The following is a 113540-nucleotide window of genomic DNA, read 5'->3' as shown; positions in this document are numbered from 1 at the left end:
GCGGTGCAGGATGCAGAAGTCGCCGGCAAGACCATCGAGCAGAAGGGTCTGCTGATCGTGAACACCGGCCCGGGCAAGGGCAAGTCAACGGCGGCCTTTGGGCTGGCGCTGCGCATGCTGGGCTACGGCCGGCGCGTCGGCGTCGTGCAATTCGTCAAGGGCGCGTGGCACACCGGCGAGAAGGACGCCTTCGCCGCTTTCGGCGACCGGGTAGTCTGGCACACGATGGGCGAGGGGTTTACCTGGGAAACGCAGGACATCAAGCGCGACATCGCCGCCGCCGAGGCCGCCTGGGCCAAGGCGGTGGAGCTCATCAACGATCCGACCATCGATCTCGTCGTGCTCGATGAGCTCAACATCGCGCTGCGCTATGACTATCTGGACCTCGACATGGTCGTTGCGACGTTGAAGAACCGGCGCGAGGGGCTGCATGTCGTCGTCACCGGCCGCAACGCCAAGCCGGCGCTGATCGAGGCAGCAGATCTTGTCACCGAGATGGGCTCGGTGAAGCACCATTTTTCGGCCGGCGTGAAGGCGCAGCAGGGGATCGAGTTCTAGTGGAGAACCGCTACGCCACGCTGGCCTCCTGGGTCTATGAGTTGGACAAGCCGGTGGGGCGTTCGTTCGGCGACGTGGAGTATTACCGCGATCGCCTGCACGGATGCACCGGGCCGATTCTGGAACCGGCTGTAGGCAATGGCCGACTGTTCGTTCCCTTGCTCGAGGCCGGCTTGTCCGTGGAAGGCTTCGACGCGTCTGAAGAGATGCTACGCTATTGCCGCGAGGCATGCGAAAGCCGCTCCTTGCCGGCAAGGCTTACCCGGCAGACCTTCGAGGGATTTTCCTATGCCGAGCGCTTCGACGCGATCGTCGTGCCGCTTGGCTCCTTCCAGCTCATCACCTCCTATCCCGACGCGATGGCCGTGCTGGAGCGTTTTCGCGACCATCTGCTTCCGGGCGGCCGGCTGATCGTCGATCTCGACGCCATCGACAGTTTTCTCGGTGAGAGCCATTCCATGCGTACTTGGAAAACCGACCAGGGCGATCTGCTGACCCTTGCCAGCGACCGGGTGGAGACGGATTACATCTCGCAAACGACCAAAACGACATTGCGCTACGAACTTTGGCGTGGCGGAAAGCTGGTGGATTCGGAGATGGACCTGTTTTGCCTGCGGTGGTGGGGCGTTGCCGAGTTCGAACTGGCGCTCCGGGCTGCCGGCTTCATTGATGTCGAAGCCTGTGGCGACTACCAGCATGGCCACGCGCCCCACAAGGGCGACGGGATCATCACTTTCGAGGCTCGCCGAAGCTGACGTGCCTGATCTTTCTCACATGAGAAAGATCGCAACCGCCAGTATTCCGAACAGACCGATCAGCAGCCAATCAGCGACGTGATAAAGCCGCAGCGCGCGCCTGATATCGGTGCTGGTCGCTTCGCGCCTGCCGTCCCCCATCATGTGGTCCTCGACCAGCATGCCGCCATAGACACGCGGGCCGGCCAATGCCAGCCCAAGCGCGCCGGCCATCGCGGCCTCCGGCCAGCCCGCATTGGGCGAGCGGTGCTTGCCGGAATCCCGGCGCAGTGCGCGCCAGGCGTTCTTCGGGTCGGCTCCCGGCACAAGTGCGGCGGCCGCAACCAGCAGCAGGCCAGTGATGCGCGAGGCGGGCAGGTTGATGAGATCGTCGAAGCGGGCGGCCGCCCAGCCGAAGGCTTCGTGGCGCGGCGTGCGGTGGCCGATCATCGAATCGGCCGTGTTGGCGGCCTTGTAGGCGACGCCACCGACGAGCCCGCCGACGCCGAGCCAGAAGGCGGGCGCCACGATGCCATCGGAAAAATTCTCCGACAGGCTTTCGATCGCCGCGCGGCAGACGGCAGCTTCGTCGAGCTGGTCGGGGTCGCGCCCGACAATCATGGAGACGGCGCGCCTGCCGGCCGCGAGCCCGCCCTCGTCGAGCGCATCTGCCACGGCCTTAACGTGGCTGCCGAGGCTGCGCTGCGCAATCAGGCTGCTGCCGAGTAGCGCCACAAGGATGATGCCGAAAGGCAGGACCGAGAGCAGCATCGAAAGAGCGAGCGCAGTTGCTGCCGGCACGCCCACCAGCACGACAAGCGCCACCACGCCCGAAATGCGGCGCTGCATGTCGGAAAGGGTCGCGCGGTTGAGGTGCCTGTCGAGGAAAGAGATCAACTGGCCGATCCAGATGACGGGATGGCCGATTGCGCGCACCAGTCGATCCGGGTAACCGAAGCCCAGTTCGACGAGAAGCGACAGGAAGGCGAGCAGGACGAACATGGCGCTAGTGAACGGGAACTCGGTGGATGCGGTGGCCGATCATGGCGGCAGTCTGGGCCGGGCCAGAGCGCTGTTTCCCCAAGCGCCTCTGCCCTGGATCGACCTGTCGACCGGGATCAACCCGCACTCCTATCCGCTTTTCGATCTGCCTGCCACCGCCTTCTCGCGGCTGCCGGAGCCGGCCCGCGCGCGGGAACTGGCTGCCGTCGCAGCCGCGGCCTATGGCGCGCCGTCGGCCGCCAATCTGGTGCCGGCGCCGGGCACGCAGATACTGCTGCCGCGGGTCGCCGCGCTGGTGAAGCCCGGCCGGGCGCTGGTGTTGGGGCCGACCTATGCCGAGCATGCACGCGCCTGCGCCATCGCCGGCCACACGGTGGCGGAAGTGCACGACTTCGATGCACTGGTCGGCGCCGACATTGCCGTTGTGGTCAACCCGAACAACCCGGACGGACGCGTGGTCAGCCGCCGAGACCTTCTGGAATTGGCCGACAAGATGCGCTCCAAGGGCGGGCTTCTGGTGGTGGACGAGGCCTTCATGGATGTCGGCCCCCAGGACGAGCGCATGGACGGCAACGTCGAGCGCGGCGGGCTTGTCGTGCTGCGCTCTTTCGGAAAATTCTTCGGGCTGGCTGGCGTGCGGCTTGGATTTGCCATCGCGGCGGAACCGCTGGCGGCGCGGCTAGATGCTGAATTGGGGCCTTGGGCCGTGGCCGGGCCGGCGCTGGAATATGGCACCAAGGCGCTGGGTGACGAGGCATGGCAGAAGGCCATGCGAAACACGCTGAATGAGGATGCCGGCCGGCTGGATGCGCTGTTTGCCGGCCTTGACGTTGAGGTGCTTGGCGGCACCAGCCTGTTCCGCTTCCTGCAGCTGCCGGATGCGGTCGGGCTGTTTGCTGCCCTCGGCCAAAGCGGTATACTGATCCGCAACTTCAACTGGGACGAGACCGCGCTGCGCATCGGCCTGCCGGGCAACGAAGGCGAGTGGCGGCGGCTTGAAAAGTCGCTGGCGGTATGGGCCGCGAAGCGGGCCTCTGGCACGACGGAGGTGCGGCCATGATTTTTGTCTGCCCATTGTCGAAGGTTGCTGAAACCGTGTCGAGTTCCGGCGCCCGGCGCCTCGTCTCGTTGCTCAACGCCGAAAACGAGGTGGTGCGGCCGGCGGCAATCGCGCCGGAGCACCATCTGCTGTTGTCGATGAATGACATCGCCGAGGCGCAGGCCGGCCTGACGCTGCCGGGCGAGATGCATGTGCGCCAGCTGCTCGATTTCGCGATCGAATGGGATCGTGTCCGGCCGCTGGTGATCCATTGCTACGCCGGCATCAGCCGTTCCACGGCCTCCGCCTACATCGTGGCGTCGGCGCTCTCGCCGCAACGCGACGAGGTGGAACTCGCGAAGGAACTGCGCTGGCTTTCGCCCTCTGCCACACCCAACCCGCGCCTCATTGCGGTGGCCGACGCATTGCTCGGGCGCGAAGGGCGCATGATTGCGGCCATCAAGGCAATCGGCCGTGGCGCCGATGCGTTTGAGGGAACGCCCTTTGCGCTGGAGATTAGCTAATTTCTGAAATGCTTTTGACGGCGACACGGTCGAGGCATGGGTCCCCGTAACCCCGAACTGCTCGCTTCGCTCGCGCTCGGGGCACGAGGACGACGACAGAAGAAGGGCCTGCGCAAATCAGGACCGTTTCCGATTGCCCGGACGTCCCGTCAACCCGTCGTCCTCGGGCCGGAGCATGAGCGCAGCGAAATGCGGAGGTTCCGGGGACCCATGCCTCTACGTCGCCGCTTTCGCTCCGGGACAGCTCTCACGCCAGCCACTCCGAAAGCTTCGCCTTGCGCACATCCTGCAGCAGCCGGACAAATCCGCCGGCCTGATGCTCGGCGGTCAGTCGGCCCTTTTCGGCGGTAGCGATGGCCGCATTGCCGACCACGCCATGCTCGTTGAGATCGGCGGAAAGCCAGGCATAGGCATGGGTGCCGGTCTGGCGCATCAGCTCGAAGTTTTTTTCCGCCTTCGCGACGTTCGAAACAAAATCCTCGGCCTGGCTCATGTCGACCAGATCGGGCCGGAAATGCAGCATCAGCGAAGTCTCGACATCGCCGCCATGGATGCCGTGGCGGTCTTCCAGCTCGGGATACATGCCCGCAGGGCGGCCGAAGCGCTGCCAGCTCGTCTTCAACGCCAGCATGTCGAAGCGCACGCGCATTTCGCGCGTCACGATGCCCATGATCTCCTCATTGCCGCCATGCGAATTGACGATCACCAGCTTGCGCACGCCCGCGCGCGCGATGGAAACGCAAAGCTCGGTCCAGGCCTCGATCAGCGTGGTGGCCGGCAAGGTCAGCGTGCCGGGAGAGCGAATGTGCTCGTTGGACTTGCCGACCGCCTGGATAGGCAGCATGCGCACGTCGAGATCGTCGGGCAGGCGCGGGATGACCGTGTCCAGCATGCCTTGCATGATGGTCGTGTCGGTCGAGACCGGCAGGTGCGGCCCATGCTGTTCGATCGCCGCGACCGGCAGGACGGCAATCGTCGTCTCCGGATCGATATTGGCATATTCGGTGGTGCGGTAATCGCCCCACCAGACGCGTCTTCTTGCTTCGGCCACTGCGAACCTCGTTTGCTGTTTGAAGCGCGGCCTAACTCCGGATCGCGCCTTTGTCGATCACCCGGCCGCGATAACCTCGACCTCTATCTTGAATTCGGGCCGCGAGAAGCCGGCGACGATCAGCAGCGTGGAGGCCGGGGCCGGCTCGGAAAACAAGCGGGCGCGCACTTCCATATAGGGCTTCAGAAAGGCGCGGTCGCTGACGAAGGTGTTGATGCGCACGATATTGGCCAGCGTCATGCCGGCTTCCCCCAGCACGGCGGCAATGTTGTTGAAGCACAGTTCGGCCTGCGCGCCGACGTCATCCGGCACTGAATCGTCGGGGCCGATGCCCACCTGGCCCGAGCAGACCACCAGCCTTTTGCCGGCGGACACCTCGACGCCGTGGCTGTAGCGCGCAAAAGGCGGTCTGATCGATTTCGGCGTCAGGAACCTGAACATTTTTCTCTCCTCCATCCGCACAAGCTAAGGCTGAATCGCCACTGCATACAAGCGTCTGACGCTGCGTTAGAATTCTGGACTCGGGTTCGAAAAATGGGCACGATGCTGGCGCGAATGGCATGACGGCGCCGGCGTTTGCCGGAGGAGGGTGAGGCAAGCGCGCCCCGCATCGGCGCCGCCCCATGGTCGCGCCCCATGCGCTTCGACGATGACAACACGCCCGGCATAACTGGCCAGCGGCATTAGAGGGGTGCGTGCATGAGCAGGAATTTCGTGATCTTCATCGGCGTCGGCGCGCTTCTCGGCGCCACCGCCTCGACCGCTTTCGCCAACGAGAAGGTCACCTTCATGACCAACTGGCTGGCCCAGGCCGAGCACGGCGGCTACTACCAGGCCGTGGCCGACGGCACCTATGCCGCCTGCGGGCTGGACGTCACGATCCAGCAGGGCGGGCCGCAGGTGAGCGGGCGGCCGCTGCTGCTTGCCGGAAAGATTGACTTCTACATGGGCGGCAACCTGCTGCAGGCCTTCGATGCCGTGCAGCAGGACATTCCGCTGCGCATCGTGGCGGCGACCTTCCAGAAGGACCCGCAGGTGGTGATCTCTCATCCCGGGCAGGGGCTCGACAAATGGGAAGACCTGCCGAAGGCGGAGCAATACATTCTCGGCGACGAGGGGATGCAGAGCTTCTTCCAGTGGATGGTGACCGACTACGGCTTCGACCTGGCCAAGCGCGTGCCCTATACCTTCAACGCCGCTCCTTTCATCGCGAACCCTAAATCCATCCAGCAGGGCTACGCGACGTCCGAGCCCTTCGCGGTTGAGAAGGAGGGCGGCTTCAAGCCCAACGTGTTCCTGCTCGCGGATTACGGCTTCAGCACCTATGCCACCACGATCGAGGCCATGCAGAAGACCATCGACGAGCGGCCGCAGGTCGTGCAGTGCTTCGTCGATGGCTCGGCCAAGGGCTGGTACAATTATCTCTACGGCGACAACAAGGGCGCCAACGAGATGATCAAGAAGGACAATCCCGACATCACCGACGAGCAGATCGCCTTCTCGATCAAGCAGATGAAGGATCACGGCATCGTCGATTCCGGCGACGCGGAAAAGCTCGGCATCGGCGCCATGACCGACGAGCGCGTGGCTGACTTCTACGCCAAGATGGTCAAGGCCAAGGTCCTGGGAGACGGGCTCGACGTCAAGAAGGCCTATACGTTGCAGTTCGTGAACAAGGGTGTCGGCCTCGATCTCAAGAAATAACCCGGCACTGGGACGATGCACTCCATCACGGTAGCAACACCCGCGATTGCCGGGAGCGGTGGACCGCTTCTGGCGCTTCGCGCGGTCGGAAAGAGCTTTTCCAACGGCGTCACGGCGCTCAGTGACGTCAACCTGATCATCGGGGAGGGTGATTTCGTCAGCCTCCTCGGACCCTCGGGCTGCGGCAAGTCCACGGCACTGCGCATCATTGCAGGGCTGACTTCGCCGACCACCGGCACACTCGACTGGTCTCGCCGTGCTGGCGAGCAGGCATCAGTCGGCTTCGTGTTTCAGGAGCCGACTCTGCTGCCCTGGGCGAGTGTATTCGACAATGTCTGGCTGCCGCTGCGGCTGAGGGGCGTGTCGCGCGCGGAAGCTGCACCGGCCGTGGCCAAGCTGCTGGAGCGGGTGCATCTCACCGGTTTCGAAAAGGCGGTGCCGCGCGAGCTTTCGGGCGGCATGCGCATGCGCGTTTCCATCGCCCGCGCGCTGGTCACGCGGCCGCGCCTGCTGCTGATGGACGAGCCCTTCGCCGCGCTGGACGAGATCACCCGCTTCAAGCTCAACAACGACCTGCTCGAGCTCTGGCAAGAGGAGCGTTTCACAGTCGTCTTCGTCACCCACAGCGTGTTCGAAAGCGTGTTCCTGTCGAACCGCATCGTGGTGATGGCGGCGCGGCCAGGGCGGGTGTTCGAAGAGGTTTCCGTGGATGCAGCCTATCCGCGCGATGAGGCGTTTCGCACCTCGCCGGACTATGCCGCGCTCTGCCGGCGGGCCTCCGACGTGCTCGGCGAGGCCATGCGGAGTGGCGCGGCATGACGGCAGTTCAAACCCAAGCACCTGCGGTCGACCAGGAAGAGATGCGGCGGGCGCGCAGTGAGCGGCTGGAACGCATCGGCAGATGGGTGGTGCCGCTCGCCATCATGGCGCTGGCGATCTGGCTGTGGGACCGCATCTGCGTCTGGAACGAGATCCCGCAATATATCCTGCCGCGCCCCGGCGTGGTGTTGCAGACACTTTATTCCGATGCCGGGCTGCTGTTCGGGTCGCTGCTGGTGACGCTGAAGATCACCTTTCTCGGCCTGCTTCTGGCGGTGGTCGGCGGTGTTGGGCTGGCGGTTCTCTTTGCGCAATCGAAATGGGTGGAGATGTCGTTCTTCCCCTTCGCCGTCGTGCTTCAGGTCACGCCGATAGTGGCGATCTTCCCGCTCATCAACATCTATGTCGACAACCAGACCGCCAAGCTGTTGCTATGTGCATGGATCGTGGCCTTCTTCCCGATCCTGTCCAACACCACGCTGGGCCTCAACTCGGTCGACCGCAATTTGCGCGATCTGTTCCGGCTGAACGGCGCGACGCGCTGGCAGGAGCTTTGGCACCTGCGCCTGCCGGCGGCGATGCCCTATTTCCTCGGCGGGCTGAAGATCGCCGGCGGGCTTTCGCTGATCGGCGCGGTGGTGGCCGAATTCGTCGCCGGCGCCTCCGGCCAGTCGTCGGGGCTCGCCTCGCGCATCATCGAGGCCGGCTATCGGCTGAACGCGCCGCGCCTGTTCGCCGCGCTGATCCTGATTTCGTTCACCGGCATCGTCATCTTTCTCGTGCTGTCGCTGGTTTCGTACCTCATCTTGCGGCGCTGGCACGAAAGCGCGCTGAAGCAGGAGGCCTAGGTGGCTGCCAATATCCAGCCCGGGCAAGACGATCGGCGAGAACCTGGATTGCGATTGGCGGTCGGGCAAGACATATCTGTTCCGGGTCTCGCAGCGGGCAGTGGGGTGAAATGAAAGTCCTGGTCGTCTATTGCCATCCGGTGCCGGAGAGCTTTTGCGCGGCGGTGCGGGACGCCGCGCTCGAGGCCATAGCCGCCAAGGGCTGCGAGGCGCGGCTGGTCGATCTCTATGCCGAGAATTTCGACCCGGTTATGCGCGACTGCGAGCGGCGCGAGTACAATGATCGCGCCCCGACCGATCCGGCGCTGGGCGCGCATATCGAGCATCTGAAATGGGCCGAGGCCATTGTCTTCATCTACCCGACCTGGTGGTACGGCCTGCCCGCAATGCTGAAAGGATGGCTCGATCGCGTCTGGGCAACCGACGTGGCGTTCGAGCTGCCGAATGGGCCGGGACCGATCCGGCCGCTGATGACACATGTTGCCAAGATCGCCGTCATCACCACCTGCGGCGCGCCGCGCTGGTGGTCGCATGTGGTTGGGCATCCCGGACGCAAGACGATTTTGCGCGGCATCCGGGCGCTGTGCGGCTGGCGCTGCCGCACGCTGTTTTTGGCGCATTACCTGATGGACAGTTCCACACCGGAAACCCGAGTTGCGTTTTTGCGGAAGGTTCGAAGGAAGCTGGAGGCGTTCTGAGGTCCAGAACGTGCTCTTGTGCCGCCTTTGGTGTCACGACGGTTGAGGCATGGATTCCCGTGACCCCTCGCTCCTGACCGCTCGCCTCACGCGAGCGCTCAGTCACTCAGGGCACGAGAATGACGGATTTCATCTCACGTTCTTTGCCAATCCCAAGCGGCAAAGATCTGCGCAAAGCGACAATGCCTTCCGTCATTCTCGGGCCCGTGGCGCGAGCGAAGCGAGCTGGCCACGGGTTCCGGGAATCCATTCCTCGACCTGGATCATGTCAAAGTCGGTTCAGGACAGTACCACCTAAGCCCTGACCCTTTCAGACTTCGGGTCGTACATCGGCTTCAGCGAAGCTTCGGCCGCAAAACGCTCGCCCGCGATCTCGATCTCGTATTTCGAGCCGAGAATGTCGGCCTCGCTCTGACCCTTGGCGGGCACATAGCCCATGCCGATGGCGCCGCCGAGGTGGTGGCCGTAGTTGCCGGACGTCACCGTGCCCACGATCTTGCCGTCGCGCACGATCGCCTCGTTGTGGAACAGCAGCGGTTCCGGATCGGTGAGGCGGAACTGCACCAGCCGGCGATCGAGCCCGGCTTCCTTCTTGCGCAGCACGGCGTCGCGGCCAAGAAAATCGCCCTTGCCGGTCTTCACGGCAAAGCCGAGGCCAGCTTCCAGAACGTGGTCTTCATCGGTGATGTCGTGGCCGAAATGGCGGAACGCCTTTTCGATGCGGCAGGAATCGAGCGTGTGCAGGCCGCACAGTTTCAGGTCGAACTCGCGGCCGGCTTCTTCCAGCGCCTCGAAGACATGCGCCGTCTGGTCGGTCGAGACATAGAGCTCCCAGCCGAGCTCGCCGACATAGGTGACGCGATGGGCGCGGGCGAGGCCCATGCCGATCTCGATTTCCTGGAACGTGCCGAAGGGGTTGTTCTCGTTGGAGAAATCGTTCGGGCTGACCTTCTGGATCAGCTCGCGCGAGCGCGGGCCCATAAGGCAGAGCACGGATTCCGACGCCGTCACGTCTGTGATGACGACGAACTCGTCGCGCACGTGCTTGCGCAGCCAGGCGAGATCGCGCTGCAGCGTTGCGCCCGGCACCACCGCGAAGAAGGCGGTTTCCGACAGGCGCGAGATGGTGAGATCGCTTTCGATGCCGCCGCGATTGTTCAGCATCTGCGTGTAGACGATCTTGCCCGGCGCCACGTCGAGATCGTTGGCGCACATGCGCTGCAGGAAGGCGAGCGCGTCGCGGCCCTCGATGCGGATCTTGCCGAAAGAGGTCATGTCGAACAGGCCGACATTGTTGCGCACGGCCAGATGTTCCTCGCGGCCGTTCTCGAACCAGTTCTGCCGCTTCCACGAGTAGCGGTATTCGCGTTCCTGGCCTTCCTTGGCGAACCAGTTGGCGCGCTCCCAGCCGGCGACTTCGCCGAAGACGGCGCCGCGCGCTTTCAGGTGCTCGTGGATGGGCGAGCGGCGCACGCCGCGCGAGGTGACCACCTGGCGGTAGGGGAAGTGGTCGGCATAGAGCAGGCCGAGCGTTTCGGACACGCGCTCCTTGAGATAGGCGCGGTTCTTCTGGAACGGCTGGGCGCGGCGGATGTCGACTTCCCAGAGGTCGAAGGGCGCTTCGCCGTCATTGATCCACTGCGCCAGCGCCATGCCCGCCCCGCCGGAGGAAACGATGCCGATGGAGTTGTAGCCGGCCGCCACCCAGTAGCCGCCAAGCTCCGGCGCCTCGCCGAGATAGTAGCGGTCGTCGGGCGTGAAGCTCTCAGGACCGTTGAAGAAGGTGTGGATGCCGGCGGTGCCGAGCATCGGCATGCGGTTGACGCCCATTTCGAGGATCGGCTCGAAATGCTCGAAGTCCTCCGGCAGTTGGTCAAAGCAGAAGTCCTCGCGGATGCCTTCCATGCCCCACGGCTTTGCGACCGGCTCGAAGGCGCCGAGCATCATCTTGCCGGCGTCTTCCTTGTAGTAGGCGCACTCGTCCGGCACGCGCAGCACCGGCAGGCGGCCTAGACCTTCGATGGCCTCGGTGACGAGATAAAAATGCTCGCAGGCGTGCAGCGGCACGGTCACGCCCGACATGGCGCCGAGCTCGCGCGCCCACATGCCGGCGCAGTTGATGACCACGTCGGTCTCGATCGTGCCCTGTTCTTCGCCTTGCGCCCAGGAAACGCCGGTGACGCGGCCGTTCTTCTGGTGAACCGCGGTGACCTTCACGCCCTCGACGACCTTCGCGCCGCGCTGGCGCGCGCCCTTGGCAAGGGCCATGGCGATGTTGGCCGGGTCGCACTGGCCGTCGAGCGGCAGGTGCACAGCGCCGACCACGTCGGAGACGTTGAGATGCGGGTACATCTCCTTGACTTCCTGCGGCGAGATTTCGCGCACGTCGACGTGGAAGGCGCGGGCCAGCGAAGCCTGGCGGTAGATCTCGTGCTTGCGCTCTTCCGTCAGCGCCACGGTGATGGAGCCGACCTGACGCATGCCGGTGGCAACGCCGGTCTCCTCCTCCAGTTTGACGTAGAGGTCGGCGGAATATTTCGCCAGCCGCGTCATGTTCTGCGAAGCGCGCAGCTGGCCGATCAGGCCCGCGGCGTGCCAGGTGGTACCGCAGGTGAGCTGCTTGCGCTCGAGCAGGACGATGTCGGTCCAGCCGAGTTTGGCGAGATGGTAGGCGACGGAACAGCCGGATACGCCGCCGCCGATGATGACGGCCCTTGCTTTGCTGGGAATGGCCTTTTGCGGCAGGGAGGTCATGCGGTTATGCTTTCCTTGGAAGTGCTGTAGGAGGCGACGAAGCGGCGCAGGCGTTGGGCCGCTTCCATCAATGTTTCTTCGGGCTGGCACAGGCTGATGCGGATATGGCCGGCCGCGGATTCGCCGAAGCTCAAGCCCGGCATGACAGCGACGTTTTCCGTCGCTAGCAGGCCGAAGGCGAATTTCTCGCAGTCGGGTTCGATGGCGCTCACGTCGAGCATGACATACATGCCGCCTGCCGAGCCGCGCACAGTGATGTTGTTGAGGCCGCGCACGGCGTCCAGAAACACGGTGCGCCGGGCCGCGTAGCGTTCGGCGATCTCCTTCACGCCATAGCCGTTTTCCAGCGCCTCGGCCGCCGCTCGCGAGATGAAGTCGCCCAGCCCGTAGGTGGTGACGAGGTTGAGGCTGGCCAGAACCGCAATCAGGTCCTTCGGGCCGGTCAGCCAGCCGATGCGCCAGCCGGTCATGCCGTGGCTCTTCGACATGGAGTTGATGACCAGCGTGCGCTCGGCCATGCCGGGCAGGGCGCGGGGCGACAGGTGTTCGCCGCCGCCGAGCGTCCAGTAGACCTCGTCCGACAGCAGCCACAGGTCATGCTTGCGGCAGACTTCAGCGAGGCCTTCGAGGCTTTCCCGCGTATAGACCGCGCCGGTTGGGTTGTTCGGCGTGTTGATGAGGATGGCGCGCGTGTTGGGCTTCACCGCCTTCTCGATGTCTTCCGCGCGCGGCTGGAAGCCATCTTCCGAGCGCGCCTCCACCACGGTGAAATCGGCACCTGCCGCACGGAAGGTCGGCGGATAGGTGGCGTAGTATGGCGCCACCACGATGGCGTGGTCGCCGGGGTCGAGCACGGCTTGGGTGGCAGTATAGAGCGCGAGCTGGCCGCCCGGTGCGGCAAGAATTTCGTCGGCGGTGGTGGGCATGCCGGTCGATTGCGTCGAAATCCGCGCCATCGCTTCGCGCAGGCGCGGAATGCCGGGCAACTGGGTGTAGTGATGGTAACCGCCGCGCACGGCGGTCACGCAGGCTTCGACGGTCTCGGCCGGTGTGTCGAAATCGTGGTCGCCGACGGACAGCATGATGATGTCTTCGCCAGCCTCCTTGCGGGTGATGGCTTCGAAATGCACTTCCCACCCGTCCTTGCCGGAGGGGGTGATGCCGGAAACGCGGGCGGATGGCTTAGGCATCGAAGGCTCCTGCGATTTCGAACCCGTCAGCGACAAGGCGGTCGCGCAGGGCGGCGATGTGTTCCGGCCCGACCTCGCAGCAGCCGCCGATGATGAAGGCGCCACGCTTTGCCCAGCCGATGGCGAAGTCGGCGTAAGCAGCGGGGTCGAGGTCGTGGCGGGCGTGCAGCACGTCCACCGTGCCGCCGTGCTTCAGCGCCTCGACGGCGGTGAAGCCGTTGGCATAGGCGCCGACCTTGCCGCCGAGCGCGAGCAGGTCGGCGAAGGCCGCATCGACCGCCTCGGGCCGGCAGCAATTGATGAGCCGCGCGGCGAGCTGCATGTCGCCAAGGGCCGCATTGGCGACGGCAAGGCTTTCGCCGCTACGCAGGCGCGGTTCGCCATGGTCGGCCAGCGTCCAGGAAACCCAGACTGGCTTGCCGCTTTCGGTCGCGGCGGTGACGGCGGCGCGTGCCTCGTCGGCCGAAGCCATGGTCTCGCACAGGAACAGGTCGACATGGTCGGCCTGTTCCGCAACGACCTGGCGGTAGATGTCCAGCGTCTTCTCATAGGAGATGGTCAGCGCCGGCGCATAGCTGCCGAAGAGCGGCGGCAGGCAGCCGGCGATCGCCGCGTCTCCCGCCTCGTCGCGGGCCGCCTTGGCCAGCTCGATGCCGCGCCGCTGCAACGGCTTGAACAATTCCGGCGCGCCCTCGCGCTCCAGCCGCTCGGGCGTGGCGGAATAGGTGTTGAGCGTGATCACCCGGGCACCGGCCCGGATGAATTCCGCATGCAGGCCGCGCACCAGGTCGGGCTCATCCATCAGCACCTTTGCCGACCAAAGCGGCGTGGGCTCGCTCTTGCTTCGCCGCACGAGCTCCTGGCCCATGCCGCCGTCCGTGAGGACAACCTTCGTCATGCACGCAACCTTTCGTTCTTCGGATCCCACAGCGGCTGGTCTTCCTGCACCACCGCCGCGCAATTCTCGCCGAAGATTTCCACCTGCACCTTGGTGCCCGGCACGGCGAGGTCGGCGCGGATCATGCCAAGGGCGATGGATTTGTCCACCCTGTAGCCGAAGCCTCCTGACGTGGTTTCGCCAACTACCTTGCCGTCGTGCCAGATGGTCGACATGTAAGGCGCGTCGCATTCGCCGGCCTCGATCACCAGCGTCACGAAGCGCTTCTTCACGCCTTGCTGCTTCTCGTTCTGGAGCGCGGCCTTGCCCTTGAACTCAGGCTTGTCCCACTTCACGAAGCGCTCCAGCCCGCCCTGCAGCACGGTGTAGTCGGTCGAAAGATCGCCCTTCCAGGCGCGGTAGCCCTTTTCCAGCCGCAGGCTGTCCAGCGCGAACATGCCGAACGGCTTCAGGCCGTGCTTCTGGCCGGCTTCCCACACGGCATCGAAGATCGCGGCGGTATCCTCGATCTTCGAATGGATTTCCCAGCCGAGTTCGCCGGCAAAGGACACGCGCACCAGCTGGCACCAGCGCCCGGCGACCTGCGCGCTCTGGTGGGTGAGCCAGGGCTTTGACAGGTCGGCGTCGGTCAGCTCGCCAAGGATAGCGCGCGACTTCGGGCCCGACAGGATCTGGCAGGAGAAGTTGTCGGTCACGTCCTGAAGTGTGATCTCCGTGCCCGCGGGCAGGTGCTTCTGCAGCCACTCGAAGTCGTGCCACTGGGCTACCGCGGCGGTGATGAGGAAGAAGAAGTCCTCGTCGATCGCCATGATCGACATTTCGGTGACGATGCGGCCGGCGTCGTCGGCGAAGTAGCCGAGGCCGATGCGGCCGGGCTTCGGCACCACGCCGGTAATCAACGTCGACAGCCAGTCGCGCGCGCCCGGGCCCTGCAGTCGGAAGCGCGAGAAGCCGGGCAGGTCGAGGATGCCGGCGGCGTCGCGCACGGCGAGGCACTCTTCGCGGATTCTTTTCTCCCACGGGCCGGAGCGGGCGAAGGTCTGCGTAGATTCCTCCGACAGGTCGTCGCCGGGTTGCGCGAACCAGGTCGCACGCTCCCAGCCGTTATAAGAGTTGAACTGCGCGCCGAGCTTCTGGATGCGATCGTGGATCGGGGAGTGCTTGCGGTCGCGGCCGGCCGGCCAGGCGTGGCGCGGGAACCAGATGGCATATTCGTTGCCGTAGATTTCCATGCCCTTGGCCACCGCATAGTCGGGCGCAGCAGCAAACGAGGTGAAGCGGCGCGGGTCGCACGACCACATGTCCCATTCGGTCTGGCCCTGCGTGACCCACTCGGCCAGAACCTTGCCGGCGCCGCCAGCCTGGGCGATGCCGAAGGTGAAGACGCAGGCCTCGAAGGCGTTGGGCACGCCCGGCATAGGTCCGATCAGCGGGTTGCCGTCCGGCGCGTAGGGGATAGGGCCGTTGATGACCTTGGAGAGACCGGCCGTTCCGAGGATCGGCACGCGGCGCACGGCATCGTCCAGATACCATTCCAGCCGCTCCAGGTCGTCCGGATAGAGCTGGAAGGAGAAGTCTTCCGGCATCGGGTCGTCGTCGGTAGCCCAATGGGCGCGGCAGTTGCGCTCATAGGGGCCGAGATTCATGCCGTTCTTTTCCTGGCGCAGGTAGTAGGAGCTGTCCACGTCGCGCAGCAGCGGCAGTTTTTGGCCGGCCTCCTTGCTCCATGCGGCGAGTTCGGGGATTTCGTCGAACAGGATGTACTGATGGCTCATCACCATCATCGGCACTTCGCGGCCGAACATGCGGCCCACTTCCTGCGCGCGGTAGCCGGCGGCGTTGACGACATATTCGCAGCGGATTTCGCCCTGTGCGGTGGCGATCATCCATTCGCCGTTCTCGCGGCGCACGCCGCTGACGGGGCAGAAGCGGATGATCTTGGCGCCCATGTCGCGCGCGCCCTTGGCCAGCGCCTGGGTGAGCTGTGCCGGATCGATGTCGCCGTCGTTCGGGTCGTAGAGCGCACCTTCAAGCTCATGCGTCTCGATGAAGGGGTAGCGGCCCGTGATCTCGTCGCGGCCGATCACCTCGATGTCCATGCCCTGGTAGCGGCCCATGCCCTTGGCGCGCTGGAACTCGCGCATGCGCTCCTTCGAGTGGGCAAGGCGCAGCGAGCCGGTGACGTGATAGTTCATCGGGTAGTCGACTTCGGCTGCCAACCCGCGATAGAGCTCGGTCGAGTAGCGCTGCATGTTCATTAGCGACCAGGACGACGAGAAGGTCGGCACGTTGCCCGCCGCGTGCCAGGTAGAGCCGGACGTCAGCTCGTTCTTTTCCAGAAGCACGCAATCGGTCCAGCCGGCCTTGGCCAGATGGTAGAGCGCTGAGACGCCAACCGCGCCACCGCCAATGATGACCACACGTGCCGTCGTCGGAAACTCCGCCATTTTTTCCTCCCTCAATTCACATTTCGAGCCGGCTCCTCTGCCGGGCCCGTGTAATTCCGATATTCCTCAATAGACCGGCGGCGAGATCACCCAGATCACCACAGCCGGCTCGCTGCCCGGGTTTCGCCACCGAAACGGCTTGCCCTCAAACCTGAAGCTGTCGCCCACGGCGAGGTGGTGCCACGTGCCGTCGATCTCGACGTCGAAAACGCCGGACACTACATAGCCCGCTTCCTCGGTCGGCCGGTTGGCGGACTTCTTCAGCTCCGCCCCGGCCGCGAATTCGGAACGCAGCATCTCGAAGCTGCCGCCGAGGTCCGGAGACAGCAGTTCTTCCACCAGGCCGGTTTCGCTCGTGCCCAGCGAGCGGCGGCGGCCGGCGCGCACGATCACGCCGCGTTCTGCCTCGTCGGGCACATCATGGCCGAAGAATAGGCTGACCGGCACGCCGAACAGCTCCGCAAAGGCGCGCAGGTCGCCGATGGATGGCGTCGACAGGCCGCGCTCGACCTGGCTCAGCCAGCCGACCGAGCGGCCGAGCGTCAGCGCGACTTCCGAAAGCGTCAGTCCGCGCCCCTTGCGCAGCGCACGCAGATCGCGCGCCAGCAGCGCGTTGGCGCCGCTTTCGGACGGGTTGTCGGTCGCTGAATGTCGGGCCTTTTGCGGCGACATGAAAATTTCTCCTCAAATTTCACCAGATGACAGTTCGATGAAAAATTCAAGCGGAATTTCACGCGATGCAGGTATTGCTTGCGAGAGCGGTTGGGCTGGTGCAAATGCTGGGGCGACCGGGGGCGAGGGGGGCGTTCCGGTTGCGGACCGTATCGAGAAGGAAAAGGTCATGCTTGCACGCGGAACCGGGGCGAATTCGAATGATGTGGCAGATGACGTCGATGAGGCGATCGTGTCGCGCCGCTCGGTGCGGGCGTTTCTGCCCACGCCTGTGGACGACCAGACGATCTGCGAGATCCTCGATGTCGCCGCTCGCGCGCCGTCCGGCACCAACATGCAGCCGTGGAAGGTCTATGTCACCCAGGGCGAGACCAAGCAGCGCATCGGCGACGCGATCCTGAATTCGGGCATCCGTGCCGAAAAGGCGGTCTGGGACGAGTACAAATATTATCCCGACCAGTTCTTCGAGCCCTATCTGGCGCGCCGCCGCGCCAATGGCTTCGGCCTCTACAGCGCGCTCGGCATCGGCCGGCGCGAGGTGGAGCGCATGCGCGCGCAGCACGACCGCAACTTCATCTTCTTCGACGCGCCCGTGGGCATGATCTTCACCATCGACCGCCGGCTCAACCAGGGCTCGTGGATCGACTACGGCATGTTCCTGCAGAACATCATGATCGCCGCGCGGGCGAGGGGGCTGCACACCTGCCCGCAGGCGGCGTTTGCGCCCTATCACCAGCAGATCAGGCCTATCCTGAATATTCCCGATGAGGAAATCGTGGTCTGCGGCATGGCGCTCGGCCACGAGGACACGACCAAGCCTGAAAGCACGTTCCGCACCGACCGCGCCCCGCAGGAGGAGTGGGTCACGTTCTGGAAGTGAGGCGGCCTCAGCGTTTGCCGCCGATATAGGCGCAGCATTCCAGTTCCACCTGCGCGCCGAGCGCAAGGCCGCTGACTCCAAATGCCGAACGCGCCGGCAGGCGGTCCGGATCGAAGTAGCTGACATAGACCTTGTTGAACTCGGCCCAATTCGACATGTCGGCCAGCATCACCGTGCATTTGAACACGTCGGCGAAGCTAAGCCCGTTTTCCTCCAGGATCGCGCCGATGTTCTCCATGGTCTGGCGGGCCTCCGCTTCCATCCCGCCCGGTACAAGCTCCAGCGTTCCGGGCCGATTGCCGAGCGCGCCGGAGAGGTAAAGAACATCGCCGACGCGCACAGCCTGGCTGAATGGCAGCTTGATTGCCCTGGCTTCATGCGAGTTGATGAATTCCATCATTTTCTCCTCCCTGGAGATGGCGCTTTGCGCCCTCCCGGTTAGCGTACGTCGTAGCCGACTTCCTCCGACGCCCGGCACAGCGCGGTCCAGAAGCTGCGCGCGAAGGAGCGGAAGACGTATAGGTCGAACTGCGTCGGCGCCGTGCGTTGGATCATCGCGAAGATATCGTGATGCACCGTCGAGCGGCCTGCGCCGACCGGGAAGGCGGTGCCAGAAAAATCGATGGCGAAGAATTTCGCCAGTACCCACTCCACCTTCGGGCCGGCGATGCGGATTGCGGTGCGGCCATGCGACAGGTCGGTGACGGTGCCCACAGAGTTGTCGATCTCCTTGCCAAAGGCGTCCGCCAGCCCTTCCTTCTCGTCCACCACGAGGAATTTTCCGGGCGCGAAGCCGAAGGCCGCCTTGGCGTCGCCCGGTGCGCCGCCGCCGGCGCCATCCGGCAGCGTCAGCCCCGCCACCTTCCTGATGGCCGCGATGATGGCCTTTTCCTCGCCAGGCCAAGCCGCGAGCTGCACGATGGAGCCGGGCATCGTTTCCGACAGATAGAGGCCGACGCCATTGGAAAAATTGCCATGCGAGCCGGGCTTCCACACCGGCTTCAGCGGAGATTCCTGCTCAACCACGCATGCGGCTCCCTTCCGGGTCATAGAAATGGTGGCTGACGATCTCGACCGGCCCAAAACGCTTGCGCAGCGGGTCGGAGACGAAGGCGCGGGTGCCGCGACGGCTCTTGCCGTCCTTCACCAGCGCCAGCGCGATGTATTTGCCGAGCGTCGGCGAATAGCACATGGCCGTGACATGGCCGATCGAGCCGCGCGGGCCGTCCTCATGCAGTTCCTCGACGATATGCGCGCCGCCGTTCACCGGGCGGTTGTCGAGCGGGACGATACCGACCAGTTGCAGCCGGCCTTCGCCGACAAGCCCTTCGCGGTCCATCATGGCCGAGCCGACGAAAGGCTTCTTCTTCGACAGCATCCAGTCCAGATGCAGGTCGCGCGCAGTGGTGCGGCCGTCGATCTCGGCGCCGGTGACATGGCCCTTTTCAATGCGCATGGTGCCCAGCGCTTCGAGACCATAGGGCACGATGCCCAATGGCTTGCCGGACTTCATCAGCGCTTCCCAGACATGGGTGCCGTGGCCCGCGCCGCAATAGACCTCATAGGCCAGCTCGCCAGAGAAGGAGAGCCGGCAGATCATCACCGGTGCGCCGTCGATCTCGCCATACACGATGCCCATGAAGGGCAGCGTCTCGTTGTCCACCTTGGTGCCGGTCACGCAAGCCGCCAGCACATCGCGCGAGCGCGGGCCGGAGATTGCCGCACCCGCCCACTGGTCGGTCACGGAGGTGAGTTGCACCTTCAGCTCCGGCCACACCACGTCGAGCAGATATTCCAGATGCTGCATCACCTTGCCGGCATTGGCGGTGGTGGTGGTCATCAGGAAGTCGTGCTGGCCCAGCCGCCAGGTCGTGCCGTCGTCAAGGACAAAGCCGTCCTCGCGCAGCATCAGGCCGTAGCGGGCCTTTCCGACCGGCAGGGTGGAGAACATGTTGGTGTAGACGCGGTCGAGGAATTCGCCCGCATCCGGCCCCTGCACGGCGATCTTGCCGAGCGTGGAGACATCGACCAGCCCGACGCCCTCGCGCACGGTCTTCGTCTCGCGCACATAGGCCTGTTCGACCGTCTCGCCCGGCAGGGCGTAGACCATCGGCCGGTGCCAGAGGCCGGCGCCATACATGGTCGCGCCATTTTCGAGGTGCCAGTCGTGCATCGGCGTCAGCCGGTCGGGCCTGATGTCGCCGTAGCGTTCGGCGGCCAGCGAGCCCACCGAAACCGGCGCGAAGGGTGGGCGGAAGCGTGTCGTGCCGACTTCCGGAATCTGCTTTCCAAGCGCGTCGGCCATGATGGCAAGGCCGGGCACGTTGGAGCTCTTGCCCTGGTCGGTCGCCATGCCGAGCGTGGTGTAGCGCTTCAGATGTTCGACCGAGACGAAACCTTCCTGATGGGCGAGGCGCACATCGTCGGCCGTCACGTCGTGCTGGTGGTCGACAAAGGCCTTGCCCTTGGCCTTGATCTCCAGCACTGGCGCGGGGGTCGGGTCGAGCCCATCGTCGTCGACTGCCGGCGGTTCGATGTCGGCGGCCGGAGCGCCAGTCGCCTTGAGACCGGCAGCGTGCCCTTCGGCCAGGGCTTTGGCAGTTGAGAAGCTGCCGTTGAAGGCACCGGCGCCGACCCAGTTCTGCGTCGCTTGCGGCGGCAGGAAGGCCTGCAGTTCGTCGTCCCAGACCGGATTGAGGCCGGCCTGGCTGGCGAGATGGATCGTCGGCGACCAGCCGCCCGAGACCAGCAGGCAGTCGGCCTGGATGTTGCGCGGATCGCCCGACAGATTGCCGGTTGCGGCGTCGATGCGCTGGACCTTGATGCCACTCAGCTGTTTGCCGCCTTCGGTGTCGATCACGGCAGCCCCAAGAATGTGCTCGCCGCCCACCTTGCCGGCAATGTCGCGCGCAGCGTCCGAGACCTGGTCGCGGATGTCGATGATGGCGGTGACATCGCCGCCTGCCTTCTTCAGCGCAAGGGCGGTGCGATAGGCGCTGTCGTTGTTGGTGAAGATCGCGACCTTGCGACCCGGCAGTACGCCATACTGGTTGACGTAGCGCTCGGCGGCTCCCGCCAGCATCACGCCCGGTCGATCGTTGCCGGGGAACACGAGCGGCCGCTCCAAAGCGCCGGTGGCCAGCACCACCGCTTGCGCGCGGATGGTCCAATGGCGATGCCGCGGCTCGCCCTTGGCGGGGGCGAGCTTGTGGTCGGAAACCCGCTCCAGGGCGGCCATGGTGTTGCTGTCGTAATAGCCCCAGACGGTGGTGCGCGGCAGCACGCCCACATTGTCCCGTCCCTTCAGGTCGCGCAGCATGGCGGCCGCCCAGTCGGCGGCGGCCATGCCGTCGATGGTCTCGTCCGACCAATTGGCCGAGCCACCTGGCGTGGCGTCCAGATCGGCGAGGATGACACGCCCGCCCTTGTCGGCGGCCGCTCTCGCCGCCATCAGCCCGGCCGGGCCAGCGCCAACCACCAGCACGTCGCAGAAGGCGTTCATGCGCTCGTAGCGCGACGGGTCCTTTTCCGTACCAGCACGGCCTAGGCCCGCGGCGCGGCGGATGAAATATTCGCAGAACATCCAGAAGCGGGTGCCCTTGAGCGGGCCGATCACCGGACCCATGAAGGTCTTGTAGTAGAAGCCCGCACCCAGCACCTTGCTTCCGAGCTGGTTGATCGCGCCGATGTCGAAGGCGAGCGACGGGAACCGGTTCTGGCTCTCTGCCACAAGCCCGTCATAGATCTCGATCGTAGTGGCCGGAATGTTGGGCTCGCGCACACCGCCGCTCAGCACGGTCACAAGCGCATTCTGCTCTTCCACGCCGGCGGTCAGCACGCCGCGCGGCCGGTGGTATTTGAACGAGCGGCCGAACAGCGTCACACCATTGGCAAGCAGGGCGGAGGCCAGGGTATCGCCCGCATGGCCGGTGTAGGGCTTGCCGTCGAAGGTGAAGCGGACGGTGCGCAGGCGGTCGATCCGACCGCCCGATACGGCGCGGCGCGGGCTCATGCCTTGGCTCCCGTCTTGCGATGGCCATCCGACTTGCGGTGCCCGGCATCGCGCGCGAAGCCGACGCTCGAAATCACATGCGTCAGCGTGTTACGCGTGACCTTGAGATGCGCGCGGCAGCCGCCCGAATGCTGCCAGATTTCTTGGTGCTCGCCGCGCGGGTTCAGCCGGTCGTAGACATAGGCGTTCCATGCCTCCTGGTCGGTGGAGGAAGGGTCCGGGCGCGTGCGGTTGCCGTCACCCTGATAGGTGTATTCGGAGACGTCGCGCGGGCCGCAATAGGGGCAGGTGATCAGCATCGCAAATCTCCGCTCAGTGCAGGCGCGGGGTCGAGCCCACGCCCTTGTCGTCGATGATCGCGCCGCGGTGGAACCGGTCAAGCGTGAAGGGCGCGTTGATTTCGTGCGGCTCGTCTTTGGCGATGGTGTACGCAAAGGACCAGCCGGAGGCGGGCGTTGCCTTGAACCCGCCGTAGCACCAGCCGGAGTTCAGATACATGCCGGGCAGGGGGCCGTTGGTGATGATCGGCGAGCCGTCCATCGACATGTCGCACACGCCGCCCCAGGAGCGCAGCACGCGCACGCGCGCAAGGCTGGGGAACAGGGCGAGCATCTCGCTGTTCACCTCCTCCACGATGGGCAGGTTTCCGCGCTGCGCGTAGCTGTTGTAGCCGTCGAGGTCGCCACCATAGATCAGGCCGCCTTTGTCGGACTGGCCGATGTAGAAATGGCCCATGCCGAAGGTCACCACCGTATCGAGGAACGGTTTTAGCGACTCCGACACGAAGGCCTGCAAGACATGGCTTTCGATCGGCAGCCTGTCGATGCCGGCCATGCTCATGACATGGCCGGTGGAACCGGCAACGGCCACCGCCACTTTCTTGGCTCGGATCTCGCCGCGCGTGGTGGTGACGCCGACAACGCGGTCGCCATCCTTGATGAAGCCGGTGACCTCGCAATTCTCCAGAATGTCTACGCCGCGCCTGTCGGCGCCGCGCGCATAGCCCCAGGCCACCGCGTCGTGACGGGCGGTGCCTGCGCGCCATTGCATCAACCCGCCGATGATCGGGAAACGCGCCGATGCCGAAATGTCGATGCCGGGCATCAGGCGCTTTATCTCGGCTGGCGTCATGAGCACGGAGTCGGCGCCGGAATGGACGATGGCGTTGCCGCGGCGCGCATAGTCGTCAAGCTGGCCAGGGGTGTGCGCAAGGTTCAGCACGCCGCGCTGCGAGAACATGACGTTGTAGTTGAGGTCGTGGGAAAGGTTCTCCCACAGCTTCATGGAGTGTTCATAGAAGCGGATGTTTTCCGGCAGGAGATAGTTGGAGCGCACGGCAGTGGTGTTGCGGCCGACATTGCCCGAGCCGAGATAGCCTTTCTCCAGCACCGCGACATTGGTGATGCCGTGTTCCTTGGCGAGATAGTAGGCGGTCGAAAGCCCATGCCCGCCACCGCCGATCACGAGCACGTCGTAGGAGGGCTTGGGCTCCGGCTTGCGCCAGGCAGGCTTCCAGTCGCGGTTTCCAGAGAACGCGTTCTTCAGAAGCGAGAAGACCGAATATTCCGCCATGATTCCATGCCATCCGGTTTTGGGTGCCGCGCACAGTAATGGCACTCCGGCCGCGCCAGCGCCAATTTTGCGCCACGGCCTTTCGTATGGCCGACCTCGGAGCCGATCAAGCGGCTTGCTCCGTTGTCCAGCCGTCTTTATCACTGGTGCCCATCGAGAAACCGTTTGTGAACCCTTTGTATCGTCAGCTTCGCCTCCCGATCCTCAAGCGGCTTGCCGCGTTGTTTGTCTTGGTCGCCCTTGTCGGCAGCAACGGGCTCGTTGCTCATGCGCAGCAGCCGGCGCCCGAGGCGCCTGCCTCCTCGCAGCCCGCAGTAAGCCCCGCCGCGCCGGCAGCGCACGCACCGGTCGCGTCGCCATCCGCGGGCGTGGTGGCCGAACAGCGCCAGAAGATCGAGGATCTAACCAAGCAGGTCGACGCGCTCGACAAGAAGATCGAGGCGAAGAGCGGCGACGATGCTGCACTGGTGGAAATCCGCAGTCAGCTCGAAGCGGTCGACAAGTCGCTCCTGGAAAGCGGCGTCGCCTTCCGCCCGCGCCTGACCGAAATCAACTCGCGCATCGGCCAGTTGGGCAGCGCGCCGGCAGAAGGCCAGCCGCCCGAACCGGAAATGGTGGCCAATGAGCGCCGCGCGCTGACGACCGAAAAGGCCGAGATCAACGTGGTGCTCGGCAAGGCCGAGGATTTGTCGGTTCGCGTCAACGGACAGCTCAACAAGGTTGCCGGGCTGCGCCGCGACCTGTTCACCAACATGCTGACCAAGCGCTATGAACTGAGCAGCGCCTTGGACGGCGAGGTCGGCCATGCTGTGCAGTGGGAGTTTTCCCGCCTCTACAACACGGTTTCCTCATGGCTGCGCTTCGTGGTGCAGTTCAAGTATCGCGCCGTGGTGGCGGCGACTTTCTTCGCGCTGCTTGCGGCCGCGGTGCTGCAGTTCGGCGGAAGGCGCCTGTTCGGCAGGCTGATCAACCGCGACCCCGTGCTGGAAGCCCCGTCCTATCTCAGCCGGCTTTCGGTCGCGTTCTGGTCGACCCTGCTGCCGACGCTGGCGATGGGCGTGTTCCTGGCCGGAACCGTGGCGCTCTACAACTATTTCAACGTGCTGCGCGGCGACATCGGCCTTCTCATCGGCGGCGTGTTCTTCGTGCTGTTCGTCGCCTTTTTCGTCAATCGGCTGAGCCATGCCGCGCTCTCGCCGGACATGTCGAACTGGCGGCTGATCCCGATCGAGTCGCGCGCGGCGCGCCTGCTGGTCTGGCTGATGACTGCAACGGCCGTGGTCGTCGGCCTCGACTATTTCATGGGGCTGGTCAGCGAAACGCTGAGCTCGCCGCTTTCGGTCACCATCGTCAAAAGCCTGATCGCGTCGCTCGTCGTTGGCGTGCTTCTGGTGCTGATCGGCGTTGTCAGGCCCTTTGCCGACGAAAGCGGCGCATCCCGCCCTTGGCCGGCCGCGCTGCGCTATTTCCTGTATGGCATCGGCATTGCCACCATCGTCTCGGCGTTGCTCGGCTATGTCAGCCTGGCGCAATTCGTATCGCAGCAGATCGTCATCACCGGCGCGATGCTTGCCACCGCCTATATCGGCTTCCTCTCTTCGCGCGCCATTTCTGAAGAAGGCAGCTTCGCCGAGACGCCGATCGGCGGCTGGCTCAACTCGCGCTTCGACATGGAAGAGACGACGCTGGACCAACTCGGCCTCGTCGTCAGCGCGGCGATCAACATCCTCATCGTCATGGTGTTCCTGCCGCTGGTGCTGCTGCAGTGGGGCTTCAAGCCCGCAGATATGGCGGCCTGGCTCAGCAAGCTGGCCACCGGCTTCCGGATCGGCACATTCTCATTCTCGCCGCTTGCGCTCGTCACGGGCGCCGTCGTCTTCGTGCTCGGCTATTTCATCACCCGGTGGTTCCAGGGCTGGCTCGATGGCTCCGTAATGGCGCGCGGCAAGGTGGATGCCGGCGTGCGCAACTCCATCCGCACCGTGATCGGCTATGCCGGCATAGCGCTGGCGGCGCTGATCGGCATATCGTCTGCGGGTATCGACCTGTCCAGCCTCGCGCTGGTCGCCGGCGGTCTCTCGCTCGGTATCGGTTTCGGCCTTCAGAACGTGGTGTCGAATTTCGTCTCGGGGCTGATCCTGCTGGCCGAGCGCCCCTTCAAGGCCGGTGACTGGATCGTTGCAGGGGCGGTCTCGGGCACGGTCAAGAAGATCAGCGTGCGCGCCACCGAGATCGAGACCTTCCAGCGCCAGACCGTGATCCTGCCCAACTCCGAGCTGATCAACGGCGCGGTCGGCAACTGGACGCATCGCAACAAGCTCGGGCGCATCGAGATCCCGGTCGGCGTGGCCTACGGCTCGGACGTCAAGCGGGTGCACGAGGTTCTGCTCGATATCGCGCGCAGCCATCCGCTGGTGCTGAAGAACCCCGAGCCGTTCGTGCTGTTTGCAGCTTTCGGCGAGTCCTCGCTCAATTTCGAGATGCGCATGTTCCTGTCGGACATCGGCAACGGTTCGATCGTGCAGAATGACATCCGCTTCGCAATTCTTGAGGCCTTCGAGAAGGAGAACATCCAGATTCCTTTCGTGCGCCGCGAGGTCACGATGAAGGCGATCCCGCAACTCACCGAATGGCCCGTGGACGACGAAAAGGCGGAAGCCGAGTACCTGGAACAGCTCAGCGCCAAGGCCGCGGCCAAGCAAAAGCAACCCGCAAGCAGGCGCAGGAAACCGGATCCGGCGTGATCAAATTGTGGCATGAACGTGTCATTCAGTTGCCGTTCAGATTGGAACCCTTATAAGATCGCGGCAAAGGGCGATAAGCCCTGCGACCCAACAGAGGCGGTGGCGACACCGATGATCGCAATGAGGACTATTATCCTTGCAGCCTTGACCCTCGTCGGCGCGGGTGGCGTTGCCTTCGGCGCAAGCGCTCTTAACAGAGACCAGGAGCCGCGCACGATCATCGTCACGGAAGGCGGCAGCAAGTCCGAATTGGCGATCGGCGCCGGCGAAACTGTCGATTTCTGCTTCAACGGCTGCTTCGTCACCTTGCCCAATGGCGACCGGGAGGCCCTTACAGGGGCCGAGACCATCGAAATCTCAGGTGGAGTTGCCCGCATCAGATAGCCCTTCGGCTCGCATATTCCACAAGGCCGGGTCTGCCCGGCCTTTCGTTTTTCCGGTAGCGGACTCTTAACGATGCAAAGCAAAAGTGCAGTCGTGCGCATCCCCGTTTAACCTTCCCTAGCGCCACCGAAGCTATATCCCGCCAGGCCGCTGAAATTTATCGCGGCCTCCAACAGGCAGCGCGGGGCAGCCATGGACACGCGATCTCATCACGATGCGATACCGCTGGCCGTCGATCTCGACGGCACGCTGATTGCCGGCGATCTGCTCTGGGAAAGCTTGTTCGTTCTTCTGCGCAAGAACCCACTGCTGGTGTTCATGGTGCCGCTGTGGCTGCTGCGCGGTCCGGCCGCGCTGAAGCAGGCTATTGCAGCGCGCATCGACATCGACGCCGCCTCGCTGCCCTACCGCGAAGAGCTGATCGAGCGCCTGCGGGGGGAACGCGCCGCGGGCCGCAGGATCGTCCTGGCCACCGGTTCGCCACGAAAGTTCGCGGAAGCGGTGGCAGCGCATCTCGGCCTGTTCGAGAGCGTGTTCGCAACGGAAGGGCCGGAAAACCTGACCTCCGGGCGCAAGCGCGCTGCGCTGGTAGCCGCTTACGGGGACGGCGGTTTCGACTATGCGGGCAACAGCCGTCACGACCTTCAGGTTTTTGACGCCGCGCGCCAGGCTTTGGTGGTGGCGCCCGACAGGCGTGCCGCGCGCTGGCAGGCGGCGCATGGCGGCGACCTGATTGCTGCGCCGCGCGCAAGCCTGCGCACCGTGCTCAAGATGCTGCGGGCGCATCAGTGGCTGAAGAATACGTTGATCGTCGTGCCGATGGTGCTGGCGCATGACTATTTCCAGCCCGGCATGCTTGCCGCCTGCCTTCTGGCCTTCATCTCCTTCAGCGCGATGGCGTCTGCCATCTATATCGTCAACGACTTCTTCGACCTCGCGCTCGACAGGCGGCATCCCACGAAACGCAGCCGGCCCTTCGCCAGCGGTGTTCTTTCTATACCGTTCGGCTTGGCATCGGTGGCTGTTCTGCTGGCTATCAGCGTGGCGGCGGCGCTGTTCCTGCCCTGGGAGTTTGGCGCCGTGCTGGCCGGCTATTTCGTCGCCACCACGGCCTACTCGCTGGCCGTCAAGCGCATGCTGCTGATCGACGTGCTGACGCTTGCCTGGCTCTACACCGTGCGTATTCTGGCGGGCGCGGCTGCCACGGGCGTCGACGTCTCATTCTGGTTGCTGGCCTTCTCCATCTTCTTCTTCCTGTCGCTGGCGCTGGTGAAGCGCTATGTCGAGTTGCGTTCCACCGAGCTTGTGCCGGGCGAGCGTATCGCGGGCAGGGGCTACCGGGTGGAAGACCAGGAAGTAATCGCCCAGGCCGGAATGGCCGCCGCTTTCTCGGCCACGCTGGTGCTCGCCCTTTATATCGACAGCGCGGCGGTGCGCGAGCTCTACTCCCATCCCTGGATGGTGTGGCCCTTGGCTCCGGTGGTTCTGTATCTCACCATGCGGGTCTGGATACTTGCGCGGCGCGGCGAAATGGATGAGGACCCGGTCGTGTTCATCATCCGCGACTGGCGCAGCCAGCTCATGGTAGGCGCTGGTGCCGTCATGCTGCTTGCGGCGGTGCTGGCGCCGTGACGGGTTCCTACGAGAGCTTCGGCCGGGCCAGCCCGGCAACGCCGCGCGCCATGCCGGTGGCAGACGCCGTGGCGCTGCTGAAGAGCGGCCGCGTAGGGCCGGGCTCGCTGCTGGCCTATGGCAACGGCCGCTCCTATGGCGACACCTGCCAGAACCCTGCCGGCTTCCTGGTCGATACGCGCGGCATGAACCGCATTCTTTCTTTCGATGCGGAGAGCGGCGTGGTCGAGGCGGAGGCAGGCGCGCTGCTTTCTGATATTATCGCTCATTCCGCGCCACATGGGTTCTTTCCGGCAGTCGTGCCGGGCACGCAGTTCGTCACGCTGGGCGGCGCCATCGCCAACGACGTGCACGGCAAGAACCATCATCGTCGCGGCACCTTCGGCTGTCATGTCGTCTCCTTCACGCTGCTGCGTTCGGACGGCCGCAGTTACAAATGCTCTGCCTCCGAGAACCCTCGCCTGTTTGCAGCGACCATCGGCGGCATGGGGCTGACGGGCCTCATCCTGTCGGCGAGGGTCAGCCTGATGCGCGTGCCGTCGCTGGACGTCATCGAGCAGGTGACGCGGTTTCGTGACCTGGCTGAATATTTCGACCTCGCCGAAGCTGCGGATGGCGCCAACGAATATGCGGTTGCCTGGATCGACCAGCTTGCCGGTGGTCGTGGCAGCGGGCGCGGCCTGTTGCTGACCGGCAATCATGCCGAGCACGGTGCGCAGGCGGCGGGCGCTTCCGGTGGCAAGCTGGGAGTGCCCTTCCAGCCGCCAATCAACCTGCTCAACCGGCCTTTCCTGAAAGTCTTCAATGCGGCCTATCGCAGGGGCAAGGGCAGGGCCGCCGGTCCGCGCAGGGCGCCCTATCGAAGCTTCTTCTTCCCGCTCGACGGGGTGCGGAACTGGAACCGGCTCTACGGCCCAAAAGGGCTTTTCCAGCACCAGAGCGTCATTCCGGAAGAGACCGCGCGGCAGGCCATCCCGAACCTGCTTGCGGCTGCGCAGGATGCCGGGCAGGGGTCGTTCCTTACCGTGCTGAAACGCTTCGGCGCGCAGCGCTCGCCGGGCCTGCTGTCGTTCCCGCGACCCGGCTACACGCTGACGCTCGATTTTCCCAACCGGGGGCCTGCGACGCTTGCACTGCTCACCCGTCTCGATGCCATTACGGTGGCGGCCGGGGGCGCGGTCAACCCCTACAAGGACGCGCGCATGGGGTCTGACACTTTCGAAGCTTCGTTTCCGGACTGGCGGCGGCTCGAGGTGCTGCGCGACCCTGCCTTCGTTTCGGGTTTCTGGACGCGCACGGCGCTGGCGCTTGGCGGTTGGGGTCGTCAACAGGCGGCCGAATGAGAAAGGCCGGAACTGGGATTCGTTAAAGTTGAAGCAAATGTTTCACCAAGTCTTTCGGGCTTGTGTCCTAGGGACGTGATATGAAGTACATCGCATTCATACTCTTCACAGTCATGACCAACGCCGCCGCCCAGTTGATGCTGAAGCAGGGCATGATGACGCTCGGCCCGATCTCCTTCGAAGGCACCAATCCGCTGCTGAAGATGCTGCAGATCGTTTTCAGCCCGTGGGTGTTTGCCGGGCTGCTCACCTTCGTCATCTCGATGGCCTCGCATCTCTATGTGCTGTCCAAGGTCGAGCTGTCCTTCGCCTATCCCTTCCTCAGCCTCGCCTATGTGGCCGTGGCGGTGTTTGCCTATTTCGTCTTCCGCGAAGACCTCAACGCCTGGCGCATCGCCGGCATCGGCTTCATCTGCGTCGGCACGGTGCTGATCGCCCAGAGCGGTCGCGAGCGTGCGGATGTCGCGGCGACCAATCCCGTTCAAACAAGTGAGCTTGCGCAATGAGACATGTGATCTTCGGCGGCGACGGCTTTGTCGGCCGCCATCTCGCACCGAAGCTTCTGGCGGACGGCCAGGAGGTGATCGTCGCTGACATCGTGAAGAGCGACCTGCCGCATTACCGCAACGTCCGCTTCGTGCATTGCGACGTGACCGATTCCGTGGCCGTGGCCGGGCTCGGCCTCAAGGCCGACGACATGGTCTACAATTTGTCGGCCAAGATGCTGTCGCCCATCCAGGTGCGCGCCAAGCGCCACGAGTTTTTCTGGCCGGTGAACTATCACGGCACCGAGAACATCATCTTCGCGATGGACAAGGCTGGCGCGCCAAACCTGGTCCACTACACCACCGACATGATCTACGGCCACACCAAGACCTTTCCGATGGCCGAGGAGCATCCGGTTGAGCCGCTTGGCGAATACGGCCTTTCCAAGCTGAAGACTGAGGAACTTGCCGCCGAATGGCGAGAGCGCGGCATGAACATTTCGCTGTTCCGCCCACGCCTCATCATCGGCCCCGGACGACTCGGCATCCTCGAAAAGCTGTTCAAGCTGATCGATTGGAACCTGCCGGTGCCGATGATCGGGTCGGGCCGCAACCCCTACCAGTTCATCTCGGTGTTCGACTGCGCCGAGGCAGCGCGGCTTGCGTGGAAGGCCGGCGTGCCCAACGAGGCCTATAATCTCGGCTCGCTCAATCCGCCGCCGGTCCGCAAGCTCCTTGGCGATCTCATCCGCTCGGCCGGATCGAAGTCGATATTGCTGCCGACGCCCGGCTGGGCGGTGAAGCGCACGCTCGACCTGCTCGACCTGATCAACATGCCGATCATGGACCCGGAGCAGTATCTCATCGCCGACGAGGAATGCGTGCTCGACGTCTCCAAGGGCGAGCGGGAACTGGGCTGGGTGCCGCAGTATCGCGACGAGGACATGCTGATCGCCGCATACAAGGAATACCGTGCCAGGAAGGACAGCAACGCCGTCGCCGCAGCCAGCGTCGCGGCCGAGTGATCCGGCCACAGGGGGAGAGTTGAGATGAATGTCATGACCAAGCCGAATGCCGATGACAGTCTGAGCCAGGTCGCCGCGCCGGCGCTGTCGCCTGCGAGCATCGCCAAGCCGGATCTCATCACCGTGGAACAGGCCAAGGCGATGGACGTCGCGCGCATGACCGACCTGTTCAAGGCGCATCTCAACCCCGGACAGCTGCATTTCATGAAGCTGCTGGGCTTCCACAAGGTGAAGATCGAGCGCGCCGAGGGCATGTATTACATCGACGCCAATGGCCGGAAAATCCTCGACTTCTTCGGCGGCTTCGGCTCGCTGGCGCTCGGTCACAACCACCCGCGCATCCTGGCCGAGCGGTTGAAGTTCCAGGAAGAAAACCGGCACGAGATCGCAATTGCCTTCATGTCGCAATATGCGGCGGCCCTTGCGCACAATCTGGCGCAGATCTCGCCGGGCGACCTCGACATGGTCTTCCTCGGCTCATCCGGCTCCGAGGCCATGGAGGCGGCAATCAAGCTTGCCGAGCGCGTCGCCGGGCCCAGGCGGCCGAAGATCGTCTATGCGGAGAACTCTTTCCACGGAAAGACCAAGGGCGTGCTTTCCATCACCGACGGCCAGCTCTACCGCGCCGAGTTCAAGGTGACGGACAACACGGTGCGCGTGCCCTTCGGCGATATCGATGCGGTCGAGCGGGCGTTCAGGTCGGATCCCGAGATTGGCGTGATCGTGCTGGAGACGATCCAGGGCGGCGGCGGCATCGTGCAGGCGCCAGCCGAATTCTGGCAGAAGCTGCGCGCGCTGTGCGACCAGTACGGCGTGCTGTGGGTGGCCGACGAGGTGCAGTGCGGCGTCGGCCGTTCGGGTCGCTTCTATGCCTTCGAGCACTACGGCGTGGTGCCGGACATCACCGCGGTCGCCAAGTCGCTGGGCGGCGGGAAGTCGGCCATGGCCGCGATGATCGCGCGCCGCGAGGTCTACATGAAGGCCTATGGCACGCCGAAGACCGCCATGATCCATGCCGCCGCTACCTTCGGCGGTATCGGCGAGGCGTCCATCACCGCCATCGAAACGCTGAACGTGCTCTACGACGAGGGCCTGATCGAGAACGCCGCCGTCACCGGCGACTACCTGCTCCAGCGCCTGCAGGCGCTGCAGGAAAAATATCCGAAGATCATCAAGGAAGTCCGCGGCAAGGGTTTCATGGTCGGCCTGGAATTCCAGGACTTTTCTCAGACCCTGCCGATGGTGCTTCGCCCTGTCGTCAGCATGCTCGACGACAAGCTGAAGGGCTCGCTGTCGGGTTTCGTAGGCGCGCTGCTGCTGCGCGACTACGACGTGCTGGTTGCCTTCACCGAGTACAACCGCAATGTCGTGCGCCTGCTGCCGCCGCTGATCTGCCAGCGCGAGCATGTCGACAGGCTGGTGGATTCGCTGGACGATCTCCTGTCGCGCGGCATCGTCGCCATCGTGAAGGACTTCGTCAAAAGCCAGGTCATTTAGGGGCGTCGTCCTAACGAGCCGGCAGCTTCCCCGCCAGGCGCGGGTGGACGAAGGCGTCATTGCAGTCGTCCAGCCGGATGCGCGTGTGATCCTTCAGGCCTTCGCCATAGAGCTCCAGAAGCCGTGCATTGGCGGTTGTCAGCGGGCAGGTCGGCAGCAGCGCGATGTCAACGTTTCGTACTGCTTCCAGCTCCTGCGAGCCGGTTTCGGGCACCGCGCGGTAGGGATCAGCGCCGATGGCCAGGTGCATCGGCGCGCTGCGGTCCATCAGCCACGGATAAGGGTTGACGAAGTTGAGGTTCATGATCGTGTCGAAGCGTATGCCCGCCTGCTGTTCCAGGTCGAGGAGGCTGCCCACGGCGCGGTCGGTGCTTACAAGATGCCCGATCTGGAAATCGAAATCCGAATAGAGCAGGGGGGCAGGCAGTTCCCCCATCTCGGTGAAGCGATCGAACGGCTCGCGATGCTCGGCCAGGAAGGGCAGCATCCGCATTGCCCGCTGCATGACCTCCGGCCGCGCGCTTACGGAACCGAGGGTCTTGAGGTGCCCGTGCGGCAGCTCGACATTCTTCGCCGCGCCGCCATAGGTGCGTGCGGCGCGCTCTACCGTGTTGACCAGAGGCGGCAGCACGCATGCGCCGGCGAGCGCCATGGTGGCGATCAGCAGTTTCGGCGTGGCGAACATGCGCCCCGCCTTGAGCAGAACGGCCAGCACGGCGGGCCACACCAGGATCATCGCCTGGCTTCCGGTGTTCTGCGTTTCGAAGAAAATGCCGGCGAAGAGCACGGCGACGAGCCAGAACGCGTCGTTGTCGAGCAGCTTGGCGACCGCTCGTGCGCTCCGTTCCTGCCGAATGCCCGCGACTGCGGACGCCAGACGCTGCCGCTCGGCGTAAAGCACCACGGTGGCGAGCAGGAGTCCGGTCATCGCCACGCCGAAATTGAGCGAAGCCGATTGCGCGAAGCGCGGCGCCAGCGTGCTCTCGTTCATGGCCACAAGCGCCAGTATGTCGGCGACGTAGTTCGAGACAAGGCCTGTCGAAAATTCGATTGCCCCCAGCACGGCCAGGAAGCCGAGGGCCGATGTCGCCGCGTAGCGCAGCGAGATGCGGCCCGTCAGGAAGGCGAAGACGCAGAGCAAACCGCCCGCTACCGCGCCGGTGATCTTGCCGAAGAATAGCGCGAGCATCGCCAGCGTCACGACCAGAGCAAGAACGCGCTGGTTGCGCACGAAGATCAGGGCTGCGGCAAGGACGTAGAGCAGTTGGCTGGCCTGCCGGTTGTAGATGCCGAAGCCATCCGAGCCCGGATAGGGATAGAAGTCGCGCGTGTTGAAAGGCAGCACCGCGAACACCAGGAACGGCACCAACAGCGCAAAGGCGGTGCCGCGCGATCGCTGGCCGACCTGTTGCACCACTATCGCCATCAGGGGGGCGGTGACGACCAGCCAGCACCAGTGCGCCAGCAGCGCCGGCTGGGCGTTGGGAAACAGCCACGCCGCGCCGGCAAAGACGTAGTAGCCGAGCGGGCCGACGGGCGTGAAGAAGTCGTTGCTGGGCACCTGGCCGTCGAAGATGCGGTTGGCCGCGTCGAAATAGATGAAAAGGTCCCAGTACATCGGGCCGATGGGCACGCTGAGCGGCAACATGAGCAAGCATGCAAGCACCACCGGAACCGCCGCAAGCACTGCGAGTGGAGATCCGAGGACCGATCCGCGCGAAGCCTTTCGCGCCTGTTCCGTGATTGTCGCCATGCGCCCGCTCTTCCCACCCGAAACCAGCCCGCCGTGGACAAGCCGCACGGCGGCGGCTGCATTGTTGCCGCGCGTGGTTAACAAGCCGTCTATCGACGGGATGGGCTGTTGCTGTGCGGACTGTCGCAAGCAAGTTCCGGATAAGTCGCGCTGCTTTTGCGGCGTGTCGCAAACAGGCTGCAATGGTGGCGCGGCATTGCCTTATAGTCCGGCCGCAATACCACTTTGGAGTCGCGGGTAATGTCAGGTTTTCCGGAAAAAGCGAGAGTCGTCATCATCGGGTTGGGCGGCATTGTTGGCGCATCGGTCGCCCATCACCTGATCGAGCGCGGATGGGACGACATCGTCGGCATCGACAAGTCCGGCATCCCGACCGATATCGGCTCGACGGCGCACGCCTCCGACTTCTGCTACGCGACCAGCCATGACTTCCTGTCATGCTGGACGTCGCTTTACTCCATCGAGTTCTTCGAGAAGATGGGGCATTATGCACGCATCGGCGGCCTTGAGGTCGCTCGCGTCGGCGATGACGGCCGCATGGACGAGATCAAGCGCAAGGTCGCTTCGGGCAAGGCGTTCGGCACGCGCGCCCGCCTGATCGAGCCTGCCGAGATCAAGGAAAAGTTCCCGCTGATCGAAGAGCACATGGTGCAGGGCGGCCTGTGGGACCCCGATGCCGGTCTGGTGATCCCCCGCTCGCAGACGGTTGCCGGCAAGCTGGTCGACCAGGGCGTGGCCGCCGGAAAGCTGCAGGCCTTCGCCAACACGCCAGCCAAATCGCTCGTCATCGAGAACGGCCGCATCAAGGGCGTGGTGACCGATCGCGGTACCATCATGGCCGACCATGTGGTGGTCTGCGCCGGCCTGTGGGGCCGCTTGATCGCCGAGATGGCGGGCGAGGACCTGCCGGTCATGCCGGTCGACCATCCGCTTACCTTCTTCGGCCCCTACAACGAGTTCGAAGGCACTGGCAAGGAGATCGGCTGGCCGCTGCTGCGCGACCAGGGCAACTCGGCCTATATGCGCGACACCGGCGACCCCAAGACCGCCGAGGGCGGGCAGATCGAGTGGGGCTATTACGAGGAAACCAATCCGCGCCTTTGCCACCCGCGCGATCTTCTGGAGAAGGATCAGGCCCGTCTGTCGCCCTCGCAGCGCGACCTGGAGATGGAGCAGATCCTCGAGCCGCTGGAGCGCGCCATCGAACTGACGCCGATCCTTGGCGAGCTTGGCTACAATGAAGGCCATTCCTTCAACGGCCTGCTGCAGGTGACCACCGACGGCGGCCCGTCCATCGGCGAAAGCCAGAAGGTTCGGGGGCTGTGGTATGCCGTCGCGATCTGGGTCAAGGACGGCCCCGGCATGGGCAAGCTCATCGCCGACTGGATGACCGACGGCCGCACGGCCATCGACCATTCAAGAATAGACTATTCGCGCTTCTATCCCCACCAGACGCAGGAAGACTACATCGCCGGGCGCTGCACGGAATCGGCGCAGAAGATCTACAATCCGGCGGTGCATCCGCGCGAACCCTATCTCAACGGCCGCAGCGTGCGCCGCTCGCCTTTCTACGAGCGCGAAAAGGAGCTTGGCGGCTATTTCATGGAACTTGGCGGCTGGGAGCGTGCTCACGGCTATGCTGCCAACGAGCATCTGCTGGAGAAGTATGGCGACCGCGTGCCGGTGCGCGAGAACGAGTGGGACAACCGCCACTTCTGGCGCGTCTCCAATGCCGAGCATCTCGCCATGAGCGAGGATTGCGGCATCGTGAACCTCTCGCATTTCGCGATGTACGACGTCGAAGGCCCGGATCACGTCGCCCTGATGGAATGGGTGTGCGCGGCCAAGATCGGTGGCGACGCGAATATCGGCAAGGGCATCTACACCCACTTCCTCGATGACGAGGGCATGGTGCGCGCCGACCTGACCGTGATCCGCATGGCCGACCGGTGTCGCGTGATCGACGGCGCCGATGCCGGACCGCGCGACTTCAACTACATGCGCCGTGTGGCTGAGGACAAGGGTTTTGACGTCACCATCACCGACGTGACCGAGAAGTATGTCACCGTCGGCATCTGGGGGCCGAACGCGCGGGCCACGCTGCAGAAGGTCGTGGAAGACCCGGAAGGCCTGACGCCGGAGAACTTCCCCTTTGCCGCCATCAAGCCGATCAGGATCGGTGGCAAGGACGTCACCGCCTTCCGCATCTCCTATGTCGGCGAGCAGGGCTGGGAACTGCACATGCGCTACGAGGACGGCCTGGCCGTCTGGGACGCGCTGCGGTCGACCGGCGTGATGGCCTTCGGCGTGGAGACCTACGCCAACAGCCGCCGCATGGAGAAGTGCCTGCGCCTGCAGAATGCGGACCTGCTCACTGAGTATAACCTCATCGAGGCCGATCTGGCCCGTCCGAAGGTCAAGGAGGCCGACTTCCGCGGCAAGGCCAAGCACCTGGAGTACAAGGCCCGTGCACATCAGCCGGCCATGCTGTGCACGCTGGTCATGACCGACAATGTCGACTCCAAGGGCGTTGCACGCTATCCGGTCGGCATCATGCCTGTGATGGACCCGGAAACGGGCGAGACGCTGGTCGACGAGCTCGGCCGCCGCTCCTACACGACCTCGGTCGCCTACGGCCCGACCATCGGCAAGAACATCGCGCTCGCCTACCTGCCTTGGGCCTATTGCCAGGAAGGCCGGAAGCTGACCGTCGAGTATTTCGGCGAGACCTACCCGGTTGAAGTGGTCGCCATCGGCTACAAGCCGCTCTACGACCCGGAGAACCTCAAGCCGCGCAGCTGAGCAAGCTTGCCCTCTCCCTTCGCGGAGAGGGCGATGACATATAGAATTCGACCCCCACTCCGGTTTGCTTCGCAAACCACCTCTCCCCCGCTCGGGGAGAGGAAGCGCCGTCCGCGAGCTTGGCACCCTTCCTCTCCCCTTTTGAGGGGGAGAGGTGCCGAGCGAAGCGAGGCGGAGTGGGGGTTAGACTCTGCGATATGCGATTGCCCAGCCCTTCGAACGTCAAAAGGCCCGGGAATTTCCCGGGCCTTTGTTGTTTCGTGCGGAGAGCTTTCAAGCAGCCATGAGCTGCTTGCGGTCGACGCGTTCCTGCTGCGGCGAGCGGGCATAGAGCTCGCGGTAGCATTTGGAGAAGTGCGAAGCCGAGACGAAGCCGCAGGCCACCGCCACTTCCACCACCGGCATCGACGATTGGATCAGCAGGTGACGCGCGCGGTCGAGCCGGATTTCCAGATAGTAGCGCGCCGGAGAGCGGCCCATTTCGGTGCGGAAGAGCCGCTCGATCTGCCGGCGCGAGAGGCCGACATGGTCGGCGATCTCGATCAGCGAAAGCGGCTCCGACAGGTTCGCTTCCATCAGTTCGATGATTGTCAGCACCTTGGAGTTCTGCACGCCCAGCCGTGCGCGCAGCGGCAGGCGCTGGCGGTCGGTGGGGCTGCGCACGCGGTCGGTCAGCACCTGCTCGCAGACACGGTTGACGAGGCTTTCGTCGAAATCCTCGCCGATCAGCTTCAGCATCATGTCGAGCGCTGCGGTGCCGCCGGCGCAGGTGTAGATGTTCTGGTCAACCTCGAACAGGTCGGCAAAGACATTGGCCTTGGGGAAGGCTTCCTGGAAGCCGGGCAGGTTTTCCCAATGGATCGCGCAGCGCTTGTTCGATAGCAGGCCGGCCGCGGCCAGCACATAGGCGCCGGTACACAGGCCGCCAATGGCGACGCCGCGATTGTATTCCTCCCGCAGCCAGGCAAAGACCGACTTGTTGTGGTACTTCTCGACGTTCATGCCGGTGCACACCACCGCCATGGACGGGCGGTCAGAGCCGGCCATCTTGCGGCGCTCGTCCTCCAGCGAGGTGTTTACCGAGCACTCCACGCCGTTGGAAGCGCGCACCGGCTTGCCATCCAGGCTGGCCAGTCGCCAGCGATAGGCTTCGTAGCCCAGCATGCGGTTCGCAATGCGTAGTGGATCTAGTGCCGTCGCAAAAGCGACCATGGTGAAATCAGGTATAAGAAAAAATACAAGCGATCTTTTGATCGGATGCTTTACGACGTTCAAGGATTCCTCACGCATTCCCAAATCCGCGAACAACATGTCGCGATCAGCAAAGCGACATCAGGAAAAGCCTTGCATGTCAATGGGGTGACAAAATGGCGCAAATCTAAATTTGCGACATCGGCCTATTCGCCGGATTTTGCGCCGGAGTGGCGACGAGTGACCACCGCCGCCGGAAGCGAGAACTGGCCGCCACTTGCAGAGCGCAGGGCGGGGGAAGCCGGGGAAAATTCGCCCCGGCTGGAAGCGGCTTTGGTCCCTAGCGAACCAGAATGCCGAGGCGAGCGCCGGCAACGGCACCGGACTGCCCGGGCATGGTCTTGTTCAGGCGCTGGCGCTCAAGCGCAGTGGTGAGGTTGATCTCGCGGCGGCTGCCGCCGAAAAGGCGAGAAAAGAGCTTCATGACACGTGTCCATGCAAAGAGGGCTACACGGGGTGCCTTCGCGCGTTGGAGTGGGGCAGGCCGTTGGTTGGCTTCGATATAGTCCCTTTCAGGCGCCTGTTCGGCAGGGAATGCGAAGTCTCTGGACGCGAATGCGACACGGCGGGTGACGCGCTTACGCTCGGAAGCCGAACATCGGGGCGGCAAGCGCCTGCCGGATTTGATTGCTCGCGCCCGGCAGGCATCATGTTCCGCAAGATCACCTGCCTCCTGCCTGGCATCCGTGTGGCAGGCACTTCGTCATAACATCCGGCCAGCCGATGTCCTTCTGGATTTCGAACGGCAGCGAGCGGACCGTGCGCTCGGTCAGATAGCGCGAGCGAACCTTCGAGTAACGCGCGGCGATATTGCCGATCCTCGCAAGGATAGACATGACGTACTCCTCTCGATTGTGGTGGCGGAACTCCGGCATCCGGCGCCGCCTATTCCAATGCTTGGACCGGGTGGTGCTTTTGTCCGGTACATCTTCACGGTGTTGACTATCCAACCGTTCTCATGTTCAATCAAACGAAATGAAGTGATTATTCGGATCAGAAAAATTGAAAGAGTAGGCCGTGACCGCTCCCCTCAATCATCCTCTGCCGGTGCTTGACCTCGACGTGCTGCGCACCTTCGTGGCAATCGCCGAAACCGGAAGCTTCACCACCGCTGCCAACGCCGTCTTCCGCACACCTTCTGCCGTTTCCATGCAGATCAAGAAGCTGGAAGACGTGCTCGGCCGCACCGTGTTCTCGCGCGATGCCCGCTCGGTGTCGCTGACCACCGATGGCGAGATCCTGCTTGGCTATGCACGGCGCATGTTGTCCATCAATCGCGAGGCAGTGTCCAAGTTCATCGTGCCGGACATCACCGGCGTCGTGCGCCTCGGCTCGCCGGATGATTATGGCGAGCGCATCCTTCCGCATGTGCTGAAGCGCTTTGCCCAGTCGCATCCGTCGATCGCCGTCGATGTGATCATCGACCAGAGCAAGAACCTGTGGCGCCGCATGGACGACCGCACGCTCGACATCACGCTTCTGACCAACTCCTACCAGACCGCCATGCCAGGCGCCGAGACGCTGATGACCGAGCCCATCGTGTGGGCGGCGGCAAAGGGCGGTGGCGCGCATCTGCGCGAACCCCTGCCGGTGTCGCTGTGGGAGGAGGGCTGTGCCTGGCGCGCCAGTGCGCTGGAGGCGCTCGGGCGTGAAGGGCGCAACTACCGCATCGCCTATATGAGCGCCCACACCGCCGGCCAGCGCGCCGCCATCCTGGCCGACCTTGCGGTCGCGCCCCTGCCGCGTTCCTTCATCGGTCCCGAACTGATGGAACTGGGCGCCAAGGACGGCTTGCCCGAGATCGGCGCCTACAGCCTGGCGATGGTGGTGACGCCGGAGGCCAATGCGCCGGTGCAGGCGGTGGCCGATCATATCCGCGCCACCTTCGAGGTGTTTCGCGAGACCGGCAAGTTCTTCTGAGGTCGGAGCCGCCCCGACCGCTGCGCCACGCGACGCCGGACTAATCGCTCAGATAGGCCACGATACGGTCGCGGGCGCGGCGGGCCTCCGGCATGTCGATCAGCGGCCAGACATGGAACATGTCCGGCTCCACCAGCAGCTCCAGATCAACGCCCTGCGCGCGCGCTTTTTCGGCGAAGAGGAGGTTGTCGGGCGTCAGCAGGTCGCGCGTGCCGGTCAGCAGCAGCGTCGGCGGCAGCACGGAAAGGTCCCCGTTGATCGGGCTGATGCGCCAGTCGCTGCGGTCCATGCCCGCGCCATAGAGGCGGATAGCCTCCAACCCGCCGGGAATGTCGAGCCATGGGTCCTGCGGTGCCATGCGCCAGATGGCCTCGTTCGTCAGCGTCATGTCCAGGCCGGGAGAGATCAGCACGTGGCTTGCGGGGATGGGCATGCCCTCGCGCGCGCCCATCATCGTCATCACCACCGCCATCGTGCCGCCGGCGGAGTCGCCCATGAAGACGATGTCCTTGGCCGCCGTCTCGGCCAGCGTGCGGCGATAGACTTCGAGCACCATCGAATACATGTCGTGGATATCGTGCTCGGGCGCGATGGGGTAGATCGGCACCGTCACGCGCATGCGGAGGCGCTCGGCCATCTCGGCCGCCAGAAACCAGTGATAGCTGGTGATTTCAAAGCAATAGGCGCCGCCGTGAAGATAAAGAAGCCGGCGGGGGCCGGCGTCGCGAGGCACTATCTCATAGACCGGGAAGCCTTGCGCCTCGCTCTGGTTCACGGCGAAGCGCCGGTAGAGCCGGGCGGGGGGCTCGTGGCGCTCGGTCTTTCGGGCATCGGCGATCCAGCGATTGAGGTTCTCGGCGCTGGCGAAGGCCTTCTTGCGGCTGTGCTTGATGACGAGGGCGACCAGGCGACTCTTGAGACTGGACATGCAACGAACTCCCGGATCTACCGGCTGCTACGTGTCGCCTCCCAGTCTCTGAATTTGTGGCCGGCCGCGCGATCGTCAAGACCAGCGCGGCCTGCCGAGGCTTCAGCCCCGGCGCCTTGCGGCGCGGTCCTCGCGCGAACGCCGGCGCGGTGCGCCGTCGCCACCGGACGCCTCGTCCGAAAGCACCTTGCGCGGCGGCAGCTTCACCTGTTCGGAAAGCTTGGGGAACGGGTCCACCTTGTTGGGCATCGCCATCGCGTCGATGAAAAGCTGCTGGAAATGCGGCTCCAGCGCGGTTTCAATCTTCTCGATGCGGCCGACTTCCTTCTCGATCTCACGGCGATGGTCGCGGTTCAGCAGCGCCATCAGCGCGCCGGTGCCGGCGGCGTTGCCCACTGCCTTCACTTCGGCCAGGTCGCAGTCGGGGATCAGGCCCAGCACCATGGCGTATTTCGGATCGATGAAGGTGCCGAACGCGCCCGCAAAGCGGATCATGTCGACCGTCTCCACGCCCTGCTTTTCCATCAAGAGCTTGATGCCGGCATAGAGTGCCGCCTTGGCGAGCTGGATGGCGCGTATGTCGTTCTGCGTCACCGTGATGCGCGGTTCGCCGTCCCGCAGCAGATAGGAGAAGGTGCGGCCGTTCTGGAAGATGCGCGGCGAGCGGGCGGCAAGCGCGCCGTCGATGACACCGTCCTCCGAGATCACGCCGGAAAGGTACATCTCGGCCACCACCTCGATGATCGCCGAGCCGCAGATGCCGGTGACGCCGGTGGCCTTGGCATCTTCCTCGAAACCTTCCTCGTCCGACCATTTGTCGACGCCGATGATGCGGAATTTCGGCTCCAGCGTCTTGGGGTCGATGCGCACGCGCTCGATGGCGCCGGGTGCCGCACGCTGGCCGGACGAGATTTCCGCGCCTTCGAAGGCCGGTCCGGTTGGGGACGATGCCGCAACCACGCGCTCGCTGTTGCCCAGGATGATCTCGGCATTGGTGCCGACGTCGACCAGCAGCATCATCTTGTCCTGCCGGTATGGACCTTCCGACAGTGCCGCTGCGGCGGCGTCGGCGCCGACATGGCCGGCGATGCACGGCAGCAGATAGACGCGGCCGCCGCGGTTGAGCTCGATGTCGATGTCATGCGCCCAGTAGTGCGTCGCGCCCGATACGGCCAGCGCGAAGGGCGCCTGGCCGAGTTCGGTCGGGTCGATGCCCAGGAATAGGTGGTGCATGATCGGGTTGGCGACGAACACGGCGTCGAGGATGTCGTGACGGTCGACGCCCCCTTCCTCGCAGACCTTGCCGATCAGCGTGTTGACCGCCTCGCGCACTGCCTTGGTCATGGCATCGCGCCCGTCCGGATTCATCATTACGTAGGAGACCCGGCTCATCAGATCTTCGCCAAAGCGGATCTGCGGGTTGGACGTGCCCGACGAAGCGACGATGCGGCCCGAAAGCAGCGACACCAGATGCATGGCAATCGTGGTGGAGCCGATGTCGCAGGCGATGCCGTAGGCTTCGTTCTTCAGGTCCGGCCACAGGCCGATGATGCAGGGCTGCGACGAAGGGGTGTCGCGGTGGACCGCGGCGGTCACGCCCCAGTTGCCCTTGCGCAGTATGCCTTGCACCTCGGGGATCAGATGTGGCGCGATGGCCAGGTCTTTCCAGCCCCAATCCTTTTCAAGCACCAGCTTCAGCCGGTCGAGGTCGCCAAGCGGCTTGTGCATGTCGGGCTGTTCGACTTCCACGAAGCAGAGCTGGACTGCCGGGTTGCGGTCGATATGGCGGTCGACGGCGGCCTTGCGCACCACCTGCGCGTTGATGACCGTATCCTGCGGCACGTCGACGACGAGGTCGCCCTGCACGGTAGCGGAGCAGGACAGGCGCCGCCCCTCGGGCAGGCCGCGCACGCGCTCGTAGCGCTCTTCCTTCGGGCCCTTGGGCGAGATGTGGTCGTTGGAGGAGACGATCTTGTGCTTGGCAAAATTGCCTTCCTGCACTTCGATCTGGCAGCGGCCGCAGGTGGCGCGTCCGCCGCACACGCTCTCGACATAGACGCCGAGCTGGCGCGCGGCGTCGAGCACCGGCGTGCCGACTGGGAAGCGCCCGCGCTTGCCCGAAGGCATGAACAGGACCAACGGATCGGTGATGTTGGGGGGAGGGTTCATGTCAGGCACTCCTTGCAGCCGCGCATCCATCCGCCGCTTTCGGGCGGGCTCGCGCAGAGACGACATTTGCGATCACTAGCGCAGCGATTGTCTTGCGAAACGGGTCACGGCCCGCCCATCGGGCAGGCCAGGTTCCAAACTCGAAATTCTCGGGCTTTCCGCCATGGGGGCGGAAAATGCGGACGCCAACGCCCCCGGCCGAAAGCCTTTGTCTTCCCGTCCGGCCAAATGCGCCGGACGGACATGACTGGACGTGGTGGGCCACGGTGTTCTCCGGCTGGACTACCCGCGTGCCATCCGCGCCTCGCGGCCGCCGCGCCGGCGTCCGCCATTATTGGCGGCGGCGTCGCCGGGGGCGCTGGCGGCTGCCGGGGCGGGGGCGGCATGGCCGCCTTCGGCCGGCTTGTAGTCCTTGTAGGTCTTGATCCAGGTCGTGCAGTTCTCGTCGGTGCCGTTGAGCACATTGGCACCGCGAACAGCTTCCATTTCCTGCGGGCGGCAGGGGTTCATGATGGCGCTGGTCATGCCGGCGCCGATCACCATGGGAATGAAGGCCGAGTTGATGCCATGGCGGTGGGGCAGGCCGAAGGAGATGTTGGACAGGCCGCAGGTGGTGTTGACTTTCAGCTCCTCGCGCAGGCGGCGCAGCAGCGCAAACACCTGGCGGCCGGCATCGCCCAGCGCGCCGATCGGCATCACCAGCGGGTCGACCACCACGTCATGCGCGGGGATGCCGTAGTCGGCGGCGCGCTCGACGATCTTCTTGGCGACCGCGAAGCGGACGTCCGGGTCCATGGAGATGCCGGTCTCGTCATTGGAGATCGCCACAACCGGCACGTTGTACTTTTTGATCAGCGGCAGGATGGCTTCGAGCTTCTCTTCCTCGCCGGTCACCGAGTTCACCAGCGGGCGGCCCTTGGCAACCCTCAGCGCGGCCTCGATGGCGCCCGTCACCGAGCTGTCGATTGCCAGTGGCAGGTCGACCAGTTCCTGCACGATCTCGATCGTCTGCACCAGCAGGCCCGGCTCGGTGGCGTTGGGGTCGACCGTGGTCACGCCGGCATTGATGTCGAGCATGGTGGCGCCAGCGGCGGCCTGCTCCAGCGCGTCCTTGCGCACGGTGTCGAAGTTGCCGGCCATCATCTCGGCGGCAAGCTTCTTGCGGCCGGTCGGGTTGATGCGCTCGCCGATCACGCAGAAGGGCTGGTCGAAACCGATGATGATTTCCTTGGTCGCCGAGGCGACGATCGTACGGGTCATGAAGTTCTCCGTTGGGATATAAAGATTTCTTTATATCGTTATCAGTGTTGTTTCAATTGCAGCCGGCGGCTCAGTGGGCGGCCTTTTCCACCAGCTGTCCAGGCTGCTGTGTCGCGTCGTCGTGCAGGATGTGGTCGAGCCTGTCGGCGACCATCTGGTCGTCGGCGCGGACCTCGCGCTTCCAGGGCTTGCGGCCCTTGAGCACGCCCGATTCATGCACGATCTCGGCGACATATTCCTCCTGGCGATAGGCCATCACGTGGATGCCGGAGACGCCGGCGATCTCCTTCACCTCGTTGATCATGTCGATGCAGATCTGCTTGCCTTCCTTCTTCTGGTCCTGCGCGCCCTCCAGGCGCTTGATGATCGAATCCGGAATGTGGATGCCCGGCACGTTGGAGCGGATCCACTTCGCCGTTTTGGCCGAGGCGAGCGGGCCGACGCCGCACAGGATGAAGACCTTCTCGGTCAGGCCGAGGTCGCGGGCGCGTTCCATGAAGTTGCGGAACATCGGCACGTCGAAGCAGTACTGCGTCTGCACGAACTGCGCGCCGGCGGCGATCTTCTTGGCAAGATGGATAGGGCGGAAATCGTAGGGCGGCGCAAACGGGTTGACGGCAGCGCCGAGGAAGACCTGCGGCGGCGTGGTCAGCTTGCGGCCCGACAGGAATTTTCCGTTGTCGCGCATGATGCGGACGGTTTCGAGAAGCGACGAGGAGTCGAGGTCGAACACCGGCTTGGCGCCGGGTTGGTCGCCGGCCTGCACGCCGTCGCCGGTGAGGCACAGGATGTTGGCCACGCCCATGGCAGCCGCGCCCAGCACGTCGCCCTGGATGGCGATGCGGTTCTTGTCGCGGCAGGCGATCTGCATGATCGGCGCATAGCCCATGCGCGTCAGCAGGGCGCAGATGCCCACAGACGACATATGGCAGTTGGCGCCCGATGCGTCGACCGCGTTGATGCCGTCTACCCAGCCGTCGAAGATCGCGGCGCGTTCGTAGACGTCCTGCGGATTGGCGCTGTCGGGCGGGTTGAGCTCGGTCGTGACGGCAAACTCGCCGCGGCGCAGCACGCGCTCGAGGCGTCCGCGCGAGGAGTGGCCGGGCAGCGGGTCCAGCGGCAGGTCGATGCCGGCTGGGTTTTCGTCGGGATGGGGAGGACGCGGCGTGGCCATGTTCATGCAGGTTCCTTGTTTGCGGCCTCGCGCGCGGCGGCGGCTTGCGCGGTCACGCGCAGCCAGGCCGAGGTTTCGCGCAGCGACTGGTCGACCGGCTTCTGGACGTTGAGGATGGCGTCGCCATTGGCCATGTTGCGCGAGCCTTCCCAGGCTTTCACCCACACGCAGGGCATGTCGGGCTCAACCTCGCAATTGCCGTTGGCGCGCACGCCGCCGCAGGGGCCATTGCGCAGCTGCTTGGGGCAGTTCATCGGGCAGGACATGCCGGTGGAGGACAGCACGCACTGGCCGCACATGCGGCAGTCGAACATGAAACCCTTCACGCGCTTTTCGACGAACTTCACCGGCGCCTCGACGCGGGCGTAGCCGATGCCCTTCCACAGCGGATGCAGCAGAAGGAAAACATCCGCGAAACGGGCGTAAAACCATTCGAGCAGGCGCGAGTGGCGGATCGACCACAGGCGGACACTGTATTTGCGCTGCACGCGCCGCTGCGGCGACACGTCGGCCGGCTTGTAATCGCTCTTCGGCGCGGCCTTCTTGACTAGGGTGGCCTGGGTAACGATCGGCTTGGTGTCAGACATTTTCCTTGCCGCCTGCTTTCACGAGGGCAACCAGCCGCTCGCGGGGGTATTCGCTGTCGAGCGCGGCAGCTGCCTTGTCGGCCTCGACTTCCAGGTCGTCGCTCACCGGCACGGGGTCTGCCTTGCGCCACTCGGCCAGGTAGGCATCGGTGTCGCCGGCGCCGGTGCGCATGGCGCACATGTCGATCGCCTCGGTGAAGCGCAGCGGCAGCTCGCGCTTGGCATTCTGCCGGCCCTTCTTGACGATGACTTGGGCGGGAATGTCGCGCCAGTAAACTATGATCAGATCGGCCATTTCGGTCTCGCTTTGTTGCTGATCGAGCATTGCCGCAACCGTCGCCATCCCGCTTGTTATGGGACGACGCGCGCGCCTTCAAAAGCGACGTAGGGCCGTGTCGCAAACAGGAATAGCGATGAGGCATTCAGGTGGGAGCGAAAACCTGCTGCGCGGGGCCTACCAGACGCCCCGGCTGATGCCGTTCCAGAGATAGGTCCATATCGGCGGATGGTACCATTGTTTCGAGGGCAGGCCGGTGTCCAGCGGCGTCAGGCGGTCGGCCAGTGCATCCTCGAGGGCGCGCACGCACATGCCCCGCGACATGGCGGCCAGCCGCAGCGCATAGGAGGCGATGTTGTCGCCTTGGCCGGGCTTGCAGCGCAACTGGTAGAGCACCGCGCCGGTGTCGACGCCTTCGTCCACCAGATGAATGGTGGAGCCGAAATTTTCCGTATCGCCGGTAGCCAGCGCCCAATAGGCACCATTCATGCCGCGGTATTTCGGGTTTATGGCGGCGTGGTAGTTGAGCACCGGACAGTCGATTGCCGCGAGCGTGCGACGCGTCAGCATACGGCAGCCGGCCAGGAAAACGACGCCCGGCCGGATTTCGCTGATCGCCGCCAGGCATTCGGGCGAATTGGCCGAAGGCACACGCACGATCCGCTGGCTGGGCCGCGGCTCGGTGATGAGGTTGTTCTCGGCGATTATATTTTCCATGCGGCCCGCCAGGAAACGCTTGCCGAGTCTTGTTAGCACCATCGTGGCCGCTTGCCCGCCGACAGAGATCCAGCCTTGCCGGCGCGCCCGTCGCCTGAGGATGCCGGCCTTGGATTCCGGCGTTTCGAGGATGACGATAACCGGGCCGAGCGCTTCGTTGATGGCGTTGATGATGGCCCAGACATGCGGGCCGCCTTCGGTCACCACGACGATGGGCTTCTTGTCCGGATGGGGAATCATGGGAACTCGACAGGCGCTGGGTGCGGGGGCTGCTTAGTCAGCCGGCCGCTGCCATATTTTTGCACGGCGAGTTTTACCGGCCGCTTAATGCCGCGCTCAGGCGCCGGGGTCTGCCGCCTTCGCCAGCGACGAGGTCAGGTCGCCATAGCCGGTGAAGCGGCGTTCATAGGCAAGGCCAAGAAGTTTGGCGGCATCTTCCGCCACCTTGTCGAGTTCGGGGTCGTTGGTCTGGGCCAGATAGACCACTTTCTGGTAGTGCCCGAAATAGTCGCGGATCAGTTCCGGATGGCGGTCGAGACCCAGCGGCTTGATGAAGAAGGCGTCGAACTGCCGGCACAGGAAATCGGTCATGTAGAAGGAAAGCATATCGCCATCGGCGATCGCCTCGAAGGCCTTCATGCCTTGGTAGAAGGCGAAGCAGTGGGGCCCGGCCATGCGCTCCACGCCATGCTTCTCGCACACGCTGTCGAGCATTCCGCCGGTACCGCAATCGGCATAGCCGACGAAGATGCGGTCATATCCTTCGGCCTTGGCCTTGAGGATGGCCTTGTCCAGCGCAGGCGGAATCCGATCGGGATAGTAGTGGAACTCGGCCGGCAGGCAGGTGAGTTCGAGATGGTCGAGCGCAAGCCGCTCCTTCACCGCCAGCACTTCGCGCGCGATCATGCCGCAGGCGATCACCAGGAGCCTGTCGGGTTTGTGTGGAGCGACGTTCGGTGCGGTTTCCATGGCGAGTGTGGGTTTTTTGTCCTTGCGCGTATATCTCGACTATCTAATACCAGCGCGGCCTGTTTGTATCCAAGAGGGAGACACCCCATGAAACTGTCGCGCTTTGCGTCGCTTGCCGCCATTCTGGCTTGCGCACTGGCGATTTCCGCCTGTGCCAATACGGTTCGCGGCGTCGGCAAGGACGTCAAGTCGACCGCGAAGGCCGTCAAGGAGGCCGTCGTCAACTAGGGGCAGGTTAGGGGCGGGGGCCCCGATCCGGTTTATCGCCGGAAAGAAAAAGGCCGCGCTTCAGCGCGGCCTTTTCCGTATCAGGCGGAGGCGCGGGCGTTATGCCGGCGCTTCATGTATTCCTTGGCCGTCTCGACTGCCACCGCCGCGTCGCGGCAATAGGCATCGGCGCCAACGGCCTTGCCGAACTCCTCGTTCAGCGGCGCGCCGCCGACCAGCACGACGTAGTCGTCGCGGATGCCCTTTTCCTTCATGGTGTCGATGACGACCTTCATGTAGGGCATGGTCGTGGTCAGCAGGGCCGACATGCCGACGATGTCGGGCTGATGCTCCTCGATGGCGGCGAGGTAGTTCTCGACCGGGTTGTTGATGCCGAGGTCGACCACGTCGAAGCCCGCACCTTCCATCATCATGCCGACGAGGTTCTTGCCGATGTCGTGAATGTCGCCCTTCACGGTGCCGATCACCAGCTTGCCCTGCTTGGGCGCGCCGGTGGCGGCCAGCAGCGGGCGCAGAATGGCCATGCCGGCCTTCATGGCGTTGGCGGACAGCAGAACTTCCGGCACGAACAGGATGCCGTCGCGGAAATCCTCGCCGACGATGCGCATGCCCTCGACCAGCGCTTCGGTGAGCACCTTATAGGGAACCCATCCGCGCTCGAGCAGGATGTTGGTGCCTTCCTCGATTTCCTCCTTGAGGCCATCGTAAAGATCGTCGTGCATCTGCTGCACGAGTTCGTCATCGGAAAGCTCGGAAAGGATGATCTCGTCGTCGGACATTTTCTGGCTCCTCGTGGCCGCGGCAACTCTTCTTCGCGGCGCGAAATTTCGTCCCAATAACTAGCTTGCAAAGGCATGCGCGCCATAGCTGATTTGCGACTTCCGGCAAAAGGAAAGCGACCGCCAAATCGCGTCGGTTTTGTCGATTTTGAGACAGCTCTTGGCGCTCGCGGGCCGTTTCGCTAATGGTGCATGGCTACGATCCTGACAAGGGCGCGAACTGAGGCGCCCCATGTGTGATTTCTAAGGATGACTTCGATGGAAGAGAACCTCTCGGCAGAGCAGGAAGGCTCCGGCACGCGGCGCGGCCGTGGTGCAAGCGGCGGCGCTGCGGCGCGCCGCGCGGCCCGCTCGGGCGGCGGCCCAGGCGTGCAGCAGACCTACATCAACCGCAACATCAAGGTCTACGAAGTCCTCGACGAGGAAGGCCTGTCGCTGATCGAACAGAACGCCGAAACCGTTCTGGAGGAAGTCGGCATCGAGTTCCGCGACGACGCCGAAGCACTCGCGATGTGGAAGGAAGCCGGCGCCGACGTGAAGGGCGAGCGCGTGCACTTCCCCAAGGGGCTCTGCCGCTCGCTGCTGAAGACGGCGCCCTCGACCTACACCCAGCATGCCCGCAATCCCGCTCGTTCGGTGCAGATCGGCGGCAACTCCACCGTCTTCGTGCCGGTTTATGGCCCGCCCTTCGTGCGCGACCTCGACGGCAATCGCCGCTATGCCACGATCGAGGATTTCCAGAACTTCGTGAAGCTCGCCTATATGGCGCCGTCCATCCATCACTCGGGCGGCACGGTGTGCGAGCCGGTCGACGTGCCGGTCAACAAGCGCCATCTCGACATGATCTATGCGCACATCAAATATTCCGACAAGCCGTTCATGGGCTCGGTCACCGCGCCCGAGCGCGCGGAAGACACAGTTGCGATGTGCAAGATCCTCTTCGGCGACAAGTTCGTCGAGGAGAACACGGTCCTCACCAGCCTCATCAACGCCAACTCGCCGATGGTCTTCGACGAGACCATGCTGGGCGCGCTGAAGGTCTATGCCCGCAACAACCAGGCCTGCATCGTCACGCCGTTCATCCTCGCCGGCGCCATGAGCCCGGTGACCGTGGCCGGCACGCTGACGCAGGTTCTGGCCGAAGTGCTGGCCGGTGCCTCCTTTACCCAGCTCGTGCGCCCCGGCGCGCCGGTGATCTTCGGCACCTTCGCCTCCTCGATCTCTATGCAGTCGGGCGCGCCGACCTTCGGCACGCCGGAACCGTCGCTGGTGTCCTATGGCGCGGCGCAGTTCGCCCGCCGTCTCGGCCTGCCGTTCCGCACCGGCGGATCGCTCTGCGCCTCCAAGGTTCCGGACGCGCAGGCGGCCTATGAGAGCGCCAACACGCTGAACTCGACGGTTCTGGCCGGCACCAACTTCGTGCTCCACGCTGCAGGCTGGCTCGAGGGTGGCCTGGCCTCCTGCTACGAGAAGTTCATGATGGACGTCGACCAGCTCGGCATGCAGCAGAAGTTTGCCGAGGGCGTGGACCTGTCGGAGAACGGCCAGGCCATGGACGCCATCCGCCAGGTGGGGCCGGGCAGCCACTATCTCGGTTGCGACCACACCCAGGCCAACTTCCAGAGCGCGTTCTACCGTTCGTCGATCGCCGACAACAATTCCTACGAGCAGTGGCTGGCCGAAGGGCAGAAGACCGCGCCGCAGCGCGCCAACGAGCTCGCCCGCCGCTGGCTGGAAAGCTACGAGGCGCCGTATCTCGACCCGGCCATCGATGAGGCGTTGAAGGACTTCATCGCCAAGAAGAAGGATTCGATGCCCGACGCCTTCACTTGAAGAGAGCCCGATTCAGGCCGGGCTAAAGTGGCCAACATCATCCACAAGGAAGTCTGGCGGACGGCGTTTTCCGATCCGACCCGGAAGGGGTGACGTTTGTCGCCCCGCTTCCTTGAAGAAATTTCCGCCGCGCTGGCCGAGCATGGTCTCATCCCGCGCGGCGGTTTCGTTTTCGGAGTCGCCGAGGACGCGCCGCCCGGACCGTCGGGTTTGCCAGCCATGTCTGTGCTGCTGGTGGGGCAGGCGGGCGCTGCGCCCTGGGCGCATTTCTCGCGCTGGCGCGAAGGCCAGCCGTCCGACCTTGAGAACCCGCTGGATACATGGTCTCGCGAGGTGATCGGCAAGGTCGCAAAACAATTCGGCGCGCGCGCCGTTTCACCATCGGAGCGGCCGTGGCTGCCATTCCAGCAATGGGCCATGCGTGCCGAGGGTCTAAGACCGTCACCGATCGGCATTCTCATGCACCCCGAATACGGCCTGTGGCACGCCTATCGCGGCGCGCTTCTGTTCGAAGTTGAGATTCCGATTCAAGAGCCTCGCAATCCGATTCACCTTTGCGATGCATGTGTTGGAAAACCTTGCCTGAATTCCTGTCCGGTCGATGCCTATTCGGCGTCCGGGTTCGCCTATGAGGACTGCCTGGCGCATGTGTGCGGAGCCGGTGGCGCCGCCTGTCGTGGCACCGGCTGCCTCGACCGCAACGCCTGTCCGCATGGCGCGCAATACCGCTATCCGGCCGAGGTGCAGGCATTCCATATGGCAAGCTTTGCCGATCCCGAGAGGTGATCGAGGCGGCCGCCGCTCGCGCGATCTTGACCGCGCTGTTCCTCAGCTCGGTTGACGCGAGCTGGCCGGTGCAGCTATCAAATCATCAGATGACTTGATGAATGTTCATGCAGCCCGCAACCCGAACCAATCTTGCCGACAGCGCCGCCGAAAGCCTTCGCGGTGAAATCACCAGCGGGCGCTGGGCGGTGGGCGAGCGCATTCCCAATGAGGCCGCCCTCAGTGAAATGCTGGCGGTCAGCAGGGGCACGATACGTGAGGCGGTGAGGGCGCTGGTGTCGCTGGGCCTGCTTGAAACCCGCCAGGGCTCCGGCACCTATATCCGCTCCACGGTCGATCCTGCCGGGACGCTGAAGCGGCTGCGGCGCACGGGCCTGCGCGACCAGTGGGAAGTGCGCGCTGCACTCGATGTGGAGGCGGCGCGACTGGCGGCGCTCCGCCACGTGCCGGAAGATATTGCGCGCATGCGCCGGCTGTTGGCCGAGCGCGGCGCGGTGGCCGAAGGCGGCCGCGAGGCCTTCATCCGTCGCGACATCGCTTTTCACAAGGCGGTCGTAGCCGCATCCGGCAACCGGGCGATGGTGGAGATCTATGAGTTCTTCACCGCCGCGATCATGGAGCTCATCGATTCGACCATCGCGGGCGAACTGCCCGAACCGGATGCCGAGGCTCACGCCTCCATCATTGATGGCATCGCTTCGGGCGATCCCCAACGAGCCGAGGCGGCGGTCCGGGCCTTCGTGGCGCCCGTTCTCCTCGAACTCGACAGGCTTCTCGCAGAATAATTCAGGATTTTTGGGCCACGGCGCAGGTTTTTCATGACAACGAATGCTCTAGACGATCAACTCATCGACGCGGAAACCGATAGCCTGCCGCAACCGCAGCCGCCGGTGCTCGCCGGCCCCGCTGCGCGCATTCTGCTTGGCGCCAGCCTGGTGCTGATCGCCTTCAACCTGCGCCCGCTGTTTTCCAGCCTTTCGGTGCTGCTGCCCGAGGTCATGCGCGAAACCGGGCTCTCGACCACTGGCGCCAGCCTGTTGACGACGCTTCCGGTGGTCTGCCTGGGGGTGTTTGCACCGCTGGCGCCGAAACTGGCGCAGCGTTTCGGGTCCGAGCGCACCCTGCTGGGCGCACTGCTTGTGCTCGCACTGGGCACAGGCTTGCGCGGTGTGGAATCGGTGCCGCTGCTGTTTTTCGCCACCTTCTCCGCCGGTGCGGCCATCGCCGTCAGCAATGTGCTGCTGCCGGGCCTGGTGAAGCGCGATTTCGCCGATAAGGCCGCGATCATGACCGGGCTCTACACCATGGCGCTCTGCGCGGGCGCGGCCAGCGGCGCGGGGCTGACATTGCCGATCGAGCACGCCTTGGGCGGCTCGTGGTTGGCCGCGCTCGCCGCCTGGTCGCTTCCGGCCGTGATCGTGTTGCTGATCTGGGCGCCGCAGGCGCTGGGCCAGAAGGCCCAGGCCAGCCATGCCGGCTACCGGGTGGTGGGGCTGTGGCGCGATCGACTGGCCTGGCAGGTGACGCTGTTCATGGGGCTGCAGTCGGCCCTTGCCTACTGCGTATTCGGATGGCTGGCTCCGATCCTGCGCGAGCGCGGCTTCGACGCCGCCGAGGCGGGCGCCATCGTTTCGCTATCGGTCATGGTTCAGGTCATCACCTGCCTGGCGGTGCCGTCGGTCGCCGTCCGTTGCAAGGACCAGCGCGGCATCAACGTGGCGCTGCTCGCCGCTGCCGTGATCGCGCTGCTGGGGCTGTTGTTCGCGCCGACCTCGACCGTGCTTGTCTGGGCGGTGCTGCAGGGTATCGGGCAGGGCGGCCTGATCGCGGTTGCCATGACGGTCATCGTGCTGCGTTCGCCCGATCCGCATGTCGCGGCGCATCTGTCGGGGATGGCGCAGGGTGTCGGCTATGTGCTTGCGGCGATCGGACCTCTGATGGTCGGCCTTATTCGCAGCTGGACTGGCAGTTTCGACGCGGCCGCGCTGCTCTTCATCGCTCTTGGAGGCGGCGCGGCAATCATGGGCGCCGGCGCCGGCCGCGCGATCTATGTCGGGGCAAGAACGGTGAGGATAGAGGACCGCTGAAACCTGCTTGGTGGCAGCCCCTCCACCGCTGCGAAACCTTGCCCTCGCTTCGCGCTGGGATATCTATCGCATCGGGGAGAGGTGAGGGAGCGGAGATGACGAAGCGAGACGCTGAATTCAACCCCGCGAACGCCCCCGCAACAGTGGAGCCACGCCCGGAGATGCCCAAGGAGGGCTGAGATGGCCGGCGCTGCGGACCCTTTCGACCTCGCCCGCTTCGTCCGGGCACAGGATCCCGTCATGGCGTCTGTGCGCGCCGAACTGAAAAACGGCCGCAAGGTCAGCCACTGGATGTGGTTCGTCTTTCCGCAGATTGCCGGCCTTGGCATGAGCGCCACGTCGCGGCGATACGCTATTTCATCGCTCGACGAGGCGCGGGCCTATCTGGCGCATCCGCTGCTCGGGCCCCGGCTCCGGGAATGCATGGAAATCCTGCTCGACCTGCAGGGCTTGTCGGCTAATGACATCTTCGGCAGTCCGGACGATCGCAAGCTGCGGTCATCGCTCACCTTGTTCGAGCAGGCTGCCCCCGGGGAGGCGCTGTTTGCCCGCGCGCTGGAGCGCTATTTCGGAGGAAGTCGGGACAAGGCTACTCTCGAACGGTTGGCCTCATAAGAGAAGGGCGAAGCCCTGAACCTTCCAAAAACTTGAATCAAATGCAGGCGCCTGGGGACACGCTTTGGCAAGGCGCTTTTGCTATGGGCACGCCATCCAGATTTCGGGGGGCGTGGATGCAAATCGGCAGAGCTGGAGGCTCGGACCTTGGTCGCGCGGTGGTGGTCGAGGTGCCGCAGGGTGCTGCATCGCGGGGCCGATACCGAACGCCTCAGGCAGGATGTTGCCGCCGCGCGCGACGTCGCCCGCTCGGCCCTTGCCAACGAGCGATTTGGCCGCATGCTGGAGCAGATGTTCAGCCCCTCCCTGTCAGACGCGCTGATGCGGATGACGGACCATGGCGGCAGCAGCACTGACCTGCGCACCGCCCAATTGCGTTACGAGGAAAGCGTCTCGGACTGAAACGGACGCCGGGGTCAGCTGCGGCTGCGCCGGCGCTCGCGGCGCGCGCCGCCATCAGCCTCGCCGGCCGAGGTGCCGCTCTCGTCTGCCGTCTTGTTGCGCAGCGGGCCGATGCGATCGACGATCGTCTCGAGTGTCGGGCGGGCGGCCTTGTGGTGCGTGTCCAGCGCCTGGCGCATGGCGGCAAGGTGGCCGAACGAGGTGCCGCAGCATCCGCCGATGATCTTCGCGCCACTATCCACCGCCAGCCGCACATAGTCGGCCATCAGTTCCGGCGTGCCGGAATAGTGGATTTCGCTGCCGTGGAATTCGGGGATGCCGCAATTGCCTTTCACGATCACGGTCGCTTCCGGCTTGGCGGCGGTCATGTCGAGCAGCGAGGCGAGAATGTCGGAAGCGCCCACGCCGCAATTGGCGCCGACCGCGACCGGGCTCTCGCTCAAGCCTTGGGAGACGCCGTGGACGTCCTTCGGCGCCAGCCCCATCATCGAGCGGCCTGCTGTGTCGAAGGAGACGGTGTAGGTGTAGGGCAGGCCGACATCAATTGCCGCCTGTGCTGCCGCGCGTGCCTCGTCCGGTGCGGACATGGTCTCGATCCAGGCGATCTCGGCGCCGCCGTCCTTCAGACCCCTGATCTGCTCGGCAAATGCCTCGACGGCTTCCTCATAGGTCAGCGCGCCGAGCGGCACCAGAAGCTCGCCGGTCGGGCCGACCGAGCCGGCCACGATGACCTTGCGGCCGGCCTTGTCGGCGACAGCGCGGGCGATCTCCGCGGCGCGCTTGTTGAGCTCGTAAACACGGTCCTGCGCATGATGCAGCTTCAGGCGGTGGCGGGTGCCGCCGAAAGAGTTGGTGAGGATGATGTCGGCGCCCGCGTCGACAAAATTCTGGTGCAGTGCCGTGATCTTTTCAGGCGCGGTCTCGTTCCACAGCTCCGGCGCTTCTCCGGCCTCCAGTCCCATTCCGAACAGATTTGTTCCAGTGGCGCCGTCGGCGAGCAGCACGCCCTTTTCCGCCAGGAGCGCGTCGATGGGGTTGTTCATGGAACGATGCCTTCCGAATAGGGAGATTTGAGATAAGGATATAAAGAAGTCGTTATATCCAGTCAACGGAGGCGCGGCGCTATGCCGGCGAAAGCTCCGCCTCGGCCAGCCGGCGGGCAAAGCCGGCCGCCTCATGGGCGTTGATTTCGGCGCTGCGGATCAGATTGTCGAAATGCCGCGTCAGCGTGCGGATGGGGGCCGTGGCGTTGAGAACCAGATACATGTCGCCGACATAGATGGCGGCGCGATAGGGTCCGAAGATGGTGTAGGGCACCGAATAGCGCAGCCGTCCGTCATAGAGAAACAGCCGGAAGGTCGGGTAGAGGTCTTCCAGCAGGTCGGCCATGTGGAGAAGCTGGTCGCGCCGCTCGCGTTCCGACAGGCCGGTCCACACGCCCATGCCGCGCGCGAATATTTCGAGCGTATGGCGGGGCATGCACACTTCCATGTCGGTTTCCGGCCGCCGTGTATAGTCGATGCGGTACTGCGTCTCGCCGGCCTGCGTCTGCCGGCTGCGGTTGGAAATGTCGGCCTCGTATTCTACCAGGACATCGGTGCGCAGCAGGTCGGGAATGCCGGCCGGCACATAGCGGATCTTCGTGCCGGCCGCTTCCGAATGCCATTTGGCCAGCAGCGTGCGGTCGAAGCCGCCGGGGCCTTCCTCGATCTCCAGGCTTTCGCGGATTTCTCCTGTCAGGCCCTCGTCGTGGCTGAGGCCCAGCAGCCAGTCGAGCGAGACCTTGTGCTCGGCCGCGATCGTCATCAGCGTTTCGGCCCGGGGCAGGCGTGTCGTCTCCTCCGACAAGAGCTGGGAGAGGGCGGAGCGGTCGATGCCGACCGAGGCCGCGAAGGCGGACTGATTCTGGCCGGAGCGCTGAAGCAGTGTCCTCAGCCGCTCTCGAAAAAGTCCGGAAAGATCACGTTTGTCCACCTTGAGGCTCCCGGCAGGGCGCTTATGAACGTCCGCAACAGTGCATTCGTTCCATGCGTTTGTTTACAATGCGCAACAAATGAGGATCAAGAAGACCAAAATAAACATTCTGTTCCCATTGTCGCGTTGAATCTTGCCCTGACTACTGACAGCATCCTGTCAGGACATGCCGCTACAAGGCATGCGGGGATTGGGGCATGGCATACGATTACGACACATCGGGCGGCGCTACGCCCGCAATAGAGTGGCCGACGGTCGGGCTGAACGCGGTGACCTACGGCGGCTGGGCGGCGGCCGGTCTTTTCCTCTGGCCGAACTATCCGGTTCTGGCGCTACTGATGCTGACGGTTACGCTGGCCCTGCAGTCGTCATTGGTCCACGAGGCGCTGCATGGCCACCCGACGCGCAAGGCTTGGGTCAACGAATTGCTGGTCGGCCTGCCGATAGGGCTGGTTTATCCCTATCGCCGCTACAAGGCCCTGCATCTGCGCCACCACGCGGACGAGAACCTCACCGACCCCTTCGACGATCCGGAAAGCTACTACCATGCCGTCTGGAAACACCAGGAGCTTCCGCGCTTCATGAAAGCGCTGCTTGCCTTCAACAACACCATGTTGGGGCGCTGCGTGCTCAACCCGCTGCTGGGCACGGTCGGGTTCCTGCTTTCAGAAGCGCGGCTGGTGGTCGAAGGCGACCGCGCCGTGCGCAAGGCGTGGCTGCTGCACGCAATCGGACTCGCCATTGTCATTCCGCTGGTGGTGTTCGTTTTCGAAATCCCCTTCTGGCTTTATGTGCTGGTGCCGGTCTGGCTCGGCCAATCGCTGATATCGGTGCGCACATTCGCGGAGCATCAGTGGTCCGAGCGGCCGGACGGGCGCACGATCATCGTCGAGCGTTCGCCCCTCGCCATCCTGTTCCTCAACAACAACCTGCATCTCGTGCACCACAAGCGCCCCACGGTCGCTTGGTACAAGCTGCCGAAACTTTTCCGCGAACGCCGCGAGGAGTGGGTCGCCATGAACCGCGGCTACGTGTTCCCAAACTATCTGGCGCTGCTGCGCGAATATGCGTTCCGGGCCAAGGAGCCGGTGGTGCACCCGGCACTGCGCCGCGCGCCGGATGTCGGTCGCGCCTTCGCGCCACGCATGCGCGCCCGCTCGGTGCATGGGCTGGGCACCGCGCCCGTTCCGGCCGAGCCCCCCAAGGAATAGTTTTGCTTGTCAGCCCTGCCTGTCCCTGGCGAGATGAGGTCATGAACCGATTCATCGCGGCACTGCCCATGTATGATGGGACGGAAAGCCTTAGGTAGCAAAGAGCCGGGGTGTCTGTTGTACGGAATGTTGTATTTTATCAGGGTATGATTGGCCTGAGAAAAAGCCCGCCGAGTTGATGAAGCTGGACGGACGCCGTTTCCCCGATCCATCCCAAGGCGATGCCGGTCATTCTGACCACCCCCGAGGAGCTCGGACATCCTGGTGGTGGTTGAGGCCACAAAGCGACGAGAGCAGTACCCAGATCTACGCGCTGCGGCAGTTGATCAAGTCTAGCGCACCGCCACCGCTAAGGATGCTAATTCAGCGTCAAAAATCCACGGGCCACGCGCAGTTGCTCATCAGCTTTCCGCTATAGCGTTTGCGGAGGCGAGCAGCGCATCTTGCGTAAGCTCAATCATCCTCGCTTGGGCGGCCAGGACATGATTGCTGGCTTCCGCCGAGACAAGTACATCAAACGCTTTAGCTAGCACCTGAGATGAAGCAGAACTAGCCGGAAAATGGAATGGCCAGCTGATCTTGCCGCAGATTGAAGAGACCTTTGCCCGGGCATCTGATCTAGCGCAATCACTGGCTTTCCCGCGCCAAGGGACAGCAATACCCCATGCATCCTTGTGGCAATCACCATATCAACGTCACGAAATTTCGACTTGATCGCGTCTATGGTATTTGTCTCCCGCAGCACTGTGTCAATCGTGATCGGCTGCAATCCCTTACTCGAAACCAACTCCTGAAACATCGAAGATGCCGCGCTCGCCATGGCAGCCCGCGACGATCCGCATTCACACTGGTTTCCACGCAAGCAGATCCCGACCCTGGATGGCTTCCGCTCTCCCGCTTTAGGGGGCGTGAGATCTAGAATGGCGAGATCGAAATATGACGGCTCGACACCATCTCGCGGAACAATCCGACCAACGAGCGGTTCATCGTTCCTTGGGAGTCCAGCACGCTCACGCCAACCGCTATCTTTTTGGCCTTTTGCTGGATCTCGAGAAAATCTCTGAGGTCTCGATTTTCAGTCAGGGGCCCGCATACGAACACGACTTTCTGCGCCGGCTTGATCGAATAGATATTCGCTACCGCTAGGTGGTGGTCCAGCCGCAATTCCGGATGTGAGACGACTGCGTGATCGATTCCGAGTTCGGCCAGATACCGCGACATGTTGTCGACCGCCATGAGATCCCCGATGGTGGGGCCACCCCCGAAGCCGTAGCTACCCCACCAGATCAGTATCACTGGCGGCGTATCAACGCGTCGCGCAGTAATGTATTGCCTGCAAATTGAACTGAGATGCCTTTTCAGCGATCACTCCTAAGTTACTGTGGTCACGTAAACAGATCTATGAAGTTACAACTGTCTCCAGGAGGCTTCCAGGTACGATCGCTCTTCCTGCTATCGCTGACGCGCTTAGGTGAACCCCAAGCGTCCGAGTTGTAGAAACATCCTTCCACGATAGTCCGGGATCAAACAAGAGGTTAGTGCTGAGAAAATTTATCGGATAAAAAAAATCTATTGGCTTTGCGGCATCTGTAAGCCCGTGCCGGCTCGCGACATGGGTCAGCAATTGGGGGCCGATCACTCCCCAACGCTGATGAGATACGTGTACAGGAAGCCCTATCATCTTGCGAAGCCGCATAAGCCTTCGTTTCTTTGCCTTGTACCACCACGGAATGAAATGGGGATCTTGAGAAGCCGCGATCAGGTCATCAAGCGCTGGATGTTCCGGCGGAAGCGCCAAAACAGCTCCATTGATGTGACTGTTGGATTCCCAGCCGAACAGAACGTCCTCTGAGGGGAACGGTCGCAAACAGTAGACGTCGCAATCGGCGTAGATTCCAAGACCAGCCCGGAGAATGCGATATCGATAGATATCAGATGCAAGAGCAAAGCTTCCAGTGGACCGGTGGGCGAACACCTCGGAGCGAGCCATAAGCTTCTCTGCATCGAAGAGCTCCACGCCGTCCGGGACATCCGTCGGACGTTCGAACACGTGGAGGGTTACTCGGTGCCCCTGACGCAGAAAGGACCTAAGACATCCTGCATGAACTGCCCCCAGTTCTTTGCCTATCCAAACGGAATTGATTGCCGGCAGCATATAGCCCCCCCCGCCTTTACTCCCCATCGATTAACTTGAACGCCGGAAACGTCAAGTCGATGGGCGGCGATATAGGAGGGAGAAATAGCCTGGCGGCTCGGATGAGACTACGCGCTAACTGGCAGGGTGGGTCCTACCGCGAGACGCGACCATCCAAGAGCTAGATTCAATCAGCGCCTTGCATGCGCACAGTCATTTCCCCCAATACGTGAGTGGCGGCTTAAGGTCTGGCTTGGTAGGTCAGCCATCATGCCACCAACATCTCTTCTGCCTCAGCGACGCACGAACAAAGCCCGCCCGGCGAACCGAAGCGGGCGAGCGTCTGACGAAGATGAATCCGGGAATAGCGCTGCGGGGGGACGCGGCTAGCCTGGGAGCGATGCCAGCAAAGCCGAATTGCTGCTGTTAGGCAAGATGTACCAAAATTGCAACGAAGGACTCTTCCTAACTGGGTGGTCAACATTGTGGTTGCAAATACATCAATCAATGGATTAGTTCGCCGTGCGTTAAGGGGGATAACATTAAGGGGGGATAACATCATGCAAAACTACATCATTGCCGCGGCATTCTTCGCTGCAAGCATCACCAGCGCTAACGCTGCTGACGTGGTCATTCAAGAGCCCGTGGCAGCCTACAATTGGTCGGGCATCTATGTTGGTGGCCAGGTCGGGTTCGTGGCAGGCGGCAGGATTGGTCACGAATATGATGGGGGCAGCGACGAGTGGGACTTCCGCTTGAACCCGGAAGGTGCATTCGGCGGCATTTTTGTTGGCTACAACTACCAGCTCGACAACAGCGTCGTTCTTGGCCTGGAAGGCGACTTTAACTGGGGCAATGCAAAGGCGTCCGGCGACAATGTATCGGCGCGCTATTACACAAGCAGCACGCGATTGGATTGGATGGGAGCGGTTCGCGCTCGCGCTGGATATGCGTTTGACCGGTTCATGCCCTACGTAGCCGGTGGCGTCGCTTTTGCGCACTTCCGTTTTGAGGAACTCGACGAAGGCTCGTTCAACAGCTCTGCTTCGGGCACCCTGACCGGATGGACGATTGGTGCAGGGGCCGAGTATGCGGTCACAGACAATTGGACATTGCGCGGTGAGTATCGCTACACGCAGTATGGCAACAAGGATTTCGTCGCCACTCCAGTGGAGGACGACTGGACGGCTCGGGTCCGCACGCATGACCTCCGCTTGGGGGTCGCCTACAAATTCTGATCTGCACTCAGCAGACACTTTGGCTCCGGCGCAAGCTGGGGCTTTTTCTTTGCCAGAAATAAAAAAAATGCCCGCCGCCTCGAGTGAGACGACGGGCTGATGAGTAAGGGCACGCTCGCAAGGGGGGGCAGGCGAGCGCAGGCACATATTGCGTGGAGCGCTGTTTGGTTCCGAAATGTCGTGGGGAGCCTCATCGTCGCCTAACTGTGCGTCCTGGCCGGCCGCGGCAATAGAATATTGTCGATCCGCTCGCTAAGCCCGTCGATGCGCGCCGCAACGCCTTCGATGGCGCGAAGCATCTGGCCCGTTTGCTGCTCAAGCTGACCAGAGACTTATTTGCTGCGATCTGGTCAAATCATGGATGAGCAAGCATGCAAGAAGGGTAGCGACGGAACGAACGCTAACGGTTCATCTTTGGAAAGAGAAACTTTGCGATCTCAAGAAGACGCCGCCACCCGCCAGCTCTCCTCTCAAGAGGCTTCTTGCTCAGTTCGGTGTGTAGTTCTCTTTCCGACGAACCCCACTCTCCTGAACACCGCCCTTCCCGTCCCTATCATGAAAGCCCGACGAAACGACTCGACGGTATGAAGACCGAGACGCCTGATCTCACGCACCAGCTTCGCGGCCAGCCGCATTTGGCGCGCGCCCCTTCGCACGGTGACCCGCTCTCGCTCGATGACGCTCCGCAGCACGTCAGTATCCGCGTGCTCCTCCAAATAGACGTCCTGAATGCAGATCGCCGGGCTGATCTGTAACACTGCGATCTGCTTAAGAACGCCAAGCGTCGGCGAAAAAAGGATTTCGTCCACCGGGTCGCAACGCCACTCAGTGAAGGCGAGAAGGTGTGCGGCCGCGCTCGGCGAGATGAAGTAGCCGCCCGAGCCGAAATGATACGAGCAAAGCCGACGCAGCTCATGTCCTTCTGCCTGCCCCCAGACCTTCACCGAGAGCTCGTGACGGCGGAGATTTGTCTCCGCCTTGATCATATCCGCGCCCCTTGGAATCCAGTCGTCGCGACGAAGGAAGGTCGCTGCATCGGGCGAAAAGTGGATGTCGTCCTCGGCCACGAAGGCCCATGGTGCAGCACCCTTCGCCACGAACTCCCAGATCTTGCGGTGGCTGAGAAAGCACCCGATCTCTCCCGCCGACAGGATCCGCTGGTCGCGCGAGCGCGAGCGGCGGCCGGATGACAGCGCGCGCAGACGATTCAACTCCGCTTCAGGAAGATCCTTCGCATCTACAGCCGGCACCCGGACGAGGTCGATCTCCATTCCTTCGGTCTGCCCCCTAAACCACGCGAGACGATCCGGTGACCGGTCGAGGTTGATCAGATAGACTTTCATGCAGCAGTTATTTCCATGTCTGAAGTGGGCCGCAGCATCTCTGCGACCGGTCGCGCCCACGCTTCGGGTTGAACACCGAGTTCGCCCATCCATGCCGAACTCGACGGCGTGAGCGTTGCGTCGAACAAAGCCGCCCCCAGCGCGCCTGAAATCACGCATCTCACTGCGTTCCTCATGTCGCTTACGTGGACCATTCCAGTGATTCGATGAAGGGCCAAAAGGAGTTCACACGGGCGGTCCGTTAATTGCTAACCAGATTGCCCAATCGCGCCCGCAGTAAGGCCCCCGATCGCGGCGCGGTCCCCTGCTTCAACGCGGTGAGCGTCTGCGGCCCGCAACCACCGTCGCCTGGAAGGCGCGCGCCGAAACATCGCTCTTAGCGCCGAAGTCGCCGTCGACCAATTGCGGCGCTGCCCCGGTGGCATTGAGCAACTCCTGGAGTTCCGGGACGACAGCACCAGAGCTGCCCCGCTTCAGCAACGAGGTCATGGCAGTTCCTTTTCCGCCGTGAGGCGTGATCGATTTTCAGTGAATGCACGCGAGATTGCCGCTACGACTGGCGCATGAGCACAAGTCGAATATCGCTGCTTGTCTGTCTGGCTGTGATGATCTTGGTGGCCGCCTGTGGCGCGGCGCCGGCGGTTATGCGGCACGCAGAAAATAAAGTAATCACTCGAAATGACCGCAAACTAAGATCAGCAATGCTTGGTGATCGTAAATTTAACCTTTCCCCGCACCCATTTGCGCGTGAATTTTTCATGGTGTATTGCTTAGCCGCCGCATTGACACCCTCCTAAAATGATGTAGTCCCCCATCCGGGGGAATATACATGTGTATTGAAGGGGGGGTAATTGGAAGATCGAAGCTCGGAGGGCGCGCGAGACGTATTAATACTCGCGGCGGTTGTCTTAATATGTATGCTTGGTGCGCTCGCGGTTCATCTGCTCTCGCCTACGCTGCGTGAGTGGTTCCCCGCTGGCCAGCAGGCACTCCACCGTGATGGCTGAGAGGGACACCCCCCCCTCGGGCCGGTCTCAATTGCTCAGGACTCGGCCGTATCCAAATGTGATCTGGTCCGATAGCCTCGCCGTCCTGAGGCATCGGGCCAGATGCGCGGGCGGCCTCGCGAGACCCCCAACATTTGAATTGCAGACGGGCACGCGTTTGAGCCGGACCGGTACCGCGTTTGCCGCGGTCGGAGAGTTTTGAGGCGCCCCTACCTTAACAGGCCGCGTTAGGCCGAGGCCTAATGGCAACGACCGTTGGCGTCCCCTGGCGACTATGCCATCTTCGAAGATCATTGCTTGGGGGAGGGCAAATGTTCTTCATTCGAACGTGAAAACTTCTGGCTATCCTGGCCTTACTTTTTGGATCGTTCCAAATACTCCTCGGACTCTTAATAGCCACGGAGGCTATCGTTCCATACGAACTAGCACTTAAGCACTTCAGCACAGCGAAATCATCTGGCGAGATAATAGATAAGGGGCTGCGCACACTTCTCGTCGCCATCGTACTGGGAGTGCTGGCAGAGATTGGAACGTTCGTGGCCAAGGCGAGCGACAAGTAGCTTGCGATTTGTCGGTCTGGGGATGGTGGCCGCACGGCTGGTCAGGAAAATTTAAAGCGAAACTTGCGGCATGACGTGCGCGAGTTCGGCGGGGTGCGGCGCTGAGGCAACTCCACACTTTGGAGGCGGCCACCCTTTGCGCGCGTAGACGAGGCAAAAAACCGTATTGGCTCGACGCCCCCCAGCCAATCCAGCGCTGGACGGCCCGAGACTTTCGGTGGGGCATACCGCTTCGCACTGCGAAGATGATGGTGCACTGCGCCATTCGATCTGGCCCGCGCGAAGGCTGTCCAGCCCACCTACACGTATCAGCCTGAGGATCGGCCCGCTTCTGGGTGGATGGCGCTCGGACGACAACTGTCAATGTGAGGAGGGGGTGCGAACTACAACAGATCGGGCATAAACTGGCGGAGAAAGTCCTTTCGTTCATTTACCGCACGCATGACGTCTCGCGCCGCCTTAGTCTTATCATCCCCGGCGGTGTGGTATCCAGATACCAGCCGGTCAAGCGCACCTCGTTTGCTCTGCTCTATAGGGTATTTCTTGCCATCGTTCACGATGGCAGCGAGCAAATTGAAGGCGTCAATGATGTGTGGGCTCTTAGACTTAGCCACTGCCTCTATGTCACTATTCAATATTTGCCTACGATTTGAACCCAAAATGAAATCGTACAACCCGCCATGCCGATAGGAATTGGCGATTGCAAGTGCTAAGCGCGCATCAGCGCGCCATTATGCTGCCACCGAAGGCTCAGGCAGATCGGCCTCGTCGATAATCTCGGCATAGATGCCATCAAAAGTTCGGTGAAGGACGATCAACCGAGGGGACAGTCTGGAAGTGTCGATACCGACAATCGTCACCGGCTTTCCGGTTTGGGGGTGAAGGGCTTTGATTTGAGTGTGGAGTGGGATCACGTCGCTCATGGCTTTCTCCTCTTGTGGTGGGTGGAAGTGTCCCGTTCGAGAATTCGAATTATGCTTTTGACACACACCTAGGATGGTCAAAAAACGCAGATCAAACAGCATCTTTCGAATAATCGAACGAAGAGATTTTTTATCTATATATAATTACTTTCATTACACTTTTTGGCTTTCTTCCATTCGAATGGCGTCCGAATGAAATCGAACCGTTCGAACGAACTTTGACGTATACGTAAAAATCCGTTCGAACGTTCGAGTCCCCGTTCGAATCCTATTCGAACAACGGCACGCGGAATTTCGAGCCACGGCCGGGGGACGGCTTGCCGTTCACGTCAACAATCTGTTCCCCTGCTACACGCCAAGTAAGCGCATCGGAAAGCTCCCGGCTGTTTGCCCCGCTCACGCCGCGCTTTTCCAGCAGCTTTGAATAGGTCAGCGTCTTTCCGGGGGCGCCGTCTATTGCCGCGAGGACTGCCTTGCGCAGCGCCTCGGCCGGACTGGCAGCCATGTGTTGTCGGGTGCCATCTTCGATCAGTTTGATAGAGGAATGGACGATGGCCCACCCCCCCATTCAACGTCTTCCAGACTGACGGCCGGCGCGGCGGGGGCGCGGCTGATGGCCCTTAGCGCGGCGAGCCTGATTGTGTTTTCAGCGGCACGGCCAGCGAGGTCTGATTGCGCCGCCTGTTGCCAGATGAATACTTCACCCCATCGCCTGTACGCGTCGCCGTCCTCGCCGCCCTCCATGGGAACCACCGTCTTGCCGGCCAGTTTCTTCGGAAAAGAAGCGCGGGCCGCCGTGAGCGCTTCAAGCAGGAGCTTCGGAGGCGTCGCCTCATAGTCCAGCCGCGGCGGCGATATGGGGCCGGCGTGCGGCGCGGCAGTTATGAACAGAAAGCGATTCAGGAAGCCGTCAGCAATGCTGGCTTCGGACAGGCCAGCGTACAGCGTCTCGACGGTTGTCATTCCAAGCACTGTGAGCGCCGGCCCGATGATCGGCGCCTCGCCCTTCTTCGTCTCCGCACTGGCATAGATGCGACCATCGAACCGAATTAGATTGATCGTAGACGGCCAGCAGAAACTTTCTGATTCCCGCCGCCACGCTATTCTTGTGCTTGGCGTTGACGTCCTGGAGGGTGATGCCGAATTCGTCGAAAACCACAACCGTCGATGATTGCTTGCGTAGGATTCGCTCCATTGCCGCATAGCTGGTGGGATCGCCGTTGGTGACAGCGCCGACTGTTCCCGGCTGGTCGGACAGCGTGCGGATGGCTTTGGCCGGCCAGCCCTTGCCGCCTGCGGTGCCGAGCAGCGTTGTCAGATAGACATTGACGCCGGCGCGAGTGGGCGTGAGGGCCACCTTGCCGAAGACGCCGGCCAACAGGGCGATAGCCGCTGCAAGTGAAAGCTCCGGTACGGGAACAATTGCGGTCGACGTGATCCAGTTGCTGATATTGCAAAGAAGGCCGCCCGCAGTTTCCGGCGTGAATGGGGCAGGGTGCATCGGCGGCAACCGCAGGGGCTGGGCGAGTGGTGCCGCGCGACTTGATGGAGCCGTCGGCCGGTTGTCGTTGGCTGCGGCTGGGATTTCAACAGGCTTGCCGATCCAGATTGCATGACCTGATTTCGACAGGTGCATGACCGAGCCGTTGGGAAAGCGGACGCCAAGTTCCTCTGGGGGCCAGCCGCAGTCTTCCGCCTCGAACAACTCGTGCAGGCAGTTGCTGTGCCATCCGTTAGGTGCCACGACAATCTCGCCCCTGCATCGATGTGCGGCTGGAAAATGTCGGCAATGGCGTCGTTAGGCTGCGCGCTGGTCATGCCGGTGCATCTCTCCAAGTGCGGCCTGAACCAAGGCCGTAGCGGTTTCTCGGGTGAAGGTGGCAACGGCGCCACCGAATGCGGACGGCGCGAAAACGCGGTAGCCGTTCGCGGTCTGCTTCAGCGCCAGATTGAAAAGGCGCATGCCGTCCATCTGGACGTCGAAGCGCGCAACAGTGCTCCCCCGACAAGATGGCTCCGGGCGGACATTAAGAACTTGCATGGGGGGTGAATCTCCCGTTGTGGTACGTGGTGAAGGCCGTGAACCGGCTCTTTGTGGCTTCCCGCCCGCGGCGCTGCGGCAACGGTTTTCGGCCCGAAGGTGGCCGCGAGCGGGAAGCGGTTAGGCAGTCTGCGCTGTGGCTCGCGCGTTACCATTCGCGTGGCCGTAGACTGCCGTCCGGCGATTGCCGGAGAGCCACGCATTCAGGTCGGGGAGGGCGTAACGCACGCTTCCTCCGAGCTTCATGTAGACGGGGCCGCAACCGGTCATTCGGCTCTTGTTCAACCAGGACTCTGACTTGCCGATGTGTGCGGCAGCCAGGGAAGTATTCAACAAGTTTTTGCCTCTCTCCGTTTTTCCCTTGACAGTGAATCGCTGCGATGCGATTTATGAAGTGTAATGAGAATCGTGTATCGACTCTCAAATTTACAATTCCCTACAGCGATGAATCTGCCTTGGTTTGTCAAGGACCTTCAGTCCTTTTCAGACTTCTTTCGCTTTTGGGGCGATAATCTCCAACCGCTTCCAGCCTGCCCATTTATCCCCAGTTTGGCGCAAGTGAGTGTACCTCTGCAGGTTCTGCCAGGATCGATGCCCTGAGACGGATGCCACTTGCGGAATCGTTCGGCCCATCTCGAAAAGTCGTGAAATGGCCTCGTGTCGTAGATCATGGAATTTCAGATATTCGATGCCGAGCAGTTTACATGCGTCGCGCCAGCCATAATTGATGGTGTCACCCTTGAACGGGAAGATGAATTCACCTGTGTGCGGCATCGCCTTGATGATGCGCATGGCCTCCGGCGTTAGCTCGCACCATATATGGTTACCCGCAGCGCCGCGCGGATCTTTCGCGTCGCGAACCAAAATGCGGCTGTGCGCCTCGTCGAGGTCGGCCCATCGCAGTCTGACAATTTCGCCTTGGCGGCGCGCGCTGAACAGTGCGAAAGCCGAAATGGCCGACATCGGCAAGCTCTCCGGCTTCCGCGCCGAGAAAAGCTGCATGAGCTTGTCCATCTCGTCGACTGTAGGGCGCCTGTCGCGCTGGTTCGATCTCCCGGTAAGTTCCATTCTGGAAGCCACGACTGCAGCATCCTTCATGGCTTGTTGGTCGAGCGGGTAGCCCCAACCGGGCCTGGCAACCTCAAAGACGCCAGACAGGAATGTCATATATCCGCCAACCGTCGCCTTGCTTCTGGTCTCTGCAAGCTCACGCGCCAGCGACACGATGTGCTCGCTTCGAATTTCGCTGCAGCGCTTAGCGGCAAGGCTGGTGGCCCGCAGAGCTCGCAAGACGTTTGCTTTCGTTCTGCCCAGGCGCTTCGACTCCCGCTCATACTGCATAATGACGTCGGAAAGGAGCGGGTCTTCCTTCTTGTCGAGCGCGCCTGGGGCCTCCAATTCAGCTTCCCGCCACGTTGCCCAAGACTGTGCTTCACGGCGCGACTTGAATGTCTTAGCTTGCCGGTGTGCAATACGGCCGCCGCGCTTCAACGTTATCTGCACCAAGAATGCACTGGCGCCGTCCTTGCGTTTCCGTTCTACGATCGTGGCCATCGGTACAACATCCCCCTCAGAAGTACGACATTGTTGTATTATGCGTGAAAAATGGTGCAACAAGCGGAAACGGACTGATACGATTGGAATGTGAATTTTCTGCCTAACTTATTGAAGTAAAAAGAATATACAATGAATTCAAGTCCTTCGTTCATTGCGGCACTGCCCATGTATGACTGGCCGGAGGCGCGGGCCGAGACGGATGCCGAGTGGGCGCGCCTGCGCGATGCCTTCCGCGCCGCCGGCATCGAGGCGCCCGAGCGGCTTGCCCGCCGAAATGCCGACATGCCGCCGGTGCCGGGCGGCATACGCGACGGCGAAGGCAATGTGATCGCGCCCGACCCCGCCACGCTGCCGCCCGACGAATTCGACCTGCCGACGCTGTGGCGGCACCCCGACCTGCTGTTTGCCCAGGCATGCTGGGGGCCTATGGAGCTTGGCCTTGCGCGGCATGTGCGGGTGGTGGGCCAGCCCGACTATTCCGCCTTCGAAGGCGGGCAGGGTGAGCTTTATTCCAGCGTGCTCTTGATGCGGGCGGAGGAGCCGTCTGACCTCAACATCCCAGTTCATGGCTCGTCGCGCCTGCCTCTCGACCTGATCCGGAGCAAACGCTTGGCCTACAACAGCGACGACTCCATGTCGGGCATTATCGCGCTCACGCGCGACCTTGCAGCAATGGGCGAAAGCCTCGATGTGTTTTCGCAGCGCCTCGAAACGGGGGGGCACCGGCGGTCCATCGTCGCGGTTGCCGAGGGCAGGGCGGATGTCTGCGCTGCCGATTGCCGGAGCTGGGCCATGGCGCGGCGTTTCGAGCCGGCGTCAGGGCGCCTGCGCGTCGTGGGCTGGACAGGGTTGCGCAAGGGGCTGCCGATCATAGCCGCGCGCGGTGCTCCCCACTATTCGGTGCCTCTTTAATGACCGCCCCCAGTCCGCCTCAACAAAGCGAGAGCCGGACGGACAGTCGCGCGCTCGGCAGCGCTTGCGTTCGGAGCAGGAAACGGGTGGCTGGCGAGCCGTATTGCTGGCTTGATCGGAGCAACCGATCACAGGAGCCCCATCATGACCTTCCGCATTACCGGTCTTTCGCCCGAACCCTTCCGTTCGCTTTTCGGCTTGTCGGAGGCTGAACTGGCCGCGCGGGGAGTAAGGCGTTATCTTGTCGACGAAAAGCCGGGCTTTCCCGACCGGATCGAGATGCGCGAGGCTAATCCCGGCGAAACGGTCCTTCTGCTTAATCACGTCTGTCAGCCAGCCGACACACCTTACCGGGCTTCACACGCGATCTTCGTGCGGGAGGGAGCTACCGAGCAATACGACGCTGTCGGTCAAATCCCCGAGGTGATGCGATCGCGGCTGTTGTCGCTGCGCGCCTATGCCAATGACGGCATGATGCTCGACGCCGATGTCGCGGAGGGTGCCGGTATTGAGCCTCTCATAGAGCGACTGTTTGCAAACGCCGAGGTGAGCTACATCCACGTGCACAATGCAAGGCGGGGGTGCTATTCGGGCCGGATCGATCGAGCCTGACGGTTTTTCCAATCCGGGCACCGTTCGAAACGAAGAAGGGGCGTGGCCTTCCGCCCGCCCCGTTGGTCTGAGCGATAGGTTGCCTATCCCCGCATCTTCTCGCCGGCCGGGTCGAACAGCGGCAGGACGTTGATGCGGGCAGGGCGACGCTTGCCCAAAATCTCGATCTCGAAAATGCCTTCGCTCTCGTCTTCCGCGAGGGCTGCGGGCACATACCCCTGAGCCAGCGACTTCTGCACGTAGTGCGCATAGCCGCCCGATGTGACCCAGCCCACCACGCGCCACTCGCCGTCGACAATTCCGCGCACGGCGGAGGCGCCATCGGCAGCGGCCGAGCCGCGCACTTCCTTGCCGGTCTCGTCAAAACGCGGCGCGCCGTAGCCATGCGGCTTTTCCACCGTGCCGTAGTCGGTCGAGATTTTGGCCCAGATCGGCTCGTCGCCCATGACGTCGGCGCCGTCGGCCTCCACCACCATGGAGACGCGGCGCAGTTTCGGGCCTTCCTCCTGCTCCTTCGCGGCTGCCTCACGGCCGATGAAGTCATTCTTCTCCATGCGGATGAAGCGATCCATCGAGCCTTCGAACGGGCCGTAGATGGGGCGCAACTCGCGGAACCAGGTCGGGAAATTCTTTTCCAGACGCATGGACAGCAGCGCGCGCATGCCGAAATCGACGATGCCGAATTCCTCGCCCGCGTCCTTGATGCCCTTGTAGACGAGGCGCTGATAGGCCGGCTGCATCCAGATCTCGTAGCCCAGGTCGCCGGTGTAGCTGATGCGGTTGACCATGCAGGGCGCGCCGCCGACGGCCATCTCGCGATAGTCCATGAAGCGGAACGCCTTGGTCGAAACGTCCGTGTCGACCAGCTTGGCGAGCAGGTCCTGCGCCCGCGGGCCGGCAATCGACAGGCCCACCAGCGTCTGGTCGAAGCGGTGGAGCTTGACCGAGCCATCCTTGGGCAGGTGACTCTCGAACCAGCGCATATGGTATTTCTGCGCGGCCGACGAACCCCAGATCATGAAGCGGTCTTCCGCCGCCTTGGCGATGGTGAAGTCGCCGATCAGCTTGCCGAATTCGTTCAGCATCGGGGTCAGCACCAGGCGGCCAGTCTTCGGCATGCGGTTGGTCATCAGCCGGTTGAGGAAATCCTCGGCGCCCGGTCCCGCCACTTCGTACTTGGCGAAGTTGGCGATCTCGGTCACGCCGACGCGCTCGCGGGTCGCGCGCACCTCGTTGCCGATGTGCTCGAAATCGTTGGAGCGGCGGAAGGAGACGATGTCTTTCGGCTCGGTGCCCTTCGGCGCGAACCACAGCGGCGTTTCAAGGCCCCAGCTGTCGCCCATGACGGCGTTCTGCGCCACCATGGTGTCGTAGAGCGGGGTGGTCTGCGCGGGCCGGGCGGCCGGCAGTTCCTCGTTGGGGAAGCGGATCGAGAAGCGGCGCGAATAGTTTTCGCGCACCTTGGCGTTGGTGTAGCGCAGCGTCGCCCACTCGCCGTAGCGGGTCACGTCCATGCCCCAGACGTCGAAGCCTGGGTCGCCATGCACCATCCAGTTCGACAAAGCGAGGCCGACGCCGCCGCCCTGTGAAAAGCCGGCCATGACGGCGCAGGCGGTCCAGTAGTTGGTCAGGCCCTGCACCGGGCCCACCAGCGGGTTGCCGTCGGGCGCGAAGGTGAAGGGGCCGTTGATGATCTGTTTTATCCCCGCATTCGCAATTCCTGGAAAATGCTTGAAGCCGACTTCCAGCGACGGCGCGATGCGGTCGATGTCGGGTGGCAAGAGCTCGTGGCCGAAGTCCCAAGGCGTATTGACCGGCGACCAGGGCTTGCAGGCTTTCTCGTAGGTGCCGAGCAGGATGCCGTTGCGCTCCTGCCGGGTGTAGATCTCGCCCTTGAAGTCGAGCACGCCGACCAGCTCGCGGCCGGTCGACTTGTTGAACTCTTCCACCTCCGGCATCGGCTCGGTGAGCAGATACATGTGCTCCATGGCGAGAACCGGCAGCTCCAGGCCCACCATGCGGCCCACCTCGCGCGCCCACAGGCCGCCGCAGTTCACCACATGCTCCGCCTTCACCGTGCCCTGTTCGGCGACGACGTTCCAGGTGCCGTCCACCTCCTGCGTCAGCTCCTTGACCGGGTTGCGCAGCACGATCTCGGCGCCCAGCTTCTGGGCTGCCTTGGCGTAGGCGTGCGTGGTGCCGGAAGGGTCGAGATGGCCTTCGACCGGGTCCCACATGGCGCCGACAAAGTTCTTCTCGTCCATCAGCGGGAACATGGCCTTGGCTTCGGACGGCGTGATCAGTTCGGTGTCCATGCCGAGATAGCGGCCCTTGGCATGCGCCAGCCGCAGGAAGTCCATGCGCTCGGGGCTGTCGGCCATCATGATGCCGCCAGTGAGGTGCAGCGAGCAGGATTGGCCGGAAATCTCCTCCAGCTCCTTGTAGAGCTGCACCGTATAGGCCTGCAGCTTCGCGACATTGGGGTCGCCGTTCAGCGTGTGGAAGCCGCCGGCCGCGTGCCAGGACGAGCCGGAGGTAAGCTCCGACCGCTCGATCAGCATGACGTCCTTCCAGCCGGCGCGGGCGAGGTGATAGAGCACCGAGCAGCCGACGACACCGCCGCCGATGACTACAGCTTTTACGTGAGATTTCATGGGCTTAGATCTCTTGCTTGATAGAAGTGGGTCGGGAATTCAATGGTTGCGCAAACACGAAGCGCAGGTCGAACGCGTTGACGTTCTCGGCAAGCCGGCCATCGAGGGCGGCGAGGATGGTTTCGCAGACAGACGCGCGGTGCTTGAGGACGTCGGTGTTCCAGAAGCGCAGGATGGAATAGCCGTGATTACGCATGTGCTCGTCGCGGATGCGGTCCGGGGCGCTGTCGGCGTGTTGGCTACCGTCGACCTCGATGACGAGCCATCGTTCACGGCAGGCGAAGTCCGCAAAATAGCGGCCGATGGGTAGTTGCCGTGTGAAGCGATAGCCGCCGAGATTCCTGCTCTTCAACTCAAGCCAAAGCAGGGCCTCGGCTTGATTGCCGCCCTGGCGAAGCTTGCGCGCGCGAGCGGTCGTGCCTTTCTTTCGGCGACTGCGGGTTGCATCGATGCCTTCCCCCACTCCGTCGCCGCTTCGCGGCGCCACCTCTCCCCCCTCCGGAGGGAGAGGAAAGGAGCCAGGTTCGGCGGCCTCTCGCCCTTCCTCCCCACCTTCCGAACAGAAAGGAAAGGAGCCAGGTTTGCCGAGCTCGCGCCCTTCCTCTCCCCCTTCCGGAGAGAGCGGAAACGAGACAGGTTCGGCAAGCTCGCGCCCTTCCTCTCCCCCGTCGATCGGGGGAGAGGTGTCGAGCGAAGCGAGACGGAGTGGGGGTCGACCAGCCGCCATCGGCTCAAAAATCCGTCGGCGCGCCGCCTTCGGCCTTGCGCTTTTCCACGAAAGCGTCGAGTTCCTCGCGGACAGCCGGGTCGATCGGCGGTTCCTCGTAGTTCGCCAGGCGCTCCTTCCAGACCCGGTTGGCCTTCTCCACCGCTGTCGGCGATCCGGCCTCCGCCCAGGTCTCGAAGTTGCGCCAGTCCGAAATCACAGGCGCATAAAACGCAGTCTTGTAGCGCGCCTGCGTATGGGCGGTGCCGAAGAAGTGGCCGCCGGGGCCGACATCGCGGATGGCGTCGATGGCCAGCGCATCCTCCGACACGTCAAGCGGAGTCAGGAATTCGGCCACCATCTGCAGCAGGTCGATGTCGAGGATGGTCTTTTCGTAGGAACAGGTCAGGCCGCCTTCGAGCCAGCCTGCGGCGTGCTTGATGAAGTTGCCGCCGCCCTGGATGCACCCCCACAGCGAAAACACGCTCTCATAAGCCGCCTGCGCGTCGACCGCATTGGCGGCGCAGACATTGGAGGTGCGGTAGGGGATCTTGTAGCGCCGGGCGAGCTGGCCGCCCACGAGCTGGGCCTTCATGTATTCCGGCGTGCCGAACGCGGGTGCGCCCGACTTCATGTCGACATTGGAGGTGAAGCCGCCATAGCCCACCGGCGCGCCCTTCCTCACCATCTGCGCGAAGGCGATGCCGGCCAGCGCCTCGGCGTTCTGCTGCACCAGCGCGCCGGCGACTGTGACGGGCGCCATCGCGCCGGCCAGCGTGAAGGGCGTGACGATAACGACCTGGCCGTGCGAGGACATCTGGATGATGCCTTCCATCATCGGGATGTCGAGCTTCAGCGGCGAGTTGGTGTTGATGATGGTGAGCAGCGAGGGCTCTTCCACGAACTGCTCCATCGGCACCCCGCGGCCGATGCGGCAGATCTCGATGCCGTCCAGATTGCGCTCCCGGCCGAGCGAATAGGCGTGGAAGGCCTTGTCGGTCAGCAGCACGAAGTCGCGCAGGCATTCCAGGTGCCGGATTGAGGGGTGCAGGTCCACCGGCTCGACCGGATAGCCGCCGGTGACGTGGAGGATGTTGTGCATCTGGCCGAGCTTCGCCAGATTGCGGAAATCCACCTGGTTGCCCGCCCTGCGGCCCCGGTCGAGGTCGGAGCAATTGGGCGCCGACGCCATCTGCGAGAAGACGAGGTTGTTGCCGCCGAGCTGCACATTGTGCGCAGGGTTGCGCGCGTGCAGCGTGAATTCGGACGGCGCGTGCGAGATGAGCTCCAGGATCAAGTCGCCATCGAAGCGCACGCGTTCTGAGCCCTCGCGCACATCCGCGCCATGGCGCTTCATGATCGCCCGGGCCTCGTCATGCAGCACGTCGACGCCGATTTCCTTCAGCACACGCAGCGAGGCGAGGTGAATCGCTTCCAGTTCGTCGTCGGAGACAATTCGCGTCGGCTCGAAGGGAATGCGCAGTTGCTGGAACGGTGGCTGCTCGAAAGCAGCCGAGCCGCCGGCGCGTTTGCCCGCGCGGCCGCCGCGGCGGGAGCGTTCGTGGGCGGGCGCCGGTTCTGCTGGATTGAGGGCGGCGGTCATCGTGGTCCTCATGGCAATGGCAATGCGCGGTAGAGCCGCATAATGGACCGCGGTTTTCGCCTTGATTGCGGATGCGACGACCATTAGCGCGAGCAAAGCGACATGCCAGCGGGCAGGGAGGTCGCAATTCCGCCTGTCCGGTCGATCGCCCAGCCCTGGAGCATCCAGACGGGGGCGCGGGGCGCTAGGGTGGCACGTTCGGGAAGAGCAGGGCATGCACGGAGGGGGAAGCATGGACGTCGTTCGCAACAAAACTCAGCTGTCTGCGGACGTGCCATGGGTGCCTATCCTTGGCGTCATCGCCACCGTCTCGGTCTTCGCCCTCGCGCAGGGGCTCAGCTATCCGCTTTTCACCTTCCTGATGCAGAAGCAGGGCATGCCGCCGGCGCTGATCGGTCTGTCGGCGGCCATGACGCCGCTCGGCCTCATCGTCTCCGCGCCTTTCGTGCCGCTGCTGGTGCAGAAGGTGGGGGCGCGGCGCATCGTGGTCAGTTGCGCGCTGGCGGCGGGCGCGCTGTTCCTGCTGGTGGGCCTGCTGCAGAACGCCTTCGCCTGGTTCGCGCTGCGTTTCCTGATCGGAATCGTCATCGACCCGCTTTATGTGCTGAGCGAGGTCTGGATGCTTTCGCTTGCCCCACCCTCGCGGCGCGGCCGGCTGATGGGCGTCTATACGGCCATCATCGGCGCCGGGTTCGCGGCGGGGCCGTTCAGCCTCATGATCGTGGGCACCGCCGGCTGGCCTCCTTTCGCCATCGGCATCACGGCCTTTCTGACCTGCGCCGTCTGCCTGGCGATCATCGCCCCGCGCCTGCCGTCGATGAGCGACGGCAGTGGCCACACGCCGCTGTCCGGCTTTGTCCGGCATGCGCCGGCGCTGCTTCTGGCGGTCGTCGTTTCCGCCGCCTTCGAACAGAGCGCGCTGGCGCTGCTACCGGTCTACGGTGCCAGTTACGAGATAGCCGAGCGCGTCATGGCGGCGCTGCTTGCCACCATGATCGCGGGTAATATCGCACTGCAGATTCCGCTTGGACTTCTGGCAGAGCGCTTCACCGCCCGTGCCGTGATGATTGCCTGCGCGGTGCTGAGCCTCGCGGGCGCGGCGCTGCTGCCGGCGCTGATCGAAACGCCGGCGATCTGGCCGATGCTGTTCGTGCTCGGCGCCGTTTCCTACGGCATCTACACCATGGCGCTGATCGAGCTCGGCAACCGTTTCACCGGCTCCATGCTGGTGACCGGAAATGCCGCCTTCGGGCTGATGTGGGGCCTGGGCGGCATTGCCGGGCCGCCGGGCGCGGGCAGCATCATGCAGTTCATCGGCGTGCAGGGCCTGCCGGTCTTGCTGGGTGCGCTTTGCGTGGTGCTGATCGGCTTCGCCTGCTTCCGTGCCTGGCAACGCGGAAACGAGGGTTGAAAATCCGCCCCAGCCTCGTTTAGATTTGCGCGATGGTTCCAAACCGCATTTCCTGCGCGCATCTGATTGCCGTGACGCCTTCGCCGCGTACACGGCATGCGGAGCTTTTGCGCCTGTGCGCGCGCATCGGCTATTCGCCGCCGTCCTTCTTCCGCTGAAACACACGACCGGCCTTGCCGGAATGATTCAACTGGAAGGGACAATCCCATGACTTACCAGAACTTTTCGCTTTCGCAGCTGCAAGCGATCGACGCCGCACACTATCTGCACCCGTTCACCGACCACAAGGACCTGCGTGCTGCCGGCACGCGCATGATCGTGCGCGCCGACGGGCCGTTCATCTATGATTCCGAAGGTCACGCGCTGCTCGACGGCATGGCCGGCCTGTGGTGCGTCAACATCGGCTATGGCCGCCACGAGCTGGCTGAAGCTGCCTACGAACAGATGAAGGAGCTGCCCTACTACAACTCCTTCTTCCGCTGCGCCACGCCCACCCCGGTGCTGCTCTCCAAGAAGCTGGCGGAAATCGCGCCCAAGCACATCAACCAGGTGTTTTACGGCTCGTCGGGTTCGGAATCGAACGACACCGCGCTTCGCCTCGTGCGCCACTACTGGGCGCTGGAAGGCAAGCCCGAGAAGAACATCATCATCTCGCGCAACATGGCCTACCACGGCTCCACGGTCGCCGGCACTTCGCTCGGCGGCATGAGCGGCATGCATGAGCAGCTCGGCGGCGCGGTGCCCAACATCGTCCACGTGATGATGCCCTATGCCTACGAGCTCGCGCTGCCGGGCGAGAGCGACCACGATTTCGGCCTGCGCGCGGCCAAGGCCGTCGAGGACGCCATCCTCGAAGCCGGCGCCGAAAACGTTGCCGCCTTCATCGGCGAGCCGATCATGGGTGCCGGCGGCGTGAAGATCCCGCCGGCAAGCTACTGGCCGGAAATCCAGCGCATCTGCCGCAAATACGACGTGCTGCTGATGCTGGACGAGGTCATCACCGGCTATGGCCGCACCGGCGAGTGGTTCGCCGCGCAGTCGATGGGCATCGAGCCCGACACCATCACCACCGCCAAGGCGCTCACTTCCGGCTACCAGCCGCTGTCGGCGCTGCTGGTCGGCGACCGCATCTCCAAGACGCTGATCGAGAAGGGTGGCGAGTTCTACCACGGCTACACCTATTCGGGTCACCCGGTGGCCTGCGCGGTGGCGCTGAAGAACCTCGAGATCATCGAGAACGAGGGCCTCATCGAGCGCGTGAAGAACGACACCGGCCCGTATTTCGCAAAAATGCTCCAGGAACGCATCTCCGGTCACCCGCTGGTGGGCGAAGTGCGCAGCTTCGGCCTGATGGGCGCCATCGAGATCGTGAAGGACAAGGCGACCCGCGAGCGCTTCCAGCCGGAAGGCAGCGCTGCCGTCGTTGTCCGCGATCACGCCATTGCGCAGGGCATGATGATGCGCGCAACCGGCGATTCCATGATCCTGTCGCCGCCGCTGATCTGGACCCGCGAGACCATCGACATGGCGGGCGACCGCATCGCCAAGGCTCTCGATCTTGCCTTGGCCGACCTCAGCAAGTAAGGGTTTGTCCTGGAACGGGCGCGGAATTCTTCCGCGCCCGCATTTGGCGGAATGAACCTCTGCTGCCGGTTGCGCGCCGCTACTGGCCGGTCCGGCTCAAGAAAGCCCGGCAAGGAACGCTATCGTCGCAAGCGCGCCGAAAATGCTCCGCACCGCGTGAAGCGTTCCCCATTGCCGGATGAGAGTGCGCGTTTGCGCGTCGGGCGGGGCCAGGCCCATCAGCGCGTTGTTCGTCGGCATTATGGCAAGCGGCGTCCATGGCCAATTGGCGATCATCAGAACGGCTCCGGCCAGAAACCACAAGCTGGCGGTTTGCCACCAGGCGATGAGACCAAGCACGCAGCCCACCGCGGCAAGAGGGGCCTGCATGGCGAAGCCGCGCTTGTAGGCAGGCTTCCATTGAGCCAGCAGCGCTTTGTCGTCCAAGGCGAGGCGCGCCGGCTGCTCTGCGACATTTATGTATATTGCGGCGCCAGTGAAAGCCGCCGCGCAAGTCAACGCAAGGTGACCGAAGAGCATTTTCGTGGCTCCGGTGGCGTTCACCTTGAGCTTATCATGTTGCGATGACGATCGCTGGCCGAAATGCCGACCGGGTCAAGTAGAGGGATGTTTCCAAGCTGGTCCAAAGGCAAAAACCGCGTCCTCCGCTGGTCGGAAGAGCACGGCTTTGCCATAGATACGCATGGCCCTTCGCCACCCAGATACGCTGCGAAGGTAACGGCTCCGGTACGCAAGACCTGATCCGGAGCGGTTGGCGGATGCGTTGTCCGCCTGCACATCGTTCTAGCGGCACATCGTTACCGCGTGGTTAGCGAGAGCTTAATTAAACCTAAATTTGTATCTTTTTCGCGACTTTCGGATGGAAAAGTCGGGCCTTATGCGCCGCTTCCGCGCAGGAAGTTGATGATGCCCGAGAAGTCGGTGCCGCCCTGGCCCTGCGCGTTGTACAGGGCGTAGAGCTGCGCGGCCTCAGCCCCGAGCGGCGTGACGGCGCCGGCGCCCTGCGCGGCTTCCTGCGCCAGCTTCAGGTCCTTCAGCATCAGCGCCGCCGCAAAGCCGGGCTTGTAGTCGCGGTTGGCCGGCGAGGAGGGCACCGGCCCCGGCACCGGGCAATAAGTGGTCAGCGACCAGCACTGGCCGGACGAAGTGGATGCGACGTCGAACAGCGCCTGGTGCGACAGGCCGAGCTTTTCGGCCAGCACGAAGGCTTCGGCCACGCCGATCATCGAGATGCCGAGGATCATGTTGTTGCAGATCTTGGCTGCCTGGCCCGCCCCGTCGCCGCCGCAATGCACGATGCGGCCCGCCATCGGCTGCAGGATCGGCTCGGCCCTGGCGAAAGCCTCATCCGAGCCGCCGGCCATGAAGGTGAGGGTGCCTGCCGCCGCCCCGCCGGTTCCGCCCGAAACCGGCGCGTCGATCGAGGGCAGGCCGTGCCGTGCCGCGATTGCGTGCGCCTTGCGCGCCGAGTCCACGTCGATGGTGGAGCTGTCGATGAACAGCGTGCCTGCGGCCGCTTTCGGCGCAATGTCCTCATAGACTGACAGCACGTGCTTGCCGGCTGGCAGCATGGTGATGACCACTTCCGCGTCCATGACGGCCGCGTCGGCATTTGCCATCACCGTCACGCCATGCTCGCGTGCGACGGTCAGGTTCTCGGCGACGAGATCAAAACCCTGCACCGTGTGCCCGGCCCTGACGAGATTGGCGGCCATGGGGTTGCCCATATTGCCGAGGCCGATGAAGGCGATGGTGGTCATGTTTGCTCCTCCAAATACGTTGTGGACGAAGCACCCCCACTCCGGCTCGCTGCGCTCGCCACCTCTCCCCTTGCCCGGGGGAGAGGAAACGCTTCCGTGCAGCCGGCGCCAGTCCAGCTTGGGTTCCTCTCCCCCGGGCAGGGGGAGAGGTGGCCCGAAGGGCCGGAGTGGGGGTGGTTGAACCGTTCCAAGATCGTTAGCGCCCGATCAGGCTGCGCGCGATGATCACGCGCATGATCTCGTTGGTGCCTTCCAGGATCTGGTGCACGCGCAGGTCGCGCACCAGCTTTTCCACGCCGTAATCGTGCAGATAGCCATAGCCGCCATGCAGTTGCAGCGCCTCGTTGGCGACATTGAAGCCGGTGTCGGTGACGAAGCGCTTTGCCATGGCCGACCATTTTCCCGCGTCGGGCGCCTTGCGGTCGAGCTTGGAGGCCGCCGTGTAGAGGAAGATCCGCGCCGCCTGCAGTTCCGTCTCCATGTCGGCCAGCCTGAATTGCAGCGCCTGGAACTGGTTGATCGCCTGGCCGAAGGCCCTGCGGTCGGCGGTATAGGCCAGCGCCTTTTCGAGTGCGGATTGCGCGCCGCCCAGCGAGCAGGCGGCGATGTTGAGCCTGCCGCCGTCCAGCCCCGCCATGGCGATGCGGAAGCCGGCGCCCTCGTCGGAAAGCAGGTTTTCGGCCGGCACCTTGCAATCCTCGAAGATCACCTGCCTTGTGGACTGCATGTGCCAGCCCATCTTGTGTTCCTGCACGCCGAAGGAAAGGCCGGGCGCATCCTTGGGCACCACCAGCGTGGAGATGCCCTTGGGGCCTTCCTGTCCGGTGCGCACCATGGTCACGTAGATGTCGCTGTCGCCCGCGCCGGAGATGAACTGCTTGGCGCCGTTGAGCACATAGTCGCCGCCCGAGCGCACCGCCCGCGTCTTCAGCGCCGCCGCGTCCGAACCCGAGCCCGGTTCGGTCAGGCAGTAGCTCGCCAGCAGCTCCATGGAGGTCAGGCTCGGCAGGAAGCGCTCGCGCTGCTTCTCATCGCCAAAAGTGTCGATCATCCATGCCGCCATGTTGTGGATGGAGATGAAGGAGGAAAAAGCCGGACAGGCCTTCGCCAACGCCTCGAACACCAGCACGGCATCCAGCCGCTTCAGCGCCGAGCCGCCGACATCGTCGCGCACATAGATGCCGCCAAAGCCGAGGCTTCCGGTCTCGCGGATTACGTCGGCCGGAAAATGGTGGTTTCGGTCCCATTCCAGCGCCTGCGGCGCGACGCGGTCCTGAGCGAAGGCCTCGGCCATTTCCTGGATGGCGCGCTGCTCCTCGTTGAGTTCGAACTGGCCCGCTGTCGGATCGGTGGAGGCGTCCATGTGTCTGCTCCCGGTATTCCTCCGATGCCGGAAGGCCGAATGGCCTGCGGGCGTCGAAAATGTTCGCATTGCCGCATGATCCGTTCCGAAAAGTCTGCGACTTTCGCGGTGCGGGTCTAGGCACGCTGATCAATCTAGACCAATGATGCCCCCGCGCAACCCGGCCTTGTGTGGAGCGGCCGCTTGGGAATTGTTCGATAGGGGGCACGTGTGACGACGATTTTTGCAGAGCGCCGTGCGGCGCGCCTGACCATCGCTGGAATGGCCGGGCAGTGGTGAGCGGCATGGCCAAGGCAATCATGCTCCAGGGCACGGGCTCGGATGTGGGCAAGACGGTGCTGGTCGCCGGCCTGTGCCGGGCGGCCAGGAAGCGCGGGCTGAAGGTGCGTCCCTTCAAGCCGCAGAACATGTCCAACAACGCAGCCGTCGCCGATATTCCGGGCGAGACGGCCGGCGGCGAGATTGGCCGCGCGCAGTGGTTGCAGGCCATTGCCTGCGGCGTCGCGCCCTCCATCCACATGAACCCTGTTCTGCTCAAGCCGCAGAGCGATGTCGGCGCGCAGGTCGTAGTGCAGGGCAAAGTGTACGGCCAGGCCAAGGCGCGCGACTACCAGGCCATGAAGCCGCATCTGATGGGCGCCGTGCTCGATTCGTGGGCGAAGCTCGGTGAGGATGCCGACCTCGTCATCGTCGAGGGCGCTGGCTCGCCAGCCGAAATCAACCTGCGTCCGCGCGACATCGCCAATATGGGTTTTGCCACGCGCGCCGACGTGCCTGTCATCCTCGTAGGCGATATCGATCGCGGCGGGGTCATCGCCTCGGTCGCCGGCACGCACCTGATCCTGCCGGAGGAAGACCGCCGCATGGTCGTCGGCTATCTCATCAACAAGTTCCGTGGCGACGTCACCCTGTTCGATGACGGCATCGCGGCCATCAATCGCTTTACCGGCTGGCCCTGCTTCGGCGTGGTGCCGTGGCTGAAGGCCGCGGCCCTGCTTCCATCGGAAGACTCGGTCATCCTAGAACGGCTGACGGCGGGCGAAGAGAAGGCGCTGAAGGTCGCCGTGCCGATGCTCGGCCGCATCGCCAATTTCGACGATCTCGACCCGCTGCGCGCCGAGCCGCAGGTGGAAGTGGTGTTCGTGGCGCCGGGCCAGCCACTGCCCGCCGATGCGGGGCTGGTGGTCATTCCCGGCTCCAAGTCGACCATCGCTGACCTGATACGATTCCGCGAGAACGGCTGGGACCGCGACCTCGCAGCGCATCGCCGGCGCGGCGGCCATGTGGTAGGCATTTGCGGCGGCTACCAGATGCTCGGCCGCGTGGTGCGTGACCCGCACGGCATCGAAGGCTCGGTGAAGGAAGCCGAAGGGCTCGGCCTGCTCGACATCGAAACTGTGATGGAGCCGGAAAAGACGGTGCGGAACGTCACCGCGCGCTCGGTGCATTTCGACACGCCGCTGGAAGGCTACGAAATCCATCTTGGCGTCACCAGCGGCCCGGACTGCCTGCGGCCTGTTGCGGTCATCAACAATGCCGACGACGGTGCCACCTCGGCCGACGGAAAGGTGTTCGGCACCTATCTGCACGGCCTGTTTGGCGCCGACGCTTTCCGCGCGAGTTTCCTCGAAAGCCTCGGCATCAAGGGCGCGGGCATCGACTATCGCGGCGAGGTCGAGCTTGCGCTGGACGAGATCGCGATGCATCTGGAGAAGCATCTCGACGTCGACGCGATCCTCGCCGCCGCGCGGTGATCAGTCCGCGGGCTCATAGGCCTTCGGCCAATAAGTGCCGAAGGACCAGACGTTGCCCTCCGGGTCGGCGCAGATGAATTCGCGGCTGCCATAGCTGCGTTCCACCAGGGTTTCCAGGATCGTTGCGCCAGCCGCCTCGGCGCTGGCAAACATGGCCTCGACATCGTCCACCGCGATATAGGTCGCCTTGCCGCCGTTCTCTCCCGGCCAGCCGACGACCTTGCCAAAACCGTCGTCGCGCGCCGTGCCGATCATGATCATGGACGAGCCGAGCGCCAGTTCGGCGTGCTGCACCACGCCCGTGTCGTCGTCATAGCGGGCGCGGACGATGAAGCCGAAGGCATCGACCAGCCAGCCGATCATGTAAGCGGCATCGCGATAGCGGAAGGTGGGATAGATGCGGGGCGGCTCGGCAGGCGTCGTGACGGCAGTCATGGTGTCCTCCGGTTGTATGCTGCGGATAGGCATAGTGCCGGAAGCGCGTTCCGTGGTCACGGCGAAATTTGCGGCCGCGCTTGCCCTCAGGCGCCGATCAGCGTCCGCAACGGGTGCGCCGGGTCCATCAGGAGCTTCACCGCAAGCGCGACGCAGATGACGACCAGCAGCGGCTTGATCAGCTTTGCGCCATTGCGAATAGCCATATGCGCGCCCACTCGCGCGCCCAGAAACTGCGCCACGCCCATGATGATGCCGACCTTCCACGAGATCACGCCAACGAACGCGAAGGCAGCGAAGGCGCCGAGGTTGGAGGCGAAGTTGAGCAGCTTGGTGTGTGCGGTGGCCTTCAGCACGCCGTAGCCGGCCAGCGCCACGAAGGCGAGCATGAAGAAGGAGCCGGCGCCGGGGCCGAACACGCCATCATAGAAGCCGATTGCCGGCACCACCACCAGCCCGAACAGGAAGGGCGACAGGCGCTCTGCGCGGTCCACGTCGTTCAGGTTGGGTTTCAGGGCGAAATAGAGCGCGATGGCCACCAACACCACGGGCAGCACGAGGCTCAACAGCTTGGCCGGCAGCACGGTTGCCAGCAGCGCGCCCGCCACGCTGCCCAGGCACGACATGAGCGCGGAGGGCAGTTGCTTGCGCAGGTTCACATGCCCCTTCGCCGCATAGGTGATGGTGGCCGAGCCGGAGCCGAACAGACCCTGCAGCTTGTTCGTGCCCAGAGCTTCCACTGGCGGGAAGCCGGCGAGCAGCAGGGCCGGAACGGTGATCAGCCCGCCACCGCCGGCGATGGAATCCACGAAGCCGGCGACGAATGCCGCGGCTGCAAGGAAGGCGATGATTTCGGTGGCGAGGTCGAACATGGGACCTGTCGGGTGGGAGACGATCAAGCGGTTCGACCACAGGGCGAGGCAGTGCGCAAGCGGGATTTCGCGCCCGGCGCGTCTACCCCTGTTCCTGCAGCTTCTTCGCAATCGCACGGCGCAGATCGGGAGAAGCGGAAACGAGAGCCTTGGCCGCTTCCGACTGCGGGTTGTCGAGCACTTCCGAGGTTTTGCCCCGCTCCACGATCCGGCCGTCATGCATCACCATCACGTCGTCGGTAATGGCACGCGCCACCGAAAGATCGTGCGTGATGAACAGATATGCCACGCCCAGCCGCTGGTTGAGGTCGGCGAAGAGGTCGAGGATCTGCGCGCGGATCGAAACGTCCAGCGCCGAGACCGGCTCGTCGGCCACCACCAGTTTCGGCCGGGTGATGATCGCACGCGCGATCGAGAGGCGCTGGCGCTGGCCGCCGGAAAATTCGTGCGGATATTTATCCATATCGGCGGGCTTCAGCCCGACGTCGTGCAAGGCGCGCGCCACCATCTCCCGGCGCTCGGCTGCTCCCGGCTGCTTCTCCAGCGTTTGCAGCGGCTCGGCCACCAGCCGCTCCACCCTGTGGCGCGGATTGAAGGAGCCGTAAGGGTCCTGAAATACCACCTGCATGTTGCGCCGCGCCGGCTTCAGCGCGGCCTCGTCGCGGCCTGTCAGGGGCGCGCCCATGAAGCGGATAGCGCCGCCTGTCGGCTGGTCGAGCGCCAGGATCATGCGCGCCAGTGTCGACTTTCCGCAGCCCGAACGCCCGACCAGCGCGACGGACTGGCCCTCCTTCATCGAGAAAGACACGCCATCCACCGCACGCACCGGTTCCGGCTTGCGAAACAGCGAGGTGCGGTGGCCCGGATAGTCGCGTGTCACGCTTTCGACGGACAGGAGATCGTTCGTGGGCTGCTCGGTCCCCGAGATTCTTGCCCGCGCCGGCACATGCATAGAAGCCTGTGCGAGCTGGCGCGTATAGGGGTGTTCCTGTGCGGAAAGTGTGAGCGCCGTCTCGCCCGCCTCCATCACCTCGCCATTGCGCATGATGGTGACGCGATCGGACATATCGGTGACGACGGCCAGATCGTGCGAGATCAGCAGCAGCGCCATGCGATTTTCTTCGACCAGGTCGCGCAGCAGGTCGAGGATCTGCGCCTGCAGCACCACGTCGAGCGCGGTGGTGGGCTCGTCGGCAATCAGCAGCTTGGGTTTTAGGGCACAGGCAATGGCGATGACCACGCGCTGGCGCTGGCCGCCGGACAGTTCGTGCGGATAGCGCGACAGCGGGAATTTTGCTTCCGGCAATCCGACACGGTCGAGGATTTTTCGAGCGCGGTCTTCCGCCTCGGCGCGAGTGGTACGCGCGTGCCAGCGAATGCCCTCGGCCACCTGCTCGCCGATTGTCTTGACCGGGTTCAGAGCCGTCATCGGCTCCTGGAACACCATGCCGATGTCGTCGCCGCGCAGCTTGCACATCCGTTCCTCGCCGGCGGCGAGGATATCGACGCCATCGAAATGCACGCGGCCGCTCGCCTTGGCGACGCTCGGCAGCAACTGCATGATGGTCAGCGCGGTCATCGACTTGCCCGAGCCGGATTCGCCCACCAGCCCCATCACCTCGCCGGCGTCAAGCGTCAGGTCCACGTCCTTCAGGATCGGGATGCGGCCGATGTTCAGCGATAGCTTTTCGATCTCCAGCAGGCTCATCGCTGGCGCCTCAGCTTGGGATCGATTGCGTCGCTGATGCCGTCGCCGAGCAGGTTGAGGCCGAGCACGGTGATGACGATTGCCAGGCCGGGGAACAGCGCCAGTGACGGGGCCACGGCCATGCGCGTCTGCGCGTCGAACAGCATGCGGCCCCAGCTCGGCATCGGGGGCTGCACACCGAGCCCGACATAGGAAAGGCCGGCTTCGGCCAGCACGCCGAGCGCGAACTGGATCGTGCCCTGCACCAGAAGCAGATTGGCGATGTTGGGCAAGATGTGCTCGAGCGTGATCCGCGCCTTGCCCTTGCCGGCGGCCCGGGCGGCGAGGATGAACTCGCGCGGCCAGATGGCCAGCGCGCCGGCGCGTGCCACGCGTGCGAAGACCGGGATGTTGAAAATGCCTATGGCGATGACGGCGTTGATCGCGCTCGGCCCGAAGATCGCGGTGATCAGGATAGCCATCAGCAGGGCAGGGAAGGCGAACACCACGTCGTTGAAGCGCATCAGCACCTCGTCAACGATGCCGCCGCGCGCGGCCGCCCAGCAGCCCAGCGGCACGCCCAGCCCCATGCCGATGACGACGGCCGCCAGCGCCACGGCGATTGAGGCGCGCGCGCCGACCATGATCATCGACAGCACGTCGCGGCCGAACTGGTCGGTGCCGAAGGGATGCGCGGCCGAAAGCGGCAGCATGCGGTCGGCCACCACCAGCCTGGTCACGTCATAGGGGGTCCAGAAGAAGGACAGAAGCGCCGTTGCCGCGATGATCGCGATGAGGATCGAGCCGACCACGAAGGAGCGGTTGCGCAGCGCCAGCGCGAGAAAGCCGGGCTGAGGCTCGGGGGCGGGTTCCTGGGCAATGATCGTCATCGTCTTGTCCTCAGGCGCGGGTCGACGATCGCGTAGGAGAGATCGACCAGCAGGTTGACGAGCACCACCACCGCCACCAGCAGCATCACCACGCTTTCCACCACGATCAGGTCGCGCTGGGTGATGGCCTGGAAGACCAGCCGGCCGAGGCCGGGGAGATAAAAGACGTTCTCGATGATGATGGTGCCGGCCAGCAGGAAGGCGAATTGCAGGCCGAGAATCGTCAGCACCGGGATCAGCGCGTTGCGCAGCGCATGGCGCCACAGCACCATGTTGCGCGGCAGGCCCTTGGCGCGCGCGGTGCGGATATAGTCCTCGCCCAGCACGTCCAGCATGGCTGAACGCGTCACGCGCGACAGGATTGCCGCCTGCGGCAGGGCAAGCGCAATTGCCGGCAGGATAAGCGACTTCAATGCAGGCCAGGCGCCGGCGCTCCAGCCGGGAAAGCCGCCAGCCGGCACCAGGTGCAGCCAGACCGCGAAGACGTAGACCAGCAGCAGCGCGAACCAGAAGTTGGGCACCGCGACGCCAAGTTGGGCTGCGCCCATGGAGATGGTGTCGGCCATTCGGCCGCGCCGTTCAGCGGAAAAGATGCCGACAGGAATGGCAATCAGCGTGGAGAGCGCCAGCGCCATCAGCGCCAGCGGCAGCGAGACCACCACACGCTCGGCGACGAGGTCGCGGACCGGCACGTTGTAGGTGTAGGACTTGCCGAAATCGAACACCAGCAGCCGGCCGATCCAGTCGAGGTAGCGAACGAGGAGAGGCTGGTCGAGGCCCATCTGGTCGCGCAGCGCCTGCACTGCGTCGGCCGTCGCGTTCATGCCCAGCATCAGCCGCGCCGGGTCGCCGGGAACGATCTCGATCACCGAGAACACCACCACCGAGGCAAGCGCGAGCGTCACCACGGCAATCAGCAGCCTCTTGGTCAGGTAGGCGGTCATGGGGTGTCAGCCTGCCCAAAAAGCAACTGCCCCGGAAGCGGTTTCGGCTCCGGGGCAGCATTTCTCAACAGATGCTTGCTCAATCCGCCCACTTCACCTTGGTCAGGTCGTTGGCAGGGATCGGCGAGTTTTCCCAAAGGCCCTCGAGCTTGGCGTCCCACACGCCGATCTTGGGCAGCTCGAACAGGAAGCCCACCGGCGCATCCTGTGCGAGGATTTTCTGCGCTTCGCCGTAGAGTTCCTTGCGTTTGGCTTCGTCGGAAGTGAGGTTCAATTCCTCGATCACCTTGTCAAAGCCGGGGTTGTGGTAATTGAAGTAGTAGTCCTTGCGGGCATAGATATCGATGTCGTTCGGCTCGGTGTGCGAGACGATCGTCATGTCGTAGTCCTTGTCGGTAAAGACCTGCTTCAGCCAGTCGGCCCATTCGAGCGGGATGATTTCGGCGTCGATGCCTATCTCGCGTAGCTCCGAAGCGATGATCTGGCCGCCGTCGCGGGCATAGGGCGGGGGCGGCAGCTTCAGGGTGGTCTTGAACCCGTTTTCGAGGCCGGCTTCCTTCAGCAGTTCCTTGGCCTTTTCGAGATCATGCGGATAGGTGCCGGTGAGGTCGATATAGGCCGGGTTGTGCGGTGCAAAATGCGAGCCGATCGGCGTGCCCAGGCCGTTGGACGCCCCATCGACTATCGCCGTGCGGTCGAGCGCATGCGAAATCGCCTGACGGACCTTGATGTTGTCGAAGGGCGGCTTCTTGTTGTTCATGGCCAGGATGGTCTCGCCCTCGGTCGAGCCGACCACCACCTTCAGGCGCGGATCGGCTTCGAGCTGGGACATGCTGTCGCCCACCGGCATGTTCGGGAAGGCCTGCACGTCGCCAGACAGCATCGCCGGGACCGCGGCCGAGGCGTCGGGGATGATGCGGAACTCGACCTTGTCGAGATGGGCCGGCTCGCCCCAATAGTGGTCGGCCTTCACCAGCTTGATCGCGGAACCGCGCGCCCAGCTGTCGAACTTGAACGGGCCGGTGCCGATCGGCTTTTCCTTGTTGGTGTCGGCAGATTTGCGCGAGACGATCACCGCATCGCCCCAGCCCATATTGTAGAGGAACGAGCCCTGCGGGTGCTTCAGCGTCACCTTGACGGTGGTCGGGTCGACAACCTCGACTGTGTCGATGGCCTCGAAAAGCCCCTTCTGGGCGTTGGTCGAATCCGGCGCGCGGGCCCGGTCGAGCGAGAACTTCACATCGTCGGCTGAGAAGTCGGCGCCATCATGAAACTTCACGCCGCTGTGCAGCTTGAAGGTGTAAACCTTGCCGTCGTCGGAAATCGTCCAGCTTTCCGCCAGGTCGGGCAGCACTTCGCCCTTGGAGCCGATGCGGGTCAGGCCCTCGAATACGTTGGCATAGACCACCTCGCGAATGGCAGCGGCGGCACCCGCCGTCGGGTCGAGATGCGGGGGCTCCAGCACCATGCCGAGCACGAGATCGGTTCGCGCAGCCATGGCCGCGGTACCGGAGGTCAGCGCCAAAGCCGCCGCCACAAGGATCGCTTTCCAGGATTTCATCTTTGACCAACTCCCATTACTGCCGCAGCCAGCGGATAGAAGCGTGAATCTGCCGCAGAGTAAACCGCGTTCTGTTGCAGTGCAGCGAAACAGACGGATATTTACCCGGGAAACTATTCCCGCTGGCCCGGAGCGGGCCGAAATCAGCCGGCCGCCTGGCCGCGTAGCAGCAGGCCGAGGCCGATTGCCATCACCTTGGCCGACTGCAGCATGTCCTTGATTCCTACCCACTCGTCCGGCCGGTGGGCCAGGTCGAGAATGCCGGGGCCATAGGCGATGCAGTCGTAGATGTGGCCGATGCGGGCGATGTGCTTCTGGTCGTAGGTGCCCGGCGAGATGACATATTCCGGCTCGCGGTCGAAGATTTCGTGTATGCCCCGGGCCACCGCCTTCACTACAGGCGCGTCGCGCTCGGTCATGGTCGGCTGCACCTCCATGATGTCGCGAATGTCGTAGTCGAATTTCGGTCGCTCGCGCTTCAGCCGCTCGAGAATCGCGGTGACCTCGCCTTTCACCTCGTCCAGCTTCTCTTCCAGCAGGAAGCGGCGGTCGATGGTTATCCGGCACCGGTCAGGCACGTTGGGCGAGGGCAGGCCGGGACGAAAATCCTCGGTCTGGCCGCCATGGATTGAGTTGATGTTCAGGGTCGAGCGGCGCGCGCCTTCCGGCACCACGGGCATCGTCGTCTGCTTCCGGTCGAGGGCGGGGAATAGTTCTTCCTCGAAAGCGGTGATCACCGCGCTCATGTGGCGCACGGCGCAGTCGCCGAGGAAGGGCATCGAGCCGTGCGCGATCTCGCCCTGGGTTTCGATCTCGGCCCACCACACGCCGCGATGGCCGAGGCAGATGCGGTCCTTGTTGAGCGGCTCGGGAATGATCACGTGGTCCACCCGCGGCCTGGAAAAATAGCCCTTGCCGGCGAGATAGGCGACGCCGCCGAAGCCGCCGGACTCCTCGTCCACGGTGCCGGAAATCTCGATCGCGCCGGGAAAGTCAGGATAAACGTCCATGAAGGCCTCGGCCGCGATGATGGAGGCGGCGAGTCCGCCCTTCATATCGCAAGCGCCGCGCCCGTAGACGCGCCCGTCTTTCACCACGCCGGCGAAGGGTTCGACCGTCCAGCCGTCGCCGGCCTCGACCACGTCGATATGCGAGTTGAAATGCACAGTCGGGCCGGGGCTGCGCCCGTCGAAGCGCGCCACCACATTGGTGCGCGGGTAGCGGTCGCTGTCTCCGGGCGTGCCTTCGCCGCGAATGTATTCCACGCCGAAGCCGCGCCTGCGCAGGCGCTCGCCGATATATTCTGCGCAGGGGCGATAGGCTTCGCCGGGCGGATTGACTGTGGGAAAGCGGATGAGGTCTGCGGTCAGCGCGACAAGTTCGTCGACACGGTCGTCGATTGTTCTCAGCAGCTTTTCAGTCATGCGGCAACACGAACCTGACCTTGTTCCGGGCGACTTGGCGTCAGTCTACACGGCCGAAGTGCGAAGTCGAGCAGCCGGGGCCTGCTGGCCCAAAGGTTAGGCCAAGAATGGGTAAGTGAAGGCAATAGGCTGGGCAACAGCTGGGGGCTTCGCTGAGCCGCCAGATTATTGAACCGGCGGAAATTCCGGCGAATACAAAAATTAGAGCTGCGGTCTTCTTTTTCAAAGCTTGTGGGCTAAATCTGTGGTTGAAAGACGGTTTTGCAATGCACCAAGCGATCTTTATGGCTGTAGTGCTGACCTTCTCTGCGGTTCCGGCGAAAGGCTGGGCGGCCGGACTTGTCGCCAATATCGAGCTTTCCAAACAGACGATGACCGTCACGCGGCAGGGCCGTGTGATCTACAAGTGGCGCGTTTCCACTGCGCGCAGGGGCTATGTCACGCCACGCGGCGTCTGGCGGCCCATCCGCATGACCCCGATGTGGTACTCCCGCAAATACGACATGACGCCGATGCCCTATTCGGTGTTCTTCCGTGGCGGCTATGCAATCCACGGCACGAATGCGGTGCGGCATCTCGGCCACGCGGTCTCGCATGGCTGCGTACGGCTCTCCACGCCAAACGCGGCGCGCTTCTATGCGCTGGTTCAGGAAGCGGGGGCCCAGAATACCCGGATAGTCGTTTCCAACTGACAGCCCGCGGCGATTGCAGTTCCTGCAGCAGGAATTTGCGGCATCCTGCTATAATCGCGGACGAATTTTGCGGTGAAATGATCTGTATGGGCATTTCATTTCGGCGCCCCGCTGGGTACGAGTCGGGCGAGGAGCAGTGCTGATGAATTCCGACCCACGCGTCGCCTTGTCCAATCCGGTTGCCGACGAGGTGCGCAAGACCACCTGTTACATGTGCGCCTGCCGCTGCGGCATCAACGTGCACCTGAAGGACGGCAAGATCCGTTACATCGAAGGCAACCGCGATCATCCCGTCAATCGCGGCGTGCTGTGCGCCAAGGGATCGGCCGGCATCATGCAGCATTATGCGCCGGCCAGGCTTCGCGCGCCGCTGAAGCGCGTGGGGCCGCGCGGCTCCGGCCAGTTCCAGGAAATCTCATGGGAAGAGGCGCTGTCCACGGCCACCGACTGGCTCGGCCAAGTGCGCCACGCCGACCCCAAAAAGCTCGCCTTCTTCACCGGGCGCGACCAGTCGCAGTCGCTTACCGGCTTCTGGGCGCAGCAGTTCGGCACGCCGAACTATGCCGCCCATGGCGGGTTCTGCTCGGTCAACATGGCCGCCGCCGGCATCATGACGCTGGGCGGCGCGTTTTGGGAATTCGGCTCGCCCGACTGGGAGCGGACAAAGCTGTTCGTGATGTTCGGGGTCGCGGAAGACCACGATTCCAACCCGATCAAGATGGGCATCGGCAAGCTCAAGCAACGCGGCGCGCGCTTCGTGTCGGTCAATCCGGTGCGCACCGGCTATTCGGCCGTCGCCGACAGCTGGATCGGCATCCGGCCCGGCACCGACGGGTTGCTGATCCTCTCGGTGGTCCACGAACTGCTCAAGGCCCGCAAGATCGATGTCGACTATCTCGTGCGCTATTCAAACGCCTCGTGGCTGGTGATCGACGCGCCGGGCACCGCCGATCACGGCCTGTTCGCGCGCGACGGCGAGGGCAGGGCGCTGGTTTACGAGACCGTCACCGAGCGTCCGGTGCCGCTTGACACGAAAGGCGCGCGGGCAGCGCTTTCCGGCCGTTTCGAGCTTGGCGACGGGCGATTTGCCGTGCCCGCCTTCCAACTCCTCGCCGAAAAGTACCTGGACCCGAAATATGAGCCCGAAGCCGTTGCCGAGGAGACGGGCGTTGCCGCCGATGTGATCCGCGGCCTTGCCGCCGAGATCGCGCGCGTCGCCTTCGACGAGGCGATCATCGTCGAGCAGCCATGGACGGACGTGAACGGCGAGCGCCACCCCTATTTCCTCGGGCGGCCGGTGGCGTTCCATGCCATGCGCGGCATCTCCGCCCATTCCAACGGTTTTCAGACAGCGCGGGCGCTGCACATGCTGCAGGTGCTGATCGGCGCGGTCGATTGCCCCGGCGCCTTCCGCTTCGAGCCGCCTTATCCAAAGCCGATGACCGCGCACCCGACGCCGCATGGCAAGGCCGAGCACTTTGGGTCCGACAAGCCGCTTGCTGGCCCCCATCTCGGTTTTCCGCGCGGACCCGAGGATCTGTTGGTCGACGCCGAAGGCAAGGCCACGCGCATCGACAAGGCGTTTTCGTGGGACGCGCCGATCTCCGCGCACGGCATGATGCACATGGTCATCGCCAACGCCCATGCCGGCGACCCGTACCCGATCGACGTTCTGTTCATGTACATGGCCAACATGGCCTGGAACTCGTCCATGAACACCGCCGGCACCATGAAGATGCTGACGGACAAGGACCCGGAGACCGGCGAATACCGCATCCCGAAGATCATCTATTCGGATGCCTATTCATCGGAGATGGTCGCTTATGCGGACCTCGTGCTGCCCGACACGACCTATCTGGAACGCTACGACTGTATCTCGCTGCTCGACCGGCCGATCTCGGAGCCCGACGCGGTGCAGGATGCCATTCGCTGGCCGGTGCTGGAGCCGGATCGCGACGTGCGCGCCTTCCAGACCGTGTTGCTCGATCTCGGCGCGCGGCTGAAGCTGCCGGGCTTTGCCGACAACCACGGCCAGCAGCTCTACAAGGACTATGCCGACTACATCGTGTGCCATGAGCGCCGGCCGGGCATCGGCCCGCTTGCCGGTTTCCGGGGCAGTGATGGAGACAAGGCCGGGCGCGGCGCGGCCAATCCAAACCAGCTGGAGCGCTATATCGAGAATGGCGCGTTCTTCTCTGCGCACATCCCGCTCGAAGCGCAGTTCATGAAGCATGCCAACCAGGCCTATCAGGACTTTGCCGTGCGCATGGGCTTTTTCGACACGCCGCACCCGGTGACATTCCAGCTCTATCTGGAGCCGCTGCAGAAATTCCGCCTGTCGGCGGAGGGCCTGCGCGAGCCGGTGGCGCCTGAGACGCATCGCGAGCGCATATTGCAGGCCTTCGACCCGCTGCCGCTTTGGTATCGCCCTTTCGAGGAGGCGCTGGTCGACCGCGAGACCTATCCCTATCACGCGATCACCCAGCGGCCGGCGGCGATGTACCATTCCTGGGGCTCGATGAATGCGTGGCTGCGCCAGATCCATACCAAGAACCCGCTCTACGTGCCGGGGCCGATCTGCGACGAGCTCGGTCTTGTCGACGGCGACTGGGTCTGGGTCACGTCGAGCCACGGCCGCATCAAGGTCGAGATCGCGCGCATGGAGGCGGTGAATTCGCGCACGATGTGGACCTGGAACGCCATCGGCAAGCGCAAGGGCACCTGGGCGCTGGACCCGAACGCGCCGGAGGCGACCAAGGGCTTCCTCTTGAACCATCTTATCAACGAGCTTCTGCCGCCGCGTGGCGACGGCATGCGCTGGTCGAATTCCGATCCCATCACCGGGCAGGCGGCGTGGTACGACCTTCGCGTGCGCATCGAAAAGGCGGAAGCCGGCGCGGTCACCGAGCCGCATTTCCCCGCCATCGCGCAACCCGAGCCAGAGGCGCGCCCGGCTGTGCTGCGCTACGGAGAGGAGTGGGCGACATGAGAATTGTCGTCATACCCCCACCCCTAACCCCTCCCCACAAGGGGGAGGGGAATGACCGGCCCCGGCATCTATCGGCAAACGCCCTTGCGCCAGCGCGCCACTTCCCCTCCCCCTTGTGGGGAGGGGTTAGGGGTGGGGGTTCTTCAAAGGCCGGCCGTTCCATAGGCTGTGAGGGCGCGCGCCCATGACCACACTCCCCGCCCAGCCCACGCCAAAGAAACTCGGCCTCGTCATTGACCTCGACACCTGCGTCGGCTGCCACGCTTGCGTGGTGAGCTGCAAGGAATGGAACACCGGCGGCTACGGCTCGGCCCTGTCGGACCAGGCCCCCTATGGTGCCGATGTCTCCGGTGCCTGGCTCAACCGCGTGCACAGTTTCGAGGTCGTGCCGGAGGGCGGCGAGATCGTGGGCGAGGCGGGGCAGGCGCGCATCGTGCACTTCCCAAAGTCCTGCCTCCACTGCGAGGATGCGCCCTGCGTCACCGTGTGCCCCACCGGCGCGTCCTACAAGCGCTCCGCCGACGGCATCGTGCTGGTCGACGAAGACAAATGCATCGGCTGCGGGCTCTGCGCCTGGGCCTGTCCCTATGGCGCGCGCGAGATGGACCTTGCCGCCGGCGTGATGAAGAAATGCACGCTCTGCATCGACCGCATCTACAACGAGACGCTTGAGGAGGAGGACCGCGTGCCGTCCTGTGTGCGCACTTGCCCGGCCAATGCCCGCCACTTCGGCGACCTCGCCGATCCTAATTCAGCCGTGTCCATCCTCGTCGCCGAACGCGGCGGCATGGACCTTATGCCGGAGCAGGGCACGCGGCCGGTCAACAAGTATCTGCCGCCGCGCCCGCGCAAGTCGCTGGCCGAAAGCGCGCACACCCTGCCGCTGGCGGAAAACACCGAGGGAGCAAAAGGCTTCTTCGCCTGGCTCGACGGCATGCTGGACAGAATCTGAACCGATGCATCCCGCCTTTTCCATCATCGTCTTCACCACGTTTTCCGGCCTCGGCTATGGGCTCGCGGCGGTGCTTGGCCTCGGCCTGCTCGATCCGGCGGCGACGGCGACCAAATGCGCGCATGCGCTGGCGCTTGCGCTGATTTCGGCGGGTCTGTTGTCCTCGACCGGGCATCTAGGCAACCCGCAGCGCGCCTGGCGGGCATTTTCCCAATGGCGCTCCAGCTGGCTGTCGCGCGAGGGTGTGATGGCAATCGTCACCTTCGTGCCGCTGCTGGTATCGGCATGGGCTTGCGTGTTCGAGGGGCGCTACCTGCCACTGCCGGGGCTTGTTGGAACGCTGCTTTGCATCGTCACCGTCTACTGCACGGCGATGATCTACGCGTCGCTGAAATCGGTGCAGGCCTGGTACACGCGGCTGACGCCGGCCTGCTACCTGCTCTTTGCGGCTGCGGGCGGGTTTGTGCTTGCCAGCGTCTTCGCTTTCGCCGGCGGCGGAAACACGCGCGTCCTGCCGCTGCTTGCCGTTTTGTTTCTCATTGTCGCTTGGGCGACAAAACTGCGCTGGCGCGAGCGAATGAAAAGTCTTGTGCCGCTATCGACGCCCGAAAGCGCCACGGGCCTTGGCAATATCGGTCGCGTGCGGCTGTTCGAGCGGCCGCATGCGATGGAAAACTATCTTACGAGCGAAATGGGATTTCGGGTCGCCCGCAAACATGCCGACAAGCTGTGGCGCATTGCGCTGCTGCTTGGCGGAATTGTCCCGGCGGTGCTGCTTCTGGCGCTTGCGATGCTCGCAGGCGAGGGGCCTCTGGCCACAGGCATCGCCGCGCTCGCTGGTCTGGCGTTCGCGGTCGGTATTCTTGTCGAGCGGTGGCTGTTTTTCGCCGAGGCCCGGCACGCAGTGATGAACTATTACGGCGGGTGAGTTCCGCGGCGTCGTTTAACTATCTTCGTGTTGCCTGGAATTGCGCTTGTCCAGCCGGGCAAGGCGTTCCACCAGCTTTCGGATGGCAAGCTTCTGGGCGTCTCGCTCGCTGCGCCGCTGCAAACCCCAAGGCGTCCACAGCGTGGCGCCGGGCCTGTCCGCGGTTTCCGTCTGCTTGTTCATCGCCGCCTCCTCACGTCACGAAAAGTGGACGGTTGAAATCTGGCTTTATTGCGTCAGAGACGGCTTAATTTCGGGTAAGGGATTTCAGGCCGCGCCTGCGCCGGCCCTTGCTCAGCATCCAGCGCTTGTGGAACCACATCCATTGGCCGGGATGTTCGCGCACCCAGCGCTCGACCACGTCGTTCAGCAATTGCGCGGTTGCCGGCACGTCCACGCTGCCTTCGGCATCGCGCGGCAATTCAAGCTTGTCCTCGATCTCCAGCCGGTAGCGGTTGCCGGGCAGGCGTATGCAACGCGCCGGGTAGACGTCGCAGTCATACTGCCGCACCAGCTTGGGCAGCAGCGGGCTGGTCTCGCAGGCGCGGCCGAAGAAGGTTGTGGGCGTGCCGTTGATGAACTTCTGATCGACCAGAACGCCGATGGTGCCGTTGTTGTCCAGAATGCGGGCGAGCGCGAAAGAAGCGCCGGCGCGCGAGGCCAGCAGGTCGCCCATGATCGCCCGGCGGGTCGAGAAGATATAATCGGCGATATAGGGGTTGTTGGGCGGCCGGAACAGCGCAGTTACCTTCATGCCGAAGGTGGCCCCGGCAATCGGCAGCAGCTCGAAATTGCCAAGATGCCCGGTGAAGATGATGTGCGGCTTGTTTTCTGTTGCGATCTTCGCGAACAGGCCCTCGCCCGAAACCTCCACGCGGCCCGGCTTGTCGGCATAGGGGTCGTAGTCGAATATCGCGTCGAGGAAGATATATTCCGCCGCCAGCCGGGCCATGTTGCCCCACATGTCGAGGGCGATGGCCTTGATCTCGTCCTCGCTTTTTTCGGGGTAGGCGTGGCGCAGATTGTCGAGCGCCACCTTGTGGCGGCCGACCAGCGGCCCGAGCCTGCGGGCGGTGCGGTCGGCAAAATCGAGCGCCGTGTCCATAGGCAGGCGGCGCAACAGCGCCAGCAGCGCCTTGGCGATCTGCGCCGTCAGCCAATACCGCGTCTGCGTAAGGCGCTGCGACAGGCGATAGAGAAGGCCCTTCACGGCCGTACCCCGCATCTTGGCCCTCAACCGACGCGAAGCACGATTTTGCCGAACACGTCGCGGCCTTCCATGCGCTTGAGCGCCGCGTCGATGGAATTGAAATCGACCTCGGTGTCGATCACCGGGGCGACGAGGCCGGCGGCCATTTTCTGCATGGCGTTGGCCATGTTCTCCATCCGGCAACCGAAGGAGCCGAGCAGCTTCAGTTGCTGCTGGAACAGCATCATCAGGTTCACTTCGGTCGAGACGCCGGAGGTGGAGCCGCAGGTGACGAGGCGGCCGCCGCGCTTGAGGCTGAACATCGAGCCTGCCCAGGTGTCCTTGCCGACATGCTCAAACACCACGTCCACGCCCTTCTTCTTGGTCAGCTTGCGCACGACGCCCTCGAAGCGGTCCTCGCGATAGTTGATGACGTGGTCGGCGCCCAGCGCCTTGGCCTTCTCGATCTTGTCGTTGGAACCCACCGTGGTGATGACGGTGCAGCCCATTTTCTTGGCAAGCTGGATGGCGGCCGAGCCGATGCCCGAGCCGCCGGCGTGGACCAGGATCGTCTCGCCGGGCTCAAGCTTGGCGTTGTCGAACAGCATGTGCTCGACGGTCCCGAAGGTCACGGGTGCGACCGCCGCGCCGATGGCGTCGACGCCGGGAGGGGCGGGCACCAGCAAGCGCGCGGGCAGGTTGATCTTCTCTTGCGCAAAACCGTCGAGATGGAAGCCATGTACGCCAGAGACGTGCTCGCACAGATTGTCGCGGCCCTCGCGGCAGGGGCGGCAGAGGCCGCAGGTGCGCGCGCCATAGATCGAGACGAGTTGTCCCGGTGCCAGGCCGGTCACGCCGGGACCCACCGCCTCGACCTCGCCGGAGGCTTCCGCGCCGACCGTGAGCGGCAGCTTGCGCTTGGCAAACGCCATGCCGCGCCAGCCCCAGACGTCGATGTGGTTCAGCGCCACGGCCTTGATGCGCAGCGTGACTTCGCCGAGCGCCGGTGCCGGCGGCTCGGGGATCTCCACCGTTTCGAGCTTGCGATCCTCGACGAGTTGCAATGCGCGCATCGGGCCTTTTCCTTCATGAAGCATGTTTCCCGACCGCCTCTCGGCGCCCGAACAAAATCACGCAGCAAAATAAAATGGAGCGCGCCGCGGCCAGTCGGGTCGCTTCATCGCACTCCGGAACCTTTTGAAGGGTCGATTAGACCGGTTCCCGTGCCATGACAAGGCAGGTGTTCTGGCCGCCGAAGCCGAAGGAGTTGGAAAGCACGGTCGAAACCTGCGCGTCGCGCTTCCTGTTCGGCACCACGTCCAGCTCGATGGCCGGGTCGGGATTGTCGTAGTTGATCGTCGGCGGGATCACGCCTTCGCGCATGGTCAGAAGCGAGAAGGCCGCCTCGATGGCGCCCGCGGCCGACAGCGTGTGGCCGATCATCGACTTGTTGGAGGAAATCGGCGTGGTGCGCATGCGCTCGCCGAACACGGTCGACAGCGACATATGCTCCATCTTGTCGTTTTCCGGCGTCGAAGTGCCATGCGCGTTGACATAGTCGATGCCGTCTTCGGCGAGGCCCGCGTCTGCAAGTGCTGCCCTCACCGCGCCGATCGCGGGCGAGCCGTCCGGCTTCGAGCGCGTGCGGTGGAAGTCGTCGGATTTTTCGCCGCAGCCGCGCAGGATACCCAGCACGGTGGCGCCGCGCGCTACAGCGCTTTCCAGCGATTCCAGTACCAGTGCCGCCGACCCTTCGGCGAGGACAAAACCGTCGCGATCCTTCGAGAACGGTTTTGAAGCCTTCTCGGGCACTTCGTTCTGCGTGGAGAGCGCGGAAAGCAGCGAGAAGCGAATCAAGGCCTCGGCGGTCGCCGAACCGTCGGCGCCGATCGACAGGGCGCGCTCGCATTCGCCGCGGCGGATCGCCTCGACGCCGAGTTGGATGGCGGTGGCGCCCGAGGCGCAGGCAGTGGAAAGCGTGATCGGCAGGCCGCGCGTGCCGAACTCGTCGGCGAGGCGGGCGGCGATGGAACCGAACTGCGAGGTCTCGAAGATGTCGAGGCTCGGCAGGTTGCGGGCAACCGTGAACAGGCGGTCGGTGGCGCTGCCATCCTTGCCGTCGAGGTAGAGGGCAAAGCGGTCATGCCAGTCTAGCTCGACAGGAGGCGAGGCGAGGAACAGCGGTCCGCCGAAATTCTCCGTGTCAAGGCCGGCTTCCGCGATCGCCTCGCGGCCGGACCGCTCTGCCAGCTCGAAGGTCAGCGCGCTGGCGCCCTTGTTGCTGGACGGCAGGAAATCGACCGTGCCGGCAATGGTGGTGTTGAGGTGTTCGACCGGAAAGCGCGTGATCTTGTGAATGCCCGAGCGGCCGGAGGTGAGGGCCGCCCAGTTGTCGGCCTTGCCGACGCCGAGCGAAGTGACGACGCCGATGCCGGTGACGGCGACGATGGGCCTGCCGAGATGGTCGTTGTACTTAGCCATGTGCGTTCCGGTTCAGTCGGGGGCGCCAACCAGCGCCATGCCCTCGAAATAATGATAGCCGATTGCTGTCGCCAGCACAGAGCGCGGCGCTCCTTCATAGGCTCTTTCGTTCGCCGTATCGAAGGCCGGGTAGCCGGCCTTGCGGTCGATGGCCAGCGCCGCCAGCGCCACAGCGAAGGGGAACTGCGCTTCCTTCATGTGCCCGGTGAAAGAGCCGAATGCGCGGGCGACAAGCTGCGGGTTGCGCTCCAGCGCAGCCTTCTCGGCCTTGGTTGCTGCATGCGCGCCGGATGCGCCGGACATGGCCAGCAGCGGGCCGTTAGCGGGCAGGTCCACCTTGCCGAGCAGGCCGGTGACGGCTTCGCTCAGGTCCTGCTTGCGCCGGCGGGTGAGGTCGGAAAACACGGGGCCGAGCGTGGCATAGATGCGGCCGCCGCGCGCCTCGGCATGCTGGCGCGATTCCAGCACCAGGAATGCCGCGCCCGAGCCGCTGACCACGCCGCCGCCTTCGGCGCCCTCGCGCTGCCACACCGGCTTCCAGGGGCCGCGATGCAGGTAGCCACCAAGTTCATAGCCCAGCAGCATGTCGGGATGTTCGGTCTGGAACGCGCCGCCCACCAGCACATGCGTCGACTGGCCCGAGCGGATGCGCGCGGCCGCCGTGTCGACCGCCGAAACGCCAGCGCCTTCCTCGCCCATGAATGTGCGCGAGGAGCCGGTGACCTTGTGGACGATGGAGATGTTGCCGGCGAGCAGGTTGGAAAGCTGCGCCAAAAACAGCGTCGGCCGCAGTTCCGTGGTCAGCTTCTCGTTCAGCAGCACTTCGCGGTCGTTGCGCGTTTCGGAGGCCGCGAGGATCGCGTTGTCCACCGTCTCGTCGCGCTCGCCGCCGCCGGCCGCCACCACCATGTCCATGGACGCGCACAGGGTTTCATCGCCCTTGATGCCGGCGTCGTCCAGCGCAAGGCCGGCGGTGTAGGTGCCGAGCCGCTGCCAGGTCTCCATCTGCCGCTGGTCGCCGCGCTTGGCGATCTGCAGGCCCCAGTCGATCTCGGGCAGCGGGTGGATGGAGTAGGGCGAATAGCGTTCGGCATCCACCACCGGTTGCGTGTCGGCGGCTGTCAGCTTCTGCCAATGGGCATCGGTGCCTTCGCCCAGCGACGAGACTAGGCCGATGCCGGTGATGACGACGTCGTGGGCGCTCATGGATAGGTGTTGTCGGTTAGGCCGCCGGTCCCGTCAAGGGTCAGGCGACAGCCTTCGCTGCCACCAGACCGTCGATCTTGGCGCAGAGGTTCTTCATCAGGAAATATTCGTCGGTCGAAACCTTGCCGTCGTTGACGTCCTGCGTCCACTTCTCGAGCGGCACCTTGATTCCGAATTCCTTGTCGATGGCAAAGACGATGTCGAGGAAATCGAGGCTGTCGATTCCGAGATCGTCGATGGTGTGGCTCTCGGGCGTGATGGTGTCGATGTCGATCTCGCTCGTGTCGGCGATGATCTTGGCTACTTTCTCGAATGTCGTGGACACGGCTTTTCCTTTGAAATGCAGGCGGATTCCTTTCCGCGCAGGGTTGATCGGCTCTCTAATCCGTTTTTCTGGGCAGGAAAAGACCAAATCGCCCTTTTGGGGCCGGCGCCCGGCGCGCCGGGTCTTTCCCTCGGGTCATCGCATGCGGCGTTTATAGCTGGTCAATTGAACACGATTCGGCCCAGAATATGGAGCCCCTTGCCGTCCGGCCGCACGATAATCGCCTCTCCTTCGCGGGCGTTGGCGCCGGTCAGAGCCGCGATGACCTCCTGGTGGGTTACCAGCACGAGATTGCCCGACCCCGAGAAGGCGCGGATCTCGTTTAGGATCGCCTCCTTCTGCTCTTCGCTCACCTCGGTGCCCGGCGACGGCTGGTCGAGCGGCGCGAAGGGCTCCACGATCCTGTCATTGAAGGCGATGCGGGCGGTTTCAAGCGCATTGCAGTAGCGGCTGGAAAGCACGCGCTCCACAGTTTCGGCCCGCGCCGCAAACAGAGCGCCCATCTTTCGCGCCTGCTGCTTGCCGCGGTCCGACAGGTTGCGCTGGGTCTCGCATTTGCTGATGTCGAAATTAGCCGGCTCGCCGCTGCCTCCCGGCGTGATGGCGTTGCGCAGCAGCACCACATGGCCACCGGCGCGCAGCAGCGCCCAGCCGGCCTCCGTGGCCGATGCCGGCGCGAGCACCGCAAGCAGAAACAGGACGGTCATTACGATGCGCATGCAGTTTCCCCGGCGATTCGCCGGATATAGGGAGAGGAAAGCTGCGCGAAACGCAAGCCGCGCCTTGCAGGCAGGGGTGTTGCAGCCCGATCTGTGGCCGATTGCACAAGCCGCACGGCTCCCGTATCACCGCAATCATGTCTCCTCTGGTCGAAACAGTCCTGTTCGTGTTCGGTCTGGTCGCGCTCGGCTATCTGGCCGGTCTGTCGGGCTATCTGAAAGCCGAGGTGGGCGACGCGCTGTCGCAGTTCGCTGTCGGTGTGGCGCTGCCGATCCTGCTGTTTCGCACCATGGTCAACGCCGATTTCCAGGGCGCAGCACCTTGGACCCTGTGGGCGACCTATTTCGCGGCGGCGGCCGTTGCCTGGACGGCCGGCCATCTGGTCACCACCCGCGTCTTCGGGCGCGATCCGCAGGCCGGCGTGGTCGGCGGCGTGGCGACGGCCTTCTCCAACCTGCTCCTGCTCGGCATTCCCTTCATGCTCGGCGTCTTCGGCCAGCAGGGGGTCGACATATTGTCGCTGATCATTTCCGTGCACCTGCCGACGATGCTCGCCGCCTCAATCGTGCTGTTCGAGGTCTTCGGCGGTCGGCCCAACGGACCGGCCGACCCGCTGCAGGTGGCGCGCGACTTCCTGCGCCGGCTCTACACCAACCCGCTCATCATCGGCATTCTTGCGGGGCTGTTCTGGCGCTTTGCCGGGCTGCCCATGCCCGGCCTGCTCGGTCGCCTCATCGACGCGCTGGGCGGCATCGCCGGGCCGCTGGCGCTGTTCGGCATGGGGCTTGGCCTGCGCAAATTCGGCATTTCGGGCAATGTCCGCCCCGCCATGGTGCTTTCGGGGCTGAAGCTGATGCTGATGCCTGCCGTGGCGCTGGCCATGGCCTGGCTGCTCGGCCTGCCGCCCTTGTCGGCCAAGGTGGCGGTCGCGGCGGCGGCGCTGCCATCCGGCGTCAATTCCTATCTCATCGCCACCCAGCTCCGCACCGGCCAGGCGCTCGCCTCAAACCAGATGACCATCGCCACCGCTTGCGCCGTGGTCACCACCGCTTTCTGGCTGGCGCTGGCGCAACTGGCGTTCGCCTGACGCTGGACCATAAAGCTCATGGATCAAGCCGATTGATCCAGATGCTGCCGCCGGGTTAGAGGTGGCGCACTTGCGGCGAAAGCCATATATTTCTGGCACATCGCGCAACATCGGCGGCAATCTGCCGGAGACCTCTTCGGCAGACAACGACGAATCCCACAGGAACCGGCGCGTTACGGCGCGCCGCACGAGAGGCGAGACGAATGCTCCAGAAATCCAGCCATTTCATGCGCCAGGCAAACCTGATCAACGGCGAATGGGTGCAGGCCGATTCCGGCAAGACCATCGACGTGATCAATCCGGCGACCGGCCTCACCATCGGCACGGTGCCGCGTTCGGGCGCTGCCGAGACGCGCCGCGCCATCGAGGCCGCCAACGAAGCCTTCAAGACCTTCCGCAAGACCTCGGCGCTCGAGCGTTCGAAGCTGCTGCGCAAGCTCCATGACGCGATCATGGACAACCAGGACGCGCTGGCCGAACTGCTCACCATCGAGCAGGGCAAGTCGCTGGCCGAGGCCAAGGGCGAGGTCGGCTCGTCGGCCGCCTATGTGCTGTGGTTCGCCGAGGAAGCCCGCCGCGCCTATGGTGACGTCGTGCCTTCGCCGTGGGCGGACCGCCGCGTGCTGGTCACCAAGGAGCCGGTCGGCGTCATCGCGGCGATCACGCCTTGGAACTTCCCGTCGTCCATGCTGTCGCGCAAGCTGGGGCCCGCACTCGCCGCCGGCTGCACCGCCGTCGTCAAGCCGGCCTCGCAGACGCCTTACTCGGGCCTCGCCTGGGGTGCGCTGTGCGAGGAGGTCGGTTTCCCGAAGGGCGTCGTCAACATCGTCACCGGCTCGGCCGGTGAGATCGGTGACGAGATCTGCGCCAACCCGCTGGTCAAGAAGATCACCTTCACCGGCTCGACCGAGGTCGGCAAGATGCTGATCGCCAAGTCGGCTTCGACGGTCAAGAAGGTCTCCATGGAACTGGGCGGCAACGCGCCGTTCCTGGTCTTCGACGACGCCGACATCGACCGCGCGGTCGAGGGTGCCATCACGGCCAAGTTCCGCAATTCGGGCCAGACCTGCGTCTGCACCAACCGCTTCTTCGTGCAGGCCGGCATCTATGACAGGTTCGTCGAGAAGCTGGCCGCGGCCTCCAGCAAGCTCAAGGTTGGCTCCGGCCTCGATGAAGGCGTGCAGCAGGGCCCGCTCATCGACGTCAACGCGGTCGAGAAGGTCGAGGAGTTCATCGCCGACGCCACCGCCAATGGCGGCAAGGTGGTTGCCGGCGGCAAGCGCCACGAGCTGGGCGGCTCCTTCTTCGAGCCCACGGTCATCGCCGACGCCACGCCGAAGATGAAGTTCATGAAGGAAGAGATCTTCGGCCCGGTCGCGCCGGTCTTCAAGTTCGAGACGGAAGAGCAGGCGATCGAACTCGCCAACGACACCGAGTTCGGCCTTGCCTGCTATTTCTATACGGGCGATCTCGGCCGTGCTTTCCGCGTCATGGAAGGGCTGAAATACGGCATGGTCGGCGTCAACGAAGGCCTGATCACCACGCCCGAAGCGCCTTTCGGCGGCGTGAAGGAATCCGGCCTCGGCCGCGAAGGCGGGCACCAGGGCATGGACGACTATCTCGATACCAAATATGTCTGCATCGGCGGTCTCGGCCTCTGATCCTTGACACGATCACGGGCGTGGCCTCATGGTTTCGCCCGTGACACATTTCTGACCGGAGCGAGCATGTCAGGCGGCAAGGTCTTCGGTACAACTGATGACGGGCAGCCTGTCCGTCGCTTCGAGATTGCCGGCGGCGGCCTTTCTGCCAAGATCATCAACTGGGGCGCGGTGGTTCAGGACCTGCGCATTGCAGGCCACGATGCGCCTTTGGTGCTCGGCTTCGAGCGCTTCGCCAGCTATCCCGCCTTCTCTCCTCATTTCGGTGCCATCGTCGGGCGCTTCGCCAACCGAATCCGCGGTGGCCGCTTCACGCTCGAGGGCCGGCGCTATCTCATCGACCCCGACCGGCCGGAAGCCAACGGGCTGCACGGCGGGTCCAACGGCTTCAGCCGCCGGGTGTGGGACGTTCTGGTTCAGGGGCCCGATTTCGTCACGCTGGGCCTGCACGATCCCGATGGCGAAATGGGCTTTCCCGGCGCGCTCGACGTGCGCTGCACCTATCGGCTGAAAATCCCGGGAACACTGGCCGTGGAGCTTACCGCGACCTGCGAGGAGCCGACACTGTGCAATCTCGCACACCATTCCTATTTCAACCTCGATGATGGCGGCAGCGGCGACATCCTCGACCATCGGCTGATGCTGACCGCCTCGGCCTACCTGCCCGTCGATGCCGAGATGATCCCCACCGGCGTCGTGCAGCCGGTAGACGATACGCCGTTCGATTTCCGCCACGCCCGCCCGGTGCGAATGGAGATTGAAGGCGAGCAGCTCGCCTACGACAACAACTACTGCCTTGCCGCGGCGCGAGGGCCGCTCAAGCAGGCAGCATGGCTGCAGGGCGCCAGATCGGGGCTGGAAATGGAGGTCTGGACCACGGAGCCTGGCGTTCAGCTCTATGTCGGCCAGCACATTTCCACCGAGGCGAGGGGCCTGGGCGGGCGGCACTACCAGCCCTATGCAGGCCTGTGCCTGGAGCCGCAAGTCTGGCCGGATTCGCCCAATCGCCCCTACTTCCCGCAGGCCACCTTGTGGCCTGGGCAGATGTATCGCCAGACCACCGAGTATCGCTTCAGGATGGGATAGCCGGCACCGCAGCGGGACCTCACTGGTCGAACGCCATCTTCAGTGTGGCAAATGGCGCCAGTGCGCCGCGTACCTGCACCACCGCCGCCGCGACGCGATGTGCGCGCTCGGCCGCTTCCTCCGGCGGCAGGCCCAGCAATCGCGCCGCGAGATAGCCGCCATTGAAGGCGTCGCCGGCGCCGGTGGTGTCGAGCGGCGCGGCGACGCGGGTCGCCGGAACGCTGAACGTATCCTCGTAGTGCGACACCAGCGCCGCTTGCTCGCCGTTCTTGACCACGATTTCGCCGACCCCGGCCTTCTGCAGGCGCTGCACGGTGGCCTCAGGCGTGGCGTCGCCGTAAAGCTCGTGCTCGTCTGGGAATGTCGGCAGTGCGATGTCGGTCACCTTCAGCGCCTCGTCGATTGCGCTGCGCGCGCTGGCTGCGTCGGGCCACAGGCGCGGCCGCCAGTTTGGGTCGAAGGCGATGTGCGAGCCATGCGCCCTGGCGTGCGCGATGGCCTGCAGCAAGGTGCGCCGCGCGCCCGCGTCCAGAATCGCCAGGGTGATTCCGGAAAAGTACACAAGTGTCCGCTGCTCGAGGCTCTTTGCCAATGCGGCCGGGCTGCTGGCGAGCTGGCGGGCAGCCGCGTCGCTGCGCCAGTAGGTGAAGGAGCGTTCCGCGCCCACCAGCTTGATGGCGTAGAGGCCGGGCCGTGCGCCGCGGATGATCGGGCTCGCCGCAATGCCTATGTCGTGCTCGCGCAGGAAAGCGATCTGGTCCTGCGAGAAGGGATCGTCGCCGAAGGCCGAGACATAGTCGATCTCGTGGCTGGAGCTCAGCGCGCGAATGGTCCAGAGCGTGTTGAACGTGTCGCCGGCAAAGCCCATGCGCCAGCTGCGGCCGGCTTGCCCGGACAGTTCGAGCATGCATTCGCCGATTGCCGCGATGCGGACCATGCACTCCTCCTCAGCAAATTCTAGCGCGTTGTCGCACGCCGACCATTGTCGCTTGCAAGTTGTTATTGAAACTTTGCGCCGCCGTCATCAGGCATTACCTTGCGCGCTCCCGCGTAAGGGAATCGGCAGAGGAGAGGGAATTGGGTTTCAACTGGCGTTATCTCGTGGCGCTCGCCGGCCTGCTGGCCGTGGCGCTGATGGCTTTCACCCGGCCGCAGAGCGAGCCATCGCCGGTGTCCGCGCCCAATTTTGCGCTCAGCAAGCCGAGCGAGAACGGAGCCTATCTCGTTGCCATCGAGCCTGAAGCGCCGCCGGTGAAGGTGGGCGAACTGCACAGCTGGGTGGTGACGGTCAAGACGCCCGACGGCAAGCCGTTGGACGACGCCAGCATTGCGGTCGACGGCGGCATGCCGGCGCATGGCCATGGGCTGCCCACCAGCCCGCGGGTCACCGCGCAACTCGGCGAAGGGCGCTATCGGGTCGAGGGCGTCAAGTTCAACATGGGCGGCGCCTGGGAGTTCAAATTTGCCGTGTCGGCTGCGGCGGGCGACGACGAGGCGGTGTTCAACCTTAAGCTATGATCCCTCGCCGCCGCATCCTGCCCTTCCTGCCGGTTGCGGCGCTCCTGGTTTCGGGCCTGCTCGGCTGCAAGCCGGCGCCGCTCACCGAGGCCGAGCGCAAGGCGGTGGCCTCGTTGTCGCTTTCGGCACTGCCGCCGCTGGCGGCCGATCCCGCCAACCGCTACGCCGATCTGCCCGCCGCGGCCGCCTTCGGCGCCACGCTGTTTTTCGACCAGCGAATGAGCCGCGACGGCAATGTGTCATGCGGCTCTTGCCATCTCGTCGACCGCCAGTTCCAGGATGACCGACCGCTCGGCGTCGGCATTTCCACCACCAGTCGCCGCACCATGCCGCTGGCGGGTGCTGCGCGAAGCTCGTTCCTGTTCTGGGACGGCCGCCGCGATAGCTTGTGGGCGCAGGCGCTGGGGCCGCTGGAGGACCCCCGCGAGCATGGCGGCAACCGCGCAGCCTACGCGCACCTTATGAAAGCCGCTTTCGCCGCGCGCTACGAACAAATTTTCGGGCCGCTGCCCGATCTTTCAGCCGTGCCGGCAAATGCAAGCCCGCAGGGCAGCGGGGCCGAACAAGCTGCCTGGGAGGGAATGAGCGAGGCGCAGCAGGATGCTGTGAACCGCGTCTTTGCCAACATTGGCAAGGCCATCGCCGCCTTCGAACGCACCATTGTGCACGAAAAGACCCGCTTCGACCGCTTCGCCGGGGCGCTTGCCGCCGGCATTGAGCCCGCGGGCGAAGCCGCGCTGTCCGACGAGGAGCTTTACGGCCTGCGGCTTTTCGTCGGCAAGGCCAACTGCATTGAATGCCATAACGGGCCGCGCTTCACCGACGACCATTTCCACAACACCGGCGTCCCGCCAGTCAATGGATTGGCCGAAGATCTCGGCCGCGAGGCGGCGGTGCCTCAGCTGCTCTCCGATCCGTTCAACTGCCTTGGGCCCTATAGTGATGCCGAGCCGGAAGCCTGCGGCGAGCTGCGCTTCATGATCACGTCCGGCCCCGAGCTGCGCCGCGCGTACAAGACGCCGTCGCTGCGCGGCGTGGCTGACCGCCCGCCCTACATGCACGCCGGGCAGATCGCCACGCTGGAGGGGGTCATCGAGCATTACGTTCGTGCGCCTGCCAGCCCAGACGGAAATTCGGAAGTCGTGCCGCTGAAGATTTCCGAGCGGGAAAGGGCGGCGCTTATAGCTTTCCTGAAGACGCTGTCGACTAGCGATCTTTTACGGTTTCCATCGCCACGAAGGTAGAAGTCTGCGCCACATGAGGCAGGGCGGAGATGCGCTCGCCCAGCACCCGGCGATAGGCGGCAATGTCCTTGGTGCGCACCTTCAGCAGGTAGTCAAAGCTCGCCGCTATCATGTGGCACTGCTCTATCTCGCGCACCCCCTGCACCGCGCGGTTGAAGGCGTCCAGCGCCGCCGAGCGCGTGTCGGAGAGCTTCACCTGCACGAAGGCGACATGGCCTTCGCCCATGCGTTCATGGTCGATCACCGCAGAATAGCCGCGGATAATCCCTTCCTGCTCCAGGCGTTTCACCCGCGCCTGCACCGGCGTCTTCGACAGGCCTACCTGGGTGGCAAGCTCGGCCATGGAAAGGCGCCCATCGCGCGACAGGGCGGACAGGATATTGCGGTCTATGCGGTCCAATTGGTCTTTCATCGGCTAGAATGCACCCAGCACTGGCGGAATCTATCCTCATCAATAGTTCATTCGGACTATCCGGTTCAATCCTTTGGGCCGCCCGGCATCGGGGGGTATGATAAGCATCGGAACAGTCCCAATCCTTATCGCTCCGGCAGGATGTCCATGACCGCTCCATTGCTCGATTCCATCCGCAAGCAGATCCGCGCCAACTATCTCCCCGATGAAGACAAGGCCTTGGCCAGGCTGGTCGAGGCGGCGGATTTGAGCGAGGCCGAGCGCAAGGCGATTTCCGCCCGCGCCGTCGATCTGGTGAACGCTGTGCGCGGCTCTACCGACCCGCGCCTGATGGAAGTCTTCCTCTCCGCCTATGGCCTGTCGACCAAGGAAGGCGTGGCGCTGATGTGCCTGGCCGAAGCACTGCTGCGCGTGCCCGACACCCAGACCATGGACGACCTGATCCAGGACAAGATCGCGCCGCACGACTGGTCGGCGCATGGCAGCAGCTCCAGCTCCATCTTCGTCAACGCTTCGACCTGGGCGCTGATGCTCACCGGCCGCGTGCTGGACGAAAGCGAGGACGGCATTGCCGGCACGCTGCATGCCATGGTTCGTCGCCTCGGCGAGCCGGTCATCCGCAAGGCGGTGGCGGCGGCGATGCGCGAGATGGGCGAGCAGTTCGTGCTTGGCCGTACCATCGAGGAGGCCGTCAAGCGCGGCCGTTCGATGCTCGCCAAGGGCTATCTCTATTCCTACGACATGCTGGGCGAGGCCGCCCGCACCGAAGAAGATGCGCTGCGCTATCTGCGCGCCTATGCCGATGCCATTGCCTCGCTTGCTGCCCACTCCAAGGGGCAGGACATCCGCTACAACCCCGGCATCTCGGTAAAGCTTTCCGCCATCCATCCGCGCTACGAAGAGGCGCAGAAGGAGACCATGCTGCCGGTCATGGCCGAGCGCCTGCTGTCGCTCGCCGTTGCCGCGAAGAAGGCCCGCATGGGCCTCAACATCGACGCCGAGGAAGCCGACCGGCTCGACCTGTCGCTCGATGTCATCGAGCGCGTGCTGGCCGACCCGCAGCTCGAAGGCTGGGACGGCTTTGGCGTGGTCGTGCAGGCCTATGGCCCGCGCTGCGCCTTCACTATCGACTGGCTCTATGCGCTGGCCCAGAAGCTCGACCGCAAGATCATGGTGCGCCTGGTCAAGGGCGCCTATTGGGACACCGAGATCAAGCGCGCGCAGACGCTCGGCCTCGACGGCTACCCGGTGTTCACGCGCAAGGCCAACACCGACGTTTCCTATATCTCCTGCGCGAAGAAGCTGCTGTCGATGACCGACCGCATCTATCCGCAGTTCGCCGGCCACAATGCGCACACCGTATCGGCCATCCTCGCCATGGCGCCAGACCGCACCTGCTTCGAGTTCCAGCGCCTGCACGGCATGGGCGAGGCCCTGCATGAGACGGTACGCAAGGCCGAAGGCACCCGCTGCCGCATCTATGCGCCGGTCGGCGCGCATTCGGACCTGCTTGCCTATCTGGTCCGCCGCCTGCTCGAAAACGGCGCCAACTCCTCCTTCGTCCATCAGCTTACCGATGAGAGCGTCAAGGCCGAGGACATCGCCCGCGATCCGTTCGAGACCGTGGCCACCCAGGGGCCGGCCGCCAACCCGGCCATCCCGCGGCCTCTGGCCATCTTCGGTGCCGGCCGCATCAACGCCAAGGGTTTCGACATCACCGATCCGGTGACGCTGGCAGCGCTCGACAAGGCGCGCCAGGAATTCGCCGGGCCGGAGCAGTGGCATGCCAAGCCCATCACGCGTGCGGTCGGTGAGGGTGCCAAGCGGCCGGTCGTCAATCCTGCCAAGCCCGGCGACATCGTCGGCACGGTGACCGAAGCCGCGCCCAAGCAGGTCGACACCGCCGTGCGCATCGCGCTCGAGACGCAGCCGACCTGGGCCGCGCGCCCGGTTGCGGAGCGTGCCGAGATCCTGCGCCGCGCCGCCGATCTTTACGAGGCCAATGCCGCGGAATTCTTCGCGCTTGCCACCCGCGAGGCGGGCAAGACGCTGGCCGACGGCGTGGCCGAGCTGCGCGAGGCGGTCGACTTCATGCGCTACTACGCCGCCGAAGCCGCCAGGGCCGAGGCAGGCACCGAGGCGCGCGGCGTCATCGTCTGCATCTCGCCGTGGAATTTTCCGCTTGCCATCTTCACCGGCCAGATCGCGGCTGCCCTCGTCACCGGTAACAGCGTGATTGCCAAGCCGGCCGAGCAGACGCCGCTGATCGCCTTCCGCGCCGTCGAGCTTCTGCGCCAGGCGGGCATTCCGGAGGACGTGATCCAGCTTCTGCCGGGCGACGGCCCGACCGTCGGCGCGCCGCTCACGGCCGATCCGCGCATCGCCGGCGTGTGCTTCACCGGCTCCACGGAAGTCGCCAAGGTCATCGAGAAGCAGCTTGCCGAGACGGCAGCACCGGATGCCATGCTGGTCGCCGAGACCGGCGGCCTCAATGCCATGATCGTCGATTCCACCGCTCTGCCCGAGCAGGCTGTGCGCGACATCCTTGCGTCGTCCTTCCAGAGTGCCGGCCAGCGCTGCTCGGCGCTGCGCGTGCTCTACGTCCAGAAGGACGTGGAGCAGAAGATGCTGCACATGCTGAAGGGCGCGATGGACGCGCTCAACATCGGCGATCCGTGGCAGATCTCCACCGATGTCGGCCCGGTCATCGACGAGGAGGCGCAAGCCGCCATCCGCGACTACAACACGAAGATGGAAGCGCAGGGCCGCCTCGTCGCCAAGCTCGACGCGCCGAAGGACGGCCGCTTCGTGGCGCCGCATGTGTTCCGCGTTTCCGGCATCGGCGAGATGGAGCGCGAGATTTTTGGTCCCGTGCTGCATGTTGCAACCTTCGAGGCCGACGAAATCGACAAGGTCATTGCCGACATCAACGCCAAGGGTTTTGGCCTGACCTTCGGCCTGCACACCCGCATCGAGGGCCGCGTGCAGCATTTCGTCGACGGCATCCATGCCGGCAACATCTACGTCAACCGCAACCAGATCGGCGCCGTCGTCGGTTCGCAACCATTTGGCGGCGAGGGGCTTTCCGGCACCGGCCCCAAGGCCGGCGGCCCGCACTATCTGCGCCGCTTCCGCCGCGCCGCAGGCGCTGCCACGGGCAGTGCGCCTGCCGACGCGAAGCCGGTGACAGCCACCGAGATTGCAACCCGCTTCCCGCAAGCAGCTTCCGAATGGAGCCAGGCGAGCGACCGCATCGCGGTTTTGCGCAAGCATCTGCGTGGCAAGGGCGCTGCGGCAATTTCTGCCGCTGCCGCCCTCGACTACGGCCAGGTCGACCTGCCCGGGCCGACGGGCGAGGCCAATACGCTGGCGCTGACGCCGCGCGGTAACGCGCTGTGCCTTGGGCCGGATGCCGAGACGCTGCTGGCGCAGGTCGTGCAGGCGCTGGCCGCCGGCAATGCCGTGCTGGCCGTTGCGCCGGGCGCGCCGGCCGCGCTTCATGCGCTCACCGGCAAGGGCCTGCCGCTTGTTGCGATCGACGGCGAGGTGCCGGCCGAGGCGCTGACCCCGCTCGATCTTGGCGTCGTCGCGTTCTCGGGGGATGCCGAGCGCGCGAAAAAGATCCGCAAGGCACTCGCCGCTCGCAGGGGGGCGATCGTGCCGCTGGTCAACGAGGTCATCTGCCCGGCGGCCTATGCGCATGAGCGCGCTGTCTGCGTCGACACCACCGCCGCCGGCGGCAATGCCAGCCTGCTTGCCAGCGCTTCCTGAACGAAAATCGGCGCGGCTTTTTTGGCCGCGCCGATTTTTCAGATGTCGGAGATGACAGCCCCGCGTCGGT

At 64.1% G+C, this 113540-nt stretch carries 103 protein-coding genes (1 of these 103 running past the window's edge); 42 read left to right on the top strand and 61 right to left on the bottom strand.

Annotated features, from left to right (window positions below; translation table 11 throughout):
* Window positions 1–558: the 3' portion of a cob(I)yrinic acid a,c-diamide adenosyltransferase gene (gene cobO, locus AC3A4H_RS08410; protein WP_487766293.1), read on the top strand. It extends 60 nt beyond the left edge of the window; the window shows 558 of its 618 coding nt (coding positions 61–618); its start codon lies beyond the left edge, outside the window; it ends in the stop codon at window positions 556–558.
* Window positions 558–1313 (top strand): class I SAM-dependent methyltransferase, encoded by a 756-nt coding sequence (locus tag AC3A4H_RS08405; RefSeq protein WP_348777244.1) that lies wholly within the window; start codon window positions 558–560, stop codon window positions 1311–1313. The genes cobO and AC3A4H_RS08405 overlap by 1 nt, the downstream gene beginning before the upstream one ends.
* Window positions 1314–1328: 15 nt before the next feature.
* On the opposite strand, the gene cbiB is transcribed toward AC3A4H_RS08405, so the two are convergent.
* Window positions 1329–2294 carry an adenosylcobinamide-phosphate synthase CbiB gene (cbiB, locus tag AC3A4H_RS08400; protein WP_487766292.1) on the bottom strand — a complete coding sequence of 322 codons (966 nt, stop codon included), beginning with the start codon at window positions 2292–2294 and terminating at the stop codon, window positions 1329–1331.
* Between cbiB and cobD the strand changes: the two genes are divergently transcribed.
* A complete protein-coding gene (gene cobD / locus AC3A4H_RS08395) occupies window positions 2293–3354 on the top strand; it encodes a threonine-phosphate decarboxylase CobD (RefSeq protein ID WP_487766291.1) in 1062 nt (353 codons plus the stop codon). The two genes, cbiB and cobD, sit on opposite strands and share 2 nt — an antisense overlap.
* Window positions 3351–3857, top strand: coding sequence for a tyrosine phosphatase family protein (locus tag AC3A4H_RS08390; protein WP_487766290.1), 507 nt, complete (start codon window positions 3351–3353; stop codon window positions 3855–3857). The genes cobD and AC3A4H_RS08390 overlap by 4 nt, the downstream gene beginning before the upstream one ends.
* A gap of 247 nt (window positions 3858–4104) precedes the next feature.
* On the opposite strand, the gene AC3A4H_RS08385 is transcribed toward AC3A4H_RS08390, so the two are convergent.
* Together AC3A4H_RS08385 and AC3A4H_RS08380 are read right to left on the bottom strand one after the other, a co-directional pair.
* Window positions 4105–4908 carry a creatininase family protein gene (locus AC3A4H_RS08385; protein ID WP_487766289.1) on the bottom strand — a complete coding sequence of 268 codons (804 nt, stop codon included), beginning with the start codon at window positions 4906–4908 and terminating at the stop codon, window positions 4105–4107.
* A 57-nt stretch (window positions 4909–4965) separates the two neighbouring features.
* Window positions 4966–5349 (bottom strand): RidA family protein, encoded by a 384-nt coding sequence (locus AC3A4H_RS08380; protein ID WP_487766288.1) that lies wholly within the window; start codon window positions 5347–5349, stop codon window positions 4966–4968.
* A 258-nt stretch (window positions 5350–5607) separates the two neighbouring features.
* Here AC3A4H_RS08380 and AC3A4H_RS08375 point away from each other — a divergent pair, with 258 nt between their 5' ends.
* The 4 genes from AC3A4H_RS08375 (at window position 5608) to AC3A4H_RS08360 (ending at window position 8977) form a co-directional block, all read left to right on the top strand.
* The gene (locus tag AC3A4H_RS08375; protein WP_487766287.1) at window positions 5608–6612 is read left to right on the top strand and encodes an ABC transporter substrate-binding protein; all 1005 of its coding nucleotides are present in this window, start codon (window positions 5608–5610) and stop codon (window positions 6610–6612) included.
* Between the two features lie 15 nt (window positions 6613–6627).
* Window positions 6628–7431 (top strand): ABC transporter ATP-binding protein, encoded by an 804-nt coding sequence (locus AC3A4H_RS08370; RefSeq protein WP_487766286.1) that lies wholly within the window; start codon window positions 6628–6630, stop codon window positions 7429–7431.
* On the top strand, window positions 7428–8279 hold the full coding sequence (locus AC3A4H_RS08365; RefSeq protein WP_487766285.1) for an ABC transporter permease: 852 nt from the start codon (window positions 7428–7430) through the stop codon (window positions 8277–8279). Before AC3A4H_RS08370 ends, AC3A4H_RS08365 begins: the two co-directional genes overlap by 4 nt.
* Before the next feature lie 110 nt (window positions 8280–8389).
* The gene (locus tag AC3A4H_RS08360; RefSeq protein WP_487766284.1) at window positions 8390–8977 is read left to right on the top strand and encodes an NAD(P)H-dependent oxidoreductase; all 588 of its coding nucleotides are present in this window, start codon (window positions 8390–8392) and stop codon (window positions 8975–8977) included.
* A gap of 294 nt (window positions 8978–9271) precedes the next feature.
* Here AC3A4H_RS08360 and AC3A4H_RS08355 read toward each other — a convergent pair whose 3' ends face one another.
* From AC3A4H_RS08355 to AC3A4H_RS08335, 5 genes are all read right to left on the bottom strand, one after another.
* Window positions 9272–11731, bottom strand: a complete 2460-nt coding sequence (locus AC3A4H_RS08355; protein WP_487766283.1) for a GcvT family protein — start codon at window positions 11729–11731, stop codon at window positions 9272–9274.
* Complete coding sequence (locus AC3A4H_RS08350; RefSeq protein ID WP_487766282.1) at window positions 11728–12921, bottom strand: pyridoxal phosphate-dependent aminotransferase; 1194 nt, start codon at window positions 12919–12921, stop codon at window positions 11728–11730. The genes AC3A4H_RS08355 and AC3A4H_RS08350 overlap by 4 nt, the downstream gene beginning before the upstream one ends.
* The gene (locus AC3A4H_RS08345) at window positions 12914–13819 is read right to left on the bottom strand and encodes a homocysteine S-methyltransferase family protein (protein WP_487766281.1); all 906 of its coding nucleotides are present in this window, start codon (window positions 13817–13819) and stop codon (window positions 12914–12916) included. The genes AC3A4H_RS08350 and AC3A4H_RS08345 overlap by 8 nt, the downstream gene beginning before the upstream one ends.
* Window positions 13816–16266 carry a GcvT family protein gene (locus AC3A4H_RS08340; protein ID WP_487766280.1) on the bottom strand — a complete coding sequence of 817 codons (2451 nt, stop codon included), beginning with the start codon at window positions 16264–16266 and terminating at the stop codon, window positions 13816–13818. Before AC3A4H_RS08340 ends, AC3A4H_RS08345 begins: the two co-directional genes overlap by 4 nt.
* A gap of 66 nt (window positions 16267–16332) precedes the next feature.
* Entirely contained in the window at window positions 16333–16938 is a 606-nt protein-coding gene (locus AC3A4H_RS08335; RefSeq protein ID WP_487766279.1) for a helix-turn-helix domain-containing protein, read from the bottom strand.
* A gap of 169 nt (window positions 16939–17107) precedes the next feature.
* Between AC3A4H_RS08335 and AC3A4H_RS08330 the strand changes: the two genes are divergently transcribed.
* Window positions 17108–17818, top strand: a complete 711-nt coding sequence (locus tag AC3A4H_RS08330; RefSeq protein WP_487766278.1) for a nitroreductase — start codon at window positions 17108–17110, stop codon at window positions 17816–17818.
* 7 nt (window positions 17819–17825) lie between these two features.
* On the opposite strand, the gene AC3A4H_RS08325 is transcribed toward AC3A4H_RS08330, so the two are convergent.
* Genes AC3A4H_RS08325 through AC3A4H_RS08305 form a run of 5 tightly spaced genes read right to left on the bottom strand, consistent with a single transcriptional unit; the run spans window position 17826 to window position 23402 of the window.
* Window positions 17826–18218, bottom strand: coding sequence for a RidA family protein (locus AC3A4H_RS08325; RefSeq protein WP_487766277.1), 393 nt, complete (start codon window positions 18216–18218; stop codon window positions 17826–17828).
* 38 nt (window positions 18219–18256) lie between these two features.
* Window positions 18257–18844 (bottom strand): sarcosine oxidase subunit gamma family protein, encoded by a 588-nt coding sequence (soxG, locus tag AC3A4H_RS08320; protein WP_487766276.1) that lies wholly within the window; start codon window positions 18842–18844, stop codon window positions 18257–18259.
* The gene (locus tag AC3A4H_RS08315) at window positions 18837–21830 is read right to left on the bottom strand and encodes a sarcosine oxidase subunit alpha (protein ID WP_487766275.1); all 2994 of its coding nucleotides are present in this window, start codon (window positions 21828–21830) and stop codon (window positions 18837–18839) included. The genes soxG and AC3A4H_RS08315 overlap by 8 nt, the downstream gene beginning before the upstream one ends.
* Window positions 21827–22129 carry a sarcosine oxidase subunit delta family protein gene (locus tag AC3A4H_RS08310; RefSeq protein WP_487766274.1) on the bottom strand — a complete coding sequence of 101 codons (303 nt, stop codon included), beginning with the start codon at window positions 22127–22129 and terminating at the stop codon, window positions 21827–21829. The genes AC3A4H_RS08315 and AC3A4H_RS08310 overlap by 4 nt, the downstream gene beginning before the upstream one ends.
* A gap of 13 nt (window positions 22130–22142) precedes the next feature.
* Window positions 22143–23402, bottom strand: coding sequence for a sarcosine oxidase subunit beta family protein (locus tag AC3A4H_RS08305; protein ID WP_487766273.1), 1260 nt, complete (start codon window positions 23400–23402; stop codon window positions 22143–22145).
* An 86-nt stretch (window positions 23403–23488) separates the two neighbouring features.
* Between AC3A4H_RS08305 and AC3A4H_RS08300 the strand changes: the two genes are divergently transcribed.
* The 7 genes from AC3A4H_RS08300 to AC3A4H_RS08270 all read left to right on the top strand — a co-directional run bounded on the left by AC3A4H_RS08300 (window position 23489) and on the right by AC3A4H_RS08270 (window position 32512).
* On the top strand, window positions 23489–26146 hold the full coding sequence (locus tag AC3A4H_RS08300; protein ID WP_487766272.1) for a mechanosensitive ion channel family protein: 2658 nt from the start codon (window positions 23489–23491) through the stop codon (window positions 26144–26146).
* Between the two features lie 120 nt (window positions 26147–26266).
* On the top strand, window positions 26267–26530 hold the full coding sequence (locus AC3A4H_RS08295) for a hypothetical protein (protein ID WP_487766350.1): 264 nt from the start codon (window positions 26267–26269) through the stop codon (window positions 26528–26530).
* Window positions 26531–26722: 192 nt separating this feature from the next.
* On the top strand, window positions 26723–28162 hold the full coding sequence (locus AC3A4H_RS08290) for a UbiA family prenyltransferase (protein WP_487766271.1): 1440 nt from the start codon (window positions 26723–26725) through the stop codon (window positions 28160–28162).
* Window positions 28159–29505: an FAD-binding oxidoreductase gene (locus AC3A4H_RS08285; RefSeq protein ID WP_487766270.1), complete on the top strand. Its 1347-nt coding sequence runs from the start codon at window positions 28159–28161 to the stop codon at window positions 29503–29505. The genes AC3A4H_RS08290 and AC3A4H_RS08285 overlap by 4 nt, the downstream gene beginning before the upstream one ends.
* 80 nt (window positions 29506–29585) lie before the next feature.
* The gene (locus AC3A4H_RS08280) at window positions 29586–30011 is read left to right on the top strand and encodes an EamA family transporter (protein ID WP_487766269.1); all 426 of its coding nucleotides are present in this window, start codon (window positions 29586–29588) and stop codon (window positions 30009–30011) included.
* On the top strand, window positions 30008–31015 hold the full coding sequence (locus tag AC3A4H_RS08275) for an NAD-dependent epimerase/dehydratase family protein (protein ID WP_487766268.1): 1008 nt from the start codon (window positions 30008–30010) through the stop codon (window positions 31013–31015). Before AC3A4H_RS08280 ends, AC3A4H_RS08275 begins: the two co-directional genes overlap by 4 nt.
* Before the next feature lie 24 nt (window positions 31016–31039).
* Window positions 31040–32512 carry an aspartate aminotransferase family protein gene (locus AC3A4H_RS08270; RefSeq protein ID WP_487766267.1) on the top strand — a complete coding sequence of 491 codons (1473 nt, stop codon included), beginning with the start codon at window positions 31040–31042 and terminating at the stop codon, window positions 32510–32512.
* Window positions 32513–32522: 10 nt separating this feature from the next.
* On the opposite strand, the gene AC3A4H_RS08265 is transcribed toward AC3A4H_RS08270, so the two are convergent.
* The gene (locus AC3A4H_RS08265) at window positions 32523–34265 is read right to left on the bottom strand and encodes a hypothetical protein (RefSeq protein ID WP_487766266.1); all 1743 of its coding nucleotides are present in this window, start codon (window positions 34263–34265) and stop codon (window positions 32523–32525) included.
* 240 nt (window positions 34266–34505) lie between these two features.
* Here AC3A4H_RS08265 and AC3A4H_RS08260 point away from each other — a divergent pair, with 240 nt between their 5' ends.
* Window positions 34506–37067, top strand: coding sequence for a GcvT family protein (locus AC3A4H_RS08260; protein WP_487766265.1), 2562 nt, complete (start codon window positions 34506–34508; stop codon window positions 37065–37067).
* Between the two features lie 273 nt (window positions 37068–37340).
* Here AC3A4H_RS08260 and AC3A4H_RS08255 read toward each other — a convergent pair whose 3' ends face one another.
* The 3 genes from AC3A4H_RS08255 to AC3A4H_RS08245 all read right to left on the bottom strand — a co-directional run bounded on the left by AC3A4H_RS08255 (window position 37341) and on the right by AC3A4H_RS08245 (window position 39154).
* The gene (locus AC3A4H_RS08255; protein ID WP_348777219.1) at window positions 37341–38357 is read right to left on the bottom strand and encodes a GlxA family transcriptional regulator; all 1017 of its coding nucleotides are present in this window, start codon (window positions 38355–38357) and stop codon (window positions 37341–37343) included.
* Between the two features lie 241 nt (window positions 38358–38598).
* Window positions 38599–38742 carry a hypothetical protein gene (locus AC3A4H_RS08250; protein WP_348777218.1) on the bottom strand — a complete coding sequence of 48 codons (144 nt, stop codon included), beginning with the start codon at window positions 38740–38742 and terminating at the stop codon, window positions 38599–38601.
* A gap of 238 nt (window positions 38743–38980) precedes the next feature.
* Window positions 38981–39154 (bottom strand): hypothetical protein, encoded by a 174-nt coding sequence (locus tag AC3A4H_RS08245; protein ID WP_348777217.1) that lies wholly within the window; start codon window positions 39152–39154, stop codon window positions 38981–38983.
* Window positions 39155–39335: 181 nt separating this feature from the next.
* Here AC3A4H_RS08245 and AC3A4H_RS08240 point away from each other — a divergent pair, with 181 nt between their 5' ends.
* Entirely contained in the window at window positions 39336–40238 is a 903-nt protein-coding gene (locus AC3A4H_RS08240; RefSeq protein ID WP_487766264.1) for a LysR substrate-binding domain-containing protein, read from the top strand.
* A gap of 40 nt (window positions 40239–40278) precedes the next feature.
* Here AC3A4H_RS08240 and AC3A4H_RS08235 read toward each other — a convergent pair whose 3' ends face one another.
* From AC3A4H_RS08235 to AC3A4H_RS08200, 8 genes are all read right to left on the bottom strand, one after another.
* Window positions 40279–41166 carry an alpha/beta hydrolase gene (locus tag AC3A4H_RS08235; RefSeq protein WP_348777215.1) on the bottom strand — a complete coding sequence of 296 codons (888 nt, stop codon included), beginning with the start codon at window positions 41164–41166 and terminating at the stop codon, window positions 40279–40281.
* Between the two features lie 102 nt (window positions 41167–41268).
* On the bottom strand, window positions 41269–43335 hold the full coding sequence (locus tag AC3A4H_RS08230) for an ASKHA domain-containing protein (RefSeq protein WP_487766263.1): 2067 nt from the start codon (window positions 43333–43335) through the stop codon (window positions 41269–41271).
* A 282-nt stretch (window positions 43336–43617) separates the two neighbouring features.
* Complete coding sequence (locus AC3A4H_RS08225; RefSeq protein ID WP_487766262.1) at window positions 43618–44595, bottom strand: methyltetrahydrofolate cobalamin methyltransferase; 978 nt, start codon at window positions 44593–44595, stop codon at window positions 43618–43620.
* A 70-nt stretch (window positions 44596–44665) separates the two neighbouring features.
* The gene (locus AC3A4H_RS08220) at window positions 44666–45775 is read right to left on the bottom strand and encodes a methylenetetrahydrofolate reductase (RefSeq protein ID WP_487766261.1); all 1110 of its coding nucleotides are present in this window, start codon (window positions 45773–45775) and stop codon (window positions 44666–44668) included.
* Window positions 45772–46356 carry a methylenetetrahydrofolate reductase C-terminal domain-containing protein gene (locus AC3A4H_RS08215; RefSeq protein ID WP_348777211.1) on the bottom strand — a complete coding sequence of 195 codons (585 nt, stop codon included), beginning with the start codon at window positions 46354–46356 and terminating at the stop codon, window positions 45772–45774. Before AC3A4H_RS08215 ends, AC3A4H_RS08220 begins: the two co-directional genes overlap by 4 nt.
* Window positions 46349–46651, bottom strand: coding sequence for a virulence factor (locus AC3A4H_RS08210; RefSeq protein WP_487766260.1), 303 nt, complete (start codon window positions 46649–46651; stop codon window positions 46349–46351). Before AC3A4H_RS08210 ends, AC3A4H_RS08215 begins: the two co-directional genes overlap by 8 nt.
* Before the next feature lie 159 nt (window positions 46652–46810).
* Window positions 46811–47590, bottom strand: a complete 780-nt coding sequence (locus tag AC3A4H_RS08205) for a formyl transferase (protein WP_348777209.1) — start codon at window positions 47588–47590, stop codon at window positions 46811–46813.
* 96 nt (window positions 47591–47686) lie between these two features.
* On the bottom strand, window positions 47687–48319 hold the full coding sequence (locus AC3A4H_RS08200) for a DUF1638 domain-containing protein (protein ID WP_487766259.1): 633 nt from the start codon (window positions 48317–48319) through the stop codon (window positions 47687–47689).
* Window positions 48320–48406: 87 nt separating this feature from the next.
* On the opposite strand from AC3A4H_RS08200, the gene AC3A4H_RS08195 reads away from it, so the two are divergent.
* Entirely contained in the window at window positions 48407–48547 is a 141-nt protein-coding gene (locus tag AC3A4H_RS08195) for an EncA/B family entericidin (protein WP_348777207.1), read from the top strand.
* 80 nt (window positions 48548–48627) lie between these two features.
* Here AC3A4H_RS08195 and AC3A4H_RS08190 read toward each other — a convergent pair whose 3' ends face one another.
* A complete protein-coding gene (locus AC3A4H_RS08190) occupies window positions 48628–49326 on the bottom strand; it encodes a corrinoid protein (RefSeq protein ID WP_348777206.1) in 699 nt (232 codons plus the stop codon).
* Between the two features lie 258 nt (window positions 49327–49584).
* Here AC3A4H_RS08190 and AC3A4H_RS08185 point away from each other — a divergent pair, with 258 nt between their 5' ends.
* From AC3A4H_RS08185 to AC3A4H_RS08160, 6 genes are all read left to right on the top strand, one after another.
* Window positions 49585–51159: a trimethylamine methyltransferase family protein gene (locus AC3A4H_RS08185; protein ID WP_487766258.1), complete on the top strand. Its 1575-nt coding sequence runs from the start codon at window positions 49585–49587 to the stop codon at window positions 51157–51159.
* 96 nt (window positions 51160–51255) lie between these two features.
* Window positions 51256–51945: a hypothetical protein gene (locus tag AC3A4H_RS08180; protein ID WP_487766257.1), complete on the top strand. Its 690-nt coding sequence runs from the start codon at window positions 51256–51258 to the stop codon at window positions 51943–51945.
* Between the two features lie 107 nt (window positions 51946–52052).
* Window positions 52053–52730, top strand: a complete 678-nt coding sequence (locus AC3A4H_RS08175; protein WP_487766256.1) for a FadR/GntR family transcriptional regulator — start codon at window positions 52053–52055, stop codon at window positions 52728–52730.
* Between the two features lie 33 nt (window positions 52731–52763).
* Window positions 52764–54032 carry a CynX/NimT family MFS transporter gene (locus AC3A4H_RS08170; protein ID WP_487766255.1) on the top strand — a complete coding sequence of 423 codons (1269 nt, stop codon included), beginning with the start codon at window positions 52764–52766 and terminating at the stop codon, window positions 54030–54032.
* Between the two features lie 180 nt (window positions 54033–54212).
* A complete protein-coding gene (locus AC3A4H_RS08165; RefSeq protein WP_487766254.1) occupies window positions 54213–54647 on the top strand; it encodes a DUF1810 domain-containing protein in 435 nt (144 codons plus the stop codon).
* A 180-nt stretch (window positions 54648–54827) separates the two neighbouring features.
* On the top strand, window positions 54828–55049 hold the full coding sequence (locus AC3A4H_RS08160) for a hypothetical protein (protein ID WP_487766253.1): 222 nt from the start codon (window positions 54828–54830) through the stop codon (window positions 55047–55049).
* A gap of 14 nt (window positions 55050–55063) precedes the next feature.
* Here AC3A4H_RS08160 and bmt read toward each other — a convergent pair whose 3' ends face one another.
* Together bmt and AC3A4H_RS08150 are read right to left on the bottom strand one after the other, a co-directional pair.
* On the bottom strand, window positions 55064–56092 hold the full coding sequence (gene bmt / locus AC3A4H_RS08155; RefSeq protein ID WP_487766252.1) for a betaine--homocysteine S-methyltransferase: 1029 nt from the start codon (window positions 56090–56092) through the stop codon (window positions 55064–55066).
* Between the two features lie 79 nt (window positions 56093–56171).
* Window positions 56172–57023 (bottom strand): helix-turn-helix domain-containing protein, encoded by an 852-nt coding sequence (locus tag AC3A4H_RS08150; protein ID WP_487766251.1) that lies wholly within the window; start codon window positions 57021–57023, stop codon window positions 56172–56174.
* Between the two features lie 197 nt (window positions 57024–57220).
* Here AC3A4H_RS08150 and AC3A4H_RS08145 point away from each other — a divergent pair, with 197 nt between their 5' ends.
* A complete protein-coding gene (locus tag AC3A4H_RS08145; RefSeq protein WP_487766250.1) occupies window positions 57221–58234 on the top strand; it encodes a fatty acid desaturase in 1014 nt (337 codons plus the stop codon).
* Window positions 58235–58760: 526 nt separating this feature from the next.
* Here AC3A4H_RS08145 and AC3A4H_RS08140 read toward each other — a convergent pair.
* The 3 genes from AC3A4H_RS08140 to AC3A4H_RS08130 all read right to left on the bottom strand — a co-directional run bounded on the left by AC3A4H_RS08140 (window position 58761) and on the right by AC3A4H_RS08130 (window position 60389).
* Window positions 58761–59033, bottom strand: a complete 273-nt coding sequence (locus AC3A4H_RS08140; RefSeq protein ID WP_487766349.1) for a polysaccharide pyruvyl transferase family protein — start codon at window positions 59031–59033, stop codon at window positions 58761–58763.
* A 116-nt stretch (window positions 59034–59149) separates the two neighbouring features.
* Window positions 59150–59470 (bottom strand): hypothetical protein, encoded by a 321-nt coding sequence (locus AC3A4H_RS08135; protein ID WP_487766249.1) that lies wholly within the window; start codon window positions 59468–59470, stop codon window positions 59150–59152.
* 163 nt (window positions 59471–59633) lie between these two features.
* Window positions 59634–60389 (bottom strand): glycosyltransferase family 32 protein, encoded by a 756-nt coding sequence (locus tag AC3A4H_RS08130; protein ID WP_487766248.1) that lies wholly within the window; start codon window positions 60387–60389, stop codon window positions 59634–59636.
* A gap of 539 nt (window positions 60390–60928) precedes the next feature.
* Here AC3A4H_RS08130 and AC3A4H_RS08125 point away from each other — a divergent pair.
* Window positions 60929–61606: an outer membrane protein gene (locus AC3A4H_RS08125; RefSeq protein ID WP_487766247.1), complete on the top strand. Its 678-nt coding sequence runs from the start codon at window positions 60929–60931 to the stop codon at window positions 61604–61606.
* Window positions 61607–62076: 470 nt separating this feature from the next.
* On the opposite strand, the gene AC3A4H_RS08120 is transcribed toward AC3A4H_RS08125, so the two are convergent.
* From AC3A4H_RS08120 to AC3A4H_RS08085, 8 genes are all read right to left on the bottom strand, one after another.
* Window positions 62077–62949: a glycosyltransferase family 25 protein gene (locus AC3A4H_RS08120; protein ID WP_487766246.1), complete on the bottom strand. Its 873-nt coding sequence runs from the start codon at window positions 62947–62949 to the stop codon at window positions 62077–62079.
* Window positions 62950–63258: 309 nt separating this feature from the next.
* A complete protein-coding gene (locus tag AC3A4H_RS08115) occupies window positions 63259–63438 on the bottom strand; it encodes a peptidoglycan-binding domain-containing protein (RefSeq protein WP_487766245.1) in 180 nt (59 codons plus the stop codon).
* Window positions 63439–65247: 1809 nt separating this feature from the next.
* A complete protein-coding gene (locus AC3A4H_RS08110) occupies window positions 65248–65439 on the bottom strand; it encodes a hypothetical protein (RefSeq protein ID WP_487766244.1) in 192 nt (63 codons plus the stop codon).
* Between the two features lie 268 nt (window positions 65440–65707).
* On the bottom strand, window positions 65708–65944 hold the full coding sequence (locus AC3A4H_RS08105) for a hypothetical protein (protein WP_487766243.1): 237 nt from the start codon (window positions 65942–65944) through the stop codon (window positions 65708–65710).
* Between the two features lie 23 nt (window positions 65945–65967).
* Window positions 65968–66402, bottom strand: a complete 435-nt coding sequence (locus AC3A4H_RS08100) for a hypothetical protein (RefSeq protein WP_487766242.1) — start codon at window positions 66400–66402, stop codon at window positions 65968–65970.
* Entirely contained in the window at window positions 66350–67183 is an 834-nt protein-coding gene (locus tag AC3A4H_RS08095) for a hypothetical protein (protein ID WP_487766241.1), read from the bottom strand. The genes AC3A4H_RS08100 and AC3A4H_RS08095 overlap by 53 nt, the downstream gene beginning before the upstream one ends.
* 54 nt (window positions 67184–67237) lie before the next feature.
* Window positions 67238–67411: a hypothetical protein gene (locus AC3A4H_RS08090; RefSeq protein WP_487766240.1), complete on the bottom strand. Its 174-nt coding sequence runs from the start codon at window positions 67409–67411 to the stop codon at window positions 67238–67240.
* Between the two features lie 552 nt (window positions 67412–67963).
* Complete coding sequence (locus tag AC3A4H_RS08085) at window positions 67964–69034, bottom strand: tyrosine-type recombinase/integrase (protein ID WP_487766239.1); 1071 nt, start codon at window positions 69032–69034, stop codon at window positions 67964–67966.
* A 132-nt stretch (window positions 69035–69166) separates the two neighbouring features.
* Between AC3A4H_RS08085 and AC3A4H_RS08080 the strand changes: the two genes are divergently transcribed.
* Both AC3A4H_RS08080 and AC3A4H_RS08075 read left to right on the top strand, forming a co-directional pair.
* Complete coding sequence (locus tag AC3A4H_RS08080; protein ID WP_487766238.1) at window positions 69167–69949, top strand: phosphate/phosphite/phosphonate ABC transporter substrate-binding protein; 783 nt, start codon at window positions 69167–69169, stop codon at window positions 69947–69949.
* A 144-nt stretch (window positions 69950–70093) separates the two neighbouring features.
* Window positions 70094–70561 carry a DUF1203 domain-containing protein gene (locus tag AC3A4H_RS08075; protein ID WP_487766237.1) on the top strand — a complete coding sequence of 156 codons (468 nt, stop codon included), beginning with the start codon at window positions 70094–70096 and terminating at the stop codon, window positions 70559–70561.
* Window positions 70562–70644: 83 nt separating this feature from the next.
* Here the strand turns inward: AC3A4H_RS08075 and AC3A4H_RS08070 are convergent, their stop codons facing one another.
* The 3 genes from AC3A4H_RS08070 to AC3A4H_RS08060 form a co-directional block, all read right to left on the bottom strand.
* A complete protein-coding gene (locus tag AC3A4H_RS08070; protein ID WP_487766236.1) occupies window positions 70645–73215 on the bottom strand; it encodes a GcvT family protein in 2571 nt (856 codons plus the stop codon).
* Window positions 73216–73219: 4 nt separating this feature from the next.
* On the bottom strand, window positions 73220–73702 hold the full coding sequence (locus AC3A4H_RS08065) for an endonuclease domain-containing protein (protein ID WP_487766235.1): 483 nt from the start codon (window positions 73700–73702) through the stop codon (window positions 73220–73222).
* 244 nt (window positions 73703–73946) lie between these two features.
* Window positions 73947–75524 carry a trimethylamine methyltransferase family protein gene (locus AC3A4H_RS08060; RefSeq protein WP_487766234.1) on the bottom strand — a complete coding sequence of 526 codons (1578 nt, stop codon included), beginning with the start codon at window positions 75522–75524 and terminating at the stop codon, window positions 73947–73949.
* 232 nt (window positions 75525–75756) lie between these two features.
* On the opposite strand from AC3A4H_RS08060, the gene AC3A4H_RS08055 reads away from it, so the two are divergent.
* Complete coding sequence (locus tag AC3A4H_RS08055) at window positions 75757–76935, top strand: MFS transporter (RefSeq protein WP_487766233.1); 1179 nt, start codon at window positions 75757–75759, stop codon at window positions 76933–76935.
* Window positions 76936–77142: 207 nt separating this feature from the next.
* A complete protein-coding gene (locus AC3A4H_RS08050) occupies window positions 77143–78519 on the top strand; it encodes an aspartate aminotransferase family protein (RefSeq protein WP_487766232.1) in 1377 nt (458 codons plus the stop codon).
* Between the two features lie 96 nt (window positions 78520–78615).
* Here the strand turns inward: AC3A4H_RS08050 and AC3A4H_RS08045 are convergent, their stop codons facing one another.
* The 3 genes from AC3A4H_RS08045 to AC3A4H_RS08035 form a co-directional block, all read right to left on the bottom strand.
* Complete coding sequence (locus AC3A4H_RS08045; protein ID WP_487766231.1) at window positions 78616–79038, bottom strand: anthrone oxygenase family protein; 423 nt, start codon at window positions 79036–79038, stop codon at window positions 78616–78618.
* 356 nt (window positions 79039–79394) lie between these two features.
* Window positions 79395–80279, bottom strand: a complete 885-nt coding sequence (gene mmsB, locus AC3A4H_RS08040; protein WP_487766230.1) for a 3-hydroxyisobutyrate dehydrogenase — start codon at window positions 80277–80279, stop codon at window positions 79395–79397.
* A 196-nt stretch (window positions 80280–80475) separates the two neighbouring features.
* Window positions 80476–81642 carry an isobutyryl-CoA dehydrogenase gene (locus AC3A4H_RS08035; protein ID WP_487766229.1) on the bottom strand — a complete coding sequence of 389 codons (1167 nt, stop codon included), beginning with the start codon at window positions 81640–81642 and terminating at the stop codon, window positions 80476–80478.
* Window positions 81643–81926: 284 nt separating this feature from the next.
* On the opposite strand from AC3A4H_RS08035, the gene AC3A4H_RS08030 reads away from it, so the two are divergent.
* On the top strand, window positions 81927–83396 hold the full coding sequence (locus AC3A4H_RS08030) for a cobyric acid synthase (protein ID WP_487766228.1): 1470 nt from the start codon (window positions 81927–81929) through the stop codon (window positions 83394–83396).
* Here AC3A4H_RS08030 and AC3A4H_RS08025 read toward each other — a convergent pair whose 3' ends face one another.
* From AC3A4H_RS08025 to AC3A4H_RS07995, 7 genes are all read right to left on the bottom strand, one after another.
* Entirely contained in the window at window positions 83397–83831 is a 435-nt protein-coding gene (locus tag AC3A4H_RS08025) for a VOC family protein (protein WP_487766227.1), read from the bottom strand.
* An 86-nt stretch (window positions 83832–83917) separates the two neighbouring features.
* On the bottom strand, window positions 83918–84703 hold the full coding sequence (locus tag AC3A4H_RS08020) for a TSUP family transporter (RefSeq protein WP_487766226.1): 786 nt from the start codon (window positions 84701–84703) through the stop codon (window positions 83918–83920).
* Between the two features lie 82 nt (window positions 84704–84785).
* Complete coding sequence (locus tag AC3A4H_RS08015; RefSeq protein ID WP_487766225.1) at window positions 84786–86411, bottom strand: ABC transporter ATP-binding protein; 1626 nt, start codon at window positions 86409–86411, stop codon at window positions 84786–84788.
* Window positions 86408–87280: an ABC transporter permease gene (locus AC3A4H_RS08010; RefSeq protein ID WP_487766224.1), complete on the bottom strand. Its 873-nt coding sequence runs from the start codon at window positions 87278–87280 to the stop codon at window positions 86408–86410. Before AC3A4H_RS08010 ends, AC3A4H_RS08015 begins: the two co-directional genes overlap by 4 nt.
* Entirely contained in the window at window positions 87277–88224 is a 948-nt protein-coding gene (locus AC3A4H_RS08005) for an ABC transporter permease (protein ID WP_487766223.1), read from the bottom strand. Before AC3A4H_RS08005 ends, AC3A4H_RS08010 begins: the two co-directional genes overlap by 4 nt.
* A gap of 79 nt (window positions 88225–88303) precedes the next feature.
* Window positions 88304–89785 carry an ABC transporter substrate-binding protein gene (locus AC3A4H_RS08000; RefSeq protein WP_487766222.1) on the bottom strand — a complete coding sequence of 494 codons (1482 nt, stop codon included), beginning with the start codon at window positions 89783–89785 and terminating at the stop codon, window positions 88304–88306.
* A 143-nt stretch (window positions 89786–89928) separates the two neighbouring features.
* A complete protein-coding gene (locus tag AC3A4H_RS07995) occupies window positions 89929–91209 on the bottom strand; it encodes an acetylornithine deacetylase/succinyl-diaminopimelate desuccinylase family protein (RefSeq protein WP_487766221.1) in 1281 nt (426 codons plus the stop codon).
* 284 nt (window positions 91210–91493) lie between these two features.
* Between AC3A4H_RS07995 and AC3A4H_RS07990 the strand changes: the two genes are divergently transcribed.
* The 4 genes from AC3A4H_RS07990 to AC3A4H_RS07975 all read left to right on the top strand — a co-directional run bounded on the left by AC3A4H_RS07990 (window position 91494) and on the right by AC3A4H_RS07975 (window position 96770).
* Complete coding sequence (locus AC3A4H_RS07990; protein ID WP_487766220.1) at window positions 91494–91901, top strand: L,D-transpeptidase; 408 nt, start codon at window positions 91494–91496, stop codon at window positions 91899–91901.
* Window positions 91902–92043: 142 nt separating this feature from the next.
* Window positions 92044–94890 (top strand): molybdopterin oxidoreductase family protein, encoded by a 2847-nt coding sequence (locus AC3A4H_RS07985; RefSeq protein ID WP_487766219.1) that lies wholly within the window; start codon window positions 92044–92046, stop codon window positions 94888–94890.
* A 184-nt stretch (window positions 94891–95074) separates the two neighbouring features.
* On the top strand, window positions 95075–95842 hold the full coding sequence (locus AC3A4H_RS07980; RefSeq protein WP_487766218.1) for a 4Fe-4S dicluster domain-containing protein: 768 nt from the start codon (window positions 95075–95077) through the stop codon (window positions 95840–95842).
* A gap of 4 nt (window positions 95843–95846) precedes the next feature.
* A complete protein-coding gene (locus AC3A4H_RS07975) occupies window positions 95847–96770 on the top strand; it encodes a dimethyl sulfoxide reductase anchor subunit family protein (protein WP_487766217.1) in 924 nt (307 codons plus the stop codon).
* Between the two features lie 15 nt (window positions 96771–96785).
* On the opposite strand, the gene AC3A4H_RS07970 is transcribed toward AC3A4H_RS07975, so the two are convergent.
* From AC3A4H_RS07970 to AC3A4H_RS07940, 7 genes are all read right to left on the bottom strand, one after another.
* The gene (locus AC3A4H_RS07970) at window positions 96786–96953 is read right to left on the bottom strand and encodes a hypothetical protein (RefSeq protein WP_348777175.1); all 168 of its coding nucleotides are present in this window, start codon (window positions 96951–96953) and stop codon (window positions 96786–96788) included.
* A 64-nt stretch (window positions 96954–97017) separates the two neighbouring features.
* The gene (locus tag AC3A4H_RS07965) at window positions 97018–97995 is read right to left on the bottom strand and encodes a lipid A biosynthesis lauroyl acyltransferase (protein WP_487766216.1); all 978 of its coding nucleotides are present in this window, start codon (window positions 97993–97995) and stop codon (window positions 97018–97020) included.
* Between the two features lie 8 nt (window positions 97996–98003).
* Window positions 98004–99032, bottom strand: a complete 1029-nt coding sequence (locus AC3A4H_RS07960; protein WP_348777173.1) for a zinc-binding dehydrogenase — start codon at window positions 99030–99032, stop codon at window positions 98004–98006.
* Window positions 99033–99168: 136 nt separating this feature from the next.
* Window positions 99169–100440, bottom strand: coding sequence for a beta-ketoacyl-ACP synthase (locus AC3A4H_RS07955; protein ID WP_487766215.1), 1272 nt, complete (start codon window positions 100438–100440; stop codon window positions 99169–99171).
* Between the two features lie 12 nt (window positions 100441–100452).
* Window positions 100453–101646 (bottom strand): beta-ketoacyl-ACP synthase, encoded by a 1194-nt coding sequence (locus tag AC3A4H_RS07950; protein ID WP_487766214.1) that lies wholly within the window; start codon window positions 101644–101646, stop codon window positions 100453–100455.
* A 40-nt stretch (window positions 101647–101686) separates the two neighbouring features.
* Window positions 101687–101971, bottom strand: coding sequence for an acyl carrier protein (locus tag AC3A4H_RS07945; protein ID WP_348777170.1), 285 nt, complete (start codon window positions 101969–101971; stop codon window positions 101687–101689).
* 161 nt (window positions 101972–102132) lie between these two features.
* Window positions 102133–102690 (bottom strand): histidine phosphatase family protein, encoded by a 558-nt coding sequence (locus tag AC3A4H_RS07940; protein WP_487766213.1) that lies wholly within the window; start codon window positions 102688–102690, stop codon window positions 102133–102135.
* A gap of 137 nt (window positions 102691–102827) precedes the next feature.
* Between AC3A4H_RS07940 and AC3A4H_RS07935 the strand changes: the two genes are divergently transcribed.
* From AC3A4H_RS07935 to AC3A4H_RS07925, 3 genes are all read left to right on the top strand, one after another.
* Window positions 102828–103778: an AEC family transporter gene (locus AC3A4H_RS07935; RefSeq protein ID WP_487766212.1), complete on the top strand. Its 951-nt coding sequence runs from the start codon at window positions 102828–102830 to the stop codon at window positions 103776–103778.
* Window positions 103779–103981: 203 nt separating this feature from the next.
* Window positions 103982–105439 (top strand): NAD-dependent succinate-semialdehyde dehydrogenase, encoded by a 1458-nt coding sequence (locus AC3A4H_RS07930; protein ID WP_487766211.1) that lies wholly within the window; start codon window positions 103982–103984, stop codon window positions 105437–105439.
* A gap of 66 nt (window positions 105440–105505) precedes the next feature.
* Window positions 105506–106525 (top strand): aldose epimerase family protein, encoded by a 1020-nt coding sequence (locus AC3A4H_RS07925; RefSeq protein ID WP_487766210.1) that lies wholly within the window; start codon window positions 105506–105508, stop codon window positions 106523–106525.
* A gap of 19 nt (window positions 106526–106544) precedes the next feature.
* Here the strand turns inward: AC3A4H_RS07925 and AC3A4H_RS07920 are convergent, their stop codons facing one another.
* Window positions 106545–107462 carry a sugar kinase gene (locus tag AC3A4H_RS07920; protein WP_487766209.1) on the bottom strand — a complete coding sequence of 306 codons (918 nt, stop codon included), beginning with the start codon at window positions 107460–107462 and terminating at the stop codon, window positions 106545–106547.
* A 140-nt stretch (window positions 107463–107602) separates the two neighbouring features.
* Here AC3A4H_RS07920 and AC3A4H_RS07915 point away from each other — a divergent pair, with 140 nt between their 5' ends.
* A complete protein-coding gene (locus tag AC3A4H_RS07915; protein WP_487766208.1) occupies window positions 107603–108043 on the top strand; it encodes a FixH family protein in 441 nt (146 codons plus the stop codon).
* Entirely contained in the window at window positions 108040–109287 is a 1248-nt protein-coding gene (locus tag AC3A4H_RS07910) for a cytochrome-c peroxidase (protein ID WP_487766207.1), read from the top strand. Before AC3A4H_RS07915 ends, AC3A4H_RS07910 begins: the two co-directional genes overlap by 4 nt.
* Here AC3A4H_RS07910 and AC3A4H_RS07905 read toward each other — a convergent pair.
* On the bottom strand, window positions 109250–109699 hold the full coding sequence (locus tag AC3A4H_RS07905; protein ID WP_487766206.1) for an Lrp/AsnC family transcriptional regulator: 450 nt from the start codon (window positions 109697–109699) through the stop codon (window positions 109250–109252). The genes AC3A4H_RS07910 and AC3A4H_RS07905 overlap by 38 nt on opposite strands.
* A gap of 141 nt (window positions 109700–109840) precedes the next feature.
* Here AC3A4H_RS07905 and putA point away from each other — a divergent pair, with 141 nt between their 5' ends.
* On the top strand, window positions 109841–113470 hold the full coding sequence (putA, locus tag AC3A4H_RS07900) for a bifunctional proline dehydrogenase/L-glutamate gamma-semialdehyde dehydrogenase PutA (protein ID WP_487766205.1): 3630 nt from the start codon (window positions 109841–109843) through the stop codon (window positions 113468–113470).
* The last annotated feature ends 70 nt before the right edge of the window (window positions 113471–113540 follow it).

Source organism: Pseudaminobacter sp. Soil_N_29 (assembly GCF_057656055.1).
This window is presented reverse-complemented; position numbering and strand designations above follow the sequence as displayed.

Coding starts and splice junctions, on each gene's coding strand:
- AC3A4H_RS08370 (WP_487766286.1), top strand. CDS start 6,628: ATGCACTCCATCACGGTAGCAACACCCGCGATTGCCGGGAGCGGTGGA.
- AC3A4H_RS08200 (WP_487766259.1), bottom strand. CDS start 48,319: ATGGAAACCGCACCGAACGTCGCTCCACACAAACCCGACAGGCTCCTG.
- AC3A4H_RS07920 (WP_487766209.1), bottom strand. CDS start 107,462: ATGGTCCGCATCGCGGCAATCGGCGAATGCATGCTCGAACTGTCCGGG.
- AC3A4H_RS07930 (WP_487766211.1), top strand. CDS start 103,982: ATGCTCCAGAAATCCAGCCATTTCATGCGCCAGGCAAACCTGATCAAC.
- AC3A4H_RS08230 (WP_487766263.1), bottom strand. CDS start 43,335: ATGAACCCTCCCCCCAACATCACCGATCCGTTGGTCCTGTTCATGCCT.
- mmsB (WP_487766230.1), bottom strand. CDS start 80,279: ATGACCACCATCGCCTTCATCGGCCTCGGCAATATGGGCAACCCCATG.
- AC3A4H_RS08360 (WP_487766284.1), top strand. CDS start 8,390: ATGAAAGTCCTGGTCGTCTATTGCCATCCGGTGCCGGAGAGCTTTTGC.
- AC3A4H_RS08070 (WP_487766236.1), bottom strand. CDS start 73,215: ATGAAATCTCACGTAAAAGCTGTAGTCATCGGCGGCGGTGTCGTCGGC.
- AC3A4H_RS08075 (WP_487766237.1), top strand. CDS start 70,094: ATGACCTTCCGCATTACCGGTCTTTCGCCCGAACCCTTCCGTTCGCTT.
- AC3A4H_RS07935 (WP_487766212.1), top strand. CDS start 102,828: ATGTCTCCTCTGGTCGAAACAGTCCTGTTCGTGTTCGGTCTGGTCGCG.
- AC3A4H_RS08085 (WP_487766239.1), bottom strand. CDS start 69,034: ATGGCCACGATCGTAGAACGGAAACGCAAGGACGGCGCCAGTGCATTC.
- AC3A4H_RS07940 (WP_487766213.1), bottom strand. CDS start 102,690: ATGCGCATCGTAATGACCGTCCTGTTTCTGCTTGCGGTGCTCGCGCCG.
- AC3A4H_RS08260 (WP_487766265.1), top strand. CDS start 34,506: ATGTCAGGTTTTCCGGAAAAAGCGAGAGTCGTCATCATCGGGTTGGGC.
- AC3A4H_RS08265 (WP_487766266.1), bottom strand. CDS start 34,265: ATGGCGACAATCACGGAACAGGCGCGAAAGGCTTCGCGCGGATCGGTC.
- AC3A4H_RS08050 (WP_487766232.1), top strand. CDS start 77,143: ATGACTTACCAGAACTTTTCGCTTTCGCAGCTGCAAGCGATCGACGCC.
- AC3A4H_RS08175 (WP_487766256.1), top strand. CDS start 52,053: ATGCAGCCCGCAACCCGAACCAATCTTGCCGACAGCGCCGCCGAAAGC.
- AC3A4H_RS07995 (WP_487766221.1), bottom strand. CDS start 91,209: ATGACTGAAAAGCTGCTGAGAACAATCGACGACCGTGTCGACGAACTT.
- AC3A4H_RS08215 (WP_348777211.1), bottom strand. CDS start 46,356: ATGTCTGACACCAAGCCGATCGTTACCCAGGCCACCCTAGTCAAGAAG.
- AC3A4H_RS08120 (WP_487766246.1), bottom strand. CDS start 62,949: ATGAAAGTCTATCTGATCAACCTCGACCGGTCACCGGATCGTCTCGCG.
- AC3A4H_RS07950 (WP_487766214.1), bottom strand. CDS start 101,646: ATGAGCGCCCACGACGTCGTCATCACCGGCATCGGCCTAGTCTCGTCG.
- AC3A4H_RS08290 (WP_487766271.1), top strand. CDS start 26,723: ATGGACACGCGATCTCATCACGATGCGATACCGCTGGCCGTCGATCTC.
- AC3A4H_RS08390 (WP_487766290.1), top strand. CDS start 3,351: ATGATTTTTGTCTGCCCATTGTCGAAGGTTGCTGAAACCGTGTCGAGT.
- AC3A4H_RS08365 (WP_487766285.1), top strand. CDS start 7,428: ATGACGGCAGTTCAAACCCAAGCACCTGCGGTCGACCAGGAAGAGATG.
- AC3A4H_RS08225 (WP_487766262.1), bottom strand. CDS start 44,595: ATGACCCGTACGATCGTCGCCTCGGCGACCAAGGAAATCATCATCGGT.
- AC3A4H_RS08245 (WP_348777217.1), bottom strand. CDS start 39,154: ATGTCTATCCTTGCGAGGATCGGCAATATCGCCGCGCGTTACTCGAAG.
- AC3A4H_RS08135 (WP_487766249.1), bottom strand. CDS start 59,470: ATGGCGGTCGACAACATGTCGCGGTATCTGGCCGAACTCGGAATCGAT.
- AC3A4H_RS08235 (WP_348777215.1), bottom strand. CDS start 41,166: ATGTCCAGTCTCAAGAGTCGCCTGGTCGCCCTCGTCATCAAGCACAGC.
- AC3A4H_RS08255 (WP_348777219.1), bottom strand. CDS start 38,357: ATGCGTGAGGAATCCTTGAACGTCGTAAAGCATCCGATCAAAAGATCG.
- AC3A4H_RS08020 (WP_487766226.1), bottom strand. CDS start 84,703: ATGTTCGACCTCGCCACCGAAATCATCGCCTTCCTTGCAGCCGCGGCA.
- AC3A4H_RS08035 (WP_487766229.1), bottom strand. CDS start 81,642: ATGGACGCCTCCACCGATCCGACAGCGGGCCAGTTCGAACTCAACGAG.
- AC3A4H_RS08315 (WP_487766275.1), bottom strand. CDS start 21,830: ATGAGCCCGCGCCGCGCCGTATCGGGCGGTCGGATCGACCGCCTGCGC.
- AC3A4H_RS08220 (WP_487766261.1), bottom strand. CDS start 45,775: ATGAACATGGCCACGCCGCGTCCTCCCCATCCCGACGAAAACCCAGCC.
- AC3A4H_RS08125 (WP_487766247.1), top strand. CDS start 60,929: ATGCAAAACTACATCATTGCCGCGGCATTCTTCGCTGCAAGCATCACC.
- AC3A4H_RS08140 (WP_487766349.1), bottom strand. CDS start 59,033: ATGTTTCAGGAGTTGGTTTCGAGTAAGGGATTGCAGCCGATCACGATT.
- AC3A4H_RS07980 (WP_487766218.1), top strand. CDS start 95,075: ATGACCACACTCCCCGCCCAGCCCACGCCAAAGAAACTCGGCCTCGTC.
- bmt (WP_487766252.1), bottom strand. CDS start 56,092: ATGAACAACCCCATCGACGCGCTCCTGGCGGAAAAGGGCGTGCTGCTC.
- AC3A4H_RS07990 (WP_487766220.1), top strand. CDS start 91,494: ATGGCTGTAGTGCTGACCTTCTCTGCGGTTCCGGCGAAAGGCTGGGCG.
- AC3A4H_RS07905 (WP_487766206.1), bottom strand. CDS start 109,699: ATGAAAGACCAATTGGACCGCATAGACCGCAATATCCTGTCCGCCCTG.
- AC3A4H_RS08330 (WP_487766278.1), top strand. CDS start 17,108: ATGCTTGCACGCGGAACCGGGGCGAATTCGAATGATGTGGCAGATGAC.
- AC3A4H_RS08115 (WP_487766245.1), bottom strand. CDS start 63,438: ATGACCTCGTTGCTGAAGCGGGGCAGCTCTGGTGCTGTCGTCCCGGAA.
- AC3A4H_RS08375 (WP_487766287.1), top strand. CDS start 5,608: ATGAGCAGGAATTTCGTGATCTTCATCGGCGTCGGCGCGCTTCTCGGC.
- AC3A4H_RS08130 (WP_487766248.1), bottom strand. CDS start 60,389: ATGCTGCCGGCAATCAATTCCGTTTGGATAGGCAAAGAACTGGGGGCA.
- AC3A4H_RS08350 (WP_487766282.1), bottom strand. CDS start 12,921: ATGCCTAAGCCATCCGCCCGCGTTTCCGGCATCACCCCCTCCGGCAAG.
- AC3A4H_RS08080 (WP_487766238.1), top strand. CDS start 69,167: ATGAATTCAAGTCCTTCGTTCATTGCGGCACTGCCCATGTATGACTGG.
- AC3A4H_RS08325 (WP_487766277.1), bottom strand. CDS start 18,218: ATGATGGAATTCATCAACTCGCATGAAGCCAGGGCAATCAAGCTGCCA.
- cbiB (WP_487766292.1), bottom strand. CDS start 2,294: ATGTTCGTCCTGCTCGCCTTCCTGTCGCTTCTCGTCGAACTGGGCTTC.
- AC3A4H_RS08100 (WP_487766242.1), bottom strand. CDS start 66,402: ATGACAACCGTCGAGACGCTGTACGCTGGCCTGTCCGAAGCCAGCATT.
- AC3A4H_RS07965 (WP_487766216.1), bottom strand. CDS start 97,995: ATGCGGGGTACGGCCGTGAAGGGCCTTCTCTATCGCCTGTCGCAGCGC.
- AC3A4H_RS08110 (WP_487766244.1), bottom strand. CDS start 65,439: ATGAGCGACGTGATCCCACTCCACACTCAAATCAAAGCCCTTCACCCC.
- AC3A4H_RS08015 (WP_487766225.1), bottom strand. CDS start 86,411: ATGAGCCTGCTGGAGATCGAAAAGCTATCGCTGAACATCGGCCGCATC.
- AC3A4H_RS08010 (WP_487766224.1), bottom strand. CDS start 87,280: ATGACGATCATTGCCCAGGAACCCGCCCCCGAGCCTCAGCCCGGCTTT.
- AC3A4H_RS08105 (WP_487766243.1), bottom strand. CDS start 65,944: ATGGCTGCCAGTCCGGCCGAGGCGCTGCGCAAGGCAGTCCTCGCGGCA.
- AC3A4H_RS08145 (WP_487766250.1), top strand. CDS start 57,221: ATGGCATACGATTACGACACATCGGGCGGCGCTACGCCCGCAATAGAG.
- AC3A4H_RS08205 (WP_348777209.1), bottom strand. CDS start 47,590: ATGATTCCCCATCCGGACAAGAAGCCCATCGTCGTGGTGACCGAAGGC.
- AC3A4H_RS08190 (WP_348777206.1), bottom strand. CDS start 49,326: ATGTCCGACGACGAGATCATCCTTTCCGAGCTTTCCGATGACGAACTC.
- AC3A4H_RS08275 (WP_487766268.1), top strand. CDS start 30,008: ATGAGACATGTGATCTTCGGCGGCGACGGCTTTGTCGGCCGCCATCTC.
- AC3A4H_RS08005 (WP_487766223.1), bottom strand. CDS start 88,224: ATGACCGCCTACCTGACCAAGAGGCTGCTGATTGCCGTGGTGACGCTC.
- AC3A4H_RS08025 (WP_487766227.1), bottom strand. CDS start 83,831: ATGACTGCCGTCACGACGCCTGCCGAGCCGCCCCGCATCTATCCCACC.
- AC3A4H_RS07985 (WP_487766219.1), top strand. CDS start 92,044: ATGAATTCCGACCCACGCGTCGCCTTGTCCAATCCGGTTGCCGACGAG.
- AC3A4H_RS07960 (WP_348777173.1), bottom strand. CDS start 99,032: ATGCGCGCATTGCAACTCGTCGAGGATCGCAAGCTCGAAACGGTGGAG.
- AC3A4H_RS08165 (WP_487766254.1), top strand. CDS start 54,213: ATGGCCGGCGCTGCGGACCCTTTCGACCTCGCCCGCTTCGTCCGGGCA.
- putA (WP_487766205.1), top strand. CDS start 109,841: ATGTCCATGACCGCTCCATTGCTCGATTCCATCCGCAAGCAGATCCGC.
- AC3A4H_RS07910 (WP_487766207.1), top strand. CDS start 108,040: ATGATCCCTCGCCGCCGCATCCTGCCCTTCCTGCCGGTTGCGGCGCTC.
- AC3A4H_RS08060 (WP_487766234.1), bottom strand. CDS start 75,524: ATGACCGCCGCCCTCAATCCAGCAGAACCGGCGCCCGCCCACGAACGC.
- AC3A4H_RS08310 (WP_487766274.1), bottom strand. CDS start 22,129: ATGCTGATCACCTGCCCCTATTGCGGCCCGCGCGACGTCTCCGAATAC.
- AC3A4H_RS08305 (WP_487766273.1), bottom strand. CDS start 23,402: ATGGCGGAATATTCGGTCTTCTCGCTTCTGAAGAACGCGTTCTCTGGA.
- AC3A4H_RS08335 (WP_487766279.1), bottom strand. CDS start 16,938: ATGTCGCCGCAAAAGGCCCGACATTCAGCGACCGACAACCCGTCCGAA.
- AC3A4H_RS07975 (WP_487766217.1), top strand. CDS start 95,847: ATGCATCCCGCCTTTTCCATCATCGTCTTCACCACGTTTTCCGGCCTC.
- AC3A4H_RS08030 (WP_487766228.1), top strand. CDS start 81,927: ATGGCCAAGGCAATCATGCTCCAGGGCACGGGCTCGGATGTGGGCAAG.
- AC3A4H_RS08250 (WP_348777218.1), bottom strand. CDS start 38,742: ATGAAGCTCTTTTCTCGCCTTTTCGGCGGCAGCCGCCGCGAGATCAAC.
- AC3A4H_RS08380 (WP_487766288.1), bottom strand. CDS start 5,349: ATGTTCAGGTTCCTGACGCCGAAATCGATCAGACCGCCTTTTGCGCGC.
- AC3A4H_RS08045 (WP_487766231.1), bottom strand. CDS start 79,038: ATGCTCTTCGGTCACCTTGCGTTGACTTGCGCGGCGGCTTTCACTGGC.
- AC3A4H_RS08340 (WP_487766280.1), bottom strand. CDS start 16,266: ATGGCGGAGTTTCCGACGACGGCACGTGTGGTCATCATTGGCGGTGGC.
- AC3A4H_RS08300 (WP_487766272.1), top strand. CDS start 23,489: ATGGCCGACCTCGGAGCCGATCAAGCGGCTTGCTCCGTTGTCCAGCCG.
- AC3A4H_RS08170 (WP_487766255.1), top strand. CDS start 52,764: ATGACAACGAATGCTCTAGACGATCAACTCATCGACGCGGAAACCGAT.
- AC3A4H_RS08295 (WP_487766350.1), top strand. CDS start 26,267: ATGAGGACTATTATCCTTGCAGCCTTGACCCTCGTCGGCGCGGGTGGC.
- AC3A4H_RS08355 (WP_487766283.1), bottom strand. CDS start 11,731: ATGACCTCCCTGCCGCAAAAGGCCATTCCCAGCAAAGCAAGGGCCGTC.
- AC3A4H_RS08055 (WP_487766233.1), top strand. CDS start 75,757: ATGGACGTCGTTCGCAACAAAACTCAGCTGTCTGCGGACGTGCCATGG.
- cobD (WP_487766291.1), top strand. CDS start 2,293: ATGGCGCTAGTGAACGGGAACTCGGTGGATGCGGTGGCCGATCATGGC.
- AC3A4H_RS08195 (WP_348777207.1), top strand. CDS start 48,407: ATGAAACTGTCGCGCTTTGCGTCGCTTGCCGCCATTCTGGCTTGCGCA.
- AC3A4H_RS08270 (WP_487766267.1), top strand. CDS start 31,040: ATGAATGTCATGACCAAGCCGAATGCCGATGACAGTCTGAGCCAGGTC.
- AC3A4H_RS07925 (WP_487766210.1), top strand. CDS start 105,506: ATGTCAGGCGGCAAGGTCTTCGGTACAACTGATGACGGGCAGCCTGTC.
- AC3A4H_RS07970 (WP_348777175.1), bottom strand. CDS start 96,953: ATGAACAAGCAGACGGAAACCGCGGACAGGCCCGGCGCCACGCTGTGG.
- AC3A4H_RS07955 (WP_487766215.1), bottom strand. CDS start 100,440: ATGGCTAAGTACAACGACCATCTCGGCAGGCCCATCGTCGCCGTCACC.
- AC3A4H_RS08185 (WP_487766258.1), top strand. CDS start 49,585: ATGGAAGAGAACCTCTCGGCAGAGCAGGAAGGCTCCGGCACGCGGCGC.
- AC3A4H_RS08345 (WP_487766281.1), bottom strand. CDS start 13,819: ATGACGAAGGTTGTCCTCACGGACGGCGGCATGGGCCAGGAGCTCGTG.
- AC3A4H_RS08090 (WP_487766240.1), bottom strand. CDS start 67,411: ATGGACGGCATGCGCCTTTTCAATCTGGCGCTGAAGCAGACCGCGAAC.
- AC3A4H_RS08000 (WP_487766222.1), bottom strand. CDS start 89,785: ATGAAATCCTGGAAAGCGATCCTTGTGGCGGCGGCTTTGGCGCTGACC.
- AC3A4H_RS08280 (WP_487766269.1), top strand. CDS start 29,586: ATGAAGTACATCGCATTCATACTCTTCACAGTCATGACCAACGCCGCC.
- AC3A4H_RS08210 (WP_487766260.1), bottom strand. CDS start 46,651: ATGGCCGATCTGATCATAGTTTACTGGCGCGACATTCCCGCCCAAGTC.